A 100537-nucleotide genomic window follows, 5' to 3' on the forward strand; every position below is an offset into this window, starting at 1 on the left:
CAGGGGGCCAGGCGCTCGATGGTCCAGGCCCCGCCCTCGGGCCGGTAGCGGAAGCGATCGTGCAGGCGGTTGCTGCGGCCCTGCCAGAACTCAAACTCGAACGGCACCACTCGCAGGCCGCCCCAGGCCGGCGGCAGCGGCACCTCGCCATCGGCGAAGCGGCGCTTCATGGCGTCCCACTGCATCTCCAGGATCGAGCGGGAGCCGATCACGGTGCTCTGCTGCGACACCCAGGCCCCCAGCCGGCTGCCGACGGGGCGCGAGAGGAAGTAGGCCAGCGACTCGGCGGCGCTGATCCGCTCGGCCCGGCCCAGGATGGCCACCTGCCGCTCCAGCCCATACCAGGGAAACAGCAGGCTCACCTCCGGGTGGGCGGCGATCTCGCTGGCCTTGCGGCTCTCGTAGTGGGTGAAGAAGACGAATCCCCGTTCGTCGAAGGCCTTCAGCAGCACGGTGCGGGCGCTGGGGCGCACGCCATCGCTGGTGCCCAGCACCATGGCGTTCGGCTCGTCCAGAGCGGCGGCCACCGCCTGATCGAACCAGCGGCGGAACTGCGCCACCGGATCGGCCGCCAGATCCCCCCGCCGCAGGTCCTGGAGCCGGTAGTCGCGGCGCAGCTGGGCGGGGTCGGTGGGGGGCACGCTCATCGACCTTCTGACTGATCGGCCTCGAAGCGCCAGAACGCCGCTGGGGCGAGGATCCTGCAGCCGGCATGCTCCTCGATGGCGAGGAGATCCTTGTCACCGGTAACGAGACAGCCACAGGCACCAGCCAGGGCCGTGGCCAGAATCCAGTCGTCGTCCGGATCGCGGCAGACGGGTGCAGCCAGAGGCACGGGCACAACGAGTTCCGCCGTCGCCGTCAGCAGCTGGGTTGCGGCCTCAATGACAGGCCCTGGCACACGAAATTTGCCGGCAAGCTTGGAGCTGAACTCCTCAAGAATGAAGGCGGACAGCACGATCTGATGGTGCTGCTGGGCATGCTCAAGCAGATCGTGGCAAGCGCCACGGGACAGGAAGGCGGCCAGCAGCACATTGGTGTCGAGCACCAGCCTCACGACACCAGGCGGAAGACGTCTTCATCGGTGAAGACCCCTTGGGCCTCTGCGTACGGACGCATGGTGGCCCGCAAGGCCCTGAAGCGGAGTGCCAGGAGGTAGGCCCGCAGGGCGTCGCGGACCAGATCGCTGCGAGAGATCCCCTCGGCGGCCGTGGCCTGGTCGAGCTCGTCCTTGAGATCCGCCGGCAGGCTGATGGAAATGCTTTCCCGCATGGAACACCTGCCACCTGTGCCAGATCCTGGCACAGGTGGACGGGAGGCCGACTGGCGTGGACAGCCGCAGCAACACCGGCAGCGCTGCGAAGGGTTCCACCCAGAAGAAGCTCAGCGCCGCAGAACGCCGTGAACGCCTGCAGGCCCTGCAGCAGGGCGACGACGGCGAGCTGAACTCGCAGAACATGTCCAGCCCCTTAATCGCCCAAACCCAAGGTGGAACGGCTCAGTGACGCCTGAGTGTGAGACACCGGTGGCACTTCCCTGTGCAGCCGCCCCAGCCCCTTGGCCACCCGCGCCGTCTACTCGTTCACCGGTTTCCCCGGCGTTCCGGAGCGCCACCTCTATCTCCACCACGACGGCTACCCCACCGGCGCCGCCTGGCGTTTCGCCACGGCCCTGCGCCAGGGGACGGAGCCGGAGGCCTTCGCGGCGGCCTTCCTGGCCAGCCAGCCCGGCGCCGAACCCCTGGCCGCCCCCGCCCAGGCCGCCGATGCCGAGTACCGCTATCGGGTGCAGCTGCTGGTCGGCGGCGGCGCGCTGCAGGTGGCCTGCTGGCGGCGGCTGCCGGGCGGCACCACCTGGCAGCCCCGCTGCGGGCCGATGGCCCTGGAGCTGTTCATCCGGCGCTTCCTGCCGGGGGATCCGCTGTGAGCCGCTGTTGAGCCCGTGTCAGGGCACGGCGTGCTCCAACGGGCTCGCCAGCGTGGGGAAGGCCCGCAGCAGTTGGCGATCGGAGGTGATCAGGCGGGTCTGGAGTGCCAGGGCGGCCGCCACGAACTCACAGTCGTAGGCGCTGCAGTCGCTCGCCTCCACCAGCCGGAACACATCGGCGGAATCCACCGCTACTTCCGAGCCTTGCAACAACGCTTCCGCCTGGCCCTGGAGCCTCAGCACCTGCTGGTGATCCAGCTGCCCGCGTCTCAGGTAACCGCTGAGCACGTTACGCAGCTCGCTGCGCCAGAGCACCGGAGCGGCCCATTCAGGGTCGTGAAGCAGCAGTGCCTCAGCCTTCTCGGTCTGGGGGCCTGGGAGCAACAGATGGGCCACCACGTTGGTGTCCACCACGATCACGGGCGGCCCTCGCGCTTGAAGGCATCGATCTGGTCGGGCGCGAACGCCGCTTCCGTCGGCAGGCTGTGGCGCAGGGCCCGGATCTGCTCCAGCCGCTCGGCGGCCGTGATGGCCTGGGGCGGAAGGGCCGCTTCCAGGCACACGATCGCTTCGTTGTTGAGGCTGCGGCGATGCTGCCTGGCCGCATGCTTCAGGCGGCCGTAGAGGTCGTCGGGGAGATTCTTGAGGGTGAGGCTCCTGGCCATCGCCGTTGCCGGGGCAGCGGCAACCATTCTGCAACCGAAATGGTGGCACTAGAACCTCCCCCAAGCGTCAGGAGGATCCCCTTGCGCCCTCGGCCAGCCGTACAGTAACGCGTACATGACGAAAGGTCTGCCGATGGACGCCATCACCTACACGGCGGCCCGCGCCAACCTGGCCCAGACCATGAACCGGGTCTGCGCCGACCATGAGCCGCTGATCATTACCCGCAACGGGCAGAAATCGGTGGTGATGATGTCCCTGGAGGACTTCAAAGCCCTCGAGGAAACCGCCTATCTGCTGCGGATCCCTGAGAATGCCAGGCGTCTGCTGCAGGCGACGGCCAGCCTGGACGCGGGCCAGGGCCAGGAGCGGAGCCTCAGCGAATGAGGCTGATCTTCGCTGAGCAGGCCTGGGAGGATTACCTCCACTGGCAGGCCACCGACAAGGTCCTGCTCAAGCGCATCAACGCACTGATCAAGGAAGCGTCTCGGACGCCGTTTTCAGGCACCGGCAAGCCGGAAGCGCTGAAACACGCGCTCGCTGGCTACTGGTCACGCCGCATCAACGACGAGCACCGCATGGTCTACAAGGTCGACGGTGACGCTCTCCTGCTGGCCCAGCTTCGGTATCACTATTAACCCCGCGTCCAGAAGCGCCGCACCTGCTGGGGCCAGTCCCAGCAGGCCCTATCAGCCCAGCCAGTCCTGGGGAAGGTGGGCCAGGGAGCGGAATTCAGGATCCTTGTGCACCAGCACCGCCCCCTCCTGCTCGGCGGCGGCGGCGATCCAGGCATCGGCCACGGAGAGGGGATGGGTGGCCTTGATGGCCGCCGCCCGGTCCAGCAGGGCGTCACTGGCCGCCACCCAATCCAGGGGCAGGGAGCGCAGCTGGGCATCGGCGAGGCGGGCGACCCGTTCGCCTTCGTCCTTCCATACCCGGTAGAGCAACTCCATGCGGCTCATGAAGCACACCAGGCAGCTGTCCTGGCGGGCCTGGGAGCGCTGCAGCAGTTCCGCGACGCGCTCCGCGCCGGTTTCGTTGTCGCGCAGGGCCAGCAGGGCGGAGGTGTCGAGCAGCCAGCGGCCGGCCATCAGGCCTCCTGCTGGCGATCGTGGCGGCGATCGGCGAGCAGACGGCTGCTGGCGCCTCCGGCGCCGGAGCCGCGGAAGGCGGTGATCGGATCCAGGGCAACGGGAACCACACGGATGGTCCCGTCGCCTTCCACGATCCATTCCAACCGCGTGGACGGACCCAGCTGGAAGCGTTCGCGGATCGGGGCCGGAACCACCGTCTGGCCGCGGGCGGTGATGGTGCTGCGCATCGCCTGAATTACTGCTCTTGAGTCATCGTAATTCAGTTGGCCTTGACCGGATGTGGAAGGGACGGCCGCGCACACCCCCGGCCAGCTGAGGCACGTCCTCGGGGCCGGCCCTTCAGCCCCCCCGCTTCAGAAACCGCCGCACCTGGCCCGGCCAGTCCCCCGGCAGGTCGCCCTGGCGCAGGCTCGTGCTCGCCATCGAGGTCAGCAGCGGCGTGCCCCCCAGCCGCAGGCTGTCGCCCACGTGCAGCACCACCGCCAGGCCCATCAGCAGCCAGGCCACCAGGTGCAGGCTGTAGGCCAGGTGGTGCAGCTGGCCGTCCCGTAGCCAGTCCTCCTGCATCAGCTTGCCGGTGGCCACCGCCAGCACCAGGGCCCCCAGGGCCATGGCGTTGGTGGCTCGCCGCAGGCGTGCCCGCCCCAGGGTGAGGGCGTAGGCGGCGAAGACCAGGCCCAGGGGCAGCAGCAGAAAGCCCGCCTGGCCGTGCAGGTCGATCCAGTTGCCGCCGGGGGTGAAGGGCAGCCGTCCCCAGCGGCCGTCGTAGCGGCTGTAGACGAACAGACCGCTCAGCCAGGCGGCCAGCACCAGCAACGCCGTGACCCCGTGGGTCAGCCGCAGCAGGGAGGGTTGGTAGGGGGGGCGGGCCATCGCGTCAGCCGGCGGAGATCAATAGCGTGTCACGGCAAAAGGGCCCGGATCGCTCCGGGCCCGGCAGGTGCTCAGGGCGCCGATGGCTGGGCGGGGTTCAAAGCCCCACTAACCGATCGACAGCGCCGTGAGGGCCACGGGGGTGCTGGCGGCGGCCGCCAGATCGAGGGGGAAGTTGTGCACGTTGCGCTCGTGCATCGCCTCGATGCCCAGGCCGCCGCGGTTGAGAATGTCGGCCCAGGTGTCGACCACGCGGCCCTGGTGATCCAGGATCGAGTGGTTGAAGTTCAGCCCGTTGAGGTTGAACGAAAAGCTCACCACCGCAAGAGCCGCGAACCAGATCCCCACCACCGGCCAGGCGGCCAGAAGGAAATGGAGGCTGCGGCTGTTGTTGAAGGAGGCGTACTGGAAGATCAGCCGGCCGAAGTAGCCGTGGGCGGCCACGATGTTGTAGGTCTCCTCCTCCTGGCCGAACTTGTAGCCCCGGTTCTGGGACTCGGTTTCGGTGGTCTCCCGTACCAGGGAGCTGGTGACGAGCGAGCCATGCATGGCCGAGAACAGGGCGCCGCCGAAGATGCCCACCACCCCGAGCATGTGGAAGGGGTGCATGAGCACGTTGTGCTCGGCCTGCAGCACCAGCATGAAGTTGAAGGTGCCGGAGATGCCCAGGGGCATGGCATCGGAGAAGGAGCCCTGGCCGATGGCGTAGATCAGCAGCACGGCGGTGGCGGCGGCCACCGGGGCGGAGTAGGCCACGGCGATCCAGGGGCGCATGCCCAGGCGGTAGCTGAGCTCCCACTCCCGGCCCATCCAGCAGAAGATGCCGATCAGGAAGTGGAAGATGATCAGCTGGTAGGGGCCGCCGTTGTAGAGCCACTCGTCGAGGCTGGCGGCTTCCCAGATGGGGTAGAAGTGCAGGCCGATGGCGTTGCTCGAGGGCACGACGGCGGCGGTGATGATGTTGTTGCCGTAGAGCAGGCCGCCGGAGACGGGCTCGCGGATGCCGTCGATGTCGACGGGCGGGGCGCCGATGAAGGCGATGACGAAGCAGACGGTGGCCGTGAGCAGGGTGGGGATCATCAGTACGCCGAACCAGCCCACGTAGAGGCGGTTCTCGGTGCTGGTGACCCAATTCTTGAAGCGATCCCAGGGATGGACCCCGGAACGCGACAGGGTGGTGAGAGTCATGGCAGGACATCCGAAGATGGACAGACCGGGAGCGAAGGGCGGCGAGATCGCCTTGCGGCCATGTCGCTTGCCGCTGCCGGACGATAAAACGATAACGTTGAACGATCCCCGATCGGGGCTGCTCCCCATGCGTGCTTCTGCTCAACCTGTTTCGGGCTCCCCCGGCAGCGGCGTGCGGCCCTGGCTGGCGTCGTTGGCGGCCCTGCTCCTGGTGCTGCTGCTGACCCTGGCGCCCGGCCTGGCCCGGGCCGACGACGGCCAGCGCTGGAGCCTGCGCGACCGGGGCGACAACCGCTGGTCGATGAGGATCTTCGAGCAGCCCGATCCCGCCTACCCCAGCGGCGAGCGCCTGCGCCTCAGCGCCCTCACCCCGGGCATCGCCGTCGACCACAGCCGGCCCCTGCTGCTCAGCGACGGCGTCGGCGGCTCCTGGACCCTGGCCAACCGCAGTGAGGAGCTGGTGGCGGTCGGGGCCGGGGCCCTGCCGGAGAGCTCGGCCCAGTTCGACATGGCGGACCTGCTGCCCCGCCCGAGCGACGCCCTGCCCCTGGTGCTCAGCCTGCCCCTGGCGGGAGAGGAATCGACGGAGCTGGTGCTGGGCCCGGAGGAGACCCAGGCCCTGCACGCGATGCCCAGCGCCGTGGTCGACGGCTGAGGCTGCCGGCGACGGCCGTTCGTCAGCGGCCGATGCGGATGCTGCGCAGTGAATCCATCAGACCCAGGATGTTGAGGAGCCACACCACAACGGCGACCACCACGACAATGTTCAGGATGCGTTTGATCTTCCCGTCCATGGGGATGTAGTTGTTGACGAGCCACAGCAGAACCCCGACGACGATCAGGGTGATGATGAGCGAAATCAGCGTCATGGTGCGTTCTCCTGTGGGTTGCAACGGATACAAAAATTAGGCTATATCTCCATAGGTCTATGCATCTGGATGCTGCAGATCTGCCGCAGAACCGAATGTCGATTATGACGATGTCTCTGTCATTCCTAAACTCGTAGGTGCCCCCTTTTCTGGTCGCCATGTCAGATTGTTTTGGGGACTATTTGCGCAGCATTGGTCGTATCCCCCTGCTGACGCCCGCCGAGGAATTGCATCTCGGCGCCCTGGTGCAGGACTGGCGCTCCCAGCCGGCCCCTGCCCCCAGCGAGGAACGGCGAGGCCGCCGCGCCTTCGCCCGCATGGTCACGGGCAACCTGCGCCTGGTGGTGTCGATCTGCAAGCAGCAGCACAACCGCATCCGCCAGATGCATCTGGATCCGATGGATCTGGTGCAGGCCGGCAACCTCGGCCTGATCCATGCGGTGGAGCGCTTCCTGCCCGAGCGCGGCTACAGGTTCTCCACCTACGGCTCCTGGTGGATCCGCCAGGCGGTGCACCGCCATCTCCAGGAAACGGCCGGTCTGATCCGGATCCCGCCCCAGATGGCGGCCCTGGCCCGCAAGGTGCATGCCCTGCGCCAAGCCTCCCCGGAGCCCCTGACGCTGGCCTCGATCGGCGTCCAGCTGGGGGAGAGCCCGAGACGGCTGGAGACCGTGCTTCAGGCCTCCCACGACCTGCAGACCCTCTCCCTCGACCAGACCCTGGGCAGCACCGACGGGGAGGTGAGCCTGACGGATCTGATCGGCGATCCCAGCGAGCCCGGCCTTCAGGACGATTACCTGTGGCTGCACCGTGCCCTGCTCCAGTTGTCCCCTCTGGAGCGCCGGGTGCTACGTCTTCGCTATGCCGGCGCCGATTCCCCGTCGCTGGCGAAGATCGGCGAGGGCATCGGCCTGTCCAAGCACAAGGTGCAGCATCTGGAGCGCAAGGCCCTGTTGAAGATGCGGGGATGTCTGGCCGAGGAAGCCTGATCCGTGCGCCGAGGGCCTGTCATACGGTCCGACCACTGATCAGTCGGGCCGCAATCACGATCAGGGCAATGACCAGAAGCAGATGGATCAGGCCGCCCATGGTGTAAGACGTCACCAATCCGAGCAGCCAGAGAATCACCAGAATGACGGCGAGTGATTCCAGCATGGGGTCCTCCTTTCAATGGTGATGCGTTGGTGACGCGTCAGGGACGCGTAGGTGAATGGGCCGGTTACTTGATCTTGTCGGCCAGTTTGTCGGCGGCATCACTGGCCTTGCGGGCCGCGGCCTTGGTGCCGTCCTTGACAACTTCGGCCGCGTTCATCGCGGAGGCCTGCACCTGCTTGGCTTTGCCCTTCACCTGGTGACCCGTGTCACCGGTGATTTCGCCATAGGCCGATTCCATCTTGCCTTCGGCTTCCTTGGCTTTGGCGTTCATCTTGTTGGACATGGTGGCGATAGCGACGGGGGTGAGAGAGGGGGCATGGCTGGCCATGGCCGTGGCTGGCCACTGGATCATCAGGGAGACAACCAGGGCGGCCATGGAGGCCAGCGTCAACAGGCGTCTGCGGATGCGACATCTCATCGGATCTTGCTTCGAGGTGGTCAACCCTTCTCTACGGAGCGCGGAGCCCCGCGAAGATTTCTTTTCTCCCCATCTGCGGCGGCAGGAGGCGGCATCTCTCACCTGTTGAGTGGTGCCAGGCTGTCTGGACGATGTAGCGATTCATGTCCTTTCTGCAGCACTCTGCGTCGTTTCTGCCATAAGCAGCCAGATCCACTCACGGGCCCCCATGAACACCACCCGCCTGGAGGCCTTCAGCGACGGTGTGCTGGCCATCGTCATCACGATCATGGTGCTGGAGATCAAGGTGCCCCACGACACCCAACCGGCGGCCCTGGTGCCCCTGATCCCCGTCTTCCTGAGCTATCTGCTGAGCTTCATCTATATCGGCATCTACTGGAACAACCACCACCACATGCTGCACACCCTGCAGCGTGTCAGCGGCCCGGTGCTGCTGGCCAACCTGCATCTGCTGTTCTGGTTGTCGCTGGTGCCCTTCGCCACCGGCTGGATGGGCCAGAACCACCGGGCGATCGCTCCTGCGTTCCTCTATGGCGCCGTGATGGTGATGGCGGCCCTCGCCTATTTCATCCTTCAGGGCCGGATCATCGCCAGCCAGGGCCCCGACTCCCTGCTGCGCCGGGCCGTGGGCCGCGACTGGAAGGGACACACCTCCCTGAGCCTCTATCTGGTGGCGATGCTGGCCAGCCTGCGCTCTCCGGCCGTTGGCCAGGCCGTCTATGCGCTGGTGGCCCTGATGTGGCTGGTCCCCGATCGGCGCATCGAGCGGGTGCTCTCCGACTAGGCGCTCCGGCCAATCAGGCGGCCTGGACGCTGACCAGCTCTTCGGCGGCGAAGGCTGCCGCCTGCTCCAGCAGGCGCCGTTCCTCCTCATCGGCCCGGGTGCAGGCGAAGCCGTAGCGGGCCCGCACCCGCTCGGAGGCCTGCCGCAGCGCCAAGGTCCCCTTGGTGCGCAGCTCCGCCACCGTCACGGTCTGGCCCGGGGCGAGGTGCTCGAGGATCACCGTGGACGGGGAATAGAGGCGGCTCCTGCCCCCATCCGGCCATTCCAGCGTCAGCTCCACTTCCGGCATGGCGCCCCCCACCACCCATTGGCAGGATTGTGGGCCGGGGCCGCCCCGGCTGCGGTGACGATCACGACAGCACGATCACGGCAGCTTGATCACGCCAGCGCCCCAAAGCCCGTGAGCGGGGTCTCACCGCGCCAGATCTCCTGCAGCTGACCCCCTGCCTCCAGCACCAGCCGGCGCTCCGCCATGAACGTGCCGATCCGCGCCAGCAGCAGGCCGCCGCAGGCGGCCACCCGCTCCGCCAGCCGGTTCTCCTGATCGGGCCGGGCGGCCAGCAGGAAGCCGAAGCTGGGGAAGCAGGTGAGCCAGGGCTCCAGCGCCACCCCCTCGGGGGGCTGGATTGCCCCCAGATCCAGGCTCAGGCCGCAGTCCGCCGCTTCGCAGAACATCGCGGCGGTGCCCACCAGGCCGCCCATGCTGATGTCCTTGGCGGCATGGACGCTGGCGTCGGCCGCCAGTTCCGCCATCAGGGCCAGCTGGCGCCGCAGCCGGGCCGGTTCGGCGTCGGTGGCCGCATCCCAGCAGAGGGAGGCGCCGCGGAAGCCGCCGTTCGGGTCGATCAGCAGGTGGCAGTGGTCGCCGGGACGGGCGGCGCGGGCCGAGAGCACCGGGCCGGCGGCCGTGCCCAGCACCGCCACCGCCAGGGCGTCGTAGGGGCTGTGCAGGTTGGTGTGGCCGCCCACCACCGGCACCCCGAACACCTCCGAGGCCCGGCGCAGGCCGGCCAGGATCGGTTCCGCCTGGGCGGCGCTGCGGCACCAGAGGCTGTTCACCACCGCGATCGGGGTGCCGCCCATGGCCGCGATGTCGCTGAGGTTCACCAGCACCCCGCACCAGCCCGCGAACCAGGGGTCGTTGGCCACCAGGGCCGGGTCCAGGCCCTCACTGGCCAGGAGCAGCGGCGTGGCCACCGCCGGCAGCAGGGCGGCGTCGTCGCCGAGGGCGGCGGCGGGCCCCAGGGCGGGAAAGGGCTGGTGGGGAAAGGTGGCTGCCGGGGGCTGGATGTCGGTCTTGCCGGTGAGGCCGCTGAGCTGGCGCAGCCGGGCGGCCAGGGCCGCCAGGTCAGGATCCTGCGGCCCGGGACGACTCACGCCGCCGCCACCCCCGCCACCTCGCCCGCCGCCAGGGGGCGCCGCTCCAGGCCGGGCTGGTAATAGGAGAGATCGGCCTCCATCAGGTGGTGGGGCAGGCCGCGGATCTCCAGGGTGTCGATGGAGGTCCAGTGCAGGCGCTGGAAGAAGCGCACGTTCTGGAGCTGCACCGTGGCCAGGAAGCGATCGCAGCCCCAGCCGTTGGCCGTTGTCACCGCCTTCCAGATCAGGCCCTTGCCGATCTGGTTGTGGCGGCGGTGGTCGCCGTGCACCCCGAGCCGGCCGCCGTACCAGAGGCGGGGCCGCTCCTCCAGGATCCGCACCACCCCAATCACGCCGCTGCCACTGCCGGCGCTGTGGTCGAGGGCGGCGATGGGATAGGCGTGGCCATCCTTCTCATCCCGGTCGGAGTCTTCGAACAGGTGCTGCTCCTGGCAGAAGATGGCGCTGCGCAGCTGCCAGTAGCCCTCCTCCAGGGGCGTGCCGCGCCGCAGCAGATGGAAGGAGAAGCGCTGGGAGCTGGCCGTGGGCGAGAGCCGGAAGTCCTCGGCCTCGATCGCCACCCCCCGCCGCACCGAGGGGGTGAAGGCGGCCGGCGCCGAGCTGGCGCTGCGGCCGATGTCGTGGCTGGAGGGGTCGATGAAGAACATGGCCGCGCTCAGGGGGTGCCCGGCTCCGGGCCGGCTTCGAACAGGGACAGGGCCGAGCAGGCGCCGCACTTGGCGCAGCCGGCCGCCATGGCCTCGGACCTGAGGTCGGAGGCCCGCAACCGGTCGCCCACGGCCGTGTACACCGCCACCATGAAGTCGGTGGAGGGGGCGGGATGGGCTTCCAGGGGGGTGCCGGCGATCGGCACGAAGGGCACCACGAACGGGTAGACCCCCAGGGCGATCAGCCGCTCGCTCACGGCAATGAGGGAGGCGGCGCTGTCCCCCAGGCCGGCCAGCAGGTAGGTGGACACCTGGCCCCGGCCGAACACCGCCACGGCCTCGGCGAAGGCCTCCATGTAGCGCTCCAGCCCCAGCTCCGACTTGCCCGGCAGGATCCGCCGCCGCACCTCCTCTTCCACCACCTCCAGGTGCATGCCGAGGCTGTCGACGCCGGCGTCCTTCATGCGCCGGTACCAGGCCGGGTCTTCGGGGGGCTCGCACTGGGCCTGGATCGGCAGGTCCACCCGGGCCTTGACGGCGGCGGCGGTCTCGGCCATCAGCCTGGCGCCGCGGTCGTCGCTGTTGGGGGTGCCGGTGGTGAGCACCAGCTGGCGCACCCCATCAAGACGCACCGCCGCCTCGGCCACCTCCGCCACCTGGGCGGGCGTCTTTCGCACGAGGGTGCGGCCATCCTCCAGCGACTGCTCGATGGCACAGAACTGGCACGACTGGGTGCGGTCGCGGAAGCGGATGCAGGTCTGCAGGAGGGTGGTGGCCAGCACGTCCCGGCCGTGCAGCAGGGCGATGGAGCGGTAGGGGATGCCTTCGGCGGTGGCCAGGCCGTAGAAGCGCGGCTCGGGCGGGGTCTCCACCGTCAGGGGCCCGGCGTCGTCGGCTGCGAGGGTCGCGGTGGTGCCGCTCACCTCCAGGCCGCCGGCGGCGGCGGTGTCCAGCCGGTAGGGCGAGCTGCCGGCCAGGGCGTTGTAGACGGGCACCATCACCGTGGTGCCGTCGATGCTGAGGGCGCGGTGATCGGACGGGCCGGCGCCGCCCCGGCGGCCGGGGTTGCCGGGCACCGCCGGGTCGACCACCCCGTGCACCTGCAGTTCGGTGAGCCGTCGGCCCAGGGCGCGGCGATCGTGCTCAGCCATGGTGCAGCTCCTCCAGCATGGGCAGGCTCAGGGGGGCCAGGCCGCCAACGCCATCGGCAGCGGTGCCGGGCTCGATCGGGCGTTCGTGCAGCTGGCGGGCGGGGCTGCGGTCGATCAGCAGCCCCAGCAGGTCGGGGCGGCTGTAGTGGCCGACGCTGTCCATCATGCGTTTGCGTTTGGTGATCAGGGTCAGGTCGAGTTCGGCGATGGCCAGCCCCTCGCCATCGGGCAGCGGCCCGGCCAGGTACCGCCCCTCCGGGCTGATCACCGCCGTGTGGCAGCCCCCCTGGCAGGCCTTCTGCAGCACCGGATCGGGCGTGATCCGCTCGATGTCCTCCGGCTCCAGCCAGGCGGTGGAGGAGACCACGAAGCAGCCGGCCTCAAGGGCGTGGTGGCGCAGGGTGACGGCGGTCTGCTCGGCGAAGATCGGCCCCACCAGCGAGCCGGGGAACTGGGCGCAGTGGATCTCCTCGCCCTGGGCCATCAGGCTGAAGCGGGCCAGGGGGTTGTAGTGCTCCCAGCAGGCCAGGGCGCCGATGCGCCCGAGGGCGGTGGGCACCACCTGCAGGCCGGCCCCATCCCCCTGGCCCCACACCATCCGCTCGTGATACGTGGGGGTGAGCTTGCGGCGCTTGAGCACCAGCTCACCGGCCGCATCGATCAGCAGCTGGGCGTTGTAGAGGCTGCCGCCGTCGCGCTCGTTGATGCCCAGCAGCACGTGCAGGCCGAGTTGGCGGGCGGCGGCGGCGATCCGGCCCAGGGCAGGGCCGGGCACCGTCACCGCCTGCTCGTAGAGCTTCAGGTGCGACTTGCCCATCAGCACTGGCGGCTCCACGAAGGAGAAGTAGGGGTAGTAGGGCAGGAACGTCTCGGGGAAGACGATCAGCTGCACCCCGGCCGCGGCAGCCTCCTCCATGGCCGCGACCACCCGCGCCACCGATCCCTCCAGGCTGTAGAGCACCGGACGGATCTGGGCGGCGGCGACGGTGACCGTGGCTGGCATTCAGAGCGTCCAGGTGTCGAGGATGAAGGCGCCTTCCTTGCGGTGCAGGAGCACGATGTCGAGCACATCGAGGGGGTTGACCGGGATGATCCCGGGGATCAGGGCGCCTTCGCCGTGGCCGTAGAGGGCCTGGAGGGCGAAGCGGCAGGCGTAGACCTTGCCGCCCTGATCCATGAACTTCTGGATGCGGGCGCCGAAGTTGAGGTGGCCGTCGAAGGCGGCATCACCGAGCTTGGGGAAACCCCGCTGCAGACCCAGGGTCACCCCCGGGCCGTAGAGCAGGATCGAGGTCTCGAAGCCCTTGTTGATCAGGCGGCTGGCCTGCAGCAGGTTCACCAGGCCGATGGAACCCTCGAAGGCAACGGTGTGGAAGGTGACCAGGGCCTTCTCCCCGGGTTCGGCCTTGACGTCGGGAAAGACCTTCTCCTCGTAGTCGACGAGGAACTCACCCGTCTGGTTGGCGGGACGGCTGACCTGGGGCATGGGGAAGTGCGGTCGGTGGAATCGGCATGGGGGACCGTGCCACGGATGAACTTTTGTTCTGTGTCGCCGATGCCACCGAATGCCGGCGCCGGGTACCGGTACTCACGGCGCCCGGGCGATCCGTGCCGGTCGTTACAGGAGGTATCGCCAGCGGCGGCCAGCATCGGTTTTCGTTCAGGCGCCGGGGTGGCTGTGGCAAGGGGTTCGGAGTCGGTGCAGCGGCACCCGGTGGTGGTGGTGGGGGGCGGCCAGGCGGGACTGTCGATCGCCCACTGCCTGCAGAAGCGCGGGGTGCGGCCCCTGGTGCTGGAGCGCCACCGCATCGGCCATGCCTGGGCCCGCCAGCGCTGGGAGTCCTTCTGCCTGGTGACGCCGAACTGGCAGTGCCGCCTGCCCGATTTCCCCTACGACGGCGACGACCCCGAGGGCTTCATGGGCCGCGAGGAGATCGTCCGCTATGTGCAGCGCTTCGCCGACCACATCCAGGTGCCCGTGCGCGAGGGCGTGGCGGTGAACCGCCTGCAGGCGAGCGGCACGGGGTTCCTGCTCTCCACCGATGAGGGCCCCATCGAGGCGGAGCAGGTGGTGATCGCCACCGGCGGCTACCACCGCCCCAAGCGCCACCCCCTCGCCGCCCGCCTGCCGGAGTCGATCCTGCAGATCGATGCCCGCGACTACGACAGCCCCGCCACCCTCCCCGCCGGACCGGTGCTGGTGGTGGGCAGTGGCCAGTCGGGCTGCCAGATCGCCGAAGACCTGCACCTGGCCGGCCGTCGGGTGCACCTGAGCGTCGGCAGCGCCCCCCGCTCCCCCCGCCGCTACCGCGGCCGCGACGTGGTCGACTGGCTCGATCGCATGGGCTACTACGCCATGCCGATCGACCAGCACGCCGATCCCAGGGCGGTGCGGGGCAAGACCAACCACTACCTCACCGGCCGCGACGGCGGCCGGGAGATCGACCTGCGCCGCCGCGCCCTCGAGGGGATGGTGCTGCACGGCCGCCTGGCCGACCTCGGCCACGACCGCATCCAGTTCGCCGGCGATCTGGCCGCCAACCTCGACGGGGCCGATGCCGTGCACAGCCGCATCTGCCGCAGCATCGACGACCACATCGCCAAAGAGGGCCTCGAGGCCCCCGAGGAAGCGCCCTACGTCCCCTGCTGGACGCCTCCCCCAGGTGCTCCCGAGCCACTCGAGCTGACGGCCGAGCCGCTGGCGGCGGTGATCTGGTGCACGGGCTACAGCCCGGATTTCTCCTGGGTGGAGGTGCCCGTGTTCGATGGCGCCGGCCATCCGGTCCACGAGCGGGGCCTCACCCGGGTGCCGGGGTTTTACGTCCTGGGCCTGCCCTGGCTGCACACCTGGGGCTCGGCCCGCTTCTGCGGCGTCGCCGACGACGCCGAGTACCTGGCCGAAGCGATCCGCCTGCGGGCCTCGCACCGGGCCGCCAGCCAGGAGCGGCTGGAGTGCACGGCTCTGCTGGGCACCTGAGCCCTCAGGCCACCAGGGTCGACCAGGTGAAGGCCAGGCCGATGCCCATCAGCAGGCCGGCGGTGATGTTGACCGCACCGCTGGAGGCTGTGCGGCGCCAGCGCCGGACGGCCGTGAGGGCCACCAGCAGCAGCAGGCTCTGGCTCACCAGCAGACCCACCAGGTAGAAGCCGATCGGGGTGGGTTCCCAGCCGAGGACGGCGCCGCTGAGGGCGTAGCCGTGCAGCAGGAAGGCGGGCACCAGCACGGCCGGGGGCAGGCGCCGGGCCAGCACCAGGCCGGTGAGGGCCACCGAGAGAGCCACCAGCGGCTCGATCCAGGGGAAGCCCGGCAGGGCCAGTCCCAGGGCGTTGCCTACCAGACCGCAGCCCAGCAGGGCCAGCACCCAGCGGAAGGGCTGGACGATGCCCACCAGGCCGATGGCCAGCAGGAACAGCAGGTGGTCGGGGCCCAGGATCGGGTGGGCCAGGCCGCTGAGCAGGCCGGACACCACGCCCGGCTTCATGCCGGTGAGATCCATCAGGTGGTGGGCCGAAGCGGGAGCCGCCAGCAGCAGCGGCAGGGCGCACACAGCGAGCAGGGCGATGGGCAGGGCGATGGGCAGGACGCCGCGCCGCTTGGCCAGGGAAGGCAGATTCATGGATGATCTCCGGTCCTCGCCGGCAGGAAAGTTGTCGTGGGGGGGTGAGCGTTCTGACTGAGGACGCCGGGGCGGGGGCCACGGTGTCCATCACAGCTGCGGGACAGCGGCGGACTTGGGTCACCCCGCACCGCCTTTCCTCCTTGCGTCCTCCCCGTGAAGGGAAGGAACCTCCTGCGGGCCATCCTCCCCCCTTACCGGTCAGAAGCTGCGGTCATCGGGCGGCAACGTCACTGGCTGCGGGCACAATGGGTGGACGGTTCCCGGGGTTCACCTCCGGGAGGAAACGAGGAAAGTCCGGTGCACGGCAGGGTTCTCCCTTCCATCATTCCGGCGCTGTCCCGCAGCTGTGATGGGGTCACCCTCAGCCAGAACGCTCGCCGTGAACCGTTCCTTCCATCCCGGCGCGGACCGGGAACCTCGATGACCCACTTCTCCCGTCTGCGCTCCTGGACCCTGCTGGGGGGCGCCGCCGCCCTCGGTTTCGTGCTCGTCGGCCAGCCGGCCCAGGCCCATGGCCTGGCCCACGGCGGCCTCGGCTACGGCTTCCTCCACCCGATCACCGGAGTCGACCACCTGCTGCTGCTGATCGGGGTCGGCGCCGCCGCCTCCTATGTGTCGGCCCAGCTGCTGCTCTGGGGCCTGGCCGGTGCGGTCCTGGGGGGCCTGGCCGGGGCCATGGGCTTCACCATGCCCTTCGCCGAGGTGCTCGCCGCCCTGGCCATCTCGGCGGTGGCGCTGCTGATCCTGAACGCCCACCGCGAGGGCGGCAGCCCTGGTCTGGCCTTCGCTGGCGGCCTGGTGGCCGCGGCGGTGGCCCTGCATGGCGCCCTGCACGGCGGTGAGGCCCCTGTCGATGCTTCGGCCTTCGGCTGGTGGGCCGGTGCCCTGGCGGCCTCGGTGCTGGTCAGCGGTGGCTCCTTCCTGCTGATGCGCCGCCTTCCCCTGGCCTGGACCACCCGGCTGGCCCTGCTGCTGGCCGTGCTCGGCGGCGCCCTGGCCCTCGTTCCCCTGGCGGCTCAGGCCGGCTGAGGCTCCTGAAGCAGGGCCGCCGCCAGCGCCAGGGCCCCCTGGCAGGCATCGCCGGCGGCCCCCACCAGCCGGCTGCCCGGTAGGGCCAGGGTCAGGCTGCGGCCGAAGGGGTCCCGCAGTTGCTCCAGATGGAGCAGCGCTCCTCCCATCGGGCAGATCGACGGCCCCACCAGATCCAGGCACCGGGCCACTCCTGCCGCCATTGCCGCCAGCGCCCCTGCGTTGTGGTCCATCACGGCGAGGGCCCGGGGATCGCCGGCGGCGGCCAGCCGGTCGAGCACCGGCGCCAGCCGGGCAAAGCCGGCGGCGCCGAACCCGTCGGCCACCACCAGCGCCTTGATCCGCTGGGGAGATCCCGGGTCGTCCGGGTCCAGATCCAGGGCCTCCCAAAGGGCCCGCCGCAGCGGGGTTTCGGGGAGGCGGCCATCGGCCATCTGCAGGCTCAGGGCCAGGCCGTCCCGGCCGATGTCCATGGCCGAACCGGCCCCGTCCAGCAGCCAGCCCCAGCCGGCGCAGCGGTGCTCCCGCCCGCGGCCGTCGCGGCCGACGGCGATGGTGCCGGTGCCGCTGATCACCACGATGCCGGGGCCGGCAGGGAAGGCCCCGCGCAGGGCGGTGCGCTCGTCGCCGGTGACCAGCACCTTCTCCGGGGCCAGCCCCAGGGCGGCGGCCGCCAGGGCTCGCCCCTGGTCCTGCACCGCCGTGCCCTGTTCGATGCCGCTGGCCCCCACCGCGGCCGCCACCAGTACGGCCGTGCCGGCGGACTCGCCGGCGTCGATGAGATGGGCCCGGGCCCGCACCAGGCTCTCCCGCAGGGCGGCCCCGAAGCGCTCGGGACCCTCGGGGGCGGCCAGGTGGCACACGCCGGGGCCGTCCCCTTCCCCGACCACCGGGCCAAGCCCCGGCGGGATGCCATCGCCTACAAGGGCCAGGCGGCAGGTGGTGTGGGTCTGACCGGCGTCGAAGCCGGCGATCAGTCGCATGGCGCTGGATCCGCCGCCGAGGCGGCGAGGGTGGCCAGGCTGAACAGGGCGATCAGCTGCACCTCCGGCCGGAAGAAGATCGTGTCCGTGAGGCCCTGCATCCCCAGCCCCGCGAACACGGCCACCGCCGCCAGGCACGGCAGGGCCAGGGGGGCGCTGCTGCGCCACTGGCCCAGGCCCACCTTCACGGCGCTCAGCAGCAGGCCCAGCCCCGCCAGCAGCCCCGGAATGCCCGCTTCCACCAGCAGTTCCAGAGGAATCGAATAGGCGCTGAGGGCGTTGAACTTGGGCTGCTGATACAGCGGATAGATGAGGTTGAAGGCGCTGTTGCCGGGGCCGATGCCGATCCAGGGGCGGTCCTGGATCATCGCCAGGGCCGAGGTCCAGACGTTGATGCGGAAGTTGTTGGAGCTGTCCTCCCGGCCCGCCACCAGGCTCATCACCCGCACCCGCAGGGGCTCCACCTGGGTGACCAGCAGCACCAGCACCACGGTGGCGCCGGCCAGCAGCAGCAGGGGGAACAGGCGCCGCCACAGGGGCGGCCAGTCGCGGGTCTGGCGCAGCACCAGCAGCAGGGCCAGCAGGCCCAGGGAGGCCACCATGCCCATCCAGGCGCCGCGGCTGTAGGTGAGCACCATCGCCACCAGGCCCAGCACCAGGCTGGCCAGGGCGAACAGCCGCCGGCCCCGTCCCTGCCAGCGCAGCAGGGCCACCACGGCCAGGGGCAGGATCGGCAGCAGGTAGCCCCCCAGCAGGTTGGGGTTCTCCAGGGTGCTGTAGATGCGCACCGTGCCTTCCGCCACCGAGTTGTTGTCCGACCAGCGGGCCAGGGCCCCGGGGGCCTCGTAGAGCTGGCGGATGCCGATCACGCTGGTGATCAGCTCACCCGCCAGCAGGGCGCCCACCAGCCGGTCCCACCAGGCCGGGGCGGCGGCCAGCAGCTGGCGCATCAGGGCGTAGACGCTCAGGTAGCTGAGCAGCTTGAACAGGCCCACCAGGGCGGCCTTCGGCACGGGCGAAAAGCCGGTGGCCACCACGGCGATCGCGATCACCAGCAGCAGCCAGATGTTGATGGCGCCGAGGCGGCCCGGCGGGGTGCGCAGGGCCCAGACCACCCAGAGCAGGGCCGAGGCGGCGATCAGCAGGCTGAGGCCCTCCCGGGTCACCAGGGGCAGGCCGGCCATCAGGGCGCAGAGGATCCAGCCCGCCACCAGGGGCAGGTGGGCGCCGAGGCGGCCGGCGGGCAGGCCGGCCAGCAACCCCTGCCAGCGCAGCAGCAGGGGCACGGGAGCTGGGGCAGGCACCATCAATCCGCTTCAGCGTCGAGGCGATTATCGACGCCACTGGTGGTGGGTTCCAGGTGGGCTTCCAGATCGGCCAGTGGCGGCAGGGGGGCGCTGTTGCGGCGGTAGAGGCTGCGGTGGACCGGCTTGCCCTCGGCCAGCACCTGGCCTTCCCGTTCGGTGGCGACCGGCAGGGGATTCAGCGTGGGCCCGCATTCCTCCTGGCCGGCCAGCTCGAAGGCGCCGCTGGCCCCTACCAGCTGCCGCATCGGGGTGATCAGGGCCTCCACATCGCTCTGCAGGAACAGGGTCCGGCCGGGGGCGAGGGCCGCGGCGATCGCCAGCAGCAGGGCGGGCTGCAGCACCCGGCGCTTGCGGTGGCGCAGCTTGAACCAGGGGTCGGGGAACTGCAGTGTCACCAGTTCCAGCTGCCCGGGGCTCAGCTGCGCCAGCCACTCCGGCAGGTTGACGTTGGCGTTGCCGTAGAGGAAGCGCAGGTTGGTGAGCCCGTCCCGGCGGCGGTCGTCCTCGGCGGCCTCCACCAGGGGCCGGCGGATCTCCAGGCCGAGGTGGTTGCGCTGCGGCGCCAGGGGCGCCATGGCCAGCAGGAAACGGCCCCGGGCGGAGCCGATATCCAGATGCAGGGGCAGGGAGGGATCGGCGAACAGCTCGATCAGTTGCGGCAGGGGCCGCGCCAGCTGGTGGATCCGGCTGAGGGGATTGACGTGCTGACGCACCATCAGAGCGGTGTGGCGGTGCCCCCGGGCGGGTCGTTGGGCACCAGGAAGCCCCAGCTGGCGGTGTAGCCGTGCAGGTGGGTGGTGCCGCCCACCGGGCCGATCTCGCCGTTGCAGAACAGGCCGGCGATCGGCACGGTGCCGAACACCTCCCGGCACAGGTTCACATCGCCGTCGGCCTCGCCGTAGAGGCCTTCGCCCCGGCCCAGGCAGGCGAACAGGAAGGCGGCCAGGGGCTCGCTGCGGCGCCGGGCCTGTCCGGCCAGCAGCTGGCGGGATTCGTCCCGGGAGGCATCGGCATCGCGCAGCTGGAACTGCACCTTCTGGCCCACCCGCATCCGTTCCCCCACCGCCACCGCCCCGTTGCGGGGGTCGACGCCGATCAGGTTGCGCACCAGGAAGGAGCCGGGCGCCTCCGCCACGGGGGTGAGGTCGGCGCTGGGGAGGCTGAAGTCGCTGCGGCCGACGCCGAGGAACAGGGAATGCTTCACCTGCTCCCGCTCGGCCGGGGTGAGGTCGACGAGGATCGACTGCAGGGCGGCCACGGGGCTGTTGCGGGTGCTGCCGCAGCTCACCTCGATCACCACGTTGCGCTGGGCCTGCTCCACCTCCAGCACCGGGCCGATCGGCCGGCAGCCCTGGGCCACCAGGGGATCGAGCCGCCAGGCGCCGCTGATCAGGCAGCCCACCGCCCCGTTGCGGACCGTTTCGGCGGGAGTGTTCGGGGCAGCGCCGCCGCTGTCGAAGAGCAGGGAGCCGTGGGCGGCGCTGTGGGGGCCGGCGATGCCGCCCACCTTGGTGGTGTTGGGGTAGGCGTAATCCAGGCCGCTGATCAGGTCGTTGATGGCGGTGCCGGTGGGATCGAGCAGCAGCAGCATCGACTGGCCGTCCTCGAGTTCGCCCCCCACCCGCTCCCGCCAGGGCTCGGCCGGGCCATCAAGGTCGGGCAGGGAGGTGGTGTCGATGGCGAAGGGATGGAGGCTGGCGCCCGGGAGCCGCAGCAGGGTGACCGTCAGGGCCGGCTGCTGTTCGATCTCATGGGGTGCCCCCGCCGGATCGGTGCCCACCACGCCGCCGCCGACGCAGCCCAGCCAGTGGGCCGCATTGAGCTTCTGCTGCAGCAGGGGCAGCAGGCGGGGCAGGTCGCTGGCGTAGCTGGCGGAGGCGAACACGAGGGCCAGGTCGGCCTCCGGGGCACCCCGGAGCTGCTCGAACACCTGGTTGACGGCTTCCTGGAGCGAGGGATCCCGGCCGAGGGCAGTGCGGCACCAGGGGCCGCCGGGGCGACGCTGCAGCCAGGGAAAGGAGGGGAGGGAACCCATGGACGGACCCTATCGCCTGGGGGGCACACGGATAATGGCGCCTTACCGAACCGAGCGGACGTGCCGGAACAGCTCTATCGCTCCCTGGTCTGGCTCGACGTGCGGCTGGGAATGCTGTTCGCCGTTGGGCTGCCGCTGGTGCTGCTCGTCTGGGCGGCGCTCCGCAAGGAGCAGGCCCTGGTGCGGCTGATGGGCCTCTACTGGAAGGTGGCGAGCCTGCAGCTGATCGCCCTGCTGCTGCTCACGGGCAACCGCCCCACCGGCTTCCTGCTGCTGGTGGTGGCGCCGCTGATGGTGGTGGCCAGTCTGTGGTTCTGGGTGGATCTCAATGAGGAGCTGGCCGACATGCCCCCCTGGCGGGCCCTGCCCCTCACCCTGCGCATCTGGCGCTGGAGCCTGACGCTGCTGTCCCTGGGCGGGGCGAGCCTGGCCGTCACCGCCCTGCCCTGCATGGGCGGCGCCGGTGCCGGTCTTCGCCTCTGCCGGGCCTGGCTGGAGGCCCCCGAGGGGCTCCACGGCGTGGTGGCCCGGGTGTTCGCCTTCGTGTTCGGCGGCGAGTGGACGACGGGGGTGGCCGCCTTCGTCGGCTATGCGGCCCTGGTGGCCTACGTGGTGGGCCTGCTCCAGTGGCTGGTGGTGCGCCTGCCGCGCCTGGGCCGGGTGGCCGGCGAGTTCTGAGCTGTTCTTCGGTGCTGTCCCCCATGACCGACACCACGCCCGACGCCTCCCCCTCCGTTGCGGCCCTGCTGGCGGCGCTGGAAGTCATCAGCCGCGAGCGCCCCGACCGGGTGCTGCGCCTGGTGGGCACCCTGCCGCTGCCGGAGCCGGATCCCGCCGGTGCGGGTGAGGAGCCCTTTGAGCTGCTGATCTTCCGCGGCTTCTCCAGCAGCGTCACCCACCCCACCGCCTTCGACCCCGACCAGCCGGCCCTGCCGGCGTCGGCCCGCATCGCAGCGGCCGAACTGCTGGCCGGCCCCCTCAACCCCAGCGACGAGCGGCTCCTGGCGGGCCCGCTGCCGGCGGCGACCTATCTGGATCCGGGGGCCTGGGAAGGAACGGCAGGGGGCTGATTCGGCGGCCTGCCCGGTGGCTGGGGGGAGGCCATTATGGATTTGTCGCCAACAGCCGTTGGCGGATCAATAGACCAATCAGGACATCCAGGCCATGCCGTGTCTCCCCCCTCACGGTCGTGTTGATTGCAACCTGTGCTTTGAAGGCAAGCCAGTCGTTTTCGACAAGACCAGACGTAAGGAAGGTGACTGGCGCATCACCAACAATCCACTTGCCTGGGGAAGCAGCACTCCTGAAATCGTGGTCCTTGGCTTCTCAAAGGGACCGCGTCAGGCGGGTTCCCTGGCCAGCACACCGCACGACGCGATTGCCTTCAAGAGGGGTCGTGGAAACGTGGCAAAAATCTTTGCCCATCTGGGTCTGCTGCCCGGAGTGCCGATGGAGAGGGGCAGCCAGGCCGTGGATGAACTGATCGCAGACCCATCCGGACGCTTTCATTTTGGCTCCCTGGTGCGCTGCACGGTCGAGCGTTACGACAGGAAGTCGGCCTGTTGGAAGGGATCTGGCGGTGGCATGCTCGATCAGTTTGTTGCCCTGCCGTTTGGACACGACGTGGCCACCAGTTGTGCCAGCCGCTTCCTCGGCTCCCTACCCGAGGCCACGAAGCTCATCGTCATGTTCGGCTTGGGCACTGGCCTCAACTATGTCGACGCAGCCATGAAGATCTTCGGGTTTGCCCGGCCCGGAGAGTGGCGGAAACTGAATGATGTGAGCTATACGGATGGGAAGGTCGTGGTGGTTCATGTCGAGCACTTCTCATCCCAAGGCTCTTTGATCCCAGACTGGCTTGGACTGACGGGCAAGCCCCGCGCGCGCCTAGGGCGCCTGGCTCAGGAGTCCGTCCTGGCCGCCCTAGGGCCAGAGACGTTCTTCCTCTGAGCAGCAGCCTGTATTGCATTGGGGATCAACTCTCTCTTGAACTTGAAGCGGTCCTGATGATCCCCCACGTCCGATTGGCCCGTCCCGTGACGGATCTGCACCGCACGGAGGTGCTGTACTGCGAGGGTCTGGGGCTCACGCGTCTCGACCATTTCGAGAATCACGACGGCTTTGACGGGGTGATGCTGGGAGAGCCGGGCGGAACGTATCACTTTGAATTCACGTACTGCCGTACCCATCCCGTCGCTCCATCACCCACACCGGAAGACTTGCTGGTGTTCTTTATTCCGGACAGGCAGGACTGGCTGAGGCGCTGTGAAGCGATGCAGGCGGCCGGTTTCATGACCGTGGCCTCCCTGAATCCCTACTGGGACAAGGATGGGTGCACCTTTGAAGATCACGACGGCTATCGGATCGTGCTGCAGGCCGCACCCTGGGATGGGGGAGCGGCGGCGATGTAGGGCTCACTGGCGGGCCTCGGTAGAGTCACCGCCAGTGAGCCCACGACGCGTTTGTTCCTGCCAGCCCTTCGATTCGTGCTTCCCCTGGGCGGTCTGGCGCTGGCCCTGGCCCTGCCTTCGGCGGCCCGGGCCGGCAGCTGTGAAGAGAGCTTCGCGCAGAAGGGGAACCCCCTTTCCGGGACGCGTTTCAGTGCTGAAGTCACCGTCGATGCGTTGACCGTGCCGGTGGCGATTCGCCAGCTGCGCGGCATCGCGGCCACCAGGGGCTACGACATCCTCAGCGAGGAGGCGGACGACGGCAGCATGCTGCTGGAGCAGCCGCGATCGGGCGCCGCCCGGCCGTTCCCGATCATCGCCACCGCCCAGGCCGAGCAGGCGGCTGCCCGGGTGAAGCTGGAAGCGAAGCTCCCGGCCGGCATGCTGGCGGGCGCCGGTGGGGCGCGCACCGAACTCTGCGCCATGTTGAACGCCGTCAAAGGTGGCGCTGAAGGCATCGCGGCGGCGGAGCGGAGCGCCGGGGCGGTGTCAACGGCGGCGCCGGTGGTGATCGATGCCCTGGTGCTGTCCCAGCAGATCTCCCAGGAAGCCGACACCAACGCCGCCTCGATTCCCTCCCGCTACCAGGGCAAGACCTTCACGATCAAGGGTCGGGTAGCCCACGTCGCCAAGGATGGCGGTGCCTATCGCATCGCCTACGAGATTCCCAATTCCACCAACGATCTGGCCATCAGGTTCGGCAAGTTCCGCTTCCTCACCCAGATCAGCTGCCTGGCCGCCAAGGGCCAGGGCGCCTATGCCCTCTCCCTGCGGACCGGCCAGGGCATCCAGCTGACGGGTCAGTACAAGGACTACGACCCAGCCCGGCACGTCATGTGGTTCGAGGGCTGCCGGCCGGTCGATTGAGGCCGTGACAACGGCGTGAAGATCCTGTTCTCCATGCATGGCGAGGCGGGCCATCACCTGGGGACGTTCCGGCTGGCCAGGGCCCTGGTGTCCCGGGGCCACCGGGTGACCTATCTCGGGCTTCCCCGGGTGAGGCAACTGGTGGAGGGCCAGGGCTTCGCGTTCATCGAATTCGCGGGCGATCTCTTTGCCACGCCCGGCGACGGGCAGGAGCCCCCGGCGGCGGACGCCCTGTTTCGCCGCTACACCACCGCCATCGTCGACGGCACTCTCGATGCCTGCCTGCTCTCGGCCCGGCCGGACCTGCTGCTCTGTGATTCGTTCCTCTGGTACGTGGCCCTGCGGGCCCTGCGGCTGGGCCTCCCGACCATCCAGATCTCCACCTCGCTGTTCCTCTTCGACAACGCCCGCATCCCCCCGGCGGTGACCTCCCTCAGGCCGGGCCGGGGCGTGCTCTCGGCCCTGCGGATCTCCCTGGCCTGGAAGCTGATGCATCTGCGGTATCTGGCCACCAAGCGCCTGGCTTCCCGGCTATTCGGTGCCTACCGGGCCCCGCTGCGGATGCACCACCTCACCGACACCTTTCTGTGGGTGGCCCGGCAGTCCGGCATCCGCCTGCGGCGCAACGTCACCTATCTCCAGGATGAGATCGGCCCGCACCTGATCCTGCCCGAGCTTGTGCTGTGTCCGGCCGCCTTCCAGCTGCCGGGCCCGCGGGCGAAGGAGCGGCGCCATTGCGGTGATTTCATTGATTTCCAGCGCCAGGAGCCGCCGCTGCCGTTCGATCCCTCCGGCCGGACGACCATCCTCTGCTCGCTGGGTACGAGCGCGGGGGCCTACCCGCAGGCCCGGCGGTTCTTTGCGGCCGTGGCCGAAGCCAGCGCCCTGGCACCGGAGTGGTTCTTCGTGCTCCACATCAGCGATCCAGCCCTCATCGGCGCGTTCGCGTCATCCGCCAATCTGCTGGTGGTGCCCTGGATTTCCCAGCTCACGCTGCTGCGCCATGCGGCCGTGATGGTTCACCATGGCGGCCTCAATTCGATCATGGAATGTGTACAGAACGACGTTCCCATGGTGATCCTTCCCTGCGCCAGGGATCAGCCGGGCAATGCCGTCCGGGCGGCCCACCATCAGCTGGCCCTCACGGCGGAGGCCCGATCGATCACGGCCGACCGACTGCGCCAGCTGATCGGCGAGGCCATGGCTGATCCGGGACTGAAGCGGGGCCTCAGGCGCATGAAGGAACAGATCGAACGGGAGCGTGGGCTGCAGCAGGCGGTGGCCTTCATTGAAGGCATCACGGCCGACTTCACGGCCGGCGACGACATCGACGAGCCTTGAATGATTCTTTCGCATCTTTATGTCGTGCTAACTTCAATATGACTCTGCATGCCCACGGCAAGGGTCCCCCCCTGTGTGTCTTCACCACAGCCGTCGGCCTGTCACTGGAGGATGTCGCGCAGATCAGGACGATCCCCTCGAGTGTGATGCTGCCGACGATGAACTCCCGCTCGGGCCAACTGGAGAATGAAGGCGTCACCGAGGACTTCGTGTACCCGTCCCATCCCCGGTTCCGACCTCTGCAAGACCTGCATCCACGCCATCACGCTGCCTGCGAACATTCCGGCCTTCGCGTTCGACAAGGCAGCGGAGTGAGGCCAGCATTGCCGTGAGTGATTCCAGCGTGGCCCTGCCGTCGTCCCTGGCCTACGGGGCACTCATCGACTCCGTTCTGGCGGCCCATCCCGAGCGCCCTGCGCTGGCGGAGCGTGCCTATGTCGTTGCGGCCGACCCCGCCACGGGAACCACCCATCGCCAGACCCTGGCGGAGTTCCGCCCCATCACCTACCGAACGCTGCGGGATCGGGTCCGTGGCCTGGTCGCGGCCTGGCGCAGCGATCCCGCTGGCGTCATCCGGCGCGGGGAGCGGGTGGCGATCATCGGGTTCGCCAGCATCGACTACGCCGTCATCGACCTGGCCCTGGCCTACACCGGGGCCGTGCCGATGCCCCTGTCGGGGCATCATTCAGTCGCCGAGTTCGACGCCATCCTGGAGCGGACCACCCCAGCGGCGCTGGCCGTCTCCATCGCCCAGCTGCCCGCGATGGTGGACCTGTTGCGGCGCCACGGCTGCATCCGGCAGCTGATCGTCTTCGACGCCGACACCCGGATCACGGCCGAGCGGAATCACCTGGAGGAGGCCGAGCGAACGCTCCGGGCGGCCGGGTCGTCGGTACCCATGGTGCTCCTGCCGGATCTCATCGTCCGCGGCCAGGACGACGCTGCTGACCTCCCTCCCCCGGCCGCCGTCGACCCGGAGGCGATGGCCCTGCTGATCCACACCTCGGGAAGCACCGGTCAGCCGAAGGGGGCCTGCATTTCCGCTGCGGCCCTGGTCAACACCTGGCGCCAGGTCTCCGGTCCTGACCCGAAGGTGGCGGTGGTGCTCGCTCCCTTCCACCACATGATGGGCAGGGATTCGATGGTCACCGCCCTGAACTGCGGTGGCCTGGCCTGCTTCACCCTGAAGCCGGATCTCTCCACCGTCTTCGAGGACATCCGTCTGGCCCGCCCGACGGGGCTGGTGCTGTTTCCGCGCCTCTGTGAGTGGATCGATCAGCACCTGCGAACGACCCTGTCCGACGACCTGCGGTTCTTCCTGGGCGACCGGCTGCAGTCGATCGTCGTGGCCTCGGCGCCGATCGCGCCCCGTATCCGGGCCCTGATGGAGGACACCTTCGGGGTGCCGGTGCATGAGGGCTACAGCAGCACCGAGACGGCCAGCGGGGGCCTGGCCATGAACGGCCGGCTCAACCGGCCCAACGTCATCGCCTACCGGCTGCGGGATGTGCCGGAGTCGGGCTACTTCCTCACCGACCGCCCTTACCCAAGGGGCGAGTTGTGCGTGAAGACACGGTTCGGCATCCGGGGGTACTTCAGGAACCCGGAAGCGACGGCGGCCCTGTTCGATGCCGACGGCTTCTGCTGCACCGGGGATGTGGTCGAGGAGCGCGGCCCCGGCCAGATCGCCCTCATCGACCGCCGCCGGAACGTCATCAAGCTGTCGCAGGGGGAGTACGTCGCCGTCGGCGTGCTGGAGCAGCTGTTCGCCGACGGCTGCGCCTCGGTGGCCCAGATCCATGTCCATGGCGAGAGCAGCCGTTCTTACCTGCTGGCGGTCGTGGTGCCGGACCCTGAGGCCCTGGCGCGGCGGCCCCGGCCCCCCGCCGACGACGCCGAGCTGATCGTCCTGGTGCGTGAGGAGATGGTGCAGCTGGCCGGCGAGAAGGGCCTGAAGAGCTTCGAAATTCCCCGGGATCTCCTGCTGGCGGACGAACCCTTCTCCCATGCCAATGGCCTGCTGTCCTCCCTGGGCAAACCGCTCCGGCCCGCCATCCGCCAGCGGTATCAGGCGGCCCTGGCCGCCCTCTATGACAGCCACGACCGTCTCGGTGATGCGGCCCTGGCCTCCCTCCGCCGGCCCGGCGCCGCGCTGGGCCTCGAGGAGCGGCTGCGGCTGCTGCTGGGCAGCACCCTCGGCGTCCACGACCAGGCGTCCCTGCAGGATCGCTGCTTCCGCGATCTGGGCGGCGACTCCCTGGCGGCCGTTCAGCTGTCGGTGCGGATCGAGGCGGAGTTCGGCGTCGCCATCGAGGCCAGCCAGATCCTCGGGCCCGACGGCACGATCGCGGCCTGGGCGCGGATTCTCCGGGCCGACGGCTCCGGCCCGGCCCGGGAGCCGGCCGCCGACGTGCTCGTCGCCGACGACTTCCGGGTGGAGGCCTTCATCGATACGGCCACGCTGCGGGCGGCGGCGCAACTGCCACCGGCTTCAGGGCCGGCCCGCTCGCTGCTGCTCACCGGGGCGAACGGGTTTCTGGGCGGCCGCGTCGCCCTGGCCTGGCTGGAGCGCCTGGCCACCAGCGGCGGCCGGCTGGTGTGTCTGGTCCGGCCCAGCCGCACCCAGTCGGCCCGGGAGCGCCTCGACGCCCGCTTCGCCCACCTCGAGCCGGCCACCGCGGCGCGCTGGCGCACCCTTGCGGAGCAGCACCTGGAGGTGGTGGCCGGCGACATCGGCGAGCTGCGGCTGGGGCTGGACGCTGCCACCTACGAGCGGTTGGCCCACAGCCTCGAGGCCATCGTCCATTGCGCGGCCCTGGTCAATCACCGGCTGGACTACCGCCACCTCCGCCGACCCAATGTCATCGGCACCGCCGAGGTGGTGCGGCTGGCGCTGACGCACCGGCGAAAGTCGATCGACATGGTCTCCACCATCGGCGTGGCCCCGCTGAAGGAGCGCGTCCGTCTCGATGGCTCCTATGCCAACGGCTACATCGCCAGCAAGTGGGCCTGCGAGCAGCTGCTGGGCTCCACCCACGCCACCACGGGCCTGCCGATCCGCATCCTGCGATCGGGGCTGGTGCTGCCCGATCGGCACCTGGCCGGGGAATGCAACCCGGACGACATTCTCTCGCGGCTGATCCACAGCCTCCTGCTCACGGGCCTGGCCCCCCCGGCCTTCAGCGTCACCGATGCAACCGGCCAGGCGGCGGGCTTCCGGGCCAGCGGCCTGCCGGTGGATCAGCTGGCGCAGGCGATCGTGGCCCTCGGGGATGGCGCCCCCGAGGGCTTCCACCAAATCACCCTCGGTGGCCCCGCCGAGGGCGGCTTTCCCCTGGAGGCCCTGGTGGAGCGGATCGAGGCGGCGGGCTTCCCCCTGGAGCGAACGGCCAGCTACGGGGAGTGGCTGGAGCGGATCGAGCCGGCCCTGCGGCGGCTGCCCGCGGCCCAGCGATCGCTCTCGCTGCTCGATGTGCTGGAGGCGTACCGCCCCGCCCCGGTCCCGGCGGCGGCGGTGCCTGGGGCCGAGGCGTTCGCGGACTTCCCGGTGGCCTACCTGGGCAAGGTCTGCGCCGACGCCATCGCGGCCGCCGGCGTCGGTGCTGCCTGAGTCAGGGCCCCGCCGGGACCAGGGTCAGCGCAGGGCGGCGGGAGGTTGTCCCGCCAGCCAGTGCTCCTCGATGGCCTCGAGGCTCCGGCCCCGGGTCTCCGGCATCACGAAGGCCCAGAAGGGCAGCGCCAGGGCGGCGATGCCGGCATTGACGAAGAACACCACCGCCAGTCCCAGGGCATCGGCGAGCATGGGGAACAGGAAGGACGCCGCCATGCCGCAGAGGAGCTGGAAGGCGATCACGAAGCCGATGGCCCGATCCCTCACCGCCTGGGGAAAGATCTCCGACACGACCATGCCGCAGACGGAGGCCAGGCTCAGGGAAAAGGAGCAGACGAAGAGGATGAAACAGATCAGGACGAGATATTGAACGGCAGGGGTGCCCTGGGGCAGCACGGCAAAGATCAGCCCGAAGCCGATTGAGCTGGTGAGGATGCCGAGGATGCCCATCAGGAACTGGGTGCGGCGCCCCAGCCGATCGACCAGCAGGAAGGAGAGTGAGGACATGGCCAGGCCGAAGCCACCGACCCCGATGGTGGTCAGCAGGATGGCGGTGGTGGGATCGGTCACGCCGCAGGCCTGAAAGATCGTCGGGCTGTAGTAGGTGACGATGATGATGCCCGTGCATTCCTGGAAGAACACCAGGGCCAGGCCGATCAGCAGGGGAGGCCGGATGGTTTTCGAGAACAGGGGCATCGCCCCCGGGCCCGCCGAGGTGTGCTCGACGCTGGCCCTGAGCTGGGCCACCTCCTCCCTGGGGTTGCCGACGCAGAGCCTCTGCAGCATCCGCTCCGCCGTGCTGAAGCGGGACTGGGTGATCAGCCAGCGCGGCGATTCCGGCAGGAACAGGGCGCCGATCCCCAGCAACAGCGCCGGCACGGAACCCAGGTAGAGCATCGCCCTCCATCCCTCCGGCACGGCCATCAGCAGGGTGCTGGTGCCGTAGGCGCTGAGGGAGCCGATGCCCACCGCCAGATTCTGAATGTTGTTCAGCCGGCCCCGGATCGGGGCCGGGGCGATTTCGGTGATGTAGAGCGGCACGATGCTGGCGGTCACCCCGGTGGCCAGGCCGGTGACGAGGCGACCGAGCACCAGGATCTGCACCGAGTCGGCGAGGCCGGAGACGGCGGTGCCGACGATGAGCACCACGGTCGTCGTCATCAGCATGTAGCGCCGGCCGAAGGCCCCCGCCAGATGGCCGCTGATGAACGATCCCAGGATCGCCCCCACCAGCACCGAGCTCACCACCAGCCCGCTGCTGAAGGGGGTGAGGGCGAACGCCGTGCGGATCTGCAGCAGGGCCCCGGCGATGATCGTCAGGTTGTAGCCGAAGAAGATGCCGCCGATGGTCACCACGGTGGTGGCCAGGGTGGCGGCGATCTCATTGCGCTCATCGGCGGTCCCTGAGCGGTGCCAGGTGCGGCGGATCTGGGAGAAACGCAGCCGCCGGGTCTCCGGGTAGAGGAAGAAGCACAGCGGCAGCGCCACCAGGGCCGTGGCCAGCGACACCCCGTAGACCGCCAGGGTGTCGGCCGGGGAGTCGACCGAAAGGGCGGCGACCACCATGACGGCATTGATCAGCCAGTTGACGGTGATCGGAATGCTCATCGAGAGACCCCGCACCGGCAGCGGGTACATCTCGGCCACGAACAGCCAGGGCAGGGGCCCCAGGCCGATGGCGAAGAAGAACACGTACCCGAGGATCAGGAAGGGGCTGACGGCCACCGCCAGCGGCGGGAACGCGGTGGTGGTGGCGTCGAGAATCAACCCGGCCAGGCAGAGGGCCAGGCCCGCCAGGCCCGTCAGCAGCAGGGGCCGGCGGCCGATGCGATCGACGAGCAGCACAAACAGGAGTGTGCTGAACAGATTCACCAGGCCGACCACGATCACCGGATCCCAGCCCAGATCGAAGCCCTGGAACAGGGAGCCGTCGCCCGCCAGCTGCAGCACGAAGTTGATGCCGCTCAGCTGCTGGATGGCGAACAGCAGGATGCCGATCCCCAGAAGTTTTCGGTTCGAGGGCTCCAGCAGCGCCACCCACACATTGGGATGGCTGTCCGCCAGGCTCTCTTCGATCGCGGCCACCTCCGGCTCCACGTTGGGGCCGTGGATCAGCTTCAGCACGGCGCGGGCGGCATCCCCATCGCCCTGCTTGATCAGCCAGGCGGGGGAATCCGGCAGGATGATCGCGCCGGCGCTGACGCCCACGGCAAGGATGCCGCTGATCGTGTACAGCTGGGAAATGTCCTGGCCGTCCACCAGCCTCGTCTCGATGACGAAGGCGAGCACGATGCCCAGGGTGATGCTGAGTTGGTTGAGGGACACCAGGGCGCCCCGGTGCCGGGCTGGGGAGATCTCGGCGATGTAGAGCGGGATCGCCAGGGAGGTGACCCCGACGATGATCCCGAGGAAGAAGCGGGCCACCACCAGCTCCTCGAAACGCTCGGAGATGGCGCAGGCAAAGCCGAAGAAGGCGTAGCAGGCCGCACTGGTGGTGATCACATCGCGGCGGCTCAGGCCATCCCCGAAGCGGCCCATGAACACGGCCCCGAGGATGGCCCCGAGGAAGAAGGCGCCGCTCAGCAGCACCTGGGAGCCGAGGGTCAACGACCAGTCGCTGGCGGCCGTCGCGGCCACCAGCCCGAGGGTCGTGGCGTTGAAGCCGAAGAGCAGGCCCCCCAGGGAGGCCAGCAGCGCGAAGATCCAGACCCTGGGTAGCACCGCTCAGCCGGCCGGGACGGCGGCGGCGGCGGCGGGTCGTCCGACGCGGCTGGTCTGGGGGTTGTGGCGGGCGGTCTCCAGCAGGGCCATGCGGCTGTCGAAGAGGGTTTCGGGGTCCACCTGCTTGCCCTCGCCGCAGACACAGTTGAGGCTCATCGCCTGGAGATCGCGGTGCTCGCGCAGCAGGCGCAGGTTGCCGTACTCCTCCTTCTGGTGGCAGGTCTCGGCGTACTGGCAGGGGGCATAGACCTCCTCCCGCAGGGCCGGAACGAAGCCGGGGTCCAGCACGGAGCCAAGCCGGCCCGTGCGGGTGTCGGCGTAGCTGGTGCAGGGGAAGACATCGCCCCAGTTGTCGACGATCAGGTAGTCATGGCCGGCGGAACAGAGACGCCCCTTGCCGCCGTAGAGGCCCACCAGCAGGGCGGCCAGGAAGCGGATCTCCCGGCCCAGGGGGCCGCTGTCGGCCATGGTGCGGAACACCTCCAGGCCGGGTTCACCGGCCGCCAGCAGCTCCTCGATCGGGTCCGCACTGAGGAAATGGCGGGCCCGCTTGTCTACATCGACGGCGTCGCTCATCGCCTCGGTGGGGGGCACATCGAAGCCGGGGAACTTCAGATCCGCGGAGGTGGGGATCGCCCGCTCGGCGCAGCGCGCCAGGGCGTCGCGGATGATCGCCACGTTGTCGGTGGCGAGCAGGGTGTTGACCACCACGTCGAAGCCCAGATCGGCGGCCAGGGTGACGTTGCCGAGGAAGTCGTCGAGGGCGATCTCGGTGTGATGGAAGGTGCAGAAGAGTTTGAGCTTGGAGGGCTCGATCAGGCCGGCCAGTTCGGGAAGCCGCTTCCTGAACAGGGAGGCGTTGGTCTGCACCTCCACGAAGGCCACGTTGGGCTGGGCAGTCAGCCAGATCAGATCCGCGATCACGTCGGCGTTGAGGAAGGGCTCCCCGTGCACGTCGTAACGAACGCCGATGCGATAGGGCAGGGAGGCGGCCCATTCGATGGCCGTGCGCGCCATGCCCCGGCCCTGCTCGGTGCCCCACATGTTGCGCTTCGTGCCCCGGCTGTAGTCGATGCCGCTCACCTGGCTCTGGCCCGCCGCCGCCACGCAGTAGTTGCAGCTGAAGTTGCACTTCAGCATCCGCACGGAGATGCGGATCTTGAGGAACGTTTCGCCGTCCAGGGGAAAGGGGTTGGCCATGCGGGGGAAGAGAAGGCTTTGGGGGGACGGTCCATCGGCGGGCTGGTCTATCGGCGGGCTGGTCAATCGGCGAGCTTGACGACGATCTTGCAGTCGCCGCCGGCGATGTCGTCCGGGTGCTCGAGCACGGATCGCAGCCGCTCCAGCCCCTCCATGGTGCTGCTGACGATCCGGTCCAGCGGCAGGACCCCGGAAAGGCACAGGTCGATCAGCCGCTCGTAGACCCCGCCGAGGTGGCCGCGCAGCCCCATGACGCTGATGGCGTTGGTGATCATGTGGTCGACCGCCCCGATCCGCAGGGCCTGTCCGCCCCTGCCCAGCAGGGCCACCCGTCCTCCCGGGGCGATCTGGCGGAACACCGCATCAACGTTGGCCAGCACGCCGGAGGCTTCCACCACCACGTCCCAGCCGCCGTCCGGGATCTCCAGCGCCTCCGCCGATTCCGCCACCTGGTCGGCCCAGGCCGCGGCGAAGTCCCTGCGGTAGGTGGAGGGCTCGACCACGGCCACCAACGCGGCGCCGTGGAGCCGGCGCGCCATCATGGCGACCAGCAGGCCGATCGGTCCGGCGCCGAAGACCAGCACTCGCTCGCCCGGTGCCATCTGGGTCTTCCGGCAGGCCAGCAGGGCCACCCCGGCCGGCTCCAGACAGGCGGCCATCTGCAGGCCCCGCTCGCTCTCGGCCAGCCGGCCGATGGCCACGGCCGATCGGGCGGGCACATCGGCGATCGCGGCGAACAGCCCGTCCTTCTCCATGCCCAGCAGCCGGGCGTCCAGGCACTGGTTGAAGGCGCCGGAGCGGCAGGAGCGGCAGGCCCCGCAGCTGAGCACGGATTCCGGCGCCACGATGTCGCCGACCCGGAACCGTGTGACGTCGGAGCCGGTGGCGATCACCCGGCCGATTCCCTCATGGCCCAGCACCCGGCCCTGCAGGGGAATCGAGGCGGGGGCGGAACTGCGCACGAACCCCAGCGGATCCCGCTGGGTCATGTGGAGGTCGGTGCCGCAGATGCCGACCCGCAGCATCTGCAACCGCAACGAGCCGGGATGGAGGGGCTGGAGATGCCGTTCTTCCAGGGCGACCCGGGGATCCCTGTAGCGCTGGTTGGTCTGCCGTGGTTCTGCGCCGTTGCCGGTTTCGGTGGCGTGGAGCACCAGGCTGCGGACGGTGGTGGCGCCGGGGGTCATGCGTCCGATCCGGCGTCCTCCATCTGCCGATGCTCGTGGCAGCACCGGCCGCTGTCAACCGCAGGACAGTGGGCTTCGGCAGACAAACCCAGGGGGGCCGGCCATCATGACGGGGCCGGCAGGAGGGCCATGGCCGCCAGGGACCCGATCCGGGACTTCTTCAGCTTCCTGCTGGGTGGGGTGCTCTTCACCATGGGGGCGTTCCTGTTCTTCAACCAGGTGATGGTCAGCTCCGTGCCGATGGGCCTGGGGCTCCGCTTCGGCCGGCGCTTCGGGGGTGGCTGGGGTGGGGCCGGATCGGCCTGGGGTGGCGGCTGGGGGGGCGGCTTCGGGCTGTCTCAGGGCCTGGGCGGCGGCTTCGGCCTGCTGCTGATCCCGCTGACGATCGGGGTGTGCCTGCTGTTCGCCCTGCGCAACCAGCGCTGGGGCTGGTTCCTGGTGCTGGCCTCGGTGGCGGCCCTGGCGGTGGGCGTGCTCCAGACCCTGATCATGAGCTTCCAGCCCACCTCGCTCTGGAACCTGCTGACGATGTTCGCCCTGATCGGCAGCGGCGGCGGGCTGATGTTCCGTTCACTGATGGCCTACGACGATGGCAAGGACCGGCAAGAGCGACAGGACCGCGGGGAGCCCGAAGACCGTTGAGGACCTGATCGTCGAGATGGAGCCGGTGCCCCCCGGGGGACGGCCCCCATCACCACCGGCCCTTCCCCCGGCCTCCGGACCCTCCTGGTTCCCGATCCTGCAACGGCTGCTGGCTGTGGGTCTGGTGCTGGTGGGCTTCGGCGCCGGCTGGATGGCGGCCGGGCTGCGGGCGTCCCTGGCCGAGAAGCCGGCCGCCGGCGGCGGGCGGGGCGAGACCCGCCAGGACCTGCTCGCCGATGGCTGGGTGGAATCGGACCAGGGGGTGTTCACCCGCCGCTGCCAGGGGATCTGCCGCAAGCCCCGCCTCTATGGCGGCGGCATCATCGACGTGATGGAGGTCGCCTGCCTGGAGCGTCCCTGCGGCGAGATCCAGGCGACGTTCGCTGCGCTCGATGGCCAGGGCCGGGAGGTCGACAAGGTGGTCGAGACCAAAATCGGACGCCAGGGGGAACGGTTGCAGCTCGTGATCGAATCGACGAAGCCGCAGTCCCGCAGCTTCGCGTTGGTTGACTTCCGTGCCAAGGCCAGGGTGGAGTGAGGACCCTCTGGGGTTCCAGGCCTTGAAGACACTCCCCTTCGACGACGGCGCTGCCATGCCGATGCTCGGCCTGGGCACCTGGAACGCCCCTCCGGGCGAGGTGGGTGCGGCGGTGACGGCGGCCTTGCAGCTGGGCTACCGCCACATCGACTGTGCCGCCATCTACGGCAACGAGGCGGAGATCGGCGAGGCCCTGGCGGCGGCGATCCGCTCGGGCCTGGTGAGCCGCGACGAGCTCTGGATCACCTCCAAGCTCTGGAACAACGCCCATGCCCCCGAGGACGTGGCCCCGGCCCTGGAGCGCACCCTGGCCGATCTGCAGCTCGACCACCTCGATCTGTATCTGATCCACTGGCCCGTGGCCTTCCGGCCTGGGGTGCTGATGCCCGAGGGCGCCGGCGACCTGGTGTCGCTGGAGACCCTGCCGATCGCGGCCACCTGGGCGGCGATGGAAGCGGCCGTGGACGAGGGCCTGTGCCGCCACATCGGCGTCAGCAACTTCGGCATGGCCACCCTCTACAGCCTGCTGGGGCAGGCGCGCATCCGGCCGGCCATGAACCAGGTGGAGCTCCACCCCTACCTGCAGCAGAAGAGGCTGTTCGCCTTCTGTGAGGCCCACGGTGTGCACCTCACGGGCTACTCGCCCCTGGGCACCCCGGGCCTGCCCCCCCAGATGCGGCCCCCCGGCCAGCCGGTGCTGCTGGAGGACCCCACCATCACGGCGATCGCTACCAAGCGGGACCTCACGCCGGCCCAGGTGGTGCTGGGCTGGGCCCTGCAGCGCGGCACCGCCGTGATTCCCAAGTCGGTGTCACCGGCGCGCCTGGCCGAGAACCTCGCCGCCGCCGAGGTCGAGCTGGCTCCCGAAGACATGGAGGCGATCGACGGGCTCGACCGGAGCCATCGCTTCATCGACGGCACCTTCTGGGTGAAGGAGGGCGGCCCCTACACCCTGGAGTCGCTCTGGGCCTGATCAGGACCCGCAGCGAGCTTCGAGGAGGGAGTCAGGCTCCCTGGGGAAGGACTGGCGATCGGTGACGGATGGGTGTCCGTTGGCTCCCCCACGCCGTGCTGACGCCGCCTGAGCTGCATCAGAAACGTTGCGGCATTCTCCTCAAGCTTCCGGCCGGTGAGCGATTTGATGAATTTGTCAAAGGGATTGAGGTCGACAAGGTAGTTGCCGATTTTTACGCCCAGGGGCTCCAGGTGCTTGCCAGGCAGTTCGACCGTCAGCAGCGGATAGTGACGATCCCTCAAAACCTGAAGTAACCAGAACACATCACTTTCTTCCTGGTCCTTTCCGCCCGTGCACGGCTTCACAGCACTGCCGGCGATCGTGTCTTTGTCAAAGGAGATGACCGCGGTGAGGTTGAACAGCTGACTTCGTTGGATGAGACATTGCGTCTGGCCCCTCGTGGGTTTCACGCCCAGTCCAACGTCATCAAGGAAACGAGCAAAGGCTTTGATGGGAATGGCGCTTTCCGTATCGCTGATGTCGGGAGCCAGCAGCAACGACGGTTGGGACAGGATCGAGGCCTCATTCAGTCCCGCATTGTCGAGGACGGCCGCGATGTGTTGGGAGACCTGCTTCTCTGTGCAGGGTTCCACCGCCTGCCTGCCCTGGTCGCCACTCAGGCACTCCAGTAACGCAATGTACTTGCACCCAAGGCTGTGTCCCAGCCAGAAGAAGTTGGCCTGCTCCTGATAGAAGGCATGGCCCGTGATCTTGGCAAGTTCCTTGCGAAGGACATCCTGCTCTTTCAGCAAGCCGATCGCAATGTCCCAATGGCGAAAGCTGAATCGGAAGGGCAGGGCAATGATGGTGTATCCCTCTTCAAACAGCCGTCTCAAGAAATAGCGATAGAAGACGGTTGGGAAGCTGCCGAAGAAGGCGCCACCCATGAACTGGATCACCCCTTTGGGCTCAGGATGAATCGCAATCCAGCTATGGCTGATCGGTCTGAACCTGAAGGCTGGAGCCATGGTCGTTCCCCGGGAAGGACGTGGTGGCGGCAGTGATGCCTGTAGGAATGGCGGAGGCTATGGATGTGGTCTGGGGGGATGGTGTGTCTCCATCCCCCTGGCCCTGGAGGTTCAAGCCCTAGTTCAGGGTGAGCAGGCCACCGTTCTGAACCGTCAGCCCATAGGCAATCTGATCAAGTCCCCTGTCGACGATATTGGGAGCTGTGGTGTTATCGAAGAACGTGCCCCGCTGCTCCGCTGTCACCAGGACTTTTGTCCCCGCTGGTGGCATTCCTCCCAAGGACGAGAGCTGAAGATCCACAAAGCCGCGAGCTTCAATGTCCAAAGCGGCGAGAGCCGCGTCCGTGGGGCTGGGCTGCAGGATGAACAGGGCCGTTGCGTCCGCAGGAAGGAACAGGGGGGAAAACCGATACTTATTCCCAACACCTGCCAACGGCGCAGCCGTGTTCAGTCCGGACGTATCGACAAACGTAATGACTTCATCCAAGGTCACTCCCGCGGGGAGCCGGGTCGTGAAGACCAGGGACAAGACGAGATCATACGGATTGATATTGGCGATGGTCAGAAAGTAGCCCTGAAGGACGTTGCGGCCCAGGTTTTTGACATCATTGAAGCCGGGTGGCAGGGTCGCAGGCAGCTGGGGCGTGAGCAGGACTTCAAAGGTGGAGACGAGGGGCATGGCCGTAGCTCTCTTTGATGGGATGGCAGTATCCGTCTAGAATCTGTGTTGAGAATGACCAGGCGAATACCTCCAGGACCATCGCCTGATTGAAAGCCCAGGGCTGTGATCTTGATGACACGATCATGTCCTGTTGGTTAGGCCATCCGGGGATCAAGCCGCCGCCGCAGGTAGGCGATGGCCAGGTCGCCGCATTCGGCCACCAGCCGGTCGCGGCGGCCCTGCTCCTGGGTGGCCGCCAGCCAGAGGAGATGGCCGACGGTCTTGACCAGCACGTAGGCGATCAGGTGGCCCTCCTCCTCGCTGAGGTGGCTGCCTTCGGCTGAGGCCTTTTCGACGATCAGGCCGCTCCAGTCGTTGATCAGCCGGACGTCGGCCTCCTCCTCGATGGCCAGCAGCTCGGGGGTGGCGCTCTGCACATCCAGGAAGATGGCGGGGTAGCCGGGGTGGTCGCGGAAGAAGCGATCGGTGAGGGCCACGGCGGCGGTGATCGAGTCCTCCAGGGAGAGAGTGCGGCCGTCCCCCTTGTCGAAGAAGGCCGTGAGCAGCTCGTGCAGCTGCTCGGCGTAGAGCTGGGCGAGGCTGCGCAGGATCGCCCCCTTGTCGGGGAAGAACTGGTAGAGGGAGCCGATCGGCACCCCGGCTTTGGCGGCGATGGCGTTGGTGGTGGTGCTGCCGACGCCGCCGGCCACGAACAGCTCCTCGGCGGCCGCCAGGATCCGCCGCACCCGCTCCTGGCTGCGGGCCTGGCGGGGCTGGCGGCGCAGGGGCGAGGGCTCCCTGGGGGCGGCTGTGGCGTCGGCCATGGCGGGAAGCGGCAGACCGGGAAAACCTGAGCGATCCTCGCATCCCATTGACAAAGGCGAGGGATGCTCATAATTTCTTGGACGTGAGGACTACTCACGTTCTTTCGCCTTCGCACCGATGACCACCACCGTTTTCCGTCCCTTCCCCGCCCCAGCCGCGGCGTCGTTCGAGGCCCAGGAGCTGCCGCCCCAGCTGTTCCGCGTCCTCGGCACCTTCGTGGCCATGAGCGGCGGCGACACCGACCTCGAGCTGGTGGGGGCCCTGGCCGACGCCCTGCTGGAGACGCCCTCCTATGCCCTGATGGCCGAGCAACTGCGCCGCGATCCGGACTGTGCCGCGTTGATCGAGGCGCGCTGGATCCCCCCGGCCCACGACCTGCAGCAGCTGGCCGCCCTGCCCGAAGGCAGCCTCGGCCACGCCTACGCGGCGTCGCTGGCACGGCTGGGCTACGACCCCAACCTGCACGCCGGCATGGCGCCCGGAAGTGATGCGGCCTATGTGGAGCTGCGGCTCAGCCAGACCCACGACCTCTGGCACGTGATCACCGGCTTCGACACCACGGTGACCGGCGAGATCGGCCTGCAGGCCTTCCATCTCACCCAGTTCCCCTACCCCCTGGGGGCGGTGCTCACGGCCCAGGCCCTGGTGTCGGCCACCCTCGGGGCCCCCGAGCTGCTGCCGGAGCTGGTGGAGACGATCCGCACCGGGCTGCAGATGGGCCTGGAGGCCAGGCCCCTGTTCGCCCAGCGCTGGGAGGAGGGCTGGGAGCGGCCGCTGCACGAGTGGCGCGAGGCGCTGCAGCTGCGGCCCTTCGCTGAGCGGGTGGGGCAGCTGTGAGCGGGACGGCCGTGGGCGGATCCCTGTTGCGGCGGCCGGGCTTCCGCTGGCTCTGGCTGGGCCAGACGCTGCTGTTCGCCGGCGTCCAGTTCTGGTTCGTCGCCGTCACCTGGCTGATGCTGCAGCGCACGGGCTCGGGCACCCCCCTGGCCCTGGTGCTGATGGCGGCGGCCCTGCCCCGGGGGCTGCTGCTGCTGCTGGGCGGCGTGCTCAGCGACCGCCATCCGCCCCGGACGATGGCCGTGCGGGCCGGAACGATCCTGGCGACGGCCACCGGGGTGCTCACCCTGCTGGCCAGCCGCGACGCCCTCGACCTGGGCCCGGTGCTGCTGCTGGCGGCCGTGTTCGGGGCGGCGGAGGCCTGCCTCTACCCGGCAGCCCTCGCCCTGCTGCCCCGCCTGCTGGAGGACCGCCATCTCGGCCGGGCCCACGCCTGGCTCCAGGGCAGCGAGCAGATCAGCAACGTGGCCGGCCCGGCCCTGGCGGGGCTGGCCCTGGCCGTGGCCGGGGCGACGGCGGCCCTGGCCTTTGACACCGCTTTGCTGGTGCTCGCCGTGGGCTGCTTCGTGCAGGTGCGGCCTTCCTTGGCCGCTGCGGGCCCAGCGGCAACGGGGGGCCTGGGGCAGGGCCTGCGGGAGGGGATCGCCTTCGCCTGGGGCCACGGGGCGATCCGCACGGGCCTGGTGCTGATCGCCATGATCAACCTGGCCGTGCTGGGCCCGGTGGTGATCGGCGTGGTGGAGCTGGTGACGCTGCGCTTCGGCGGTGGCGCCGCCACCTACGGCTGGCTCCAGGCCGCCTACGGCGTGGGTGCCCTGGTGGGGGTCTGGTGGGCCGGCCGGTTCGGCGCCATCGCCCATCCGGGGCGCGCGCTGGGCTGGCTGTCGGCCGGGCTGGGGGCGGGCCTGCTGGGGCTGGCGGTGGCCGGCCAGTGGTGGACGGCGGCCGCCCTGCTGGCGGCGATGGGGATCGGCGGCGGCCTGGTGGGGGTGCTGGCCACGGCCTGGTTGCAGCGGGAGACCCCGGCACCCCTGCAGGGCCGGGTGATGGCCCTGGCGATGCTGGCCGGTGTTGCCTTCGATCCCCTGTCCCAGGCTCTCTCGGGGGTGCTGATCGACATCTCCTTGCCGGGGCTGTTCTTGGTCGCCGGGGGGAGCCTGCTGCTCACGGTGCCGTTTGCTCTGGGTAGTGCGCGGGGGTGAGCGGGGTGGATCTCTTTGTGGGACTTGAAGTGCTCAGGGTGAGCAGGGTGGCAAGACTTGGGTATCTCTGGATACAGGGGGTTATCGGATCTGTGAACCATCGCTAGAAAGCGTCAGTTGCTCTTGAGAGGCTGTGCAGCATCGGGAGTTCAGGCCATCCGCCCTGCCGCTGGCCAGGCGGTTCTCGGAAAGGGAGCACGTGGGAGGAGTGGTTCTCGGAACCGTCCAGTGACTTGTTAGCCCTAAGTTCACTCAACAAAACCATTGGAGAGTTCAATGCAAGAGCAGTACTGGGTTGTCGGCGCAATGTTCGGGGGGAGGGACGACATGCTTGAAGAGTTTGTACATCGAGGCTACTGGTACTGCTGGGATCCAAAGTTCAATCGTGAAATCCCTGAGAACGTCGCTGAGTTGTTTCCAAAAATCAAGGCTGGTGATCGTCTTGCAGTAAAGAAGATGCTTGGGCAAGGTTCTTCGACAATTCAAGTGCTCGCCTTAGGCATCGTCACTGACACTGATTTGGAAGAGTGGCGGGTGTACGTCAAGTGGCTCATCACTGATCTGTCCCGAGAAGTCCCCATCAAGAACTTTATGGGCTCACTGCATGGCCCCGTTGAGGCATCGGCATGGAGGGCCAGTGCATTTCACATCTAAATTCTTTACAGGCCTAATGAGGGCGAACACCTCAATCAAGCGGACCTGCCTTTGGTAGTCCACTTTTGTCGGAAATTAGACCGTCTAAATACCATCTAATGAAGCTGCTCCAGTAGCATATGCGAATCAAGCTTGCCAAGTCTAATGGCAAATGCAAATTGAATACAGATGGAACGGGCTCCTTGCCCCATGGTGGGTCACCCTCCCATGTCTCAATCATTTCCTTTGAGTATCTGCTAAAGCCATGGAAATCGAAACAAAATATGCTCTCCGGCTCTTCTTCCCAAGCCCAGCATTTGTCCAGATTTATTTTGAAGCAGTTGCGAATGCAATTGATGCCGGCGCCACTGACATTCACATCCTCATAAAATCAGATGGGAAAATTCATAATCCAAATATTCTTGAGATAACAATACAAGATAACGGCTCGGGCTTTTCGGAAGAAGGATACGAGCGCTTTAAACGAGTTCAAGAGCCTCAAGATTCAATTCACAAAGGCTTAGGCCGCATCGTATTTCTTCAGTACTTTGCTCGTGTTGATGTTTCAAGCACTCACTCAGGGTCTAGGCGTACCTTTAGCTTTGTGCATAATTTCAAAGGAGATTCAGAGGTAGTTCAAGCGAATCCCTTGGACCAAGCAGGAACCAAGCTCACGTTCAAGGAATTTAGCAATATCCGATTGAAGTCATATGATGATATTAGGCCGTCTGCAATAAAGCGTGAATTGCTTGAGCAGTTTCTTCCTGCTTTGCACGAGCGGAGGATTTCGCAAGTGCCACTTAGCATAAAGATCTCCCTTAGCACTGATGAAAGTAATGCGCAAAGGAATTTTTATTCTGACACGTTGCATCTCTCCCCAGATGATCTCCCTGAGCTGAAGATCTCTGAAATCAGCGAGCCCACCCTTCATTTCTTTAGCAAGATAGAGGTTTTCTCTGCGGTTCTGACTGATCAGGAATATCCACTTATTCTTACCGCAGTCAACATAGACGGCCGTGCTATTCCTATAAAGATTCTTGCGCCATTTAACATCCCAGCAGGCACATCAGCAATCTTTCTTTTTAAGTCTGATCTTTTTGGGAAGTCTGATCTCGCTCGCCAAAAGCTAATTCTTCCCGAAGGGGTTCGAGAGATCGACCTATTTCGATATCTTAAGCTAGAAGTTGGCCGAATTCTAGGTGAGGTGCTACCTGAGATAAGAACACGTAACGCAGAAGTTAAGGCCAGCTTTGAAGAAGATTATCCCCATCTTATTGGCTTGTTTGATGAGACAACAGTTGGTCTCATAGCTCGTGAAGAGGTACTTGAGACTGCGCAAAAAAAGTTTTTTCAACAACAGAAAGAGATTATCGATTCAGATCCAACGGACGACGATGCATTCCAAAAGTCACTTGAGATGTCGGCTCGCTCACTAACGGAATATATCCTATACCGTGATTGGGTAATCAAGCGTCTGACAAGTACGACACCGGAAGATATTGAAGCCACACTTCATAACCTTATCGTACCCCGATATAAGACCTTTGATCAGGAAACCCTAGTTCAGACTATCTACAGAAATAATGCTTGGATATTGGATGACAAGTTCATGACATTCAGAACAATTCTTAGTGAAGCAAGCATGCGAGCAGTCATAGCCGCAATAACTCTCGAAGATGAATCGATCGAGGATGATGGCAGGCCTGATATCTCCATGATTTTTTCCGCAGACCCCGATAAGGCTGAGCGCGTAGACGTTGTTGTTGTTGAGCTGAAAAGAAAAAAGAAAGATGATAAAGAATCAACGTATGCAGGAGTACAGCTTGTCAAGCGTGCGCGTCTTCTTGTTGACCATTGCCCAAATATTCAAAGAGTCTGGTACTATGGAATTATTGATATTGACGATGATCTTTCTCAGTTATTGCAAGACATGGGATGGACCCCTCTCTATTCGAAGGGTAAGGTCTTCTATCAACCATTCACCGTTAAGCGGAAGTCAGATGACATGCCGATCCCCGCGCCAACTTTCCTGATGTCATTTAGTTCAATTACTGAAGACGCTGCCGCCAGAAATCATACATTCTTGGAGTTGCTTAAGAGTAACTTTAGAAGCCAGGATGAATCTTCTGCTGGCTCACCGATCGTGCATGATGCTTCGGTAGCTCTCGATAAGCCGGGTTCCCCGACCAACATAAACAGCGAACTAATCTCATCTTCTCCCGACCCGGCACAAGGTGATCGGCTACGTTAAGTGCTGCTTTCGACGGGTGATGATGAGCGTTGGATAGGCAAATGATGTCAACCACTGAAGATTCATTCTCAGGGTCACCTGAGTGGCGGATAAGCTCTTTCTTTGCCTACTGGCGCAGGAGACAGGCATTCATTGAGAGCCTGGATCTTAAGGAAAACTGTCACGAAGCGAATGTTCTTTTATGGGCTGCTATCGATGCGCTTTCCAATCACTGGGCCAAGAATCTTGGCAATAGTAATGTCGCGAAGACAACCAAGCGGCTTGTATTTGATGCATTTCTTGCTAAATACGGCGGAAGTCACTTTCAACTAGTGTCCTTGCCAGATGTATGGCATCGTGCGTCATGTCACCCCGGTGACTTACCAGTAGAGTGTCGCTCACTCTGCCAAAGCATTGACCGCCGCACTCCCGAATCAACTGACCGACGGACACGGCAATCAAGCGATGACTATGTACTGAATTCACTTCTTCAATTTATACTAGATTCTTGTGACTTGAAAGATTCAAATCCCTTGTGCCTCTGGCTTAGGGCATCTCGCTACGGTTCCCTTGCATATAAAAGCATGAGAAACTCCTACATTCATGAGGGACGACCAGGACGCGGCTCCCACTGCTTTCCACTCCATGATTCAGACGTCGCACCTACATACTTGAGCAACATCTACGCATCGCCAGGGATAATCGGATTCACGCCAAGCTTCATGCTGAGAGTGCTTGATCGCTGCATCAATGGTTTTGAAAGAGAGTCGCTGGATCTCCAGATAGATCCCTCGCCACCATGGCTTAAACGCGAAGCACACGACTGAAATCGGAGCTGTTCATCATCACCATTCACTCGAGAAGCCACCGCAGAGCTGTTCTGAATATCCTCGGGAGCCATGCGGCCGGATGATGGCAGACGGCGGCCAGCACAATGGAGCGCATCGCCGATATCGTAAGATTATGGATACGCCAAACTTATCAGCTGGCACTATCTTCTCTTTTGCCCTGAGAACAGGAATTATCAATGGCAGCTAAACCGAAGAAGCCGCATTGCCCCGTTGTGGCCGTTCTCAATATGAAAGGTGGCGTTGGCAAGACAACAATTTCTGCGCATGTCTTTCGACATCTATACTCACATTTGAGGAAGCGAGTGCTTCTAGTTGACTTTGATCCGCAGTTCAATCTAACACAAGCGGTGTTAACTGAGAAGAAGTACGAATCGCAAAAGGCTGTTAGGCGCACGATCTTCAGTGTAATGGAAGACCCGAATCCCACCTCCATCTTTAAGGTTACCAGCAAAGTCGGTTCGCCTCCATCCCTTGATCAGGTATCAGTGAAACTGCGTCAATTTCAGAACACAACTCCGGAGATCAATCTGCTACTAGTTCCTGGCGACTTTGATCTTGTTAAGTATTCTATGATTGAGGACATCAACGTGTTGACCCCTATCAAGAATCGATTCCGGCAGTTTATTGAAGGCTGCCGTCAAGAACGTGATCTGGTTTGTATCGACTGCAACCCCAGCAGTTCCTTCTTGACGATGTGTGCTCTCCAAGTCGCCACGCATGTCCTTGTCCCTGTAAGGCCTGATCGCTACTCCATGCTCGGTCTGCGAATGCTGAATCGGTATATTGCTGATTTGCCAAGCCTCTCACGGAAGCCGGCCTTGGTCGTTCTGCTCAACGGAGTCAAGTCGTCGGGTTATGACCCTACTGTCGAGAACGCTCTGAGAAGCGACCCGGATTTTGGGCCGGCAACCCTTGCTAACAGCCTCCACATCTCCCGTGTGCTTGAGGCCTCGCCCAGCTACACTGGTTTTGCTACAGACAAACGGGGTCAAGGCTGGCGAGTGACCCCGAGGATCACGGCCATCGTTATGGAGTTGAAATCTGCGCTAGGAATGACATGAACGACGCTTACGTTAGAATATGCCGCCTTCTTGCAGCCTCTGGATACCGAGAGAAGGAACTGTTTGAGTTCATTGAGAAAGCTGCTTTCGAGGGACCAAAGTTCTTTCTTTCAACTATCCGCGAATTGCGCGAACTTGAGAATAATCAATCAGTGTTTCACGTGTTTGTCGACACGCCTTCCCACGAATATAAATCTCCACCGAGTGAGGCGGCCATTAAGATCGAGCGCCTGCTTATTGATGAAGCACGGATGCCTAGGACGGTTGCAATAAATGCGCTGAGCGAAGAAGTCAAGCGCCACTTCCCATCACGACACATTCCTCCGGAGTCGCGCAAGGGTTTCGTTAACTGGATTCGCCGGCTCTCTGAAGTGGTGCCCGAGAAGGATCTTCTTTTCTTGGCGACAGCAATTCGCAATCGCGTTGTACAAGACGCTCCCAGCGACTGGCGGCTCAAGTAGACCATGCATGCAAAGCAGACTAATGACCTTGCGGTTGCAAGCAGTATTTTTTCCGGCGCGTATGGGGCCGAGATTTCGTTGGCCGTTGAACAGAACTCGTCCCTACTTGTTCACTGGTTGACTTATTTATCAAGCTATCATAAAACGGGGGTTGGCGACGTTTTGCTTGACGCAGTTGCCTCGGCGATTCGCGAGGCGGCTGGAGCTTTGTCGTTAGGACTCGTGAGGCCCGCCCTGTTTTCAATGCGTAGTCAAATTGACCTGCTACTTGGATGGCTGTACTTCAAAGACCACCGCGTCGAGTGGTTGCATGTAAACCAAACTGGTGACGGGTTTAGGCTGAAGAAGGAGCTACTTAATTACCTAGATCTACACATACCAGGATTTGGTGCTCGCATCGGGACGCTGCGTGAGATCAAGACTCGAAACGAAGTCGACCCGTATCGATTGCTCTCTGCGCACATTCACGCACAAAGTGTTCCGGTTCTTCCCGTCGTGACTGACCTTGTAGACTTGGTTAGACCTAAGTCAGCCTGTCTTGAGTGCGCTGAGGTTTCTTTTGAAGTCGCCGAGTTTCTCAACGATCTACTACTGGCCGTCTACGCTGCCAATTGGGCATCTTTGCCAGTTCCCGTGCAGTCAGCACTTCTGTCACGGTTTAAGTCAGCAGAGCAACAAAGAGCCTTCTTCCCGTAGCAGTGCGCCGGTTGGCCCTCTCTCAAGCTTGCCCACTATGGCTAGCTCTTTATGGCTGTTATAGGGCGTACTTAGCATCATCTCATTCTGGCTTTGCAGCTTTCTCCTCTGCAGGCACCTATGCATGACCCTTGGGAAATGAATTCATGATCTCAAAGTCCCTTTTGCTGACCGAGCCAAACCTATTTCTTCTTCTCGAGAGAGAGCGCGAATGGCTCGACATCGCAGAAATCGGAGGAGGCCCCTTGTGCAGATAGTCGCCACCCAAGCTCCCGTAAGTGCGTATCCAGGTGCAGTTCTTCAAAATCTAAAACTGGGGCCGGTGTCTGCACACGGAGAGCAACCCTCTCGGTTGGCCTGTTGAATCTATTTTGATTCAAACTCCGATTTCGGTCCTGACCGATACGCCTTGAGGCCGTCCATCCAGGCGCCAACAGAATGTTCCTGGTTCAAGTTTTGGTGCATCGACCGGTTGCAGGAGGCGATCGCGATCACCGACGCGCCTGAGAACAGCTTTGCTAGCGACCCCGAGATTCACATGGTGTCCGTCCTCAACCACCACCCCTTCTGATCGCCCTCGGCCCCACCCCCTCCCCCATGCCCACCAGCGACTTCTTCCGCCCCGAATACCGCTCGGCCCGTGAGGCGTTCCTGTCCGCCGCCCTTGGTGCCGGCGCCCGGCTCAGCAGCCATGTCCTGCCCGATCACCGCGGCCCGGCCGGCGAGCCGCTCGCCATCGATGCGGCGGCCCTGGGGCCCGCCGAGCCCGATTCGCTGCTGCTGCTGATCTCCGGCACCCATGGCGTGGAGGGCCTGGCCGGATCCGGTTGCCAGGTGGGCGTTCTGCTGGATGAACTCCACGGCGCCCTGCCGGCCGGCGGCGGGGCGCTGCTGATCCATGCCCTCAACCCCCATGGCTTCGCCTGGCTGCGCCGCGGCAACGAACACAACATTGATCTCAACCGCAACGGCCTCGACTTCAGCGGCCCCCTGCCCGAGAACCCGGCCTACGACGCCCTCCACGACGCCCTGCTGCCCGGCGACTGGGACGGGCCCGAGCGGCAACGGGCCGACACCCTGCTGGAGGCCTTCATCACTGGGCACGGGATGGCCGCCTACCAGGCGGCGCTGCAGCGCGGCCAGTACACCCATCCCACCGGCCTCTTCTACGGCGGCAGCCGCCCCAGCTGGTCGCTGTCCACCCTGGAGAAGATCCTCACCGAGCACCTGGGCCCGGCCTGCCGCCGCCTGGCGGTGATCGACCTGCACATCGGCCTGGGCCCCTGGGGCTACGGGGAGCTGATCGGCAGCGGCAGCTCAGGCGACGACTGGGAACGGCTGCAACGCTGGTATGGCCCGGAGGTCACCAGGCCCGGCCTGGGCCCCTCCAGCTCGTCGGTGGTGTCGGGGTCGGTGCCGGTGTTTCTGCGCCGTATGTTCCCTTCGGTGGAGCTCACGTACCTGGCCCTGGAGTTCGGCACCCGGCCGATCGATCAGGTGCTGGCGGCCCTGCGCGCCGATGCCTGGCTGCACGCCGTGCCCGATCGCCCCACCCCCCACCGCGAAGCGATCCGCCGCCAGGTGCGCGACGCCTTCCTGATCGACAGCCCCGCCTGGCGGGCCGCCATCTACGGGCGCTGCGCCGATGTGGTCCTGCGGGCTTGTCGGGGGTTGGGGGGTTGAGCGAAGCCCTTGATGCCCTGTCATCCAACCCTGCTTACCTTTTTCAGGCGCAATGAGAATGTGCCCGCTTCTCTGGCAGATGCCGCATTGATCCGCCTGGCGGAGATCAATGACTCGCCGTTGCTTCTCACGACGGATCGTGATTTCCAGATCTATGGCAGATGTTGGATGGGTTGCCGGCGCGGTGAAGCCGAACTCACCGCCAAAGACCATATTGGGCTTGCCACCCATGCCCCCGCACTCAGTAAGTAGCTCGGATCCATGACAAGGCTGTCTGCTTCCGAGTACACTTCTGAGCAGGATGGACCTGCTCGACCTGCTCAAGCGCCCTGAGGGCAAGACGCTGGAGTTCAAGCGTGATCTTTCCTCGCCGGATGGGGCGTTGAAAACGATCGTGGCCTTCGCCAACACGGCCGGCGGCGCGCTGCTGATCGGGGTGGAGGATCGCAGCCGCAACGTGCGCGGCTTGGCTGACCCGTTGGATGAGGAGGAGCGGCTCGCCAACCTGATCAGCGACCGGATCAGCCCTCGGCTGGTGCCGGAGATCGAGATCCTGCCCTGGCGACAGACGCAGGTGCTGGCCCTGCAGGTGTACCCCAGCCCGAGCCGCCCCCATCACCTGATCCGCGAGGGGCCTGCCGCAGGCGTGTATGTGCGGGTGGGCTCCACCAACCGACGCGCCGATGCCGAGCTGATCGAGGAACTGCGCCGTTTCTCCCGGGGCGAAGGCTTCGACGAGCAGCCCTTGCCGGGGCTCGGCTCGGAAGCGATCGACTTCCGAGCGGCTTCCGAGTCGTTTGCGCCCTTCCGCGAACTCCGCCGCAGCGATCTGGAGACCCTGCGGCTCGTGGGCGACCACCAGGGGAAGACGGTGCCGACCGTGGGCGGCATGATCCTTTTCGGCCATGACCGCGAGCGGCACTTTCCCGATGCCTGGATCCAGGCCGGGCGCTTCGCCGGCAGCGACAAGAGCCGCATCCTCGATCGGGTCGAGATCCACTCCTGCCCCGTGCAGGCCGTGGAGGAAGCGATTGCGTTCGTGCAGAAGCATTCCTGGCATGGCGCCACCATCGGTGCGGTACGCCGCACCGACCGCTGGAGTCTGCCGCCCGAGGCCGTGCGCGAGGCCCTGATCAATGCGGTGGTCCACACCGACTATTCCCAGCGGGGCGCACCGATCCGGCTGTCGATCTTCGCTGACCGGCTGGAGATCGAAAATCCCGGTCTGCTGCCCTTCGGCCTCACGGTGGAGGATCTGCCCCATGGGGTGTCCAAGCTGCGCAACCGCGTGATCGGCCGCGTCTTCCAGGCGCTGGGGCTGATCGAGCAATGGGGCAGCGGCATCCAGCGGATGACGGCAGTCTGTCGAGACGCGGGCCTGCCGCCGCCGATCTTCGAGGAGATCGCCAATCGCTTTCGCGTCACCATTGCCACCGTCCCCGTGGGCCCAGCAGTGGTCGACGCCACTGAGCAGGCGATCCTCGCCAGCCTGAACGAAGGCCAGGGGTTGGCCACCCGTGAAATCGCGGCCATCATCGGGCTGTCGGCCCGGGCCACGCGTACGCGGCTGGCCCGTCTGATCGATCGCGGCCTGGTGCGCGAGATCGGCACCAGCGCCAAGGATCCCCAGCGCAGATACTTCCTGGCCGAAGGTGGCCCTCCATGAACCTGAGGCTCTCAACTCCCATGGCTTCAGCTGGCTGCGCCGCGGCAACGAACCCAAAATTGATATCAACCACAACGCCCTCGAATGGCGCGGCCCTTCAGACGCGCTCCAGCACCTCGTGGCTGGCGGAGACCCAGGCGCCGGTGGCGTCATAACGGCGGATGAGGCGCTCCATCCGGCCCGGGGCCGGCAGCCAGCCGCCCACCAGCTCGAAGGCCGCCCGGTGGCTCACCTGCTCCGGCAGGCGCACGAAGCCGCCATCGGGCAGCAGCCGCAGCGCCTCCAGCTCCGCGTGCCCCAGCTCCAGCTGCACGTCGCTGGTGTCGGCCTCGTGCCAGTCGGCGCTGATCGTGGCTGACTGGCCCTGCCAGCGGCCCAGCAGCTGCTCGGCACTGGCGCGCGCGGCCTCGGCGGCGTCGCTGCCGGCACGGAACTCGCGGATCAGCACCAGCTGATCGAAGCGGCCGTCGGGGGTGTACAGCTGCACGATCCGGTGGCGCCGGTCGGCCGCGATGAAGCCGAACTCACCGCCGAAGACCGTGTTCGGCGCCACCTGCAGCGACCCCTTGTTGAACGCCCCGGAATCGAAGAACACCACCTGGCGCCCGAGGGTCCGGTAGTCCTGCTCCATGGCGCGGCTGGGCTCGCCCGCCCCCGGCGCCGGTCCGCCGCCCGGGGCGATCGCCGTGCCGGCGGGCCAGCGCTGCAGGCTGAAGCGCACCAGGTGGTCGTCGTCATCGCCCGCCGCCAGCGTCAGCACCGACGGATGGCTCTCCAGCACCTCGCCGCCGGCGCTGATCGTGGTGAAGCTGCCCCGCCACTCCCCCAGGTTGCGCAGAAAGTTCTGCCATTGGCTGGCCATGGGGAAGGGCGGCAAAGGGGCGATGGTAGGCAGCCCGCCGTGGCCGGCGAGCCTGGGCGCCGGGGTGGGGAGCAAGCGGGGAATCGGCCGGCCTTCCGGTGCCCTTCTTCTCCAACGAAGACTGGGCCTGTGCATCTATTCCGATGTGGTGCTGCGGGCCTGCCGGGGGTTGGCTGCTATCGGCCCCTAGGGGCAGCTGCCTGCCGTTACTTTGGCCCGGAAATGGGGCATCACCTCTTCGGCAAACAGCTCCAGATTTCGCTTCGTCTGTGCATGCGGCAGGCTGCCGAATTGCATGATGGCGCAGAGATGGCCGATGCCAAGCCGTTGCTCAAACTCCGCCAGACGCTCACGGACCGTCTCGGGTGACCCCACCAGGAACATGCCGAGCTTGTCGACGGCTTCCAGGGAATGGTTAGCCATCAGCGTTTCGCGGCTGGTGATCAGGAGCCTTTTGAGGGAGGACACCGATGTGTAGCCCGGTGGCAACAACATCTCATTGGTCATGCGCAGAAACTTGTTGAAGAACGCCTCGATATGGGGCTTGGCTTCCCTTCGGGCAACCGCATCGGTTTCTGCCACATAAATCGGCAGGGCCATGCCCAGCTGTTCGGAGCTCGCGGTATAGCCGTACGCCTCGGCACAGTTCCGGTAGGTGTCCATGAGCCCGCAGGCCACATCGACGTTGCTATAGACATTCAGATAGACATACTTCCGCTTGGGATCGGACGCCCAGCGAATGGTTTCCAGGCTGCCTCCGGAGGGAATCCAGACGTCCGGATGGGGTTGTTGGAAAGGACGCGGCCACAGATTCACATAGTTGTAGCTGTAATGCTTGCCTTCGAACGGGAAAGGCCCCTCTTCCGTCCAGGCCCGGATGATCAGATCGTGCGCTTCATGGAAACGCTCCAGGGAATAGGTGGGGTTGACGCCGGTGGCGTGATACTCCACGCCAATCCCTCGGACGAAACCGGCAATGAAGCGGCCGCCGGTGATGTTGTCGAGCATGGCGTATTCTTCCGCCACGCTGAGGGGATTGGACAGCAAGGGCAACGCACGCCCCAGGATGCAGATCTTGCCTCGCTTCACGCTTCTGGAGAGCGCCCCCGCCATCACGGCCGGTGTGGGCATCAGGCCATAGGCCGACTGGTGATGCTCGTTGACGCACACGCCATCAAAACCGAGTTCATCGGCTAGTTCCAGCTCATCGAGATAGCGGTTATAGAGCTGATGGCCAATCTGGGGATCGTAGTAAGTGTTGGGCAGCACCAGGCTTGCCGAGACATGTTTCTCGACGTAATCCAGATCGAGCGCCCCATAGGGCATCAAATGAAAGGAATAGAACTTCATGCGGATGCCTTGGCAGTGAATGCGTCCAGATGCTCGAGGTAGCGATCGGTGGCGTCCAGCATCGGGAAATGGCCGCAGTCCCTGTAGAGATGGAGCTGGGCGTGGGGGATCATGGCGTGGTAGCCGTGGGCATAGGCCACGGGGAAAAGTCTGTCGTTCTCACCCCATTGAATCATGGTTGGCATCGTCAGCCGATGCAACCATTTACGTAGATGGGGGTTGTGAAAGCGAGGATGCCAGGCCAATCGCGCCGACATCTGTCTGGCTTTCAGCATCAGCTCGATATCACGTTCGCTCGATTGCTTCGCCCGCATGGTTTCCCTGGCCTGCGGATCAACGATCAGCTGGCCGATGGTGTCGTCCGGGTTCCACAGGAAGGCATCCCCCATCGGGCAGCTGTCAACACGGATGCCGGCTGCGGCACACAAGCTTAGGCTCTTGAACCGTTGCGGCTGCATCACGGCAATTTCCGCTGCCAGCCAGCCGCCCAGGCAGTGGCCGGAAAGGTGGCAGCTCTCGATCTGCAACGCATCAAGCACATCGAGGTAAAAGAGGGCCAGATCGCCCATGCCGTCGATCCATTCCCCTGACCCCGATGCGCCAAAGCCGGGATGGTCGGGCAGGATCACATCGTGGTGCTCCGTCAGCCTGGAAAGCACGCTGTCCCACGAGGCTCGCCCATCCATGCCGTGCAGGAGCAGGAGGGGTTCACCTTTGCCGCCACGCTGATAGGCGACTTGGCAGCCTCGAATTTCGATGCGACGTTCCGTGACCATGGGCCTACTCGGGCACGCTGCCATGGGTCAAGTCCCGATAGAGCCGATGGTGTCGCTCGACAGGATCCTTCCATGAGAAGCGCCTGCAGACGTCCAATCCGTTCCTGACCATGGCCTCCTTGGCGGAGTCTGACAGCGTCATTAACCTGTGGATGGCGTTCTCGATGGCCTTGGCGCCCAGTCCGTCGATTCGGATCGCGCAGCCGTCATCGAGATAGTCATTCATCCCCCCGGCAAAAGAAGCAATCAGGGGTGTGCCGCAAGCCAAGGCCTCGAGTCCAACCAGGCCGAAGGGCTCATGGATGCTGGGGAAGATCACAGCGTCCGCCGCTCGGATGATATGGAACTTGTCATCCCCTGAGGTGAAAGGGATCCGGTGCAAGTTATCGCGTTCGCGCGCCAGGTTCTCCAGCCGTTGATACAACTCCGGATTCGAGCCGGCTTCTCCTCCCATCACGATCAGGTCGACGCCGCTGGGCAATCGGACATCGAGCAGCCGCCCGACATTCTTCATCGTATCGATGCGCCCGAAATACAGGAACTTGACAGGGTGATCTCCTGGAAGCTTCTTGTCTTCGTATGGAATCGACGCAACCTCCTCCAGATGGATGCCGTGGGGGATCACCTGCGAATCGTGCGGTCCATCGAGTCTTGCCTGATCGCTCCGGTTCAGGAAGATGGCCATGTCTGACGACTGAATGCTTTCGCGCTCCAGTCGTTCAATCTCAGCAACAATCGATTGGTCGACGGGCGGAGCAGGAATGGACTCCTTCGCCAGATCCTCTAGCAACAGGGTGTAACTCAATTGGGTTGTGTACACCGACTTGATGTTGCCTCCCCAGTAGCTCGCCAAGGCGTTGCCCACCGGGATGGATGACCAGTCCTGCAGGTGAATGACATCGGGCCTTTTCAGGTTCTTAATCCCATAGATGATTTGAATGGGGGCATTCATCAGGGTCTGGACGATAAAGTTCTGACCCAGGACATCCCTGTATCCGCACGAAAACACCTCGATCTGATCGGTGATCGTCTGATGGCCGTCGTTCCATCGCAAATCCAACACCTGGATCCTGATGGTTTGGTCGGTGTTGGCCAGGCCTTCAATGATTTCTTTGACAGAGCTCCCCATGCCGCAGGAGGCCCTGAATGGGTTGTCACACAGGATGAAGAGGAGATTCATGCTCTCAAGCCAGGCGGTTCGTTTGGTCTGGATGTCGCCCAGCGGATGGTGGATGGGCTTCTGCCATCGATCCAAGGTTGAGCAAGAAGAAGAGCCTGAATACGATGATGCACGCTTCCGGAAGACTGTAACCGACTGCCACGGAGCTCGCCATGATTCTCCCAAGCGGTGTGTTCAATCCAGCCCTGATCGATACGGTGCTGGCGGTCCCGCGCGTCGATTGCTGGCTGTACGCCGTGCCCGATTGCCCCCCCACCAACCCGGGAGGCGAGCAACGTTGGCTGCCCAGTTGCTGCATGGCGTCTGCCTGTCTTAGAAGCAGTGTTTGAGCTTGCTTTCATAACGGCATCATTCGAGCTATGCTGAATAAACGCTGTCTAAGGCCCACCGGCCCATCCCGATGGAAAACAAATATGAGGCTGTTGTTGAAACAGATGGGCGCATCCGGATCCAGAGTCCTGTCCATCTGAAAACGGGGGCGAAGGTGTTCGTTTCTGTGCCAATTGACGAGCCCGACCCTGTCGTCAACGGATTTGACTTGAGCGAAAAAGCTCTGGCGGCCGACTGGTTGAGCCCAGAAGAGGAAGCTGCATGGGCCCACCTGCAATAGGGGAAGTCGTTCTCATCCCCTTTCCTTATTCCGACCTGTCGCAAGCCAAGCGCAGGCCGGCATTGGCCATTGCAGACGTTGGAATGGGAGACTTTGTGCTGTGTCAAATCACAAGCAAGCCCTACGCGGATAGGCTGGCAATTCCTCTTTCGGAAAGTGACTTTGCCAAAGGTGGTCTCAAACGTGAGAGCTTTGTGCGCATCGGTAAGCTGTTCACTGCGAATGTCTCGATCATTTCTGGAGTGGCTGGCAGGCTCAATCCTGGGAAAATGTCTGAGGTCCTGGATGGTTTGGTAGACATCCTGCGTGCAGGTGACCTTGAGAGTTGACCCGCCACGGCGTCGCTGGGGCAACGCTGCACCGCGGGGGCGAGAGTGGACTTCCCCGGCACCCCCGCCCATGCGTTCCCCCCTGGCGGCCTTGTGCACCCTTATCGCCGCCGGCGCCGCCCTGGCTCTCCCGGCCATCCCGGCAGCCCATGCCCAGGCCGCCTGGCAGAGCTGCAGCTTCAACGGCCGTCCCGAAGCCTGCCTGGTGGCGGGCGGATCCACCTCGTTCACGCTCACCTTCCGCTCCGACGGCAAGCAGATCGAGATGGAGAAGGTGGGCGAGCCCTGGACCTGCGGCCAGCGTGATCAGGAGGAATGCGGCAAGTTGCTGATCACCGAGCCCAGCAATGGCCGCACCACCCTGGCCGCCTACCGGCAGACCTCCTCGTCCCTCCTGGTGCGCAGTGAGCGGGGGAACACCTACACCATTCCCTTCTGAATTAGCCTGTCCACGCTGTGCAACGGCTGCTCCAGTGACCGCTCCGGAATCCCCCAGGCCCCCCTTTCCCCCCTTCGATGCCGAAACGGCGGCGAAGAAAGTGCGAATGGCCGAGGATGCCTGGAACGGCCGTGACCCGGAACGGGTGGCGCTGGCCTACAGCCCGGACAGCGTCTGGCGCAACCGGGCCGAGTTCGTCAGCGGCCGGGAGGCCATCCAGCAGTTCCTGACCCGTAAATGGGCCAAGGAGCTCGACTACCGCCTGATCAAGGAACTCTGGGCCTTCCATGGCAACCGCATCGCCGTGCGTTTCGCCTACGAATGGCACGACGATTCCGGCCAGTGGTTTCGTGCCTACGGCAACGAAAACTGGGAGTTCGATGCCCAGGGCTTCATGCACACCCGCATCGCCAGCATCAACGACCTGCCGATCAAGGAGAGCGAGCGGAAGTACCACTGGCCGCTGGGTCGCCGCCCCGACGATCACCCGGGCCTGTCCGATCTGGGCCTCTGAGGCCGCGCGGCCCCCGCTGCCGATCTGTCGGTGCGAGCGCGCCGGCCGGGGAATCGGTAGGCTCCGCCCACTGATACGTGGCGCGGGATGGGGGAGAAACTCGTCTTCGTGAGTGTGGGCGCCACCGCAACACCGGAGCAGGAATCCTTCGTTCGCCTGATTGAAGATCGCCTGCGCAGTGAATCCCTGAGTCCTAAAACCGTCGGCCGCAACACCTTCAGCGCCGACGCACCCCTGAAGGCCATCACCGAGCTGATGGAGCACTGCTCCGGGATCGTCGTCATCGCCCTGGAACGCTCCTACTTCCCCGCCGGCCTCGACAAGCGCGGCGGCCCGCGTCAGGGCAGCCTTGCCGACGTCCGACTGCCCACCCCCTGGAACCACATCGAGGCGGCGATGGCCTACACCAAGCACCTGCCCTTGCTCGTGATCGTGGAGGCAGGGCTGAAGGCCGAGGGCCTGTTGGAGCCCGGTTACGACTGGTACGTCCAGACCGTGCCCCTGGAGGCAACGGCCCTGGCCTCCAACGAATTCAACGGCGTGCTGGCCGACTGGAAGGAGAAGGTGCTGGCCCTCAAGCCGGGGGGCGACGCCCCCTCTTCGCCTGGTCCCCAGGCCCTCAACCCAGCCGAGCTGTCGATCGCCGACCTGGTCGGCGCCCTGCGGCCGGTGCAGCTGTGGAGCGTGGCGATCGCCCTGGCCGGTCTGCTGGCGGGGGCCTTCAGCCTCGGCGCGCCTGGTTCCCCCCATGAAGGACACGCCCCCGCCCGCCCAGGGCGTTCTGCCGCCAAAGCCTCAGGCCGGGGAGTCCGCCGGGCGCGGCTGAATGTCCGTGCCGAAGCTTTCCTCCTGATACACCAGGCCGCAGTTCCGCCTGATCCAGTGGGGATTCGTGCCCCGTTCCTCCACAAGGGAGGGGATCCGATGGCCGTTCCAGGCATACCAGCGCAGCGGGAATCCCGAGACATGGGTGCGCCCGGCCATGGCGTCGTGAATCATGCAATCCGGGATGTAGAAACCGTCGCTCTGGGTGGTCAGGAACTTCAGCAACTCCTGGCAGCCCTTCCGGGTGATGCTGAAGGCGTGCATGCAATAGAGCGGCCCCTGCACCACATCGCCCAGCCGACGGGAGGGCCAAGGCCAGGCGCTCTGGCTCAGGCGTGTGAGTGTTCGGGAGCGATTCAAACGCCGGGCTGGATGCAGGCGGGGCAGGGCGTCGTACTGAATCTGTGAGCCCAGGAAGAGCAGGTCGCAGTGGCGGGGCGTTCTGCTCAGGAACGCCGGTGCCAGCTGGTGCCACGACCGGGAGAAGCGGATGTCGTCCTCGAAGATGCAGGCCCGTGGATACCCCTGATCGATGATGTGCTGGAGAAGCGTCAGATGCGAAACGGCGCAGCCCTGGGCGCCAGACTGGCTGAGAAAGTGTTCGCGATCCGCCAGTTGATCGATGCCGAACCGTTTCAGCTCCTGCCTGACGTTTCCCGTCGCACCATCAAAGGCCGACCAGCGATGTGTGTCCGTGAATCCTGCCCATTCCAGTTGCCTGCGACTGTTTTCCCACCGATCCGGCCGGCGATCGAGATTGACCACAAAGGCAGGTCCGTTGAGTAAGTCCTGCCAGGAAAGTTTGGCCATGCATCAATGCGGCGTGGAAGCAGGCCCTCCATGGGGCGTGCGGGGATGCCTCATTGAGAAGAATGTTATCATCGCCATCCGGATCTGATTGCCATTGATGACGGCCCCCGTACGCCGCACTGACGTACAGCACGGCGACGTCGGGCAGGCCAGCCCGGGCGGCTCCCCGGTGCTCCCCCTGGTCACGGTCGTCGTGGTGTTCCGCGAGCGGCACAGCTTTGCCTCCCGCTCGCTGCGCTCGCTCCTGGAGCACAGGGATTACCCCTTCGCCCTGCACTACCACGACAGCCAGTCCCCTCCCTCGGTGCGCCGGGAGCTCGAAGCGGCCGAGGCCCGCGGCGAGCTGACGCTGTTCACGGCAGGGAACGGCACCCCCAACCAGCTGCGCAACCAGGCGCTGCAGGCGGTGACGACGAAGTACGTGTGCTTCATCGACAACGATGTGCTTGTCACCAAGGGCTGGATCGAGACCCTGGTGGCCACGGCAGAGCGAACCGGAGCGGGCATCGTGTTCCCTCTCTATCTGATGGGTGAGCTGTCGGAGGATCGCATCCACATGGCCGGCGGCAAGAACCATCTTTCGGAGAGAAATGGCGAAATCGAGTACAACGAAGAGCACCTCTTCGCCAATGCGTCCGCCGCTCGTGTCGCGGGCTCCCTTCAGGGGGGTGACTCCGATTTCGGCGAATTTCATTGCATGCTGCTCAGCATGAAGATGCTCCAAGAGACGGGCCCCCTCGATGAGGCCTACCTCCAGGCGAACGAGCACATCGACATCGCCATGGTGGCGAGGCAGGCGAACTACCGGGTCATCTTCGAGCCGAAGTCCGTTGTCAGCTATGTGTACGCCAACGCCCAATCCCCCTACTGGCTCTGCGATATCGAGCCCTTCCGCAGCCGCTGGAGCCATGAGCAGGCCGCCCGGGACGTGGCCTACCTGTCCAGCAAGTGGAAGTTGCGCTCCCTCCAGAGCATGACCTCCTTCCTCAACCGCCAGATCGGCAGCATGGAGCTGGTGCACCCCCGCACCCAGGGGCCTGCGGCGGCGGCCGAGGCCGTGGATAACCACGCCTATCCCTACGTCCACTCGTTCCCTCTGCTGGTGCGGCAATGCCTGGCGCAGGGCCATTCCCGCAAGGAGATCGCTGAGCTGAACAGGGTGTTCGATGTCGCCGCCGAGCTTCACGGCGGTTCCTTCCGGGGCTCCAAGAAAACCTTCCAGGAGCATGTCGTCCGGGTGGCCAGTGTCCTGGTCGTGCACGGCGCCCCCTTCGATCTGGTCAAGGCCTCCCTGCTGCACGCCGCCTACATGGCCAACACCTCCTCCGGCCGCCATCTGGCCCCCACCGAGCGGAACCGGGCCCTGCTGCGGGAACTGGTGGGCCGCAAGGTCGAGGCGATCGCCCATACCTACGCGGTCGCCAGCGCCGCGGGCACCCGCGAGGCCCCGCTGGTGATCGAGGAAATGCCGATCGTCAGTGCCCAGGCCAGCGTCGTGCGGATCGCCAACGACATCGAGGATCTGCTCGACCACGCCGCCCTGCTGGAGCGCAAGTCGCTCAAGCACTTCGCCCGGGTTCATGCCTCCCACGGGTCCATCGCCGAGGCCTGCGGCTATCAGGCCATGGTGGCGGAGTTCGCCGAGCGCATCCGCCTGGCGGAGGCGGCCCTGGCGCCTGGTTCCCAGGATCCGGCGGCGGAGGCCTGGCTGATCAAGCTGCTGCGGGAGCGTTCCCCCTATCCCCTGCTGGAGTCCCATTCGCTGGCCACGCGCTCCCGCCGGCTGGCGGCCCGCGTCGTGCGCAAGCTCCCCAGGCAGGGCATTCCCCTGCAGCTCAAGATCGCGGCCAGAAAGGTCCTCAGCCCCTTCGGGCTGGTCTGACCCGATCCCGCTGGATCAGGCGGGCCCAGCCCCCTGGCGCCCGAGCACGCCCACGCAGCGCCCACACAGGGTGGGATGGTCCGGGTGCTGGCCGATGTCGCTCTCGTGGTGCCAGCAGCGCTCGCACTTGTGCCCCGCCGCCCGCGCGATCCGCACCCGCACCCCCTCCTCCTCGGTCTCCGCCAGAAGCGGCTCTGCCGGCACAGGCCCGCCGACCCGCAGGGCCGAGACCAGCAGCCAGTCGGCCAGGTTGTCCACCTCCGGATGGGGGCTGGCCTCCACCAGAGCCAGGGCCTCCCGCAGGGGGCCTGCCTCAGGCCCCGCCTCCACCAGCTCCAGCTGCACCTGGGCCTCGAGGGAGGCGCCCAGTTCCCCCCGGCCCCGGCAGCCTTCCAGCACCCGGTTCACCTGGGCGCGCAGCTCCAGGATCCGCTGCATCGGCGCCGCCAGCTCCGGGGCGGCCCAGCTGCCGGGCACCGTGGGCCAGCCCCGCTCGAACACCGAGGCCTCGGCCACCGGGTAGGGCAGGTTCTGCCAGATGTCCTCGGCCATGTGGCAGAGCACCGGCGCGATCAGCCCCGCCAGCCGCTCCACCACCATGTGCAGCACGGTCTGGCAGCTGCGGCGCCGGAAGTCGGCGGCCGCACTCACATAGAGGCGGTCCTTGGCGATGTCGAGGTAGACGTTGGACAGGTCCACCACGCAGAAGTTCTGCAGGGCCTGGAAGAAGCGGTAGAACTCGAAGCGCTCGAAATCGGCGCTCACCTCCTCGATCAGGCTGGCGGTGCGCTGCAGCATCCAGCGATCCAGCAGGGGGAGATCCGTGATCGGCACGGCATGCTCGGCCGGTACGAAATCGTGCAGGTTGCCCAGCAGATAGCGGGCCGTGTTGCGCACCTTGCGGTACACGTCCGCCAGCTGCTTGAGGATGCCCGGCCCCAGGGGCACATCGGCGGAGTAATCCACCGAGCTCACCCACAGCCGCAGCACGTCGGCGCCGTAGGGCGGCTCCTGCTTCTCGTTCTTGCCCCCCTCCACCAACACAACGGGGTCGACCACGTTGCCGAGCGACTTGCTCATCTTGCGGCCCTTCTCATCGAGGGTGAAGCCGTGGGTGAGCACCCTGCGGTAGGGGGCCGTCCCGTTCACCGCCACCGAGGTGAGCAGGCTGCTCTGGAACCAGCCGCGGTGCTGGTCGGAGCCCTCCAGATAGAGGTCGGCGGGGCAGCCGAGCCCGCGGCCCTCCAGCACGGCGGCCCAGGAGGAGCCCGAGTCGAACCAGACATCCATCGTGTCGGTGCCCTTGCGCCACTGGTCGGCCTGGTCGGCCCAGGCGGGCGGCAGCAGGCCGGCCTCGTCCCGCTCCCACCAGACATCGGCGCCGTGCTCGGCGATCAGCGCCTCGGCGTGGGCCAGGGTGTCGCCGTTGAGCAGCACCTCGCCCGTCTCGCGGTGGTAGAAGACCGGGATCGGCACCCCCCAGGAGCGCTGGCGGGAGATGCACCAGTCGCCCCGGTCGCGCACCATCGCCTCGATGCGGTTGCGGCCGCTGGCCGGTAGCCACTCCACCGCCGCGATCGCCTCCAGCGCCTGGGCCCGGAAGCCGTCGACGGAGGCGAACCACTGTTCGGTGGCCCGGAAGATGGTCGGTTTCTTGGTGCGCCAGTCGTAGGGATAGCGGTGCTCGTAGCGCTGCTCGGCCAGCAGCAGCCCGGCGTCCCGCAGGGCGGTGATGATCGCCGGGTTGGCGTCCTTGAGCACGTTGAGCCCGGCGAAGGGGCCCGCCTCGGCGGTGAGGGTGCCGGCCTCGTCCACCGGGCAGAGCACCGGCAGGCCGTACTTGTTGCCGGTATGGAAGTCATCGACCCCATGGCCCGGTGCCGTGTGCACCAGGCCGGTGCCGGTCTCGGTGGTGATGTAGTCGCCGCCGATCACCACCGGGCTGGTGCGATCCAGCAGCGGATGGCGGTACTGGATCCCCTCCAGCTGGGCCCCCTTGAGGGTGAGGAGGGGTTCGAGCGGGCGCGCCAGGCTGGTGCGCAGCTGCTCCACCAGCTGGGAGGCCACCACCAGGTAGCGGGGGGTGCCGCCGTTGGTGGTGCCGTCGCGGCAGATGGCGTAGTCGAGCTGGCCATTCACCGACACCGCCAGGTTGGCCGGCAGGGTCCAGGGGGTGGTGGTCCAGATGGCCACGAACAGCTGCTCCCGGTGGGCCGCATCGGTGGGTCCGGCGATGCCGGCGGCCGCCAGCAGCCCGGCCACCGGTTCCGGCAGCTCCACCACCGGGAAGGCCACGTAGACGCTGGGGGAGGTGTGGCCGTCGGGGTACTCCAGCTCGGCCTCGGCCAGGGCGGTGCGGGAGCTGGGGCTCCAGTGCACCGGCTTGAGGCCCCGGTAGATGTGGCCGGCCAGCACCATTTTTCCGAAGACGCCGATCTGGGCGGCTTCGTAGGACTTCTGCAGGGTCAGGTAGGGCTCGTCCCAGTCGGCCCAGATGCCCCAGCGCCGGAAGCCGCTCTTCTGGGCCTCCACCTGCTCGAGGGCATAGGCGTGGGCCCGGCGCCGCAGGTCGATGGGGGTGAGCTGCCGCCGCTCCTCGCTGCCCAGGCCCTGCAGCACCTTCAGTTCGATCGGCAGGCCGTGGCAGTCCCACCCCGGCACGAAGCGGGCCCGCCGCCCCTGCAGCAGGGCGTGCTTGTTGATGATGTCCTTGAGGATCTTGTTGAGGGCATGGCCCACGTGCAGGGCGCCGTTGGCGTACGGCGGGCCGTCGTGGAGCGTGAAGGGGGCGCCCGGGTTGCCGCGGCTCAGCCGTCCGTAGAGATCGTGCTCCTTCCAGAAGGCCTGCAGTTCGGGCTCCCGCACCCGGGCGTTGGCCCGCATCGCGAAGGGCGTCTGCAGCAGGTTGAGCGTGTCCTTGTAGGACGCCGGGCTTGCCGTCACGTCGCCGGAGCGCGAGAAGGCTGGATTATCCCGCCTCGCCGAGACCCTCCTCCGGCTGCGGCGTCACCGGCTCGGGCGGGGCTTCCGGCAAGGCCTGCTCCAGCAGGGCGTCGATCGCCTCGAAGTCGCTCACCACAAGTGGCTCCTCGCCGGCCGTCTCCGTCACCACGGCGGGCTCGGCGCCTGAGGCGGCGACAGCCTCCGCTTCGGGCCGCACCCACTTCTTGGTGCTGGCGGGGCGGGTGGCGCGCCGTTCCGCCAGCCAGGCCCCCAGACCGCTGGCCATGCCGCCGGCCAGCTGCAGCAGCCGCGCCAGGGAGGCGCCGAGCTGGCTGAGGCTGGTCTGCCAGCGCTCCAACGACCAGAGCCGCTGGCGCTCCTCGTCCGTGAGCAGGCGCCAGCGGGCCTGGCCCACCTCCACCCCGAGCCGGCCGATCAGCAGGCCGCCGCACAGCACCGCCAGCATCGGTGCGCCCGTGAGCCGCTCGGCGCTGGTCACAAGCACCAGGCCCAGCAGCAGCACCACCGCCCCCCAGACCGAATCCCTCGCCCGGCTCAGTTCGGAGGCCAGCAGGGGCAGCAGCAGCAGCAACAGCCCCAGCAGCAGGGCCAGGAGGCCTCCGAGGGTGGCAAGCATGGCCGGGGCGACGTCTGGCGCCATTCTGGGCGGTGACCACCGGATGGCCGATCCCGCCGGATGGCGCCGGCCGACCTGTCTAGAGTCCAGCAGGCGCCCACCTGGCGGAATTGGTAGACGCGCTGGATTTAGGTTCCAGTGGCTCAGGTCGTGGGGGTTCAAGTCCCCCGGTGGGCATCGATGAGCGATCTAGGCCAGCCCAGGGGTGTCGTGGGGATGGCACACCTACGCTGCCTACCATCAGGAACCGAAGCATGAAGAGCCCTCTTCGCCAGCTCACGGCGCTGCTCCTTGGAGCTGGGTCGCTGCTGGCGGGGGCTCCCGGCCAGGCGCTGGAGCAGATCCAGCTCAGCCTTCCGTTGCTTGAGACGCCGTTCACGATCCGGCTCAGTGAGCTGCGCGACCAGCGCAGTCTCCTGTCTGGTAGCAGCGATCTCGCCGAGCTCGACCGGGCCATGGATGGGGCGATCGGCCGCAAGCTGGTGCAGGCCTTCCAGTCCCCCCTCCCCCTGCCGGTGAAGGCCATTGCCGAGCAGTCGGTGGGCTCCCCCCTGGTCAGCCAGGTGCTGCTGCTGCTCTCGTCGGTGGTGCTGGTGGAGGGGGTTCGCCAGCCGATGGACACCAAGCAGCTGGCCGACACCCTGGCCACCAGCCAGGCGAAGGGCAGCCTCAACCTGCTGGACGTGCTGGAGGCCATGCCCGGCAAGAGCGCGTCGGTGGACCTGCAGCGGGTGATCCTCGCCATCGATCGCGTCACCAACCAGCAACGCCTGGGCCAGTCCCTGGTGACCTCCCAGCCCCCGGCCGCGATCAACCCGGCCCTCAGCCAGACGGGGCCACGGGCCGTGAAGCGCCAGGAGCTGGCGATCCCCGTCACGCACCGCCCCAATCCCCTGCAGGTGGTCACGATCCAGCCGGAAACGGGCGCCAACGGCCGCCTGGTGCTGATCTCCCATGGCCTCTGGGACGACCCGGAGAGCTTCGAGGGCTGGGGCCGGCACCTGGCCAGCTATGGCTACACCGTGCTGCTCCCCCGCCACCCCGGCAGCGACAAATCGCAGCAGCAGGCCATGCTCTCCGGCGAGACGCCGCCCCCCAAGCCGGAGGACCTCAAGCTGCGGCCCATGGACATGAGCGCGGTCATCAATGCGGCTGCGGCGGGCAGCCTGGCGTTGCCAGCGGGCCTGCGCACCGACAACGTCGTGGCGATGGGCCAGTCCTATGGCGCCACCACGGTGTTGCAGCTGGCCGGGGCCCGACCCAGTGCGGGCCTGCTCAACCGCTTCTGCAAGGACGTCACCAACCCCGCCCGCAACGTCAGCTGGGTGCTGCAGTGCAGCTTCCTCACCTCCGCCGACCAGGCCGGCCTGGCCGACCCCCGCATCAAGGCGGTGGTGGCAGTCAGCCCGCCGATGTCGCTGCTCTTCGACCAGGGCTCGGCCCGGGCCATGGGCGCCCGGGTGCTGCTGGTGAGTGGCAGCCGCGACTGGGTGGTGCCCTCGGGCCCTGAGGCGCTCACGCCCATGGCCCTGGAGGCGCGCAACGCCGGCGGCGGCCACCGGCTGGTGCTGGCCAAGGATGGCGACCACTTCAACCTGCGCTCCTCCTATGAGCAGGGGGGCGGTGCCCTGCGGGGGCTGCTGCTGGCCTGGACCGACGGCGCCTTTGCCGCCGGAGCCGCCGCCGCCCCCGGACCGAGCGCCCCTTCGTTGCTGCCCACCGATGGCTGGGGCGACATGGAGTTCCCCCTGGTGGATGTCACCGCCAACCTGCCCACCCTGCCGATCGGCTTCGCCTTGCCGCTCGGACCCAACCAGCCGTGACGGCCCCGGCCCGGCCCCTGTCGCGCCGACCGGGCGGGTTCCGTAATCTGGGTCCTCCTTCGGAGATCCGGACCTGGCCCAGGCCATGACAGACACGCTGGCACCCACGTCCGCTCCCGTGGCTTCCACCACGCCCGTGCCTCGGCTCAGCGTCCCCCGGGAGTACCTCGATCCCCCCGCCGCCTGGAACCCCACGGTGGGCCTCTTCCTGGCGGGCTACGGCCTGGCGGGCCTGACGATCTGGGGCTGGTTCGTGGGCGGCTGGCCCCTGCCACCCCTGCTGGCCCTGGGCTTCCTGGCCCTGCACCTGGAGGGCACCGTCATCCATGACGCCTGCCACAACGCCGCCCATCCCAACCGCATCTGGAACGCGGTGATGGGCCATGGCGCCGCCCTGCTGCTGGGCTTCAGCTTCCCGGTGTTCACCCGGGTGCATCTGCAGCACCACGCCCACGTCAATGATCCCAAGCTCGATCCCGACCACATCGTCAGCACCTTCGGGCCCCTGTGGCTGATCGCGCCGCGGTTCTTCTATCACGAAGTTTTCTTCTTCCGCCATCGCCTCTGGCGCCACAACGAGCTGTTCGAGTGGGTCCTGGCCCGCACCATCTTCGTGCTGATTGTGGTGGCGGCCGCCCGCCACAACTTCCTGCCGTTCGTCTTCAACTGCTGGTTCGCCCCGGCCCTGATGGTGGGCGTCACCCTCGGTCTGTTCTTCGACTACCTGCCCCACCGGCCCTTCCAGTCCCGCAACCGCTGGCACAACGCCCGCGTCTATCCCAGCAGGCTGATGAACTGGCTGATCATGGGCCAGAACTATCACCTGATCCACCATCTCTGGCCGTCGATCCCCTGGTTCGAATACCAACCGGCTTATCACGCCACCAAGCCGATTCTGGATGCCAAGGGTTCACCCCAGCGGCTTGGATTGTTCGAAACCCGAACCGACAGCCTCAACTTCCTTTACGACATCTTCCTGGGCGTGCGCTCCCACAAGAAGCGTCGCAGCCGGCTTCGGCCGATCGCCAGGCTGATGCCCACCCGCCATGCCCGCCGGCGGGTGCTTGAGCTGTTGCACCGCACCGCCGTATCGCCGGTGCGCTAGTCGCCCAGGATCTTGGGCACGCGGAAGAAATCCCCCTCCCGCTGGGGCGCCAGGGAGAGCAGCTCCTCCCGCACCGGGGTGGGGTCCACCGCGTCGGGCCGGGTCACGTTGACCACCTCCACCGCCCGCGTGGTGGGAGGAACGCCTTCGGTGTCCACCTGCTCGAGGTGGGCGACGTAGTCGAGGATCCGCTCCAGCTGAACGGTGTAAGTGGCGATCCGCTCCTCGGGCAGGGCCAGGCGGGCCAGCTGGGCCACCTTGCGCACATCCTCGGCCGTGATCCGCTCCATCGTCGCGCTCGTCGTCGTCGTCCGAACCTAGCCGCGGCCGTCGCCGCCTCAGCTGGCTTCCGCTTCCGGCCCCAGGAAATCGGCCAGGTCGTCGGCCAGGGCCGCCGCCGCCAGCTCCAGGAAGCGGGCGCCGTGGTCGGCCGTGGCCAGGAACGGGTCGGAGCCCATGCGGCCGTCGGGATGGCGGCGGCGGAAGTCCTCGGGGCCGTGGATCGGCCCGGCGGGGGCCGCCTCCGGCAGGGGCCGCTGCTTGGCGTTGAGGCTGGGCTCCAGGTGCAGGGTGAGGGCGATCTCGCTGGGGGTGGCGTGGTGCCCCTCCCGGTCGCCGTAGCGATCGCGGGCCTCGCGCATCACCGGGCCGGCGGTGAACCAGTTGGCCAGACGGCAGCGCAGCCGCTCGGCGCCCGGCAGCCCCCTGGCCGCGGCCGTGCCATAGGCCTGGGCGAAGGCGGCCCTGGCCGTGGCGATGTTGCCGCCGTGGCCGTTGATCACGTAGATGCGCTCGAAGCCGTGACGGGCCAGCGAGAGCACCACGTCATGGAGCACGGCCAGCAGGGTGGAGGGCTGCAGGCTGATGGTGCCGGCGAAGCCCAGATGGTGCTCGGCCATGCCGAAGGCCTGGGCGGGTGTCACCAGCACCCCGGTGCGGCGACCCACCTCCAGGGCCACGGCCTCGGCGGTGAGGGCGTCGGTGCCGATGGCGCCGGTGGGCCCGTGCTGCTCGGTGGACCCCAGCGGCACGATCACCCCCCGGCAGCGGGTCAGGTAGTCCTCCACCTCGGGCCAGCTGCGCAGCTGCAGCCGGATCGCCTCGTTGCTGGCGACGGGGCCCGGAACCGTGCTGGGGCCTGGGGCAGTGCTGGGCATTGATCGGGTCATGGTGAACATGGCGACAGGCGCCGTGCTGCCTAGGATCGACCCTATCCGCGGCGTCACGATGCTGCATCGCAAGCTCGACCGATTTCGCCTGGAGCAGCGACCGGTCTGGGTCTACCTGCTGGACCAGCAGCGCTGGATCGAGAGGGCCCTGGTGGTGGAGATCGAGGGCGATCTGGTCACCCTCCGCTTCGACGAGGAAGACGGCGACGAGCGCCACAGCTGGGAGGAGAGTGTCCGACTGGCCTCGATCGGAGCCGTCAGCACCCGCCTGGCCTCGGTGAGCCTCTCCGCCGATGCCGACGACCTGCCCACCACCGGCGACTGCCCCGAGGCTGAACGGCTGGGGAGTTCCTGATCCCTGGCGCGATGGCTGGCGGCCGGCTTGCCTGCCTCAGTGGGCGGTGCCGTTGCCGTCGTAGTCGTCGGTGTCGTAGTAGCCACCCTTGGTGCCGAAGAACAGGGTGGTCAGCACGAACAGGCCGCTGACGGCCAGAAGCACGGTGCCGAGGTTGAAGCTGGCGGTTTCCATGGAGGGGTGTGGATCGGCGGGCGAAGGGCTGTTCACCGCTGCTGTCAGTGTGGCCCGCAGACGCGTCAACGGTGCGCAGGGGAGAGCTGTCGTCCGCTTCCCCGCACCGTGGCCGGGTCCGCGGGGGTGCAGGAGGGGTGGCCGCTGAGCAGCGCGACATCCTGGGCGTAGAGATCGCGGATCGAAGCGATCAGGGACGGACACAGGGCCCTGCGCGCTTCATCCGCCAGACCCCGCTCCGAGGCGTTGACGTTCACCTGGCTGGCTTCGGTGACGAAGCCCTTCTCCTGAAGCCATGAATCCATCCGGCTCAGATGGTTGACCTCGTCAACGATCAGGTGACCGGATTCGTCGTACAACCACCAGCTCTGGGGCCTGAAGATGAAATCGATCCGATGCGGACGCTGCTGAAACAGCCAGTCCTCACAGAAGGTCCGAAAATCCGTCAGCGCCCAGCGGGGTGGCCTGTGCAGCGGAAACTGGGACACCAACTCCGTGCCGCCACGGAGGGAGAAGCAGTAGGCCGAAATCAGCCGCTCGACAGGACAGCGAACAAAGGCGACGGATGTCCGGGCGGCATAGTCGGCAGTGCCCAGAAGCTTGCGTCGGATGAAGTCGGCGTAGAGATGGCCGAGGGGCCTGCCGTGAATCAGGGTGGAGGCATAGGTGCCCCCGCACCTGGGGACGTGCACAAAGATGTACCTGGACTTGAGATAGTCGAGGCGAGACTTCAGGCCTGTCCGGGTGAAGCGCAGCCGATCGAGAGTGGAGTAGCGCTTCGCCATGGCCGCCCAACGTTATGCCTCGGTTAAGGCCTGGTTAAGACGTCTGTCCCGGCCCCTGCCGTACCAACGGACACGGTTGCAAAAATGAGAATGGTGATCAGCCATCGCGACCCTGCCGCCCAGGCCCTCCCCCCGCCCTTCTTCGCCCGCCCCGCCGAGGTGGTGGCCCCGGAGCTGATCGGCTGTCTGCTGTTGCGGCGCCAGGCGTCGGGCGCCCTGCTCTGGGGCGTGATTGTCGAAACCGAGGCCTACTGCCAGAGCGAGCCGGCCTGCCACGGCCACCGCCGCCGCTCGGCCAGCAACGACACCCTCTTCGGCGAGCCCGGCCGCTTCTACGTGTACCTGACCTACGGCGTGCACCACTGCGTCAACGTGGTCACCGGCCGGTCTGACTGGGCCAACGGGGTGCTGCTGCGGGCGGCGGCCCTGCCGGGGGCCCCGGAGCGGGCGGCGGCCGGCCCCGGCCTGCTGGCCCGCTGCTTCGCCATCGACCGCCGTCAGGACGGCCTGATCGCCACGCCGGCCTCTGGCCTGTGGCTGGCCCCGCGGCCGCCCGGGCTGGCGGCGCTGCTGGAGGGGTCGGGGCCGCAGGGGGAAGCGCCGTTGCTGCAGACCCAGCGCATCGGCGTCTCCCAGGGGCAGGAACTGCCCTGGCGCTGGTACCTGCGCGCCAGCCGCAGCGTCAGCCGGCGGGCCCGCGGTGATCGCACGCCCCGCCACGATGGGCTCGCCGACCTGCTGGCCTCTACGGTTGGGTCGTTCGACGGGAGCAGAACGCCTTGAGCGGCTGGAGTCACCGCCACGTGCTGGACCTGGCGTCCTTCTCGGTCGACGACTTCGCCACCGTTCTCGAACTGGCCCAGCGCTTCCGGGCCCTGCCGGTGGCCGGGGCGCGCCGCCTGCCCGCCCTCCAGGGCCGGCTGATGACCAGCCTCTTCTTCGAGCCCAGCACCCGGACGCGCAGCAGCTTCGAGCTGGCCGCCAAACGGCTCTCGGCGGAGGTGCAGAGCTTCTCGCCATCGTCGAGCTCCCTCAGCAAGGGGGAGAGCCTGCTCGACACCGCCCGCACCTACGTGGCGATGGGGGCCAATATCCTCGTGGTGCGCCACCGCTGCGCCGGGGTGCCCCACAGCCTGGCCCGCGACCTCGACCGCTGCGGCGAGCGGGTGTCGGTGCTCAGCGCCGGTGATGGCCTGCACAGCCACCCCAGCCAGGGCCTGCTCGACCTGTTCACCCTGGCGCGCCACTTCGAACCCGAGGCCCCTTCCCCCGAGAGCCTGCGGGGCCGCCGCATCGTCATCGTCGGCGATGTGCTCCATTCCCGGGTGGCCCGCTCCAACCTCTGGGCCCTCACCGCCTGCGGCGCCGACGTGGTGCTCTGCGGGCCGGCCACCCTGCTGCCCAATTGCTTCGCCGACTTCGTTCTGGCTCCGCCGCCGGGCCAGGGGGCCGATCCGGTGGCCGCCCGGGGCCGGGTGCGGGTCGAGCGGCGCCTGGAGGAGGCCCTGCCCGGGGCCGATGCCGTCATGACCCTGCGCCTGCAGAAGGAGCGGATGCAGCAGCACCTGCTCACCAGCCTCGACACCTATCACCGCCAGTACGGCCTCAGCCACCGGCGCCTGGCCCTCTGCGGCGACGCCGTGCCGGTGCTGCACCCCGGCCCGGTGAACCGGGGGGTGGAGATTGCCGGCGAGCTGCTCGACGATCCCGGCCGCAGCCTGGTGGAGGAGCAGGTCCGCAACGGCATTCCGATCCGGATGGCCCTGCTCTATCTGCTCGCCGCCGTCTGAGGGTTCAGGCGGCCTGCGGGTTGCGACGGCCCCTCAGAGCAGCTTGAAGCCATCCAGCAGCAGGCCGTAGAGCAGGCCCATGCGGGCCATGTCCAGCACCTGCAGCCGCAGCTTCAGCGGCTGGGCCAGCAGCCTGCGCCGCAGCCGGGCCGCTACCTCAATGGCCAGCACGCACACCAGGGCGCCGAGGGGATCGAACAGGGCGAGGGCGCCGGTGATCGAGCCGACGCTGCCGCCGATCACGAACCCGCCCAGCAGCACGATCAGCAACAGGGAAAGGCGGCGCCAGGGGTTCTGGGCCCACGCCTCAAGCAGGTTGCCGGACTGGGTGATCCGTTGCTGGAATCGGGTCTGCTGGAAGCGGGGAGGCAACGGTGCGAACCTGCCGCTGGGTGGAAAGGGGAGCAGGGGGCTCAACACCCAAGGGTGGAAAGCCGCTGGCGGTGATCCCCATCACCCGGCCCAATCCCTGCGATCTCTTGTCTACACCATCTCTGGCGTCTTGACAGCATTTTCCCCCCACCGATAGGGGATGCCAATAAAAAAGCCCGAGGCCGAGGCCCGGGCGGGGTGATGGGGACGACACCAGCAAACCAATCTCCAGCGGGTCGGGCAAGGGGGGGCAGCCGCTGACCGGAGCGTCCCTGCGGGGGCTTGACGGGTGGCGTGGGCGTTCTCAGACGTCCCGGTTCAGCCGTCCCCGTCCTTCTTGCGGGATCCCTTGCCTTCCAGCAGTTCCAGCAGGGCCTCCATCTGGGCCATCACACCCCGCACCTCACCGGCCTCCGGCAGCAGGCCGTCCTCCATGACCCCCTGGTGCATCTCCCGCAGCTCCTGGCGGATGTAGCGCAGATGACTGACAACCTGTTCGCGCTTGGACTGCGACATTGAGCGGGCCCCTGATCAACCCCCTCTTTTACCCCATCGCCGATTCACTTCCTTCCGAAACGCTCCTTGGCCTGCTGGTAGAAGGCGAGATCCACACCCTCGAGGCCGGCCTCGCGGGCCAGGGATTCGATCCGCCGCCGGATGATCGGCCGCACCACGAACGGGATCTCCTTCAGGCTGGTTTCCGCGTCGCTGCTCCAGTTCATCGGCAGGGGATCGGGACGGGTCGGGGTTGGGCCGGCAGCCGCCGGGACACCCCGCAGGACGTTGGCAGGCCCGGGCGGGGAGAATGGTGGATGGAGAATAGGGGAAACGGGGGTTTGGGGTGAGATTCGCTGAGACCCCTTGCTATGACTAGACCGGATTTTGGGGGTTTCAGGGGTTCTGCACCCACCCCTGCACCCAAAGTTGCACCCATGGGTCGGTCGCGATCTCCACATTCCGTCACGGTGTGCGTGCCCACCGACAACGCCGCTGGACAGGGCTGAGGCTGGGAGGGCGTCCATTTGCCTCTAGGAGCCCCCTGGGAGCCCCCTGGGAGCCCTCTTGGGTCATGCAGGGCTCTTCCTCCCCATCGCCTTGGCCCGCGCCCTGCTGCCGGTTCCTGGCTAGGGGGTCCCCTTCAAGTTCACGCCGGCCAGCTTCCACTCCCACGCTGCAACCAGCCCCAGCCAGGCCCATGAGCTGAAGCAGATCCACTCCACCGGCTACGGATCCCGCGTTAAGCGAGAGCTAGGCAGTGCCTTCGGGAAGCCGCCCTATGCCCGCGACGAGTGGGCGCTGAGATCGGGGGTAGGTGCTGGAGATCGGCAGCGAGATCGAGAACCGTGCCGCCTATCTCAGTCACTGGATCGAGCTGCTCAAGGAGTCGCCATAGATGCTGTCCATGTGCTCAGCGAAGTTCGGCAGGCGGCGGATCTGATTTGTCCGGGGGGCTGGGCAAATGCAGCCTCAGGCTTAGGCCCATGCTTCTTGAAGATCCCTCTACCTGCGGTTGCGGGATCACCAAGCCTCGCTGGTGACAGGAAGCAGACCTTACGCAGGGGTCGAAGGCGCCGCTGTCACTTGGTCGTACCGGGCGAATTCCTGTGTATGCAACCATGCTGCCCAGCCTTTAGTCGTGTCCCAGTAGGGACGCGAGAGTGGGTTTATCCAGGGGCAATCTGTGATGTCCTCATCTAAGGAGATTGCAGGGCAATCTCAGTTTTCAATTGAGAGGAGGTACGTTCGCGGAACCCGGGCGGCTGGCTACGGGTGATGGCAATGCCCCAAGATGGCTTTCATGCCTGCAACGCGATTAGTTGAAAATTACTTATAGATCGAGTGTTGCGCCCAGTCGCGCACGGCCCAAGCAAGACTCTAGCTCTTTCCTTGTCATAAAGTTTGCTCTGACGCCGACAATCTTCATAATCACTGCGCCAGTGATTCCTTGAAGGCTACGGATTTCGGAATTGGCTATATCAATGGATCCCCCATGGCTTACCTTGCTTCGCTTGTCGTACATTGAAGCGAGAAAGTCAAAAAGTCTCACTCTCTGGCCTAGATCCTCTTTCCCGATGAGCAATGCTGCACTCTCAGATAAGCCAATGCGGAATGGCCTTCCGTCTGTGGGGTTCAACAGGCATTCAAGGGCTGTAATCAATGAAAGCAACTGCTGCTGTGGCTGAGAGTCAGATTGCGCTTTCCCAGCCCACTGTATAGCCACCAAGATTCGGTTCTCAAGCTCTGTCCGTGTAGGGTTTGCGATGATTTCACTGAAGCTCTTTAGTGAGTTTCCATGAAGCTCTAAGAATTCTTTGTCGACCTTGAATGGGAGATGCCGGCCAGATGATGGGAAATCCGTGTTAAATGATCCATCTTCAGAGAAGACGAAACTACTGTACGCGGCCTTCGAAAAATTCCCTGGGAGCCCTAGGCCCACATACTCCGGAAAATCCTGAGTATACGGAGCAAAAAATCTCAAGACGTTCAATACCATGTCGATAGCGTCTAAGGCATTGACGCGAGCCTGATCGACTTCAGCAATCGATTTAGAAAAGGCAAGCGTGTCGAAAGCGCCCAATCTCTCTTCAATCACTTTTCGATAATGTAAAAGCCAGTGCTGTTTCTCGTCGTCTGAAAGCTTCATGGTCAATATCGTTTTCTCGGCACGCTCCCTAAGATGATCTAGCTGTTGCTGGTCAGCAGGCCTGAAGGTGATGCTACCAAGATGAAGCTCCTCAACTTCAAGCTTAAGGCCTTGAATCGGCATCACGCACTCCTGAACCTTTTGAAAACTCTGAAGATGCTCGACGAAGTTCTCCAGTTGCGGGATTAATGATTCGGGTGTCTGCGATGACAGCGCCGCTAGGATTTTCCTGAGCTTTGTAGAGATGTATTTCTCGGAGAACTTGCCCTCCCATTCCGGCTGGCATTGAATGTTTGTGGTGAGCCTTGTAAAGGTGGCCACCGCTTCTGATCCAGATATGATAAAAACCTGGTCTTCATGTATGCACTCGATCATCCCGTCGTCCATTAGCGTCTCGGGATTGATGGGCTTGTTCGTCGCCTTGATGGATTTTATTGCCTTGATAATCAAGTTGATATGCTTGCCTGGCCGTTGGCGTTGGGCTTTCATTCTCGTATAGCAAGATCTAAGGGGTGCAGGAGGCCTTGGTCGAACGGCAAAGGTACTGGGTGCTGCCGTTGCTTTTCTGGACCTCCTGCCAATAGAAGCCGCCTGGACTGGGCTTGCCTTCGGCAACCACTTTTGTGCTGGCTGGCAGTGGAACCAAGGTGAGTGTTGCCACGGCCGTTGCAAGCAGGACTGGGAAGCGCATCGTGCAGGATTTGGCTCAGGCCATTCTCGCCGTGCCGCTGACCGCCCACGGGAACCCTGTAACCAATCGCGCCACCACCATGGACCGCTTCCTGTGGCACATCGACCCCGACGGCTGGCCCCTCGAATGCATCGACACCCACACCGGCCAGCACGTCCCCGTGGTCACTGGCCGCCCTGAGGAGCTGGCTCAAGCCGGTGGCAGTCACCCCATAGCCTGCTTGTATCCCAGGGTGGCGGGGGTGGTCTGGGGTCTTGGTGGAGGGCTGTGCACTGAGAGTTCCGGCTCCAAAACCATCTGAAATGACAGTGTTGCCACTCCTCATCCCCTTCGTAGCGCCCTTCCAAGCACAACCGGGTTGATAGGGATCGTGATGGCCCGAAGCAGACGCTGTGGATCGGAGCAGGTGATCGTTGGCCAGGGCCAGCTGACTACTTCTGAGACATGAAGCCGGTGCAGGGCCACTTGCATGGCCTCCGCAGGGCGGTCTGCGAGAAGAAGCTCCCGCCACCGCTTGCGGTCGCCATCAACAGGTACATGCTCCCCGAAGCGCCACTGGTTGAGGAGCAGCCCCACCATGTAATCGGCGGGCAGCCAGGGGATCTCCTCTTGCGGCTGAGGGTCTGGGGGAAGCCCTTCTCGATCAATCCATGCCAACCCGGCCTCTAGATCGTCCACCAAAGCCTCATCCAGACGGCCTTCCAGGAGCAAATGCACATCGTCCAGCGAGGCGTAGGGATGGCGGGTGGCCAAGGCCATGCCCAGGCGCCATTCGGGGCCTTCCAGCTCCCGCCCAAGCAGAACGAACCACTCGGGGGGGAGTTCTTTTCGACGGAAGCGGAACCGATTCAGCTGCTTGTCCTCAGCATTGAGGTTCTCCTGCCGGCGCCAAGTGACCAAGTGGCGCAGCAGCGCCGCGAAGGAACCGCCGCCACCGGATAGGAACTCCAGCTCGGCCACGACCCGCTCAGCGGCGTGGCGGTAGCTGGCGGGGGTGGATGGATCACTGGCGCGCCAACGCAGGGTGGAGGCGAATCCAGCGACACTGGCCAGCGAATCGGTACGGTCCTCGCGGCCGTCGGCCAGGGGGAACACCTCGATCAGCGAGGGAATCTTGGTGCTCTGGCCCACCCTGGGTGGGAAGCAGTAGCGGGCGAAGCCGGAGAGAGCCCTCTCCCGACCTAGCTGGGAGGCGAAGAGAGCGAAATCGGTTCCTGTGACCAATTGGCGGGGCAGGGGCAACTGGGCTTTCCCGTCAAGTGCAGCACGCACTTCATGGAGCGGGACTGGCTCATCCCAGATCGGGCACCACAGTTCTTCGGAACGCTGGCCCTTGTTCTCCAGCCAGCTGCTAGAGGGGTGGCCAGAGGAGTTGTGGGTCACTGCCAGGGTGAAGCTCGCTTGCCGGACGCCCCCCTCGCCCTGCTCGTCCTGGTGGGAGGTAAGGGCATAGCCTTGGAAGAAGGTCATTCCTTCCGCCAACAGGATCAGCTCAGCGGGGTTGGAGGTGGTGGTTTGTGTATCGCTAACGGCCACCCGGTAGCCCTGCTGGCCATCGCCACGGCCGGCGGGGTCATAGGTGAGTGTGTTGCCGGCACTGACCAGGACCCCAGGAGCACTGGAGCCGAAAATCGCTGCGTGGAAGTGCTCCGCCTTGGCGATGGCAAGAGATTTCACAAACTGTTCGCCGAAATCGGCTCCCAGGAAGCCTGCGGTTCCTCCCAATAAGGCTGGGTATCGGACGATTGGCTTCCCCTTGGAGTCGGTCGTGGGGACAGCGCAGACCTTCAGCCATGAGGCGAAGGCATCGCTGTCGGCCTCGGCACTGAGGCGGGTGAAGGCCCGGATTTTCTCTTCGCCCTTGACACTTCCACCACGGACGTATTCCGGCATCACCCGAGCCGCCACAGCCGCTACCCGCCGCAGTTCCTCGAAGCGTTCGCCATCAAGTGCAGCAATCGCTGAAGGGACCTCACAATTCAGGAAGCCGGGGCCACCTCCTTTAGGCTTGTTCCATGGAGTGATGCAAGGGGAAGGGCGATAGAAAGTCGCAAAGAAATCGACCAGGTTCGAAGGATTCGCGGTGCACTCTAGATAGAACCGTCCCTCTCCCCAATAGCCACAGGCATTGGGGTCCAGCTGGCTATTCACCACTCGGAGTAGGCCCAAGGCGGAGAGATAGCTGGAGAGGGGAGAGACAGTAAGACTCGTTTCCATAGAGACAGCATTGACGGAGTGGGCAGGGTTGTCAACTTCCCCAGATGGAGGAACCATCTGGAACATGGCGGGCGCGCCATGCACGGGTGCGGCGCCACTCGCAGTTTCGACTTCCTCAGACTGAAAAACCATCCTTAACGGCGCATCGTTGCTGGCCAGCGTGTCGAACTCATAGTTACAACTTCCCCAGATGGAAGAACCATCTGGAACCCGTTGGTGGTGTCCTGAAGCACCTGGGCAACCCAGTTTCAACTTCCCCAGATGGAACATCCATCTGGAACCGTCCTGGAAGGTGTCGTGGTCCATCGTGCGTTAGCCATCTCAACTTCCCCAGATTGAAGAGCCATCTGGAAAGAGACAGAGGACGAGGATGGGCGGCCCTACTGGATCGGCTAGTTTCAACTTCCCTAAATGGAAGATCCATCTAGAACCCAACGTATAGGAGTACGAGGGTCTCCGGCCTGGCTAGTTTCAACTTCCCCAGATGGAAGTACCATCTGAAGTCTCCTACATCGAAACGCTGGTTCGCAACGACATCATGTTTCAACTTCCCCAGATGGAAAATCATCTGGCACTTCGGCGGAATGTTCTCAAATACCCGGGTGGTGTGCAAGTTTCAACTTCCCCAGAAAACTTAGTCATCTGGAGTGACGAGCGGGCGGCGATGTTAGGGGGTTTCCCATTCCGATTTCAACTTCCCCAATTGGATGAACCAGCTGGAGCGGCGACTTGAACATCGCATTGTAGTCATTCCCGGTTATCTGGTTTCAACTATCCCAGAGGGAAGAACCATCTGGAGCTCCAGGCATCTAGGTCATTGCCCTGCAGGTCAACGTTGCTTCAACTTCCCCAGATAGAACACTCATTTGGAGGGTGTCGATCTGCGCCCCGCTCGCCGGGTACACGTTGTTTCAACTTCCCCAGACAGAACACTCATCTGGAACGGCTACATGCTGCAGGGCCTGACTGCGACCTTCTAGTTTCAACTATCCCAGACAGAACACTCATCTGGTGCGGCCTACATCGTCGCCCGCCGGCGGTACGTTACCCAGTTTCAACTATCCCAGATAGAACACTCATCTGGAGCTGCATCTCTGAAGCCGATTGCACTGCGAGGACTCCCATGGCGGATCGCGCGCAGCTCTCCTGAAGGTCAGTACCGGCCGCTGATCTCCTGCCTCCGATCGCCCGAAAAGCCGTGCGGTGAATGGCAGCGCGGAGCTCCTCGACGTCATACGGGATCTCAGCGGTGGGAGCAGGTGCTCGCTCACGCCACTACCTCAAGCCGGCCGACCCCGAAGTGCCGTCCCCAGCCGATGCCCAGCACGGGTAGAGGATTCTCCGCCTCCAATTCGACGTGGTAGCCCAGGGAAGATGCCGCTTTCCGCTCTCCCCGGGCGACGATTCGCTTCTCATCAACCACCTCGAGAATCCGTGCGGCGATCTGGCCCCGATCGGGATGCGCCACCGCTACCCGGTCTTCATGCTCCTGCCACTGGAAAGAATCCGAGGCCAACTTCCCCTGCTCCCCCAAGCCCCAGAGAAGGGACTGGATCGCCTGGGCGGCAGGGGAGCGATGGAGCTTGCCTGGCCTTGGGGTCGTAAATAGCAGCATCGGAGTGGCCGTACGCAGCATCCTGCCCGTAGGGATGCCGGCAGCATCCAGCCGCATCAGACGCAGCGGCACTTGAACACCACCGCGACCGTAGAGGCGTTGGAGGGAGCGCAGCGCCTCAATCTCCGCCTCACTGAAGGGCTGGGGGCTGAGCACTTCCAGCAGGGTGAGACTGCCATTTTCTTCCTCCCAGCGATACCAAGCCCGCTGGTCTTCCCCGAGCGGCTGACCACCGACCAACCCTGAGAAGAGCGAGGAGGATGGGGCGAGCTGGAGCAAAGCCCTGTGCACCCTGTCCGTCCACGCGATTCCCGCTGAGGCCGGTAAGGGATAGGGGGACAGAAATGCAAAGAGTGCCCGGTTTACCTGCCTGGGGCGGGATCCACCCGCCAGAACAGGAGGCCGCTGTGGGTCGTAGCGGTAGCTCACCCACTGCTGACCTGGAGGGGCCTGACGACCCTCCTGACGAGCCTGCTGGGGGTTCATCCTCAGCCCCTCAAGAACGTTCTCACTGCCGCAGCAGAGCACGCTCAGGGTGCCGGCGGGATCTGGAGAGCAGTTCACCGCTGGCATGGTCGGCACCACCTGCCACAGGGCGGGGTACTCGGCCCGCCCGAGGTAACTCACCCCCGCCAGGCAAGCGGTCAGCAGCCGCTCCTGCTCTGCGCTTAGCTCCACAGGCCAGCAGACGTGCAAGGCAGCACCGGCACCGAGCTGGAGATAGGAGTCGATGAAGGAACGGCGCTTGCCCTGGGCGTGGCTGTAGCCCTTGGTATCCAGCGGTGAAACCGGTTCGCAGCCATATGCGGGCCGGAAGCCCCGGATCTGGCCGTATTCCCCGTAGGGCAGGTGATAACTGGGCAGATACTGAGCCAGCAGGGACACAAGATCCTCGACGCCATCCGGCAACTGCTCTGGAGTGGCTGACAGCGCAAAGCCACCGTGCAGTACGGCCCTGAGCAGCCGCCAGGGAGAAGGTGGATACTCGACCTGCCCCTCGTACTCACTGCGTCCCCAAGGGGTGGCGCCATAGCGGCCTGAGAGGAGGGTGATCCGAAGGATCGTCGCCATCAGTCCTCCGCCTCCGCTGTAGACACCACAGCTGCAGCCACAACGGCTGCAGCCACCTCCCCGGCTCCGGTTCGGCCAGCCTTCTTCTTGGCCGCCCCGAGAGAAAGAGCGAAGTCAGTTACTGGAGGATCAGTGAACAGCCCCTGCCCCTGACAGGCGGTCAGCTGATGCTGCAGATCCCTCAGCAGTCCCTCCGGGTCGCTGAGATTCTCTGGAATATCTACGGCTTGGAAGATGCAGTGGGCCCGTAGATCGAGCGGCTCGCCCAGCAGGAGTGACAACTTCAAGAGCGCCAGCAATCGCAGTACCTCCTTGGCGCAATCTGGCAGAGGCAGGTGAGAGATGCGGCCTTCCGCCAGATAGATCGACAGTTCCACCTTCTCGGCGATGAATGACTGGTGCCGATAGGGGATATAGCCCGCACCAACCTCGGCAGCGGTAGCCTTTGCTCCCACTAGACCCTCCACATCGAAGCCCTCACCGGAGGGGAAGAGAGGATCCTTGGCCACGCCGCCGTCGTTGACGGACTGGGCACCGTGCCCCACCACCTCCGCCGACAACAGGCGGGGGGTCTTGGCGACGTTCGGATCCAGTCCCGCCAGCTGGCTGTAGAAAACCCCGTGAAGCAGCGAGTTCGGGCAGCGCCGGAAGGTCGCAGCCGCGATGCCGTTGTCGAGGATGTCAGTGGCGAGGGACTCCTGGAACGCTTTGAGTTCCTTGGCCTTGCAGAACCAACCCGAGGCCAGACGATGGGGCAGTTCCAGGCTGCTGGTGATGCGGGTGCGACCGGCAGGGTCGGTGATCGTGAGCCTCACGTAGGGCATGGCCTCGAGTCCCCCGATCACCTGGCCCGGCTGGCTGAGCAGCGTGGCCTCGATGTGATTAGCCAGGGACTGGACTGAATCCACGATCACCAGGTTTTTCCCGCTACTCGAGTCTCGGACGACGCTGTGGCCAACATCGACGAACCCCGCTGGAACGAAGGTCGGCAGGAGGGAGCGGAGGGTAAGTGTCAGATGCATGGGGTGGTTGGAACGGGGATCTGCCATCGGCGGGAGGCGCGGAGGTCTGCTTCCCGTACTGCTGCCTCCAGGGTCGCCAGGAGGAAGGGGCCGTGGGAACGCAACAGGCGCCGTACAAGAGGGGACCAGCCTTTCCCAAGCCCTTTGGTTGGGTAGGCGAGTGGCGTAGCGGGAGTGACGCCATCAACGGCAGGAAGGTCTTCGCCATCAACGACGCCGTGCAGTGGGCCATCCCGGCTTTGCCAAGGGAACGGCTCCAGCCGCAATCGCACTTTGCCGTGGTGACTCATCAGGAGATAGACGACCAACTCCTCCTCCCCTAGATGGAGGGCGGCGAGAGCCGAAGCCACCTCGTGACGGAAACCAGTTCGTGAGTGGCGAGAGCCCCAGCCCGGCGCCTTGGCCCATTGGCCATCTCCGCAACCGTTGGCGCGCATTGTTTGCTGAAAGACGGGATGGGCTTTGCCGATGTCATGCAGCCAGGCCGAGCGCACCACTTGGTCTGCCAATGGTGGAGCAATCACCAGCTCTTGGCAGAGGGAATCGGCCTCATCCCGGGCGTCTCTGAGGTGCTGGGGCAACGTGACTGGCACCGATGTCCCGAAGCTATTGCGATCCTCTGGATCCAGCTGGAGAGTCTCGATGGGAACTTCAGGCACCGGCAGCACGGTGGTGGGATGCCAGCCGAGTTCTAGGTCGTAGCCACCAGCCGAGCAGGGCACCGCAGCCATGTCCCCCACCCTCAGCTGGTTGGAGGGGATTTCTGCCCACCCATCACCGCGTGGTGACCAGACCATGGGGAAGCGCCGCTGCAGAGCCCTGAGCGGAACAGGGCAGAGCTCAAGATCCGTGGCTGGGGCCATCGACGGTCCAGGGGCCCTCCTCCAGAGCAGAGAGGCATCCCGCATCTCGCCCACCCGCAAATAGGGGGAGATGTCGATGTCTCCCTGCTCCAGCGGGTGGGTATCGAAGAGCAGCTGGAAGGCATCTGCTGTGAGGCGCTCCCCAACTCCAGGCTGGGGTGGTGCCTCAACCCCCATAAGCTCACGGACGGCCGCATCGCTCAGACCTGCCAGGCGCTGTCGGGTGGCCACCAGCTCAGCTTCTTGGTAAGGCAACGCCTCACCGTTCTCCAGCACGATCACCGCCGCATCGGTGTAAGTGTCATTTCGCCCGACCCTTCCGCACCTCTGAACAAACGACGCCCAGGGGCACAAGTCGCTCACCAGCAGGCGGGCATCAAGATCGACCCCCGCCTCGACGGTCTGCGTCGCTACCACCACACCTCGGAAGGTTCGTAGTCGGTTTTCGATCGCCTGCCGTTCCCCGCGACGGAACCGGGAATGGAGGAGCAGGCGTGGCAGGCCCATCAGACCGTCATAGATGGCCTGGGCACGCTTGACCTGATTGGCCACCACCAGCGTGAGGGTGCCTTCCTGATGGTGTTGGCGCACCAGATCAACAGGATCGGCCTTGCCAGCAAGGGTGAGGGGCTTGGGTCGGCCCACCTTGCGCTGCGCGATCGGGTGCTCGTAGTCAGCATCCCCCAACGAGAAGCGCGGGGTGCCCGTGGGCAACAGTGACGGATCAAGCGTGGCTGAGCAGAGAATCAACTCCCGTGGAGTCGGCCCGCCATACTCCTCATGCAGCTGCTGGAGTCGAATAGCGGTCCTCACTGCGGCTCCCTGCAGCTGGGTCTCATCAACGACAACCCTCACGTCAGTATTGAGAGCAGCGAAATGTCTAGGCCAGGACCATCGGGAACAGCAGTACCCCCGCATCAACTGTCGGCTCACAACCTGATCGAGGGTGCCAACAATGACCGCCTCTTGGCTCAAGGCATCAACGTAATCGTTCTCGACCTGTCCGCCACGGAGCACGAATACAGGAATCGAGGCCCCAAGGTGGGCAATGACGGCGCGACACTCTGAAGCGATCTGGCTTGTCAGGGTCCTCAACGGGAGCTGATAGACGAGCCTTCGCGGCGTGACAGCCGGCTGCTCCTGCCGATCCCATAGCCAGCCAACAAGCGTGGCGAGTGTCTTGCCAAGGCCGGTGGGGGCTTCCAGGGTTCGAATAGGGGCCGATGACTGCTCCATCCAGGCGAGCTGGAAAGGGAGGGGAGGGAAGCCAGCCGCTGAAAGAAAGAAAGACGATTGCACCCGGAGAAGGCCGGTCTACAAGGAGTAGCAGGAACTCGCCGATCCGGCCACGAACTAGAAAATCGCTCCAGCGATTTATCACCCTATTTGGGGTCCCATTTTGTTGGGAGGTTCTCCTACGCGGCGAGAACTTATTCCCCCCCCCCCATGGCCCTACCCTTCGGCGCTGCCTGTGATGGTGCCAGCCAGGCGAATGGCCAGGCAATCAGATCGGCCGAGGATGTTGCAAGTAGTGACCACTTCCACCTGCTAGTGATAGATTGAGCCTGGCAGACAGCCCAGCCGAGATACAGGCGGGCCTGCCACCAGCACTCACTATCACCAGCCCGTCGAGGCGGCACTCAGGTTCGAGGCCTGGGGCTGGTCTTGCCCGCCGGACGCCGACATTCCCGGCCGGGCACCACCACTGATGAACACCACCGACACCGACCGTGCGCTCCTGCTGGCCCTGGTCGCCCTGGCCGTTGCCATCGAGGCTTTGGCCGTGCTGATGCGCCCGCTGGTGGCCCACGGGCTGGCCCTGCTGCTCACCCTGGCCGGTTGGCGCCCATCCAGCTCCTGGCCCGCCTCAGGTGAGCTACAGGAGCGCATGGAGGCCGCTGCCACGCCATCCGTCCTCCCGGCCACCGCGCCCGCTCCAGAGGCTGCTGGGGGCCAGCTGGTGGCCTTACCCGTCCGGGAGCTGCGCCAGCTGGCCCGTGCTGCCGGCCACCGCTCTCTGGCCCGCTCTGGCCGCCGTCAGCAGCTGCTCGAGGCCCTGACCTGAGCAGCGCCGCATCGACCACCACCACCCACGCCATGCCCACCACCAACGCACCACCTCCTGCCACCACCCCACCCGTAACGAGCGAGGGAACCGACCAATCCGTAACAGCACCACCACCGGCCCGTAACGCCCCGCTCCAGCTGGTGGCCTACTACCGCGTCTCGACCGACCGCCAGGGCCAGAGCGGCCTGGGGCTTGATGCGCAGCGACTGCGGATCCAGCAGCTCGCCGCCGACCGTGGCGCCCAGCTGGTGGCCGAGTTCACCGAGGTTGAGAGCGGCAGGAAGAACCACCGGCCGGTGCTAGCCCAGGCCCTGGCCGAGGCCCGCAGGCTCAATGCCGCCGTGGTGGTGGCCAAGCTCGACCGGCTGGCCAGGGATGCTGAGTTCGTGCTGCGGCTCAGCAGGGAGGCCCAGGCCAATGGGCTGGCCGGGTTCCTGTTCTGCGACCTGCCGGAGATTGATGCCACCACCAGCGCCGGCCGGTTGATCCTGTCCGTCATGGCCTCGGTTGCCGAGTTCGAGAGCAGGCGCATCAGCGAGCGCACCAGGGAGGCGATGGCCCAGGCGAAGGCGAAAGGGGTTCGCTTCGGGGCTGCAAGGCCCAAGGCCGCCGCTGCCAACGCTGCTCGCCGCCAGCAGGCCACAGAGGCGGCCGAGAGGCTGCGAGGGATCCTGCTGCCCATGGCGGCGTCGGGGGCCTCACTGAGGACCATGGCAGGGGCCCTGGAGGCAGCTGGCGTCGTCACTGCCGGCGGTGCATCCCGATGGCAGCCGACCCAGGTTTCCAGGGCGCTCCAGCGGCTGGGCCTGTGCCCGCGCCAGGGCCCGCTGCTTCCTCTGGCGGGATAGCTCCACCGCACAGCGCCGCCGATAGGTTTCCAGCCTTCGATCCGTGCCGTGATGGGCCAGCGAAAGCGTCACCGCTATGAGCAACCGGGATTGCCGGGAACGGGCTTGTCCGTGGAGCGGTACGGCCCCGAGCGGCCTGGGCCGACGCTGGAGGTGCTGGAGCAGGGCCAGCTGGGGGTGGAGCCCCTCGGGCCACTGTTCGAGGGCACAGCGCCGGAAGGGGATGGGGAGCCTGGCTGAGTTCCCTACCCGGCTCAGCGGCAGCGCACCGGGAATCCCCGGTGCGGTGACCAGCGCCTGGGAGCTGCTGGAGGGCCTCAGGCGGCTTTCTGGGAGTTGCCCTGCTCCAGCTGCTGGCGGAGCCCTTCCAGGCGGTTGAGCTTCGCTTGCTGGGCATCGTGCGCGACGACCAACTGAGCCAGCTCCAGTTCCTCAGCCGCCGCCCTGGCCTCGGCCTCGACGCCGGCAAGCTCCCTGGCGAACGGCATCAGCCGGTCCCCGATGGCCGACTGGAACTGATCGAGAACCCAACCCCTTCGGGTCTTCCCGCCCACCGAAGCCAGGCCAGGGTGGATCAGGAAGTACAGGCGGGCGGAATGGGGGGCACGGGTCGCAGGGTCTGGCATCGACGCCCTTTCCTTGGCCGACAGCTCGTGGAGGGGGGGCGCCGTGCAGCGCACCACAAGGCCCACCCGGCGGAGGCGCTGGATCGAGCTGCAGACGCACCCGGGGATCGCTTGATGCTCGGCCGCCATCTCTGACGCCGAGGACCACACCCTGCCGGTGCTGGTGTTCATCCGGGCCACCATCGCCTGCAGAAGGAACATCGCGCGGGTGGTCAGCTCCCTTTTGAGCACCAGCCTCTCCACCGCCAGCAGTCCCAGCCGATGGAACATCACGAAGTCCGTGAGCCTCTCGTGGTCGAGAACAGTCACCGGGCCAGGTATCCAGAACGGGTCTGTATGAATACTTACGCACTCGTTGAAGCAAGTACACCTCGCCATCGCCACTGCACCTATGCGTCGCCGCACCACTGGATGTGATGCAGGCCGATGGAATGGGGCCCAGGGAGGTGGTTTGCACGGTTTGGGGGTTTGCACGGTCCTCTCCCACTCATTCGTGCAAACCGGGCAAACCGTGCAAACCGTGCAAACCCCATAGGGACAGAGTTTTGACGGAACCTCTCTTTACTGATGAGAGACCCATGCACGGTTTGCACAGTTAAAACGGTTTGCACGGGCAAGTAGGGGACAAACCGTGCAAACCCTCTGTGGCTTGGTTCAGGCATCCTGCACCGGGATGTAGGTGGCAGCAGGACGGCCTCCATCGGGGGCCGATTCGGTCGGGATGGTCTTGATAGCCAACCGTTTCTGGACCAGAGCTCCCAGGGTGTCCTGGGCCCGCTGACGACTCAGGTCGAGGGCTGTCACCGCATCAGCGACTGTCGTCGGCTCTCCAGCCTTCGCCCGCTGGATCAGCAGCCGCAGGGCCGACTGCTGGCGATCGGTGAGCTTCTCCCTGGCCTTCTCCCTGGCCTGGGCCTCCATGGCAGCAGCGGCGTCGCCGTGACAGATCCAGCCCTCGGCATCGGTGCGCTCGATCAGCAGTTCCTGGGGCATCCCGCCGCGTCCCTCGGTCTTGAGGACGAGGCGCCGCTCTTTGTTCCCCTGCGGGCCCCCTGCACCGGTCTGCAGGCGGGTGAGGCTGATCATCTGGCTGGCGACGGCAGGGAGGGCTGTAGAGCCCCTGGAGGCGGCCACGGCGCCATCGTTGGCGCGGCCCTTGTTGGCGTGGTGGATCACCAGGACGGTGGCGCGGTGAGGCTCCAGGGCACTCATCAGATCCCGCACCGGTTCGGCCACCTCAGCGGATTCCTCTTTCAACCCCAGGGGGCTGATGCAGGCGTGCAGGGAGTCGATCAACACCACCAGACCGGGATGCTTCTCCGCGTAGGTGGTGATCCGGTCGATCCCCTCGGCGTCCAGGTGCAGTGGGCGGCCAGCAGTGAACAGGCCGAGGATGCGATGGTGCAGACGGTTGGTGTGATCGAGCAGGCCGAACTGCTTGAGCATCCGCCCCCAGTCGTTTTCTGGCTGGTCGCTGCCGACGATCAGCACCGGCGGGCAGGGCGTCGGGGGCAGGTCGCAGCCGAGGAAGGACCGCTGGCCATGGAGCCAAGCACCAAGGAATCCAAGGGCCCACGCGGTCTTGCCGATCTTTGGGAGGGCGACGATCAGGTTCAGGGCGCCTGCCATCAAGATCCCCTCCAGCAGCCATGGGATCGGCGCCAAGGACAACGGCTGATTGGGGGTGAGCGGCAGCACCGGGCCGGCGTCGCCGTTGCGGGCTTCCCACAGCAGGGAGCGGATCTGTTGAGGGCCAAGGGCCGGAAGCTCTAGGTCTGTTGCTGCCATCCGCATGGCCAGCTCCTGCTCAACCTTGCGGGGATGCTCTGTGAGGATCTGGGCTGCGCGACTGCGAAGCAGCTCGAAACGCTGGCTTTCGGAGAGCGGGATTGATGCCCTGGCTGCCTGCCCCACTGGGTCCCCACTCGCCGCCGTGGCCTGCGCCACCTGCAACACCTCCTCAGCTGACGGCTGCGGCCGCTTGGGCTCCACATAGCCGCCAGCCTTGGCCAGGTGGTGGAGCGTGGCGATAGAAGCCGGCCGTCCCTTGTGCCCCTTGCCGAAGCTGCGCCACTTCGCCCGACACTCCTTCTCGTCGAAGTTCGGCATCGGCCGGCACCATTCGATCCATTCCGGCAGCAGTCCGGGGTCGGTGTGGTGCAGGGCCATCCCCACCCGGAGCCAGTCGATGTAGCAGCTGTGGGCCTGCGGGTCGATGTACTCCAACATCGCCACCGCACGGGCGGCGTCCTCCGCTGTAGGGACCACCTCAAGGGCATCTGGATGCGCTTGGATCAGGAGGGCTTCCAGCAGCCAGTCCGGCGCCACTGCCGGGTCGGAGATGTCGTGAGGGCTCCGTCCGGTGAGCCAGCGGTAGCTGCCGGTTTCCGGGTGGGCGCCCATCACCACCGACTGGTGGCGGTCCCAGCGCAGTTCCCAAAGCGTGATGGCGGTCTTCTTCCCGTCCCTGTCGAGGGGGTCACCTTCGCGCCACGGGCGGGTGAAGGTCCTGCGGTTCCTCAGCGCCGGCCACCACTCATTGGGAACGGTGAACAGGTGACCACTGCGGCCTGGCTTGCCGCTGGTCCAGGCGATCGTCCGTGGCAGGTCAGTGATCGGGTGGCCGGTGACCTCCTGGAATGAATCGCGCCAGCCATCGGAGTCGAGATCGAGCACCAGCTGGCCCGATACCGGCCCTGATTTCACACCCCAGGCGGGTGGTGCGTCTCCATTCAGAGCAGCGGCTTCATCGGGGGTGAAGTTCTCCCGGTCGAACCACTCCTTGCCTGCCAGGGGCCGCTTATCAGGTCCGACACGCACCAGTCGACTGTCGGACGGTAAGGCGAGCAGGTCGTGGCGATGGTCTGGCTTCGGGGTGCTCATTGCCGCCCCTCCACCCGCGCAAGATCCATGGCAATGGTGAGCCGGTCCAGTAGGCGCGAGACCCGCAGAGGGCAGCTGGGGTGGGCATCAATGAGGCGCCCGGCTGCGCCCTGCAGTCCTGCAGCGCCCAGAGCCCGCTTTGCACGGAGCTGGCCGATCCGACGGGCGAGCAGCAGTGACTCCCACCTGGTGGGGGATGGCAGAATGTTGGGGTAGGCATTCACCCAGACCCGCTTCTTTTGAGCCGGGGCATAGCCCTGAGGGTCACCATCCCTCGGGGCTTTTTTGTAGGCAGTCATGGCTCAGCCCTCCCCGGCGGCAGGGGCGAGATCTGTTGGAAGAAGCTCTGCAGGGCCCACCGCCAGCGCACCCCTTAGGGTCCGGCGGCTTAGGGCTTCCTTGCGCAGCTCTTCAGCCAGGCCAGGGCGAAGGCCCAACTTGGCGACGTAATCGACCAAGGCCAGCCGCAGCATGGAGCTGGTGCTGAGGCCCTGGGAGGCTGCGGCCTCGTGGGCGAGTTGATGGAGGCGAGGGGTGGCGTAGCACTGCAGTGACAGCGTGCCCGTGCTCAACCCTGCCGACGCATTGCTGCTCATCGGTCAGATGGTTTGAGCGGATGGGGGCGGCCACTGCTGGGCCCTAGTCCGCGCGGGCCTTCGCTGTGCTGTCTTTGCCTTGTTCCATTCTATACGCCACAGCTAGAGTCGAATCAGCTAGCTAGCCACCATCCATGGGGTCTCGTCCCCCAAAAGCCCCGGAGAGCCCCCTCGATCGGCGCCCCAAGCAGATCCCCCTGGACCCCAAGCGCCAGCTGGTGCAGATCCTGGAGAGCGGGATGGAGTCGGCCCTTGCCTGGGAGTTCGTCCATACCTGCGGCCACTTCTATCTGCTGTCGAACGCCGTTCTGGCAGCCCCATTCCTGGGCAGGGAGCTGGTGGAAGGGGTCAAGGCCTACCAGCGGGTGCAGGTGGCTCTGGAGCGGCTGATGGCTGGCGATCCCGACGCCCCCATCTCGGCCATCTGCCGCCACAGCAGTCTGGCTGGGCTGATCAACGCAGCCCAGAACGTCATCTGCCAGCCCGGCTGGTTCCTCGATCCCTCCCAAGTGGTGCTGGTCGCTGCCGACCAGGCCGAACTAGATGCGCTGATGGCCCTGCTGCGGCAGCCGATGGCTGGCCAGGGCAGTGACGAGGATCCGCTGGCGGCGGCGCAGTGGGTGGCGGAGAACCTGATGGCCCCATACCCCGGCTGGAAGATCTCTGGTCCCCTGCCGGTGCGACTGGCCTCTGAGATCGGGCCCGAGGACTCATGGCGGGAGGTGTTCCTGTCACCTCGCTGCCTGGAGCTCCCGGCCCTGGAGGTGCTGCCGGCGGTGCGGGCGGCAAGGGTGGGTCTGCAGATCCCTGCCATGGGGGGAGAGGACGCGGCGGCGGGCGTTGAGCGGCAGTGGCATCAGTGGGACTGGGATGCGCAGGACCGGAAGCAGGCCCGCCGGTTGGCCGAATGGATGGCCCAATCAGAGGAGCAGTACCGGGCAAGCCTCACGGCGGCGCAGATGTTGCGGGAAGGCCGGAAAGCTCGATTAGCAAGCAGAGAGTCCTCCTGGCGGGCAAGAGTTGGTCCAGAAGTTGTAGACCGACTAGAGCGTATGGAGACTGAGCGAAGTGCTCGAAAATTGGCGAGCCCTTATCTGCCTCCCGCTGAGTTGGGATCTGCTGAATGTTGCGGTGATCCGAACGTAAAGAGTGCTGCAGGTGTGAGACTGGCTGAAGCTGAGGGTTCTGGGATGGCATATTCGCGATGAACCAACTCACTGCTAACTGGACTAAGTTGCAGAAATGGTTTCAACTGAAAAAGTCGACAAAAGTAATTCTCTGGCGTAGCTTCTGGCTTGGTTTGGGCATATTGATTGTCGTTACTTGGATCTTGAGCCCTTGGGGAGGCTCTCCCGGTGGACTTGGTATCAAGGGAGGCGAGACCACCCATGTCGAGAGAGATAGAAACTGGCGAGTAACAAAATATTCAATCCAGGCCGGTGAAGCCAAGACGGCGTGGGACTGGGCAGGTTTAATCGGCGTCCCAGCAACACTCGCTTTTCTCGGGGTTTGGTTTCAATCTCAAGAACAGAAAAGAGCTAGCAAAGACGCAACTGAGCAACGAAGGCTAGCGGCGGAAGAAAGCAAGGAAGAGACGCTGCAGCGGTACTTTGATCGCGTAGCACAGCTGCTGATCGAAAAGGATCTCATTGGCCTTTCTTCTTCGTTAACTGAACCTAGCTCAATTCTAAACTCTGCCAATGATGTTATCAGGGCGAGGACGCTATCAGTGCTCCGTTCCTTTTCTGGCGATGGAGGGAGGAAAAGAAGCGTAGTTGTTTTTTTGATTGAAACAGAGGTGCTTCGTAAGTTGAATGTGTCGCTAGCGACCGCAAGTCTCAGCGAGGCAGATCTTTACGGCCTAAATCTTAGCGGGGTGAGCCTTAGCTGGGCCGACCTTGCCTCGGCCAACCTTAGTGGTGCCAAGCTCGGCAAGGCTCGCCTAGATGAGGCCAAGCTAATAAAGGCGAATCTCAGATCGGCCGAGCTCGTAGAGGCCATCCTCGGCGGGGCCAGCCTCATGGGTGCCGACCTCAACGGGGCCAACCTTAGTGGGGCCAACCTCAGCTGGGCCAACCTCAGTGGGGCAGATCTCAGTAATGCTGACCTCAGGAATGCTGATCTCATCAACGCCAATCTCAGCGGGGCTAACCTCACTGGGGCGGTCCTCAGCGGGGCCGTCCTTAGTTATGCCGACCTAAGCGAAACCGACTTCAGCAATGCCCGCCTCACTGGTGCAGACTTCACAGAGGCAGGCTTCAAAGACACTGTTCGCCCGGATGGGACTAGAACGAATTCTGGATTCTCTCATTTTCTCTAGATCACTAAACCCTGCAACTATTTTCATCAGCAACAGGCCACCGGAACCCACCCCCAGCTGCGCCGCTTCATCGCCTCCATCAGCAGGGCAAGCGGCACCCCACCACGGGAATACCGGGCGCTCATGGACCTGGAGGAGTGCCCCAAGATCTGCTCGATCACCTGCTGCTCAGCACCAGCGTCCACCAGCTGCTGGGCGGTGAAGTGCCGGCTGCTGTGGAACACCGCTGATCGGTCCTCGATGCCGGCCTGGGCCCGGAGCAGCTTCCCCAGCCGGACGCTGGCGTAGTGGCTCAGCCGTGGATCCGTTGCTGGTGGTGGTGGTTCGGGAAAGAGCAGACCCGGCCCCTGGTGCTGCACCCAATCGGTGAACCCCTCGGTGATCAGCGCATCAGGCAACGGCAGCAGGCGGGCGCTGCTGTCGTTCTTCAGCCGCCGGTCGGCGCTCGGCTGGATTGACACCACCCAGAGCCCTTCAGCCTGGTGCACGTCCTCCTTCCGTAATCCCGCCAGCTCCTCAAGGCGGGCGCCAAGAGCCAGGCCAAGGGGAAAGCCCCAACGATCAAGCGGCCGTCCGCCACCTTGCTGCCTGCTGATCTGCCACAGGATCGCTGCCTCGGCCTCCGTGAAGGGACGCCGCTCTCGACGGGTACCTGTCGCATCCCTGAGGCTCCGGCCGGCCAGGCGTTCGAGAACCCCGCCCTGCAGCGACACCCCATCGCCGGCAGCAGCAACCAACACCGCCCGCACCATGGCGAGCTTCCGTTTCGCCGTGCTGGCCGTGCCCCCCTCCAGAAGGGCATCCCGCCATCCACTCACCTCTGCAGGTGTCAGATGGTCCAGCCGGTTGTGGCCGGTGTGCCTAGCCAGTTCCTGCAATCGTGCTGTCGCATCTAACTGGCTCTTGTGCGCTGGCTGCCGCAGCCTCACCCACCGATCCAGGGCCACCTCGAAGGTGGAGTGGCTCCCGCCCCCTTGCGATCCATTCCCCACTGGGGGGGGTGGGAAGGCAGGCAGGGGATCTGGAAGACGGCCGGCCTCGATCTCAGCCACCTGCCGGCCCAGGTGCACCGCAGCTGTCACCAAACGCAGGGCCACTGCCTGTACTTCGGCAGCGGCCACCGTCAGCCCCAGGGCCTTCAGTTGCTGCCGGGCTTCCTTGATCCAATGGCTGATCCCCCGCCGGCACTCGACCACCGTCTTCTGTAGGTGAGCTAGGGCCTCGTGGCTGGTCAGTTCCTCCGAGTGGAGCACTTCACCTGGCTGCTGCCAGAAGGAAGGATGTGGGATGCGCTCGATTTCCCACGCCATGCGGCGCACCACCTCCACCACCTCGGGCGATGGCACGGGAGGGGCTTCCCAGTCCGTTGGCAGGGGTAAGGGCAGCACAATTCCGAGCCGGTCCACCGCCATCAGCACAGCCTGGGTTTCCCGGGCGGCATGGAACGAATCCTCATCCTGAGGAGGGGCCAGGGATGCCCACCTTCCAGCCACCCCCAGCTGCTCCTGAACTGAAAGCCGGGGTAGTGCTTCGGCGCCTGCCAGGACAGCCTCCGCCTGGCCATGGATCAGGTCATAGGCCCGACGGAACTCCCGGCTCCCTGGCACCCCGCTCAGCCGGGCGGTGAAGGTCGATCGGCCGATGGCGGCCCGCAGTTCAGCCGGAACCCTGCGCTTGTAGTAAGGCAGCCGGGCGCCGCCGCGCAGCACCACGTACGGGACCCCCTGGGCACCGGCCAATGGGCGTTGTGGAGAACTGCTCTGCACCCAACGCTGCACCCAATGTTGCACCCAACCTATGGCCAGGTGCCCCTGAGATTACTGGGATCTCAGGCCTGGTAGGCAACTTGAGGTGAGATCATGGAGAATAGGGGACTCGAACCCCTGACCTCTGCGGTGCGATCGCAGCGCTCTACCAGCTGAGCTAATTCCCCTTCGATCGCCATTATCACCATCCCGTCCCCCTTCCCGGCCGCCCCCTTGGTTGATTCCAGCCTGTCCATCACCCCCGAGCAGCTCGCGGCCTTCGACGACGCCTCCATTGCCGAACTCGCCCGGCGTCTCGAGGAGGACGACTACCCCACGCCGTTCGCGGGCCTCGCCGACTGGCACCTGCTGCGGGCCCTGGCCATCCACCGCCCCGATCTGATCCGGCCCTACGTCCATCTGGTGGATCAGGAACCCTTCGATGAGGAGTGAGGAGGACGCCCTTGCGGGACGGCGGGTGCTGGTGCTGATCAGCGGCAGCATCGCCGCCGTCAAGCTGCCCCAGCTCGTCAGTGCCCTGGTGCAGCGCGGGGCCCTGGTGCGCTGTGTGCTCAGCCCCGGCGCGGAGCGGCTGGTGAGTGCGGTGGCCCTGGCCAGCCTCAGCCGCGCCCCCTGCCACATCGAGGCCGACCAGTGGAGCCATCAGGAATCCAGGCCCCTGCACATCGCCCTGGCCGAGTGGGCCGAGGTGGTGCTGCTGGCCCCCCTCAGCGCCACCAGCCTGGCCCGCTGGGTGCACGGGATGGCCGACACCCTGCTGGCCAGCACCCTGATCGCCTGCGAGGTCCCCGTGGTGGCCGCCCCGGCCATGAACAGCGCCATGTGGGCCGCCCCGCCGGTGCGCCGCAACTGGCGGGAGCTGCAGGGCTGGGAGCGGGTGCTGCCCCTGGAGCCCGGCAGCGGCCTGCTGGCCTGCGACCGCTTGGGCGATGGGCGCATGGCCGACCCGGCTCTGCTGCTGCTGGCGCTGGAGTCGCTGCTGGTGGCCGGCTGCCGCCGCGACTGGGCCGGGCGCCGCCTGCTGGTGAGTGCCGGCCCCACCCGGGAGGCCCTCGATCCGGCCCGCTGCCTCACCAACCCCAGCACCGGGCGCATGGGGGTGCTGCTGGCCCAGGCCGCCCGCCTGCGCGGCGCCACGGTCGATCTGGTCCACGGCCCGCTGGCGGTCGATCCGGCCTGGCTGGAGGGCCTCCAGTGCCACCCCGTCGTCACCGCGGCGGAGATGGAGGCGGCGCTGCTGCGGCTTCAGGACGGCGCCGATGCCATCGCCATGGCCGCCGCCGTCGCCGACCACCGCCGCCGCAGCCCCGAGCACCGCAAGCTCCCCAAGGAGGCGCTGGAGGCCTCCCTCACCGAGGGCTGGGAGCCCGTGCCCGATCTGCTGGCGGCCCTGGTGCGGGGCCGCCCTCCGGCCCAGGCGATCCTCGGCTTCGCCGCCCAGAGCGGTGAGGTGCTCCAGGAGGCCCGGGCCAAGTTCGCCCGCAAGGGCTGTGATCTGCTGTTCGCCAACCCCATCGACCGGGACGGAGCGGGGTTCGGGTCGGCCGGCAACGAAGGCTGGCTGCTCGGTCCCGGTGAGCGGGAAAGCCAGGTGGGCCCCACCGGCAAGCTGGCCCTGGCCCACCGGCTGCTCTCGGCGCTCGCGGAAGCGGCGGCGCTCAGGTCTCCGGATCGGGCGCCAGCAGATCCATGAACGTGCGCAGCTGCAGCCGGGGGATGTAGGGCCAGCCGCCGCTGCCTTCCATCTCGGAGAGCAGGGTGAACAGGCCGTTGCGGTCGCTGGGCAGGCTGCTGCGGAAGGGGCCGTCCTGGATGCTGCGGTGCAGGTGCTCGATGCGGCGCAGCAGATCGAGCAGGGCCTCGGGCTGCTCGGCGCGCTGCTCGGCGATCCTCAGCAGGGTGTCGAGGGCCCGCTGGAGTTCGGGGTCGGCGGCTGGGTCGAAGGCTGGCTCGGTCGCGGGTGCGGACGTCGGAGGGGCCGGAGCCGTCGCGGCGGGTCCCGGAGACGGCGGCGCGAAGGGCGTGGAGTCGTCGATCGGGTGGGTGCGGTTCAGGGACATCTCCCTCTCATACAGGTTGTTGAGAGCCCACGCAAGCCACCTGGAATGGGCGTTTTGCACCGGTAGGATCCCGGCCAGCCCAGTTCCCGTTCCGTCTCTGCGGCTTCTCCCCATGCGTTTCCGTCCCCTGCTGGCCCTCGTGCTGGCTCTGTGCCTGACCCTGGTGTCCGCATGCAGCGGCGGGGCCAAGGCCGTTGATCGGGCCAATCTCACCTACGAAGACATCCACAACACCGGTCTGGCGAACGACTGCCCGACCCTGCCCGATTCCGCACGCGGCACGATCACCCTGGATCCCTCGGCGACCTACCAGCTCAAGGAGATCTGCATGCACCCCTCCGAGGTCTTCGTGAAGGGTGAGCCCGCCAACAAGCGCCAGGAAGCCCAGTTCGTCGCCGGCAAGATCCTCACCCGGTATACCTCCAGCCTCGATCAGGTCTACGGCGACCTCAAGGTCAGCGGTGACAAGCTCAGCTTCAAGGAGCTGGGTGGCATCGACTTCCAGCCGATCACCGTGCTGATGCCCGGTGGTGAGGAAGTGCCCTTCATGTTCTCCAGCAAGGAGCTCAAGGCCTCTGCCGCCGGCACCTCCTTCTCCACCAGCACCGACCTCAAGGGCGAGTACCGCGCCCCCAGCTACCGCACCAGCAACTTCCTGGATCCCAAGGGCCGGGGCCTGACCACCGGCTACAGCAGCGCCGTGGGTCTGGTGCCCGCTGGTGATGAATTCGCCGGGGAAACCGTCAAGCGCTATGTGGATGGCTCCGGCACCATGGATCTCTCGATCACCAAGGTCGATCCCAGCACCGGCGAGTTCGCCGGGGTGTTCACCGCCATCCAGCCCTCTGACACCGACATGGGCACCAAGGCCGTCGTCGACGTCAAGATCACCGGCGAGCTCTACGGCCGTCTCGAGGAGGTCTGAGGCCCGGGCCGGGTTTCGCCCCAGGCCCCCCTCACCACAACCCGTTGATCCCAGGGGCCCACGGGCCCCTTTTTTCATGGCCGCCCTTTTTCATGGCCGCCCTTTTTCAAGGCCGCTCTTTTTCAAGGCCGAAGGTTGGTCTGGGAGGATGGGTCTATTCCCTGTAAAGCCCCGGCCCGTCGCCATGACGCTCGCCAACACCGCCGCCCGTTCCGATCTGATCGCCCCCCACGGCGGCAGCCTCGTCGATCTGATGGTGCCGCCCGACCAGCAGGAGGGTGTGCGCGCCCCGGTGGACAAGGTGCTGGAGTGCAGTCACCGCAACGCCTGCGACGTGGAGCTGCTGATCGTGGGCGGCTTCTCGCCCCTGCGCGGCTTCATGCACCAGGAGGACTACGAGGCTGTGGTGGCGGGCCACCGCACCACCAGCGGTCTGCTGTTCGGCCTGCCGATCATCTTCGACACCGACGACGCCTCCGTCGCCGTGGGCCAGCGGCTGCTGCTCACCTACCAGGGCCAGGACCTGGCCGTGCTCACCGTGGAGAGCCGCTGGGAGCCCGACAAGGTGCTCGAGGCCAAGGGGTGCTACGGCACCACCTCCCTGGAACATCCGGCGGTGCGCATGATCGCCACCGAACGGGGCCGCTTCTACCTCGGCGGACGCCTCCAGGGTCTGGCCCTGCCGCAGCGCGTCTTCCCATGCAGCACCCCGGCCGACGTGCGCGCCACCCTGCCGGCGGGCCAGGACGTGGTGGCCTTCCAATGCCGCAACCCCATCCACCGGGCCCACTACGAACTGTTCACCCGCGCCCTCGAGGCCCCCAACGTGAGCAAGGGCGGGGTGGTGCTGGTGCACCCCACCTGCGGTCCCACCCAGGAGGACGACATCGCCGGCGAGGTGCGCTTCGCCACCTATGAGCGCCTGGCCGCCGAGGTGGACAACCCCCGCATCCGCTGGGCCTACCTGCCCTACGCCATGCACATGGCCGGCCCCCGGGAGGCCCTGCAGCACATGATCATCCGCAAGAACTACGGCTGCACCCACTTCATCATTGGCCGCGACATGGCGGGCTGCAAATCGTCCCTCACCGGCGAGGACTTCTACGGCCCCTACGAGGCCCAGGACTTCGCCCGTGACCAGGCCACCGAGCTCGGCATGGAGACGGTGCCGTCCCTCAACCTCGTCTACACCGAGGAGGAGGGCTACGTCACCGCCGAGCACGCCCAGGCCCGGGGGCTGCACATCCGCAAGCTGAGCGGCACCCAGTTCCGCCAGATGCTGCGCGGCGGTGAGGAGATCCCGGAATGGTTCGCCTTCCGTAGCGTGGTGGAGGTGCTCAGGGCCGCGGCCTGAGCCCCGTCCGACCGCGGACGCCGATTAACATTCTGTTACTTTCACTCTCACACAGGAGACAGGGTCGTGAAGAAACGCTGGCGCAACGCGGGGCTCTACGTGCTCCTGGTGATCGTGATGATCGCCGTGGGCACCGCCTTCCTGGAGCGGCCTGACCCGGCCCGGGCCCCCCGCACCCTGCGCTACAGCGATTTCGTCGAGGCCGTCCAGGCCAACGAGATCTCCCGGGTGCTGATCTCCCCCGACCGCGGCACCGCCCAGGTGGTGGAGAACGACGGCCAGCGCGCCGTGGTGAACCTCGCCCCCGACAAGGACCTGCTCAAGCTGCTCACCGACCACAACGTCGACATCGCCGTGCAGCCCAACCGGGAGCCGGCGGCCTGGCAGCAGGCGATCGGCAGCCTGATCTTCCCGCTGCTGCTGCTCGGCGGCCTGTTCTTCCTGTTGCGCCGCGCCCAGGGCGGCGGCGGCAACCCGGCCATGAATTTCGGCAAGAGCAAGGCCCGGGTCCAGATGGAACCCCAGACCCAGGTCACCTTCGGTGACGTGGCCGGCATCGAGGGCGCCAAGCTCGAGCTCACCGAGGTGGTCGACTTCCTCAAGAACCCCGACCGCTTCACCGCTGTCGGCGCCAAGATCCCCAAGGGCGTGCTGCTGGTGGGCCCTCCGGGCACCGGCAAGACGCTGCTGGCCAAGGCCGTGGCCGGTGAGGCGGGCGTGCCGTTCTTCTCGATCTCCGGTTCGGAGTTCGTCGAGATGTTCGTGGGCGTCGGCGCCAGCCGGGTGCGCGACCTGTTCGAGCAGGCCAAGAAGAACGCCCCCTGCATCGTCTTCATCGATGAGATCGACGCCGTGGGCCGCCAGCGGGGCGCCGGCCTCGGCGGCGGCAACGACGAGCGGGAGCAGACCCTCAACCAGCTGCTCACCGAGATGGACGGCTTCGAGGGCAACACCGGCATCATCATCGTGGCGGCCACCAACCGCCCCGACGTGCTCGATTCGGCCCTGATGCGGCCGGGTCGCTTCGACCGTCAGGTGGTGGTCGACCGTCCCGACTACGCCGGCCGTCTCCAGATCCTCGGTGTCCACGCCCGCGGCAAGACCCTCGCCAAGGACGTCGACCTCGACAAGGTGGCCCGCCGCACCCCCGGCTTCACCGGTGCCGACCTGGCCAACCTGCTCAACGAGGCGGCCATCCTCGCCGCCCGGCGCCAGCTGACCGAAGTGTCGATGGATGAGGTCAACGACGCCATCGAGCGCGTCATGGCCGGCCCGGAGAAGAAGGACCGGGTGATGAGCGAGCGCCGCAAGCGCCTGGTGGCCTACCACGAGTCCGGCCACGCCCTGGTGGGCGCCCTGATGCCCGACTACGACCCCGTCCAGAAGATCAGCATCATTCCCCGCGGCCAGGCCGGCGGCCTCACCTTCTTCACCCCCAGTGAGGAGCGCATGGAGTCGGGGCTCTACTCCCGCTCCTACCTGCAGAACCAGATGGCCGTCGCCCTCGGTGGCCGGGTCGCCGAGGAGATCGTCTACGGCGAAGACGAAGTCACCACCGGGGCCTCCAACGACCTGCAGCAGGTGGCCCGGGTCGCCCGCCAGATGGTGACCCGCTTCGGCATGAGCGACCGCCTCGGCCCGGTGGCCCTGGGCCGGGCCCAGGGGGGCATGTTCCTCGGCCGCGACATCGCCGCCGAGCGCGACTTCTCCGAGGACACCGCCGCCGCCATCGACGAGGAGGTCTCCCAGCTGGTGGCCGACGCCTACCGCCGCGCCACCGAGGTGCTGCTCGCCAACCGGGCCGTGCTCGATGAGCTGGCCGAGCTCCTGGTCGAGAAGGAGACCGTGGATGCCGAGGAGCTCCAGGAGCTGCTCATCTCCCGCGATGTGACGGTGGCCGCCTACGTCTAGGCCTCCCTGCGAGTCCCTGATCCAGTCCCTGCACCACCAGCCCCTGCTGGTGGTGCTTCGCGCTGAGCAGCCAGCGCTCCTGGCCCCCCAGCTGGGCCAGCTGGCCGACCTGGGGGTGCGCCATGTGGAGATCGCCTGGGGGCCCTCGCCGGCCTGGATCCCCGACTGCCGGCTCCTGATCGAGGCGTATCCCGATCTGCGTCTGGGGGCGGCCTCGATCTGCACCCCCGCGGCCCTGGCGGCGGCCCTGGAGGCGGGTTTCTCCTACGGCGTCTCCCCCGTCCTGGAGGCGAAGCTGCTGGAGACGGCGGCGATGGCCCGCTTCGCCCTGGTCCCCGGGGTGATGACACCCACGGAGGTGAACCGGGCCCGCTCCCTGGGCTGCCCGATCGTCAAGCTGTTCCCCGCCGCCAGCGTCGGCATCGGCCACTGGCGGCGCCTGCAGGATCCCCTCGGTCCACCGCTCCCCTTCTGCATCGCCGCCGGCGGTCTCCAGCCCGGCGATGTGCGTCCCTGGCTGGAGGCCGGGGTCAATGCCGTCGCCCTGGGCTCGTCGCTGGTCGCCCAGGGGCCGGAGCCCCTGCGGCAGGTGCTGGGAGAACTGCCGCAGCGGCCCTGAGCGGGCGGATCACCAGAGGCTGCACTGGCCCTGCTGACGCAGCAGGTGATCGGCCAGCACCAGGGCCACCATCGCCTCCACCATCGGCACGGCCCGGGGCAGCACGCAGGGGTCGTGGCGTCCCTTCGCCGCCAGGGTGGTCGCGGCACCGGTGGCATCGATGGTCTGCTGCTCCTTGCGGATCGTGGCCGTGGGTTTGAAGGCCACCCGCAGCTGGATCTCCTCCCCGTTGCTGATGCCCCCCTGGATGCCCCCCGAGTTGTTGGTGGCGGTCCGCAGGCGGCCGTCGCCGCTGGGCAGGAAGGCGTCGTTGTGCTCGCTGCCGCGCAGCAGGGTGCCGCCGAAGCCGGAGCCGATCTCGAAGCCCTTGGTGGCCGGCAGCGACATCACCGCCTTGGCCAGATCCGCCTCCAGTTTGTCGAACACCGGCATGCCCAGACCCACCGGCGGCCGCCGCACCAGGCATTCGATCACCCCGCCGCAGGAATCCCCGTCCCGCCCGATCGCCTCGATGCGCTCGATCATCCGTTCGGCGGTGGCGGCGTCGGGGCAGCGCACGATGTTGGCCTCCACCGCCTCCAGGCTCACGCTGGCGGGATCGATCTGGGCCTCAATGGTGTGAATCCGGCGCACCCAGGCGATCACCTCGGTGCCGTGGGTGCGGGCCAGCAGCTGCTTGGCCACCGCTCCGGCGGCCACCCGGCCGATCGTTTCCCGGGCCGAGGCGCGGCCGCCGCCGCTGCGGGCCTGGATGCCGTACTTGGCCTGGTAGGTGGCGTCGGCGTGGGAGGGCCGGAAGGCCACCTGCATCTCCTGGTAGTCCCCGGGGCGCTGGTCCTTGTTGCGGACCACCATGGCGATCGGCGTCCCGAGCGTGACCCCGTCGAGCAGGCCGCTGAGGATTTCGACCCTGTCCTCCTCCTTGCGGGGGGTGGTGATGCGGCTCTGGCCTGGCCGGCGTCGGTCGAGATCGGCCTGGATCTGCTCCAGATCCAGCGGCAGCCGGGGGGGACAGCCATCGATGATCACCCCGACGCCACCGCCGTGGGATTCGCCGAACGTGCTGATCCGGAAGAGATCACCGAAACTGCTGCCCATCGCACCGCCCTGACCAACCGGGTTTCCCGAAGCAGGGAGCCTACCCAGCCGGACCGCGTCGCCATGAAAAAACCCCCTGCGCGAGCAGGGGGTTGAGAAAGTCCAGGAAATCTGGAGAGGCTGGATCAGCCGATCGCCGGGGCGGT

The 100537-nt window shown here is 66.2% G+C and carries 103 protein-coding genes, 2 tRNA genes, 1 pseudogene and 2 riboswitches (1 of these 108 cut by a window edge); of the genes and pseudogenes, 51 read left to right on the top strand and 55 right to left on the bottom strand.

Annotation, left to right across the window (positions count from 1 at the left end; genetic code table 11):
- The 3 genes in view from pdxH to KUG39_RS06750 are tightly spaced (at most 5 nt apart) and all read right to left on the bottom strand, a layout consistent with a single transcriptional unit that may run on beyond the window.
- Window positions 1-647: the 5' portion of a pyridoxamine 5'-phosphate oxidase gene (gene pdxH / locus KUG39_RS06740; protein WP_216914025.1), read on the bottom strand. It extends 1 nt beyond the left edge of the window; only the first 647 of its 648 coding nucleotides appear in the window; its start codon is at window positions 645-647; its stop codon straddles the left edge of the window (only 2 of its three bases are visible, at window positions 1-2).
- Window positions 644-1048, bottom strand: a complete 405-nt coding sequence (locus tag KUG39_RS06745; protein WP_216914023.1) for a putative toxin-antitoxin system toxin component, PIN family — start codon at window positions 1046-1048, stop codon at window positions 644-646. The genes pdxH and KUG39_RS06745 overlap by 4 nt, the downstream gene beginning before the upstream one ends.
- A 5-nt stretch (window positions 1049-1053) precedes the next feature.
- On the bottom strand, window positions 1054-1272 hold the full coding sequence (locus KUG39_RS06750; protein WP_181280100.1) for a CopG family ribbon-helix-helix protein: 219 nt from the start codon (window positions 1270-1272) through the stop codon (window positions 1054-1056).
- A 56-nt stretch (window positions 1273-1328) separates the two neighbouring features.
- Between KUG39_RS06750 and KUG39_RS06755 the strand changes: the two genes are divergently transcribed.
- A complete protein-coding gene (locus tag KUG39_RS06755; protein WP_216914021.1) occupies window positions 1329-1505 on the top strand; it encodes a hypothetical protein in 177 nt (58 codons plus the stop codon).
- Between the two features lie 52 nt (window positions 1506-1557).
- Window positions 1558-1926, top strand: coding sequence for a hypothetical protein (locus KUG39_RS06760; protein WP_216914019.1), 369 nt, complete (start codon window positions 1558-1560; stop codon window positions 1924-1926).
- Window positions 1927-1944: 18 nt separating this feature from the next.
- Here the strand turns inward: KUG39_RS06760 and KUG39_RS06765 are convergent, their stop codons facing one another.
- Window positions 1945-2346: a type II toxin-antitoxin system VapC family toxin gene (locus KUG39_RS06765; RefSeq protein ID WP_216914017.1), complete on the bottom strand. Its 402-nt coding sequence runs from the start codon at window positions 2344-2346 to the stop codon at window positions 1945-1947.
- The gene (locus KUG39_RS06770; RefSeq protein ID WP_216914015.1) at window positions 2343-2591 is read right to left on the bottom strand and encodes a FitA-like ribbon-helix-helix domain-containing protein; all 249 of its coding nucleotides are present in this window, start codon (window positions 2589-2591) and stop codon (window positions 2343-2345) included. The genes KUG39_RS06765 and KUG39_RS06770 overlap by 4 nt, the downstream gene beginning before the upstream one ends.
- A gap of 115 nt (window positions 2592-2706) precedes the next feature.
- On the opposite strand from KUG39_RS06770, the gene KUG39_RS06775 reads away from it, so the two are divergent.
- A complete protein-coding gene (locus tag KUG39_RS06775) occupies window positions 2707-2976 on the top strand; it encodes a type II toxin-antitoxin system Phd/YefM family antitoxin (RefSeq protein WP_286193008.1) in 270 nt (89 codons plus the stop codon).
- A complete protein-coding gene (locus tag KUG39_RS06780) occupies window positions 2973-3227 on the top strand; it encodes a Txe/YoeB family addiction module toxin (protein ID WP_216914013.1) in 255 nt (84 codons plus the stop codon). Before KUG39_RS06775 ends, KUG39_RS06780 begins: the two co-directional genes overlap by 4 nt.
- A gap of 51 nt (window positions 3228-3278) precedes the next feature.
- Here the strand turns inward: KUG39_RS06780 and KUG39_RS06785 are convergent, their stop codons facing one another.
- The 4 genes from KUG39_RS06785 to psbA all read right to left on the bottom strand — a co-directional run bounded on the left by KUG39_RS06785 (window position 3279) and on the right by psbA (window position 5744).
- Entirely contained in the window at window positions 3279-3680 is a 402-nt protein-coding gene (locus KUG39_RS06785) for a PIN domain-containing protein (protein WP_094585873.1), read from the bottom strand.
- Entirely contained in the window at window positions 3680-3910 is a 231-nt protein-coding gene (locus tag KUG39_RS06790) for an AbrB/MazE/SpoVT family DNA-binding domain-containing protein (RefSeq protein WP_216914011.1), read from the bottom strand. The genes KUG39_RS06785 and KUG39_RS06790 overlap by 1 nt, the downstream gene beginning before the upstream one ends.
- 112 nt (window positions 3911-4022) lie before the next feature.
- Entirely contained in the window at window positions 4023-4556 is a 534-nt protein-coding gene (locus KUG39_RS06795) for a cytochrome b/b6 domain-containing protein (protein WP_216914009.1), read from the bottom strand.
- Window positions 4557-4664: 108 nt separating this feature from the next.
- Window positions 4665-5744 (bottom strand): photosystem II q(b) protein, encoded by a 1080-nt coding sequence (psbA, locus tag KUG39_RS06800; RefSeq protein WP_216914007.1) that lies wholly within the window; start codon window positions 5742-5744, stop codon window positions 4665-4667.
- A gap of 127 nt (window positions 5745-5871) precedes the next feature.
- Here psbA and KUG39_RS06805 point away from each other — a divergent pair, with 127 nt between their 5' ends.
- Window positions 5872-6399 (top strand): DUF3122 domain-containing protein, encoded by a 528-nt coding sequence (locus KUG39_RS06805; protein WP_233133962.1) that lies wholly within the window; start codon window positions 5872-5874, stop codon window positions 6397-6399.
- A gap of 22 nt (window positions 6400-6421) precedes the next feature.
- Here KUG39_RS06805 and KUG39_RS06810 read toward each other — a convergent pair whose 3' ends face one another.
- Window positions 6422-6613 carry a Thivi_2564 family membrane protein gene (locus tag KUG39_RS06810; RefSeq protein ID WP_094585869.1) on the bottom strand — a complete coding sequence of 64 codons (192 nt, stop codon included), beginning with the start codon at window positions 6611-6613 and terminating at the stop codon, window positions 6422-6424.
- 182 nt (window positions 6614-6795) lie between these two features.
- Here KUG39_RS06810 and KUG39_RS06815 point away from each other — a divergent pair, with 182 nt between their 5' ends.
- Window positions 6796-7602 carry a sigma-70 family RNA polymerase sigma factor gene (locus KUG39_RS06815; RefSeq protein ID WP_158219548.1) on the top strand — a complete coding sequence of 269 codons (807 nt, stop codon included), beginning with the start codon at window positions 6796-6798 and terminating at the stop codon, window positions 7600-7602.
- A gap of 19 nt (window positions 7603-7621) precedes the next feature.
- On the opposite strand, the gene KUG39_RS06820 is transcribed toward KUG39_RS06815, so the two are convergent.
- Window positions 7622-7768 carry a lmo0937 family membrane protein gene (locus KUG39_RS06820; RefSeq protein ID WP_143594130.1) on the bottom strand — a complete coding sequence of 49 codons (147 nt, stop codon included), beginning with the start codon at window positions 7766-7768 and terminating at the stop codon, window positions 7622-7624.
- Between the two features lie 64 nt (window positions 7769-7832).
- Window positions 7833-8159, bottom strand: coding sequence for a CsbD family protein (locus tag KUG39_RS06825; protein ID WP_233133961.1), 327 nt, complete (start codon window positions 8157-8159; stop codon window positions 7833-7835).
- Window positions 8160-8394: 235 nt separating this feature from the next.
- Between KUG39_RS06825 and KUG39_RS06830 the strand changes: the two genes are divergently transcribed.
- Window positions 8395-8970 (top strand): TMEM175 family protein, encoded by a 576-nt coding sequence (locus KUG39_RS06830; protein ID WP_190611369.1) that lies wholly within the window; start codon window positions 8395-8397, stop codon window positions 8968-8970.
- A gap of 13 nt (window positions 8971-8983) precedes the next feature.
- Here KUG39_RS06830 and KUG39_RS06835 read toward each other — a convergent pair whose 3' ends face one another.
- The 6 genes from KUG39_RS06835 to KUG39_RS06860 form a co-directional block, all read right to left on the bottom strand.
- On the bottom strand, window positions 8984-9259 hold the full coding sequence (locus KUG39_RS06835; protein WP_094585866.1) for an MSMEG_0570 family nitrogen starvation response protein: 276 nt from the start codon (window positions 9257-9259) through the stop codon (window positions 8984-8986).
- Between the two features lie 89 nt (window positions 9260-9348).
- On the bottom strand, window positions 9349-10347 hold the full coding sequence (locus tag KUG39_RS06840; protein ID WP_216914005.1) for a sll0787 family AIR synthase-like protein: 999 nt from the start codon (window positions 10345-10347) through the stop codon (window positions 9349-9351).
- The gene (locus KUG39_RS06845) at window positions 10344-10997 is read right to left on the bottom strand and encodes an MSMEG_0567/Sll0786 family nitrogen starvation N-acetyltransferase (protein ID WP_190611372.1); all 654 of its coding nucleotides are present in this window, start codon (window positions 10995-10997) and stop codon (window positions 10344-10346) included. The genes KUG39_RS06840 and KUG39_RS06845 overlap by 4 nt, the downstream gene beginning before the upstream one ends.
- 8 nt (window positions 10998-11005) lie before the next feature.
- Complete coding sequence (locus KUG39_RS06850; protein WP_216914003.1) at window positions 11006-12148, bottom strand: MSMEG_0568 family radical SAM protein; 1143 nt, start codon at window positions 12146-12148, stop codon at window positions 11006-11008.
- On the bottom strand, window positions 12141-13151 hold the full coding sequence (locus KUG39_RS06855; protein ID WP_216914001.1) for a Nit6803 family nitrilase: 1011 nt from the start codon (window positions 13149-13151) through the stop codon (window positions 12141-12143). The genes KUG39_RS06850 and KUG39_RS06855 overlap by 8 nt, the downstream gene beginning before the upstream one ends.
- Entirely contained in the window at window positions 13152-13634 is a 483-nt protein-coding gene (locus KUG39_RS06860; protein ID WP_035833359.1) for an MSMEG_0572/Sll0783 family nitrogen starvation response protein, read from the bottom strand.
- Window positions 13635-13820: 186 nt separating this feature from the next.
- Between KUG39_RS06860 and KUG39_RS06865 the strand changes: the two genes are divergently transcribed.
- A complete protein-coding gene (locus KUG39_RS06865; RefSeq protein WP_216913998.1) occupies window positions 13821-15125 on the top strand; it encodes an MSMEG_0569 family flavin-dependent oxidoreductase in 1305 nt (434 codons plus the stop codon).
- 4 nt (window positions 15126-15129) lie between these two features.
- Here the strand turns inward: KUG39_RS06865 and KUG39_RS06870 are convergent, their stop codons facing one another.
- Window positions 15130-15765 (bottom strand): HupE/UreJ family protein, encoded by a 636-nt coding sequence (locus KUG39_RS06870; protein WP_216913996.1) that lies wholly within the window; start codon window positions 15763-15765, stop codon window positions 15130-15132.
- Window positions 15766-15791: 26 nt separating this feature from the next.
- Window positions 15792-15955: riboswitch (cobalamin riboswitch) on the bottom strand.
- Window positions 15956-16005: 50 nt separating this feature from the next.
- Window positions 16006-16164: riboswitch (cobalamin riboswitch) on the top strand.
- Between the two features lie 24 nt (window positions 16165-16188).
- Between KUG39_RS06870 and KUG39_RS06875 the strand changes: the two genes are divergently transcribed.
- The gene (locus KUG39_RS06875; RefSeq protein ID WP_216913994.1) at window positions 16189-16797 is read left to right on the top strand and encodes a HupE/UreJ family protein; all 609 of its coding nucleotides are present in this window, start codon (window positions 16189-16191) and stop codon (window positions 16795-16797) included.
- Here the strand turns inward: KUG39_RS06875 and KUG39_RS06880 are convergent.
- The 4 genes from KUG39_RS06880 to KUG39_RS06895 are packed head-to-tail and all read right to left on the bottom strand — an operon-like array spanning window position 16785 to window position 21122.
- Window positions 16785-17780: an N-acetylglucosamine kinase gene (locus KUG39_RS06880; protein ID WP_216913992.1), complete on the bottom strand. Its 996-nt coding sequence runs from the start codon at window positions 17778-17780 to the stop codon at window positions 16785-16787. The genes KUG39_RS06875 and KUG39_RS06880 overlap by 13 nt on opposite strands.
- Window positions 17771-19087: an IctB family putative bicarbonate transporter gene (locus KUG39_RS06885; protein WP_216913990.1), complete on the bottom strand. Its 1317-nt coding sequence runs from the start codon at window positions 19085-19087 to the stop codon at window positions 17771-17773. Before KUG39_RS06885 ends, KUG39_RS06880 begins: the two co-directional genes overlap by 10 nt.
- Complete coding sequence (gene trmB, locus KUG39_RS06890) at window positions 19087-19800, bottom strand: tRNA (guanosine(46)-N7)-methyltransferase TrmB (protein WP_216914041.1); 714 nt, start codon at window positions 19798-19800, stop codon at window positions 19087-19089. The genes KUG39_RS06885 and trmB overlap by 1 nt, the downstream gene beginning before the upstream one ends.
- A gap of 2 nt (window positions 19801-19802) precedes the next feature.
- Window positions 19803-21122, bottom strand: coding sequence for an FIST signal transduction protein (locus KUG39_RS06895; protein WP_216913988.1), 1320 nt, complete (start codon window positions 21120-21122; stop codon window positions 19803-19805).
- Window positions 21123-21182: 60 nt separating this feature from the next.
- Here KUG39_RS06895 and KUG39_RS06900 point away from each other — a divergent pair, with 60 nt between their 5' ends.
- The 7 genes from KUG39_RS06900 to KUG39_RS06930 all read left to right on the top strand — a co-directional run bounded on the left by KUG39_RS06900 (window position 21183) and on the right by KUG39_RS06930 (window position 29387).
- Entirely contained in the window at window positions 21183-21800 is a 618-nt protein-coding gene (locus KUG39_RS06900) for a DUF3177 family protein (protein ID WP_216913986.1), read from the top strand.
- Window positions 21801-21823: 23 nt separating this feature from the next.
- On the top strand, window positions 21824-22192 hold the full coding sequence (locus tag KUG39_RS06905) for a DUF7734 family protein (protein WP_216913984.1): 369 nt from the start codon (window positions 21824-21826) through the stop codon (window positions 22190-22192).
- A 94-nt stretch (window positions 22193-22286) separates the two neighbouring features.
- On the top strand, window positions 22287-23072 hold the full coding sequence (locus tag KUG39_RS06910) for a hypothetical protein (protein ID WP_216913982.1): 786 nt from the start codon (window positions 22287-22289) through the stop codon (window positions 23070-23072).
- A gap of 56 nt (window positions 23073-23128) precedes the next feature.
- A complete protein-coding gene (locus KUG39_RS06915; protein WP_216913980.1) occupies window positions 23129-23533 on the top strand; it encodes a VOC family protein in 405 nt (134 codons plus the stop codon).
- 51 nt (window positions 23534-23584) lie between these two features.
- Window positions 23585-24436: a hypothetical protein gene (locus tag KUG39_RS06920; protein WP_286193006.1), complete on the top strand. Its 852-nt coding sequence runs from the start codon at window positions 23585-23587 to the stop codon at window positions 24434-24436.
- Window positions 24437-24451: 15 nt separating this feature from the next.
- Entirely contained in the window at window positions 24452-25777 is a 1326-nt protein-coding gene (locus tag KUG39_RS06925) for a glycosyltransferase (protein ID WP_216913978.1), read from the top strand.
- 328 nt (window positions 25778-26105) lie between these two features.
- The gene (locus KUG39_RS06930) at window positions 26106-29387 is read left to right on the top strand and encodes an SDR family oxidoreductase (RefSeq protein WP_216913976.1); all 3282 of its coding nucleotides are present in this window, start codon (window positions 26106-26108) and stop codon (window positions 29385-29387) included.
- 24 nt (window positions 29388-29411) lie between these two features.
- Here the strand turns inward: KUG39_RS06930 and KUG39_RS06935 are convergent, their stop codons facing one another.
- The 3 genes from KUG39_RS06935 to KUG39_RS06945 all read right to left on the bottom strand — a co-directional run bounded on the left by KUG39_RS06935 (window position 29412) and on the right by KUG39_RS06945 (window position 34495).
- Window positions 29412-32108, bottom strand: coding sequence for a sugar porter family MFS transporter (locus KUG39_RS06935; protein ID WP_216913974.1), 2697 nt, complete (start codon window positions 32106-32108; stop codon window positions 29412-29414).
- A gap of 3 nt (window positions 32109-32111) precedes the next feature.
- Window positions 32112-33308, bottom strand: a complete 1197-nt coding sequence (locus KUG39_RS06940; protein ID WP_216913972.1) for a radical SAM protein — start codon at window positions 33306-33308, stop codon at window positions 32112-32114.
- A 62-nt stretch (window positions 33309-33370) separates the two neighbouring features.
- The gene (locus KUG39_RS06945) at window positions 33371-34495 is read right to left on the bottom strand and encodes a zinc-dependent alcohol dehydrogenase (RefSeq protein ID WP_216913970.1); all 1125 of its coding nucleotides are present in this window, start codon (window positions 34493-34495) and stop codon (window positions 33371-33373) included.
- A gap of 129 nt (window positions 34496-34624) precedes the next feature.
- On the opposite strand from KUG39_RS06945, the gene KUG39_RS06950 reads away from it, so the two are divergent.
- The 3 genes from KUG39_RS06950 to KUG39_RS06960 are packed head-to-tail and all read left to right on the top strand — an operon-like array spanning window position 34625 to window position 36648.
- Window positions 34625-35137, top strand: coding sequence for a hypothetical protein (locus tag KUG39_RS06950; RefSeq protein WP_216913968.1), 513 nt, complete (start codon window positions 34625-34627; stop codon window positions 35135-35137).
- Between the two features lie 16 nt (window positions 35138-35153).
- Window positions 35154-35675 (top strand): hypothetical protein, encoded by a 522-nt coding sequence (locus KUG39_RS06955; RefSeq protein ID WP_216913966.1) that lies wholly within the window; start codon window positions 35154-35156, stop codon window positions 35673-35675.
- Window positions 35676-35697: 22 nt separating this feature from the next.
- Window positions 35698-36648: an aldo/keto reductase gene (locus KUG39_RS06960; RefSeq protein ID WP_286193005.1), complete on the top strand. Its 951-nt coding sequence runs from the start codon at window positions 35698-35700 to the stop codon at window positions 36646-36648.
- Here KUG39_RS06960 and KUG39_RS06965 read toward each other — a convergent pair.
- The 3 genes from KUG39_RS06965 to KUG39_RS06975 form a co-directional block, all read right to left on the bottom strand.
- On the bottom strand, window positions 36621-37658 hold the full coding sequence (locus tag KUG39_RS06965) for a DUF1350 family protein (RefSeq protein WP_216913965.1): 1038 nt from the start codon (window positions 37656-37658) through the stop codon (window positions 36621-36623). The genes KUG39_RS06960 and KUG39_RS06965 overlap by 28 nt on opposite strands.
- A 118-nt stretch (window positions 37659-37776) precedes the next feature.
- Window positions 37777-38337 carry a hypothetical protein gene (locus KUG39_RS06970; protein WP_216913964.1) on the bottom strand — a complete coding sequence of 187 codons (561 nt, stop codon included), beginning with the start codon at window positions 38335-38337 and terminating at the stop codon, window positions 37777-37779.
- Window positions 38338-38474: 137 nt separating this feature from the next.
- Window positions 38475-39143, bottom strand: coding sequence for a TetR/AcrR family transcriptional regulator (locus KUG39_RS06975; RefSeq protein WP_216913962.1), 669 nt, complete (start codon window positions 39141-39143; stop codon window positions 38475-38477).
- Between the two features lie 118 nt (window positions 39144-39261).
- On the opposite strand from KUG39_RS06975, the gene KUG39_RS06980 reads away from it, so the two are divergent.
- The 9 genes from KUG39_RS06980 to KUG39_RS07020 all read left to right on the top strand — a co-directional run bounded on the left by KUG39_RS06980 (window position 39262) and on the right by KUG39_RS07020 (window position 50464).
- Window positions 39262-39981 (top strand): Coq4 family protein, encoded by a 720-nt coding sequence (locus KUG39_RS06980; protein WP_216913960.1) that lies wholly within the window; start codon window positions 39262-39264, stop codon window positions 39979-39981.
- Between the two features lie 11 nt (window positions 39982-39992).
- The gene (locus KUG39_RS06985; RefSeq protein ID WP_216918265.1) at window positions 39993-41183 is read left to right on the top strand and encodes an MFS transporter; all 1191 of its coding nucleotides are present in this window, start codon (window positions 39993-39995) and stop codon (window positions 41181-41183) included.
- A gap of 276 nt (window positions 41184-41459) precedes the next feature.
- The gene (locus tag KUG39_RS06990; RefSeq protein ID WP_216913956.1) at window positions 41460-41837 is read left to right on the top strand and encodes a hypothetical protein; all 378 of its coding nucleotides are present in this window, start codon (window positions 41460-41462) and stop codon (window positions 41835-41837) included.
- Window positions 41838-42081: 244 nt separating this feature from the next.
- On the top strand, window positions 42082-44067 hold the full coding sequence (locus KUG39_RS06995) for an ATP-binding protein (RefSeq protein WP_216913954.1): 1986 nt from the start codon (window positions 42082-42084) through the stop codon (window positions 44065-44067).
- Window positions 44068-45073: 1006 nt separating this feature from the next.
- On the top strand, window positions 45074-45958 hold the full coding sequence (locus KUG39_RS07000) for a ParA family protein (protein ID WP_216916607.1): 885 nt from the start codon (window positions 45074-45076) through the stop codon (window positions 45956-45958).
- A complete protein-coding gene (locus KUG39_RS07005; RefSeq protein ID WP_216916605.1) occupies window positions 45955-46419 on the top strand; it encodes a hypothetical protein in 465 nt (154 codons plus the stop codon). Before KUG39_RS07000 ends, KUG39_RS07005 begins: the two co-directional genes overlap by 4 nt.
- Before the next feature lie 3 nt (window positions 46420-46422).
- The gene (locus KUG39_RS07010) at window positions 46423-47115 is read left to right on the top strand and encodes a hypothetical protein (protein ID WP_216918267.1); all 693 of its coding nucleotides are present in this window, start codon (window positions 46423-46425) and stop codon (window positions 47113-47115) included.
- Window positions 47116-47712: 597 nt separating this feature from the next.
- Window positions 47713-48798 carry a M14 family metallopeptidase gene (locus KUG39_RS07015; RefSeq protein WP_216913948.1) on the top strand — a complete coding sequence of 362 codons (1086 nt, stop codon included), beginning with the start codon at window positions 47713-47715 and terminating at the stop codon, window positions 48796-48798.
- Between the two features lie 301 nt (window positions 48799-49099).
- Window positions 49100-50464: an AlbA family DNA-binding domain-containing protein gene (locus tag KUG39_RS07020; protein WP_216913946.1), complete on the top strand. Its 1365-nt coding sequence runs from the start codon at window positions 49100-49102 to the stop codon at window positions 50462-50464.
- Window positions 50465-50561: 97 nt separating this feature from the next.
- Here the strand turns inward: KUG39_RS07020 and KUG39_RS07025 are convergent, their stop codons facing one another.
- The 4 genes from KUG39_RS07025 to KUG39_RS07040 all read right to left on the bottom strand — a co-directional run bounded on the left by KUG39_RS07025 (window position 50562) and on the right by KUG39_RS07040 (window position 54707).
- Complete coding sequence (locus KUG39_RS07025) at window positions 50562-51326, bottom strand: DUF3598 family protein (protein WP_216913944.1); 765 nt, start codon at window positions 51324-51326, stop codon at window positions 50562-50564.
- 186 nt (window positions 51327-51512) lie between these two features.
- Window positions 51513-52676 carry an LLM class flavin-dependent oxidoreductase gene (locus tag KUG39_RS07030; protein ID WP_216913942.1) on the bottom strand — a complete coding sequence of 388 codons (1164 nt, stop codon included), beginning with the start codon at window positions 52674-52676 and terminating at the stop codon, window positions 51513-51515.
- Entirely contained in the window at window positions 52673-53452 is a 780-nt protein-coding gene (locus KUG39_RS07035) for an alpha/beta fold hydrolase (RefSeq protein WP_216913940.1), read from the bottom strand. The genes KUG39_RS07030 and KUG39_RS07035 overlap by 4 nt, the downstream gene beginning before the upstream one ends.
- A gap of 4 nt (window positions 53453-53456) precedes the next feature.
- Window positions 53457-54707 carry a glycosyltransferase family 4 protein gene (locus KUG39_RS07040; RefSeq protein ID WP_216913938.1) on the bottom strand — a complete coding sequence of 417 codons (1251 nt, stop codon included), beginning with the start codon at window positions 54705-54707 and terminating at the stop codon, window positions 53457-53459.
- Window positions 54708-55032: 325 nt separating this feature from the next.
- Here KUG39_RS07040 and KUG39_RS07045 point away from each other — a divergent pair, with 325 nt between their 5' ends.
- The 4 genes from KUG39_RS07045 (at window position 55033) to KUG39_RS07060 (ending at window position 56524) form a co-directional block, all read left to right on the top strand.
- Window positions 55033-55242: a hypothetical protein gene (locus KUG39_RS07045; protein ID WP_216913936.1), complete on the top strand. Its 210-nt coding sequence runs from the start codon at window positions 55033-55035 to the stop codon at window positions 55240-55242.
- Window positions 55224-55571, top strand: coding sequence for a type II toxin-antitoxin system PemK/MazF family toxin (locus KUG39_RS07050; protein ID WP_216913934.1), 348 nt, complete (start codon window positions 55224-55226; stop codon window positions 55569-55571). The genes KUG39_RS07045 and KUG39_RS07050 overlap by 19 nt, the downstream gene beginning before the upstream one ends.
- Before the next feature lie 70 nt (window positions 55572-55641).
- The gene (locus tag KUG39_RS07055) at window positions 55642-56010 is read left to right on the top strand and encodes a hypothetical protein (protein ID WP_216913932.1); all 369 of its coding nucleotides are present in this window, start codon (window positions 55642-55644) and stop codon (window positions 56008-56010) included.
- Between the two features lie 34 nt (window positions 56011-56044).
- On the top strand, window positions 56045-56524 hold the full coding sequence (locus KUG39_RS07060; RefSeq protein WP_216913930.1) for a nuclear transport factor 2 family protein: 480 nt from the start codon (window positions 56045-56047) through the stop codon (window positions 56522-56524).
- Window positions 56525-57319: 795 nt separating this feature from the next.
- Here the strand turns inward: KUG39_RS07060 and KUG39_RS17575 are convergent.
- Window positions 57320-58159, bottom strand: coding sequence for a glycosyltransferase family 25 protein (locus KUG39_RS17575; protein WP_094585832.1), 840 nt, complete (start codon window positions 58157-58159; stop codon window positions 57320-57322).
- A gap of 97 nt (window positions 58160-58256) precedes the next feature.
- Between KUG39_RS17575 and KUG39_RS07070 the strand changes: the two genes are divergently transcribed.
- Complete coding sequence (locus KUG39_RS07070; protein ID WP_216913928.1) at window positions 58257-60041, top strand: glycosyltransferase family 2 protein; 1785 nt, start codon at window positions 58257-58259, stop codon at window positions 60039-60041.
- A 15-nt stretch (window positions 60042-60056) separates the two neighbouring features.
- Here the strand turns inward: KUG39_RS07070 and ileS are convergent, their stop codons facing one another.
- Window positions 60057-62984 (bottom strand): isoleucine--tRNA ligase, encoded by a 2928-nt coding sequence (gene ileS, locus KUG39_RS07075; RefSeq protein WP_216913926.1) that lies wholly within the window; start codon window positions 62982-62984, stop codon window positions 60057-60059.
- Between the two features lie 25 nt (window positions 62985-63009).
- Complete coding sequence (locus tag KUG39_RS07080) at window positions 63010-63621, bottom strand: Ycf66 family protein (protein WP_216913924.1); 612 nt, start codon at window positions 63619-63621, stop codon at window positions 63010-63012.
- A gap of 95 nt (window positions 63622-63716) precedes the next feature.
- Here KUG39_RS07080 and KUG39_RS07085 point away from each other — a divergent pair.
- The 3 genes from KUG39_RS07085 (at window position 63717) to crtR (ending at window position 66549) form a co-directional block, all read left to right on the top strand.
- Window positions 63717-63798: transfer RNA gene (locus KUG39_RS07085), tRNA-Leu, on the top strand.
- Between the two features lie 77 nt (window positions 63799-63875).
- Window positions 63876-65444, top strand: coding sequence for an alpha/beta hydrolase family protein (locus tag KUG39_RS07090; RefSeq protein WP_216913922.1), 1569 nt, complete (start codon window positions 63876-63878; stop codon window positions 65442-65444).
- Between the two features lie 85 nt (window positions 65445-65529).
- Window positions 65530-66549 carry a beta-carotene hydroxylase gene (gene crtR, locus KUG39_RS07095; RefSeq protein ID WP_216913919.1) on the top strand — a complete coding sequence of 340 codons (1020 nt, stop codon included), beginning with the start codon at window positions 65530-65532 and terminating at the stop codon, window positions 66547-66549.
- Here crtR and gatC read toward each other — a convergent pair.
- Complete coding sequence (gatC, locus tag KUG39_RS07100) at window positions 66546-66839, bottom strand: Asp-tRNA(Asn)/Glu-tRNA(Gln) amidotransferase subunit GatC (protein WP_094585826.1); 294 nt, start codon at window positions 66837-66839, stop codon at window positions 66546-66548. The two genes, crtR and gatC, sit on opposite strands and share 4 nt — an antisense overlap.
- 48 nt (window positions 66840-66887) lie before the next feature.
- Window positions 66888-67706 carry a creatininase family protein gene (locus tag KUG39_RS07105; RefSeq protein ID WP_216913917.1) on the bottom strand — a complete coding sequence of 273 codons (819 nt, stop codon included), beginning with the start codon at window positions 67704-67706 and terminating at the stop codon, window positions 66888-66890.
- Window positions 67707-67776: 70 nt separating this feature from the next.
- On the opposite strand from KUG39_RS07105, the gene KUG39_RS07110 reads away from it, so the two are divergent.
- The gene (locus tag KUG39_RS07110; RefSeq protein ID WP_190611435.1) at window positions 67777-68073 is read left to right on the top strand and encodes a DUF6679 family protein; all 297 of its coding nucleotides are present in this window, start codon (window positions 67777-67779) and stop codon (window positions 68071-68073) included.
- Window positions 68074-68109: 36 nt separating this feature from the next.
- Here the strand turns inward: KUG39_RS07110 and KUG39_RS07115 are convergent, their stop codons facing one another.
- Window positions 68110-68247 (bottom strand): DUF8629 family protein, encoded by a 138-nt coding sequence (locus KUG39_RS07115; protein WP_015109478.1) that lies wholly within the window; start codon window positions 68245-68247, stop codon window positions 68110-68112.
- 65 nt (window positions 68248-68312) lie between these two features.
- Window positions 68313-69032, bottom strand: coding sequence for a hypothetical protein (locus tag KUG39_RS07120; RefSeq protein WP_216913915.1), 720 nt, complete (start codon window positions 69030-69032; stop codon window positions 68313-68315).
- A gap of 90 nt (window positions 69033-69122) precedes the next feature.
- On the opposite strand from KUG39_RS07120, the gene KUG39_RS07125 reads away from it, so the two are divergent.
- Window positions 69123-69815, top strand: coding sequence for a DNA-3-methyladenine glycosylase (locus KUG39_RS07125; protein WP_216913912.1), 693 nt, complete (start codon window positions 69123-69125; stop codon window positions 69813-69815).
- Window positions 69812-70822 (top strand): aspartate carbamoyltransferase catalytic subunit, encoded by a 1011-nt coding sequence (locus KUG39_RS07130; protein WP_216913910.1) that lies wholly within the window; start codon window positions 69812-69814, stop codon window positions 70820-70822. The genes KUG39_RS07125 and KUG39_RS07130 overlap by 4 nt, the downstream gene beginning before the upstream one ends.
- Window positions 70823-70855: 33 nt before the next feature.
- Here KUG39_RS07130 and KUG39_RS07135 read toward each other — a convergent pair whose 3' ends face one another.
- From KUG39_RS07135 to KUG39_RS07150, 4 genes are all read right to left on the bottom strand, one after another.
- Window positions 70856-71194, bottom strand: coding sequence for a DUF565 domain-containing protein (locus KUG39_RS07135; protein WP_233133959.1), 339 nt, complete (start codon window positions 71192-71194; stop codon window positions 70856-70858).
- A gap of 318 nt (window positions 71195-71512) precedes the next feature.
- On the bottom strand, window positions 71513-71710 hold the full coding sequence (locus KUG39_RS07140) for a DUF8635 family protein (protein ID WP_015109473.1): 198 nt from the start codon (window positions 71708-71710) through the stop codon (window positions 71513-71515).
- Window positions 71711-71754: 44 nt separating this feature from the next.
- Window positions 71755-71916: a PCP reductase family protein gene (locus KUG39_RS07145; RefSeq protein WP_094585821.1), complete on the bottom strand. Its 162-nt coding sequence runs from the start codon at window positions 71914-71916 to the stop codon at window positions 71755-71757.
- A gap of 1106 nt (window positions 71917-73022) precedes the next feature.
- Window positions 73023-74327, bottom strand: coding sequence for a HEPN domain-containing protein (locus KUG39_RS07150; protein ID WP_216913908.1), 1305 nt, complete (start codon window positions 74325-74327; stop codon window positions 73023-73025).
- Window positions 74328-74440: 113 nt separating this feature from the next.
- Between KUG39_RS07150 and KUG39_RS07155 the strand changes: the two genes are divergently transcribed.
- Window positions 74441-74830 carry a hypothetical protein gene (locus KUG39_RS07155; RefSeq protein WP_216918269.1) on the top strand — a complete coding sequence of 130 codons (390 nt, stop codon included), beginning with the start codon at window positions 74441-74443 and terminating at the stop codon, window positions 74828-74830.
- Between the two features lie 20 nt (window positions 74831-74850).
- Here KUG39_RS07155 and cas8g1 read toward each other — a convergent pair whose 3' ends face one another.
- From cas8g1 to KUG39_RS17580, 5 genes and pseudogenes are all read right to left on the bottom strand, one after another.
- On the bottom strand, window positions 74851-77052 hold the full coding sequence (gene cas8g1, locus KUG39_RS07160) for a type I-G CRISPR-associated protein Cas8g1/Csx17 (RefSeq protein ID WP_216913904.1): 2202 nt from the start codon (window positions 77050-77052) through the stop codon (window positions 74851-74853).
- Window positions 77053-78013: 961 nt separating this feature from the next.
- Window positions 78014-79432, bottom strand: a complete 1419-nt coding sequence (csb2, locus tag KUG39_RS07165) for a type I-G CRISPR-associated protein Csb2 (RefSeq protein WP_216913902.1) — start codon at window positions 79430-79432, stop codon at window positions 78014-78016.
- Window positions 79432-80454 carry a type I-G CRISPR-associated RAMP protein Csb1/Cas7g gene (gene cas7g / locus KUG39_RS07170; RefSeq protein ID WP_216913900.1) on the bottom strand — a complete coding sequence of 341 codons (1023 nt, stop codon included), beginning with the start codon at window positions 80452-80454 and terminating at the stop codon, window positions 79432-79434. The genes csb2 and cas7g overlap by 1 nt, the downstream gene beginning before the upstream one ends.
- Window positions 80445-82031: a helicase-related protein gene (locus tag KUG39_RS07175; protein ID WP_286192998.1), complete on the bottom strand. Its 1587-nt coding sequence runs from the start codon at window positions 82029-82031 to the stop codon at window positions 80445-80447. The genes cas7g and KUG39_RS07175 overlap by 10 nt, the downstream gene beginning before the upstream one ends.
- A 21-nt stretch (window positions 82032-82052) precedes the next feature.
- A pseudogene (locus tag KUG39_RS17580) lies at window positions 82053-82553 on the bottom strand (DEAD/DEAH box helicase); the annotation flags it as partial.
- Window positions 82554-83025: 472 nt separating this feature from the next.
- Between KUG39_RS17580 and KUG39_RS07180 the strand changes: the two are divergent.
- The 3 genes from KUG39_RS07180 (at window position 83026) to KUG39_RS17295 (ending at window position 84473) form a co-directional block, all read left to right on the top strand.
- A complete protein-coding gene (locus tag KUG39_RS07180; RefSeq protein ID WP_216913897.1) occupies window positions 83026-83382 on the top strand; it encodes a hypothetical protein in 357 nt (118 codons plus the stop codon).
- A 32-nt stretch (window positions 83383-83414) separates the two neighbouring features.
- Window positions 83415-84233, top strand: a complete 819-nt coding sequence (locus tag KUG39_RS07185) for a recombinase family protein (RefSeq protein ID WP_216913895.1) — start codon at window positions 83415-83417, stop codon at window positions 84231-84233.
- Window positions 84234-84338: 105 nt separating this feature from the next.
- Window positions 84339-84473 (top strand): hypothetical protein, encoded by a 135-nt coding sequence (locus KUG39_RS17295; RefSeq protein ID WP_286192996.1) that lies wholly within the window; start codon window positions 84339-84341, stop codon window positions 84471-84473.
- A 77-nt stretch (window positions 84474-84550) separates the two neighbouring features.
- Here the strand turns inward: KUG39_RS17295 and KUG39_RS07190 are convergent, their stop codons facing one another.
- Both KUG39_RS07190 and KUG39_RS07195 read right to left on the bottom strand, forming a co-directional pair.
- Window positions 84551-85102 (bottom strand): hypothetical protein, encoded by a 552-nt coding sequence (locus tag KUG39_RS07190; protein ID WP_216913893.1) that lies wholly within the window; start codon window positions 85100-85102, stop codon window positions 84551-84553.
- A gap of 411 nt (window positions 85103-85513) precedes the next feature.
- Window positions 85514-87679 (bottom strand): PriCT-2 domain-containing protein, encoded by a 2166-nt coding sequence (locus tag KUG39_RS07195; protein ID WP_216913891.1) that lies wholly within the window; start codon window positions 87677-87679, stop codon window positions 85514-85516.
- A 793-nt stretch (window positions 87680-88472) separates the two neighbouring features.
- Here KUG39_RS07195 and KUG39_RS07200 point away from each other — a divergent pair.
- Together KUG39_RS07200 and KUG39_RS07205 are read left to right on the top strand one after the other, a co-directional pair.
- Window positions 88473-89546 (top strand): hypothetical protein, encoded by a 1074-nt coding sequence (locus KUG39_RS07200; RefSeq protein WP_216913889.1) that lies wholly within the window; start codon window positions 88473-88475, stop codon window positions 89544-89546.
- A complete protein-coding gene (locus tag KUG39_RS07205) occupies window positions 89543-90658 on the top strand; it encodes a pentapeptide repeat-containing protein (protein WP_216913887.1) in 1116 nt (371 codons plus the stop codon). Before KUG39_RS07200 ends, KUG39_RS07205 begins: the two co-directional genes overlap by 4 nt.
- Before the next feature lie 26 nt (window positions 90659-90684).
- On the opposite strand, the gene KUG39_RS07210 is transcribed toward KUG39_RS07205, so the two are convergent.
- Window positions 90685-91476 carry a tyrosine-type recombinase/integrase gene (locus KUG39_RS07210; protein ID WP_216913885.1) on the bottom strand — a complete coding sequence of 264 codons (792 nt, stop codon included), beginning with the start codon at window positions 91474-91476 and terminating at the stop codon, window positions 90685-90687.
- Between the two features lie 1042 nt (window positions 91477-92518).
- A tRNA-Ala gene (locus KUG39_RS07215) sits at window positions 92519-92591 on the bottom strand.
- A gap of 46 nt (window positions 92592-92637) precedes the next feature.
- Here KUG39_RS07215 and isiD point away from each other — a divergent pair.
- Window positions 92638-92856 carry a protein IsiD gene (isiD, locus tag KUG39_RS07220; RefSeq protein WP_190611442.1) on the top strand — a complete coding sequence of 73 codons (219 nt, stop codon included), beginning with the start codon at window positions 92638-92640 and terminating at the stop codon, window positions 92854-92856.
- Window positions 92846-94117 carry a bifunctional phosphopantothenoylcysteine decarboxylase/phosphopantothenate--cysteine ligase CoaBC gene (coaBC, locus tag KUG39_RS07225; RefSeq protein ID WP_216913883.1) on the top strand — a complete coding sequence of 424 codons (1272 nt, stop codon included), beginning with the start codon at window positions 92846-92848 and terminating at the stop codon, window positions 94115-94117. The genes isiD and coaBC overlap by 11 nt, the downstream gene beginning before the upstream one ends.
- Here coaBC and KUG39_RS17750 read toward each other — a convergent pair.
- Complete coding sequence (locus KUG39_RS17750) at window positions 94083-94322, bottom strand: hypothetical protein (protein WP_286193002.1); 240 nt, start codon at window positions 94320-94322, stop codon at window positions 94083-94085. The genes coaBC and KUG39_RS17750 overlap by 35 nt on opposite strands.
- 274 nt (window positions 94323-94596) lie before the next feature.
- Between KUG39_RS17750 and psbO the strand changes: the two genes are divergently transcribed.
- The 4 genes from psbO (at window position 94597) to KUG39_RS07250 (ending at window position 99293) form a co-directional block, all read left to right on the top strand.
- Window positions 94597-95409 carry a photosystem II manganese-stabilizing polypeptide gene (psbO, locus tag KUG39_RS07235; protein WP_094585817.1) on the top strand — a complete coding sequence of 271 codons (813 nt, stop codon included), beginning with the start codon at window positions 94597-94599 and terminating at the stop codon, window positions 95407-95409.
- Between the two features lie 184 nt (window positions 95410-95593).
- Window positions 95594-96763, top strand: coding sequence for a sulfate adenylyltransferase (gene sat / locus KUG39_RS07240; RefSeq protein ID WP_216913879.1), 1170 nt, complete (start codon window positions 95594-95596; stop codon window positions 96761-96763).
- A gap of 66 nt (window positions 96764-96829) precedes the next feature.
- Window positions 96830-98674 (top strand): ATP-dependent zinc metalloprotease FtsH3, encoded by a 1845-nt coding sequence (gene ftsH3, locus KUG39_RS07245; RefSeq protein ID WP_190611446.1) that lies wholly within the window; start codon window positions 96830-96832, stop codon window positions 98672-98674.
- A 49-nt stretch (window positions 98675-98723) separates the two neighbouring features.
- Window positions 98724-99293: a bifunctional 4-hydroxy-2-oxoglutarate aldolase/2-dehydro-3-deoxy-phosphogluconate aldolase gene (locus KUG39_RS07250; RefSeq protein ID WP_502988638.1), complete on the top strand. Its 570-nt coding sequence runs from the start codon at window positions 98724-98726 to the stop codon at window positions 99291-99293.
- A gap of 9 nt (window positions 99294-99302) precedes the next feature.
- Here the strand turns inward: KUG39_RS07250 and aroC are convergent, their stop codons facing one another.
- Complete coding sequence (gene aroC / locus KUG39_RS07255) at window positions 99303-100391, bottom strand: chorismate synthase (protein WP_216913877.1); 1089 nt, start codon at window positions 100389-100391, stop codon at window positions 99303-99305.
- Between the last annotated feature and the right edge of the window lie 146 nt (window positions 100392-100537).

Origin of the sequence: Synechococcus sp. CCAP 1479/10 (assembly GCF_019038515.1) — a bacterium.
In the GTDB taxonomy this organism is placed as follows: domain Bacteria; phylum Cyanobacteriota; class Cyanobacteriia; order PCC-6307; family Cyanobiaceae; genus Cyanobium.

Coding starts and splice junctions, on each gene's coding strand:
- KUG39_RS06750 (WP_181280100.1), bottom strand. CDS start 1,272: ATGCGGGAAAGCATTTCCATCAGCCTGCCGGCGGATCTCAAGGACGAG.
- KUG39_RS06770 (WP_216914015.1), bottom strand. CDS start 2,591: ATGGCCAGGAGCCTCACCCTCAAGAATCTCCCCGACGACCTCTACGGC.
- KUG39_RS06775 (WP_286193008.1), top strand. CDS start 2,707: ATGACGAAAGGTCTGCCGATGGACGCCATCACCTACACGGCGGCCCGC.
- KUG39_RS06780 (WP_216914013.1), top strand. CDS start 2,973: ATGAGGCTGATCTTCGCTGAGCAGGCCTGGGAGGATTACCTCCACTGG.
- KUG39_RS06785 (WP_094585873.1), bottom strand. CDS start 3,680: ATGGCCGGCCGCTGGCTGCTCGACACCTCCGCCCTGCTGGCCCTGCGC.
- KUG39_RS06790 (WP_216914011.1), bottom strand. CDS start 3,910: ATGCGCAGCACCATCACCGCCCGCGGCCAGACGGTGGTTCCGGCCCCG.
- KUG39_RS06795 (WP_216914009.1), bottom strand. CDS start 4,556: ATGGCCCGCCCCCCCTACCAACCCTCCCTGCTGCGGCTGACCCACGGG.
- psbA (WP_216914007.1), bottom strand. CDS start 5,744: ATGACTCTCACCACCCTGTCGCGTTCCGGGGTCCATCCCTGGGATCGC.
- KUG39_RS06805 (WP_233133962.1), top strand. CDS start 5,872: ATGCGTGCTTCTGCTCAACCTGTTTCGGGCTCCCCCGGCAGCGGCGTG.
- KUG39_RS06810 (WP_094585869.1), bottom strand. CDS start 6,613: ATGACGCTGATTTCGCTCATCATCACCCTGATCGTCGTCGGGGTTCTG.
- KUG39_RS06820 (WP_143594130.1), bottom strand. CDS start 7,768: ATGCTGGAATCACTCGCCGTCATTCTGGTGATTCTCTGGCTGCTCGGA.
- KUG39_RS06830 (WP_190611369.1), top strand. CDS start 8,395: ATGAACACCACCCGCCTGGAGGCCTTCAGCGACGGTGTGCTGGCCATC.
- KUG39_RS06835 (WP_094585866.1), bottom strand. CDS start 9,259: ATGCCGGAAGTGGAGCTGACGCTGGAATGGCCGGATGGGGGCAGGAGC.
- KUG39_RS06845 (WP_190611372.1), bottom strand. CDS start 10,997: ATGTTCTTCATCGACCCCTCCAGCCACGACATCGGCCGCAGCGCCAGC.
- KUG39_RS06850 (WP_216914003.1), bottom strand. CDS start 12,148: ATGGCTGAGCACGATCGCCGCGCCCTGGGCCGACGGCTCACCGAACTG.
- KUG39_RS06855 (WP_216914001.1), bottom strand. CDS start 13,151: ATGCCAGCCACGGTCACCGTCGCCGCCGCCCAGATCCGTCCGGTGCTC.
- KUG39_RS06860 (WP_035833359.1), bottom strand. CDS start 13,634: ATGCCCCAGGTCAGCCGTCCCGCCAACCAGACGGGTGAGTTCCTCGTC.
- KUG39_RS06870 (WP_216913996.1), bottom strand. CDS start 15,765: ATGAATCTGCCTTCCCTGGCCAAGCGGCGCGGCGTCCTGCCCATCGCC.
- KUG39_RS06875 (WP_216913994.1), top strand. CDS start 16,189: ATGACCCACTTCTCCCGTCTGCGCTCCTGGACCCTGCTGGGGGGCGCC.
- KUG39_RS06880 (WP_216913992.1), bottom strand. CDS start 17,780: ATGCGACTGATCGCCGGCTTCGACGCCGGTCAGACCCACACCACCTGC.
- KUG39_RS06885 (WP_216913990.1), bottom strand. CDS start 19,087: ATGGTGCCTGCCCCAGCTCCCGTGCCCCTGCTGCTGCGCTGGCAGGGG.
- KUG39_RS06895 (WP_216913988.1), bottom strand. CDS start 21,122: ATGGGTTCCCTCCCCTCCTTTCCCTGGCTGCAGCGTCGCCCCGGCGGC.
- KUG39_RS06905 (WP_216913984.1), top strand. CDS start 21,824: ATGACCGACACCACGCCCGACGCCTCCCCCTCCGTTGCGGCCCTGCTG.
- KUG39_RS06910 (WP_216913982.1), top strand. CDS start 22,287: ATGCCGTGTCTCCCCCCTCACGGTCGTGTTGATTGCAACCTGTGCTTT.
- KUG39_RS06915 (WP_216913980.1), top strand. CDS start 23,129: ATGATCCCCCACGTCCGATTGGCCCGTCCCGTGACGGATCTGCACCGC.
- KUG39_RS06940 (WP_216913972.1), bottom strand. CDS start 33,308: ATGGCCAACCCCTTTCCCCTGGACGGCGAAACGTTCCTCAAGATCCGC.
- KUG39_RS06945 (WP_216913970.1), bottom strand. CDS start 34,495: ATGACCCCCGGCGCCACCACCGTCCGCAGCCTGGTGCTCCACGCCACC.
- KUG39_RS06950 (WP_216913968.1), top strand. CDS start 34,625: ATGGCCGCCAGGGACCCGATCCGGGACTTCTTCAGCTTCCTGCTGGGT.
- KUG39_RS06955 (WP_216913966.1), top strand. CDS start 35,154: ATGGAGCCGGTGCCCCCCGGGGGACGGCCCCCATCACCACCGGCCCTT.
- KUG39_RS06965 (WP_216913965.1), bottom strand. CDS start 37,658: ATGGCTCCAGCCTTCAGGTTCAGACCGATCAGCCATAGCTGGATTGCG.
- KUG39_RS06970 (WP_216913964.1), bottom strand. CDS start 38,337: ATGCCCCTCGTCTCCACCTTTGAAGTCCTGCTCACGCCCCAGCTGCCT.
- KUG39_RS06975 (WP_216913962.1), bottom strand. CDS start 39,143: ATGGCCGACGCCACAGCCGCCCCCAGGGAGCCCTCGCCCCTGCGCCGC.
- KUG39_RS06980 (WP_216913960.1), top strand. CDS start 39,262: ATGACCACCACCGTTTTCCGTCCCTTCCCCGCCCCAGCCGCGGCGTCG.
- KUG39_RS06990 (WP_216913956.1), top strand. CDS start 41,460: ATGCAAGAGCAGTACTGGGTTGTCGGCGCAATGTTCGGGGGGAGGGAC.
- KUG39_RS06995 (WP_216913954.1), top strand. CDS start 42,082: ATGGAAATCGAAACAAAATATGCTCTCCGGCTCTTCTTCCCAAGCCCA.
- KUG39_RS07000 (WP_216916607.1), top strand. CDS start 45,074: ATGGCAGCTAAACCGAAGAAGCCGCATTGCCCCGTTGTGGCCGTTCTC.
- KUG39_RS07005 (WP_216916605.1), top strand. CDS start 45,955: ATGAACGACGCTTACGTTAGAATATGCCGCCTTCTTGCAGCCTCTGGA.
- KUG39_RS07010 (WP_216918267.1), top strand. CDS start 46,423: ATGCATGCAAAGCAGACTAATGACCTTGCGGTTGCAAGCAGTATTTTT.
- KUG39_RS07015 (WP_216913948.1), top strand. CDS start 47,713: ATGCCCACCAGCGACTTCTTCCGCCCCGAATACCGCTCGGCCCGTGAG.
- KUG39_RS07020 (WP_216913946.1), top strand. CDS start 49,100: ATGGACCTGCTCGACCTGCTCAAGCGCCCTGAGGGCAAGACGCTGGAG.
- KUG39_RS07025 (WP_216913944.1), bottom strand. CDS start 51,326: ATGGCCAGCCAATGGCAGAACTTTCTGCGCAACCTGGGGGAGTGGCGG.
- KUG39_RS07030 (WP_216913942.1), bottom strand. CDS start 52,676: ATGAAGTTCTATTCCTTTCATTTGATGCCCTATGGGGCGCTCGATCTG.
- KUG39_RS07035 (WP_216913940.1), bottom strand. CDS start 53,452: ATGGTCACGGAACGTCGCATCGAAATTCGAGGCTGCCAAGTCGCCTAT.
- KUG39_RS07045 (WP_216913936.1), top strand. CDS start 55,033: ATGGAAAACAAATATGAGGCTGTTGTTGAAACAGATGGGCGCATCCGG.
- KUG39_RS07050 (WP_216913934.1), top strand. CDS start 55,224: ATGGGCCCACCTGCAATAGGGGAAGTCGTTCTCATCCCCTTTCCTTAT.
- KUG39_RS07055 (WP_216913932.1), top strand. CDS start 55,642: ATGCGTTCCCCCCTGGCGGCCTTGTGCACCCTTATCGCCGCCGGCGCC.
- KUG39_RS17575 (WP_094585832.1), bottom strand. CDS start 58,159: ATGGCCAAACTTTCCTGGCAGGACTTACTCAACGGACCTGCCTTTGTG.
- KUG39_RS07070 (WP_216913928.1), top strand. CDS start 58,257: ATGACGGCCCCCGTACGCCGCACTGACGTACAGCACGGCGACGTCGGG.
- KUG39_RS07080 (WP_216913924.1), bottom strand. CDS start 63,621: ATGCTTGCCACCCTCGGAGGCCTCCTGGCCCTGCTGCTGGGGCTGTTG.
- KUG39_RS07090 (WP_216913922.1), top strand. CDS start 63,876: ATGAAGAGCCCTCTTCGCCAGCTCACGGCGCTGCTCCTTGGAGCTGGG.
- crtR (WP_216913919.1), top strand. CDS start 65,530: ATGACAGACACGCTGGCACCCACGTCCGCTCCCGTGGCTTCCACCACG.
- gatC (WP_094585826.1), bottom strand. CDS start 66,839: ATGGAGCGGATCACGGCCGAGGATGTGCGCAAGGTGGCCCAGCTGGCC.
- KUG39_RS07105 (WP_216913917.1), bottom strand. CDS start 67,706: ATGCCCAGCACTGCCCCAGGCCCCAGCACGGTTCCGGGCCCCGTCGCC.
- KUG39_RS07110 (WP_190611435.1), top strand. CDS start 67,777: ATGCTGCATCGCAAGCTCGACCGATTTCGCCTGGAGCAGCGACCGGTC.
- KUG39_RS07115 (WP_015109478.1), bottom strand. CDS start 68,247: ATGGAAACCGCCAGCTTCAACCTCGGCACCGTGCTTCTGGCCGTCAGC.
- KUG39_RS07120 (WP_216913915.1), bottom strand. CDS start 69,032: ATGGCGAAGCGCTACTCCACTCTCGATCGGCTGCGCTTCACCCGGACA.
- KUG39_RS07125 (WP_216913912.1), top strand. CDS start 69,123: ATGGTGATCAGCCATCGCGACCCTGCCGCCCAGGCCCTCCCCCCGCCC.
- KUG39_RS07140 (WP_015109473.1), bottom strand. CDS start 71,710: ATGTCGCAGTCCAAGCGCGAACAGGTTGTCAGTCATCTGCGCTACATC.
- KUG39_RS07145 (WP_094585821.1), bottom strand. CDS start 71,916: ATGAACTGGAGCAGCGACGCGGAAACCAGCCTGAAGGAGATCCCGTTC.
- KUG39_RS07150 (WP_216913908.1), bottom strand. CDS start 74,327: ATGAAAGCCCAACGCCAACGGCCAGGCAAGCATATCAACTTGATTATC.
- cas8g1 (WP_216913904.1), bottom strand. CDS start 77,052: ATGGACCACGACACCTTCCAGGACGGTTCCAGATGGATGTTCCATCTG.
- csb2 (WP_216913902.1), bottom strand. CDS start 79,432: ATGGCGACGATCCTTCGGATCACCCTCCTCTCAGGCCGCTATGGCGCC.
- cas7g (WP_216913900.1), bottom strand. CDS start 80,454: ATGCATCTGACACTTACCCTCCGCTCCCTCCTGCCGACCTTCGTTCCA.
- KUG39_RS07180 (WP_216913897.1), top strand. CDS start 83,026: ATGAACACCACCGACACCGACCGTGCGCTCCTGCTGGCCCTGGTCGCC.
- KUG39_RS07185 (WP_216913895.1), top strand. CDS start 83,415: ATGCCCACCACCAACGCACCACCTCCTGCCACCACCCCACCCGTAACG.
- KUG39_RS07200 (WP_216913889.1), top strand. CDS start 88,473: ATGGGGTCTCGTCCCCCAAAAGCCCCGGAGAGCCCCCTCGATCGGCGC.
- KUG39_RS07205 (WP_216913887.1), top strand. CDS start 89,543: ATGAACCAACTCACTGCTAACTGGACTAAGTTGCAGAAATGGTTTCAA.
- coaBC (WP_216913883.1), top strand. CDS start 92,846: ATGAGGAGTGAGGAGGACGCCCTTGCGGGACGGCGGGTGCTGGTGCTG.
- psbO (WP_094585817.1), top strand. CDS start 94,597: ATGCGTTTCCGTCCCCTGCTGGCCCTCGTGCTGGCTCTGTGCCTGACC.
- sat (WP_216913879.1), top strand. CDS start 95,594: ATGACGCTCGCCAACACCGCCGCCCGTTCCGATCTGATCGCCCCCCAC.
- aroC (WP_216913877.1), bottom strand. CDS start 100,391: ATGGGCAGCAGTTTCGGTGATCTCTTCCGGATCAGCACGTTCGGCGAA.